This is a genomic window from Deltaproteobacteria bacterium GWC2_65_14 (assembly GCA_001797615.1).
GTDB lineage: Bacteria > Desulfobacterota > Deferrimicrobia > Deferrimicrobiales > Deferrimicrobiaceae > GWC2-65-14.
Window position 1 is genome coordinate 28401 of sequence record MGPV01000017.1, and the last position, 95023, is coordinate 123423.

A 95023-nucleotide genomic window follows, 5' to 3' on the forward strand; every position below is an offset into this window, starting at 1 on the left:
ATCACGGCGACCTTCGGCCTACGGACGCCTTCGCCGGCGGAGGACGACGGCCGGATCGCCGCCGCATACCCCAGGTCGGCCGCGTACCGCTTGATCGCCATGATGGCGATGGGGGCATCGAATTCGGTGCGGACACATTTCTGTTCGCACGGATGCGGGCACGCCCTGCCGCAGAAGGCGGCGAAAGGAAGCTTGTCGTGCACCAACGCCAGGGCTTCCAGGGGCATCCCCTCGCGCACGAGGGCGATGTAGTCGGGAACGTTGATGTCGGCCGGACAGGCCTCCTGGCAGGGGGCGGCCCGCTCCCGGGGGCCGCGTCCCGCGTCGAGCCACGCCAGGTACCAGATCAGCCCGAAGGCAAGCAGCAGAAAGACATGCCCCGGAGTCGGTTCCGCCCAGACGTTGATCACGAGCCCCAGGGAGAGGGGGACGAGCGACCCCCAGAAGATCCCCTGGAGGTACCGACCGTCATACAGATGCCCGAGGCCCGGGTAGAGGAGGGAGATCCGGGCCGCGTTCCGCCGGATCCTCGCCCGGTGGATTTCCCACAGGAGCCGTTCCCGCTGATCCGCCCGGCCGGAACAGCGAAGGCAACGCTTCTCCTCCCCCTTCCGCTCCACCTCGCAGAGCAGGCAGTCCTTGTAGCCGAATCGGAGGAGGTTTTCCGGACGGAGAAAATCCATAACCTTATCATTTTCGACAGGGTGGCCTGGAAAAGCAAGAGGTGAGAATCGTTTCCGGTTCGAATCCGTGTGAAGGGATGGCGGGGGACACTCCTGAAACGGGAAGGGATAACCTCCAGGAATGTCCCCCATGTGGCGTCCCCACGGGGATTCGAACCCCGGTCGCCGCCGTGAAAGGGCGGTGTCCTTGGCCGGGCTAGACGATGGGGACGCGGGAAAACCTGGTGAGCCCAGCAGGGATCGAACCTGCGGCCCTCTGATTAAAAGTCAGATGCTCTACCAACTGAGCTATGGGCTCGCCGGAATCATTTATGCTACCGGCCGGCGGCCCGAAGTGTCAAGCCCGGAAGGGGTTTTTCCGGAGGATCGTCTGGTTCCGCTCGGCCCCGATCGACACGAGCGTGACCTCTACCCCGGTCACCTCTTCCAGCAGGCGGACATACTTCTGGGCGGTCTTCGGAAGGTCGTCGAATTCACGGGCGGTCGAAATCTCCCCGGTCCACCCCTCCACCTGCCTGTAGACCGGTTGGATCCTCTCGAACCCGGACAGCGTGAGGGGAACCTCCTCCTGCCGGACTCCGTCGATCTCGTAGGCGACGCAGATCCGGATGCGGGGCAGGCCGGACAGAACGTCCAGCTTGGTCAGCGCGATCCCGTTCAACCCGTTCAGCCGCTTCGCGTAACGGATCACGGGGGCGTCGAACCACCCGCAGCGCCGCGGCCTTCCGGTGGTCGAGCCGTATTCGTTCCCCCGGTCCCGGATCCACTGCCCCTCCTCGTCGAGCAGTTCGGTGGGAAACGGGCCTCCGCCGACCCGGGTGGTGTAGGCCTTGGAGACCCCCACCACCCCTCCGATCCTCGTCGGGGGAACGCCCGACCCGGTGCAGAGCCCCCCGGCGGTGGTGTTCGAGGAAGTGACGAACGGATAGGTCCCGTGATCGATGTCCAGCAGGGTCCCCTGGGCCCCCTCGAAGAGAAGCTTGGCCCCCCGCAGGATTTCCCCGGAGAGGAAGAGGGAGGTGTCGGCCAGATGGGGGGCGAGGCGCTCCCCGTAGCGCAGGTATTCGTCCAGCGTGGGCTGAAACGGGATCTCCTCCGCCCCGTAGTAGCGCTTCAGCAGAAAGTTCTTCACCTCGAGGTTCGCGCGCAGCTTCTCGGCGAAGACCCCGGGCTCGAGCAGCTCGCAGGCCCGGATCCCGGTCCTGGCGGCCTTGTCCTCGTAGCAGGGGCCGATCCCACGGGCGGTCGTCCCGATCTTCCGGTTCCCCAGCTTCTCCTCGCGCACGCGGTCGAGGAGGATGTGGTACGGGAAGAGGATGTGGCTCACCAGCGCGACCCGAAGCTGCCTGTCGTCCTGCAGGTAGCCGCGGGACTTCAGCTTGTCGATCTCCGAGAGGAGCACCCGGGGATCCAACACCACTCCGTTCCCGATCACGCACGTTTTCCCGGCATGCAGGATCCCGGAGGGGATGAGGTGGAAGATGAACTTCTCGTCGCCGACCACGAGCGTGTGCCCGGCGTTGTTCCCGCCGGTGGCCCGAACGACCGTGTCGGCGAACTCCGAGTAGATGTCGACGACCTTGCCCTTGCCCTCGTCGCCCCACTGGGCCCCGAGGACGATGATGTGCTTCACCCGTGTCGCCCCTTCCCCTAAAAGGTGAGATATTTCGCGGCGGTGATGTTCGGCAGCTTGGAGAGCTGCGCCAGCACCTTCTCCGGGACGGGGTTGTCGACGTTGATCAGGGAGATGGCGGTCCCGCCCGCCTCCTTCCGTCCGAGCCGCAGCCCCGCGATGTTGATCCCCTTCTCCCCGAGGAAGGTCCCCAGACGGCCGACGACGCCGGGCACGTCCAGGTTCTGCAGCATCAGCATCCCGCCGGAGAGCTCCGCCTCGATGGGGAACAGGTTGATCTTCACGATCCGGGGCATCGGCCCGAAGGTGGTGCCGGAGACGGAGAACTCCCCCTTCTCCGTGACCACCGCCACCCGGACCAGGCTGGCATACTCCTCGCTCTTGGCCGCCTTCGCCTCGACGACCTTGACCCCCCGCTCCTCGGCCACCATCCGGGCGTTCACGAGGTTGACCTCCTCGGTCTGATACTGCAGCAGCCCCTTCAGGACCGAGATCGTCAGCGGGGCCGTCCCCAACTTGCCGACCTCCCCGAGGTACTCCACACGGAGCTCCTTGAGCGGGGAATCCAGCAGCTGCCCGTGGAACGCGCCGAGCCTCTCGCAGAGATCGAGAAACGGCTTGAGCGTGGGGAGGAGCTCCGCCGACACGGAGGGAAAATTCACGGAGTTGCGGATCGATCCCCGCAGCAGGAAGTCGCAGATCTGCTCCGCGATCAGCAACGCCACGTTCTCCTGCGCCTCGGTGGTCGCGGCGCCGAGATGGGGGGTCAGGATGACGTTCGGATGCGCGAAGAGCGGGGTGTCGGGCGGAGGCGGCTCCACCGGGAAGACGTCGAGCGCGGCGCCTTTCACCTGTCCCGACTCCAGGGCGGCCAGAAGATCCGCCTCATGGATCAACGCTCCCCGTGCGCAGTTCACCAGGAAAACCCCCTTCTTCATCTTCGCGATCGTCCCGGCGTTCACCATGTTCTTGGTTTCCGGAGTCAGCGGGGTGTGGAAGGTGATGACGTCGGACCGGGCGTACAGCTCGTCGAGCGTCACCGGCTCCACCCCGAGCCGCTGGGCATCCTCCTTCGACACGTACGGGTCGAAGCCGAGGACGGTCATCCGGAGCCCCAGCCCCCGCTCCGCGACGACCTTGCCGATATTGCCCAGCCCCACGATCCCCAGGACCTTCCCGGTGAGCTCGGTTCCCATGAACTTGTTCTTCTCCCACTTCCCTGACCGCATGGAGGCGGTCGCCTGCGGGATCTGGCGGGACAGCGCCAGCATCAGGGAGATCGCATGCTCCCCGGTGGTCACGGTGTTTCCCCCCGGGGTGTTCATCACGACGACGCCCCGCTTGGTCGCCGCCACCTTGTCGATGTTGTCGGTCCCGCTGCCGGCCCGGCCGATCACCTTCAGGCGGGTGATCTTCTCGAATACCGCGGCAGTCGCCTTGGTCGCGCCGCGGACCACGACTGCGTCGTATTGGTCGATCACGGCGGCCAGTTCCTCCGGCGTCATCTTCCCCTTCACGTCCACCTCGATCCCTTCCTTGAGAAAGACGTCGATTCCCACCTGCTGCAGGTTGTCGAGGGCGAGCACCTTCATCGGTCGCATCTCCTTCCGTGAATTGCCGATCGGCGTCGGAGGGTAAAGCAATGAATCTCTACCAGAGGCGTGTGGAAAAGTCAATGCGGGAAGCGGGAACCCCGCCTGAAAGAATACGGGCAGGGGGATTGTGTCCCCCTGCCCTCGGGAGTCCCGGCCCTTTTGGGGCGGGACCGTCCTTACCGTGAAAAAATATAGGGTACCACAGTCTTTCGGGTTTCAGCAACCGGTTTTTCGGTCCGAGGTTGGCTCGACCCGGTTACTTCTTCGCCGGGGCCGCCGGTGCTGCCGGGGCCGCAGGGGCTGCCGGGGCCGCAGGCTTGGCCGGTGCTGCGGGAGCCGCGGGAGCGGCCGACTTGGCCTCCTTCTTGATCTCCTTCACCGCCGCCGCCTTCTTCGCGGGGACCTTCTTGACGCTCGACGCGGTGTCGCCCGTGTACTTCACGAGCACCTTGTCGCCGACGGCGATCCCGTCGAGGCTCACCTTCTCGCCCGCCTTCAGGCTGACGGGGTCCTTCTTACCCTTGACCGTGAGAGTCCCGGCCTTCGCATCGACCGCCTCGACCGTCCCGGCCAGCTGCAGCGACTTCGGGGCTTTCTTGACCGCCGCCTTCGCCGGCTCGGCAGGCTTTGCGGGAGCCGCCGCCGCGGGCGCTTTCGCCGGCTCGGCAGGCTTTGCGGGAGCCGTGTGCTTGTCGGCCATGGCCACCGCCGCGAGCGACAGGGTGAATACAAACGCCACAAACACCGCTAGCAGTTTTCTCATCTTTCTTCCTCCTCCCCTTCGGGAAAAATGGAATGCGGAAAGAAATCGATTCAAATTCGATGCCAAGAGGCTCGTGGAAAACATTCGTGAATTATCAATACGTTATCCTTCACCCTTCCGGAAGAACGGTCGGGGCGCCCCCCCCCATATGGGGTGCCTGCTCCCCAAATGAGGAATTGCCCGGAAACTCAGGAGGGGATGATGCCGAACTTTTTCAGCCGGTAGATGTAGGTCTTGTAGCTCATGGAGAGAAGTTCGGCCCCCCGTGCGTGCACCCCGCCCGAGCGCTCGACCGCCTGCCGGAGCAGGTTCTCCTCCAGACGTTCGAAATCCAGACCGGATGGGGGCAATTCGAGACGGCGGGAGGGGGCGCCGCCTCCCGGGGAGGTTTCGGAAGGCGTTTCGTCCCGGAGCTCCGGGGGGAGCTCGTCCGGGGTGATCTTCCCCTCCTCGGCCAGAACGACCGCCCGCTCGATCACCGAAGAGAGCTCCCGCACATTCCCAGGCCAGGAGTAGCGCATGAGCAGGCGCATCCCCTCCCGGGTGATCTCCCGGACGGGGGGCACCCCCTTCTCCCCGTGCTTCCCCAGGAAGTGCTGCGCGAGGGATGGGATGTCCGACATCCTCTCCCGCAGGGGGGGAAGCGACATCTTCAGGATGTTCAGCCGGTAGAAGAGATCGGAACGGAATCTCCCGGTCCGCACCTCCTCCCCGAGGTCCCGGTTCGTGGTGGCGATGATCCGGACATTCACCGGGATATTCTCTTTTCCCCCTACCCGGCGGATCTCCTTCTCCTGCAGCGCCCGGAGCAGCTTCGCCTGGGTGTCGAGCCGAACCTCCCCGATCTCGTCCAGGAAGAGGGTCCCCCCCTCCGCCGCCTCGAACAGGCCGATCTCCCGACGGTGGGCCCCCGTGAAGGCCCCCTTCTCGTGTCCGAAGAGCTCGCTCTCGAACAGGGTGTCGGGAAGGGAGGCGCAGTTCACCGCGAGAAAGGGGGCCTTGCTGCGCCCGCTCAGGGAATGGAGGTTCCGGGAGACCACCTCCTTCCCCGTCCCGCTCTCCCCCGTCAGCAGCACGGTGGCGTCGCTCCGGGCCACCCTCGGGAGGATCCGCTTGATCTCCCGGATCGCGGAATGCTCCCCGATGACCGGGGACGCCCCCGGAAACAGCCGCTCCGACAGCGCCCGGTGGGACTCCCGCAGGCGCAGGGTCTCGATCGCCCGCTCGATGATGATCAGGAGCCGGGCCTTGTCCACCGGCTTCTCGAAGTAGTAGTAGGCCCCCTTCTTGATGGCGTCCACCGCGGTCTGGATCGTCCCGTAGGCGCTGTTCACCAGGATCGGGATCCCCGGGTTACGGGCCAGCAGCGCTTCGACCAGCTGCTCCCCCCCCATACCGGGCATGACGAGATCGGTCAGCACGAGGTCGACCGGCTCGCGCTCCACGGCGGCCAGCGCCTCTTCCCCGTTTCCGGCGAGGACGGGACGGTATCCCTCCCCCTTCAGGATCGCCCCCAGGATCTCCCGCTGGTTCCGCTCGTCGTCGACGACCAGCACCGTTCCCTTCACGCCGTGCGCACCCCCGGAAGGCGGACAACGACCCTCGTCCCCTTCCCCGGTTCCGAATCTATCACGATCCCGCCGCCGTGGGACTCCACGATCCTCCGGGTGAGGACCAGCCCCAACCCCAGCCCGGTGCTCTTGGTCGTGAAGTAGGGCTCGAAGATCCGCTCCCGGTCGCTCTCGGCGATCCCGCCGCCGGTATCCCCGAATTCGAGGAGGTAGCACCCGTCCTCCCCCGGCCCGCCCGAGACCCGGAGCTCGCCCCCCCCGGGCATCGCATCGACCGCGTTCCCCACGAGGTTGATCACCGCCCGTCGGATCATGTCGGGATCTACCGTCTGGGGAGGGGCATCCCGGAACGCGGAAGAGACCCGGATCCTCTGGCTCTGGATCCGTGGGGATGCCATCTGCAGCACTCCCTCCACGATCTCCCGAAGCCGTACCGGCGTCCGCTGCGGCTCGGCAGGCCTCCCGTACATGATGAAATTGGTGACCAGCTCGTTCAGCTTCTGGATCTCCTCCTTGATCCCCGTGATCACCTGTTCCTTTTCCCGTTCCGCCTCCGGGGTTTTTCCATCCGCCAGGGTGTCCAGATGGTCCACCGCGAGCGAGATGAAGTTCAGCGGGTTCCGGATCTCGTGCGCCACGCCGGAGGAGAGGCGCCCCAGCTGCGACAGGTACTGGGATTCGCGCACCTTCTCCTCCAGTTCCCGGTTCTGCCGCAGGTGCGCGATCATCTCGTTGAACGACCGGGTCAGCCGCCCCACCTCGTCCTTCCCACCCACGGGAAGCTCCTGGGAGAGATCCCCTGCGGCCACCTTCTCCGCCGCGAGCGCCAGCTTCTCCAGGGGGCGGACGTAGTGTCCGGAAATGCTCACCGCGAAGGCGAACCCGACGGCGAAGATCAGCAGGGTGCTCGCGAACCGGAGATAGAGGTTCTTCCGGATCGCCTCGGTGAAGTCGTCGATCTGCATCCGGACGTGGATGAACCCCAGTTCGTCCCCCCCCACCGTCACCGGGATCACCAGGTCCTTCGACCGAATCTTCCCCTCCCCGGGGTCGGGGTCATCGCCGAAGGTCGCGTTGATGATCAGCTTCTCCGGGGGGAGCTTGATCCTCGCCGTGCTCCCGATCGCCCGGGGGTTCGTGCTGTCGATGACTCCCATGTCCTCCCCGACGATCGAGACCTCCCGGATCCCCGTTTTCCGCAGCGACTCGACATAGTCCCGGAGCCGGTCCTCGCCGGAGGTCGCGGGAGCGGTGAACTGGTCGACGCTCACCCGGATGGCGTTCGACAGGTCGAGAAAGCTCCTCTCGAGGTCCGCCTTGAGGTTTTCCCGCCCCCAGTAATAGGGAATGAAGACGATCCCCATCGAGCAGACCAGGAGGACCAGCATCACCCCCGTCAGCCGGAACCGCAGCCCGCGGTCCCCAACCCATGTCCGAATCCTTTCCATCGGCATCTCCTCGCGAAAAAGGCCCCCGGGAATTCCCTTCCCGGGGGCCGCCCCCGTACCCGAGGGGAACGCTTCCCCTCCCGTTTCTTCCTCCCCGACCGGCCCGGCTCACCCCGCCAGGGCGGGGGAACCGGGACGCCTCCTCTTCCCCCCGAGGGGGAATCCAGGTTTCCTCCATTGTAGGGGATGCGGCGGGTCCCGATCAACCGGACCGAAAGGCAAGCCCCCCTCCGAGGCGGCGGAGCTGGTACCGGGCGCCCTCGGGGCAGGGCGCGGCCGGCCCGGTGCGATTTCGGCTTTCCTTCGCGGAACATGGGGGTAGAATGGCCCATCGGGGAGCCTCTTGACGCAAAACACGAAAAAACACCTGAAATTTGGGATCTTCCTCGCCTTCGCAGCGGCGGTCGTCTGGATGCTGCTGTTCACCCCCGCCGGGCGGCACCTGCTTTCGCCCGAAGGGAGGCAGGAAGCCATCCAATGGATCGACCGGATCGTCCGGGAGGCGGGGCCGCTCGGTCCTCCCCTCTTCGTCCTTCTCTATTCCCTCGGGGTCCTCGCCCTTCCCGCCACCCCGTTCAACGCGGCGGGGGCCTTCCTCTTCGGGAAATACCTGGGGGCGGTCTATAACATCTTCGGGGCGACCCTGGGGGCGTCGGCGTCGTTCCTCTTCGGACGGTATCTTCTCCGGGACTTCGCCGGCGGCCTCCTCACCGGGAAACTGGGGGAACTGGACCGGAAGGCGGAGAAGCACGGCTTCCCGATCGTCTTCTACCTCCGGATATTCTGGTTCCCCTTCATCGTCCTGAACTACGGCGCGGCCGCCACCCGAATCCGCTTCCGGGATTTCTTCTGGGCGACCCTCCTCGGAACGGCGCCCTCCATCGTGATCATCACCCTCTTCTTCGGCGGACTGAAAAAGCTCCTCGCCTCCTACCGGGGCCCTTCCGACCTGCTGTCGTTCGACATCCTCTTCCCGGCCGCCCTCCTGGGTTTCTCCTTTCTCCTCCCCGGGGTCGTCCGCCGGATTCGTGGGGATCAATCCCCGGAAACCGCTTCCCCCGAATAGCCCCGGGGAACGATAGATGCAGACTCCCGATCGCTTTCCCGGGATATCCGTCATCATCCCGGCGCTGAACGAGAACGGGGCGATCCTGGCCGCGATCCGCTCCGCCCGGGCCGCCGGGGCCGGCGAGGTGATCGTGGCGGACGGGGGAAGCACGGACGGCACCGTGGAGGCGGCGAGATCGCACGCCGACCGGGTGATTTCCTCTCCCCCGGGAAGGGGGCGCCAGATGAACGCGGGGGCCAGGGTCTCCGGGGGGAAGATCCTCCTGTTTCTCCACGCCGACACGACGCTTCCCGAGAGCTCGCTCGCCGGGGTGCTACGGGCCCTGTCCCGGGAAGAGGTCGTCGGCGGCGCCTTCCGCGTGCGGCTCGGGGTCTCCGCCGACGCCCCGTTCGCCCGGAGGATCGCCCTCCGGATCACGGGGGGGATGATCGGGATCCGCTCCCGCCTCTTCCGGTCCTTCACGGGAGATCAGGCGATCTTCCTCCGCAGGGAGGCCTTCGTCCGGATCGGGGGATACCCGGAGATCCCCCTGATGGAGGATGTGGAGCTGTCGCGAAGGATGACACTTGCCGGGAAGACGGTCCTGCTTCCCTGCCGCCTCACGACCTCCGCCCGGAGGTGGGAAGAGCACGGGACGGCCCGCACGATCCTGCGGATGTGGCGCCTCCGGATCGCCTACCGTCTCGGGATGCCGCCCGAGCGGTGCGCGGAAATCTACGGGAGGAAGCCGAACCGGTGAACCGGTGGTTCCGCGTGGCGGGGGGGGTCGCGATGAACCTGTGCTTCGGTTCCGCGTACGCCTTCAGCATCTTCCTCGCCCCCTTCCAGCGGGAGTTCGGCTGGACCCGCGCCGAGGCATCGCTGGCCTTCACGCTGACCATCGCCTGCATCACGGCCGGGGTGCTGATCGGGGGGCGCTGGCAGGACCGGAAGGGGCCGGCCCCGGTGGCCCTCACCGGGGCGCTCCTCTTTTCCGCGGGAATCTTCCTCTCCCGCTACACCCACGCCCTCTGGTGGCTGTACGCCTGCTACGGCGGCCTCGTGGGCTTCTCGAGCGGCGTCGGGTACACCTGTCCCCTCGCCGTCGGGATGAAATGGTTCCCCGAAAAGCGCGGACTGGTCACGGGCCTCATGGTGATGGGGTACGGCGCGGGAAGCGCGCTGGTGGCCCCGCTGGCCGGTTTCCTGATCCACCGGTACGGGTGGCGGGACACCTTCGCCTTCCTGGGCGCCGGGTTCCTCGTCGTCACCGTGACCGGGTCGTTCTTCCTGCGCAACCCGCCGGAGGGGTGGCGGCCGCAGGGATGGACCCCGCCCTCCCGGGAAGAGGGAGAGCGCCGTGCCCCGCGCGATCATCTTCCCGCGGAGATGCTGCGCACCGGGACCTTCTACCGGATGTGGATCGCCTACGCCCTCGGGACCGCGGCCGGCCTCATGGTCATCGGGCACCTGGCGGCCTTCGCGGAGGGGGCGGGGTTCTCCGCCCGCGATGCGGCCCTGTCCGTGGGGATCCTGTCGGTCGGGAACGGCTTCGGGAGAATCGGCTCGGGATGGATGTCCGACCACATCGGCCGGACGCGCACCCTTGCGCTCGCCATGGGGATCACCGCCCTGGTCCTTTTCCTCGAGCCCCGGGTCGACACGGTCCCCCTGCTGTTCGGGTCGGTCTTTCTCATCGGATACTGCTACGGGTCGCAGCTGGCGGTGTTCCCCTCCGCCACGGCGGACTTCTTCGGTATCCGGAACCTGGGGAACAACTACGGGCTGCTGCTCACCGCGTGGGGGATGGCGGGGATCATCGGCCCGATGTCGGGCGGGAGGATCTTCGACGCGACGCAGAGCTACTCGACGGCGTTTCTGGCCGCGGCGGCGCTCGCTCTCGCCGCCGCCGCGGTCATCGCGACCGTCCGGCCGCCCCCTACTCCCAGGTCAGCAGCAGGGGAGTGAACGGATTCACGAGATCGGGGTGCCGGGGGACGACGCGCGCCGCGAACCCGTGGCGCCCGCTCCTGCGGCAGGGGATCGCCGCCCGGAAGATCTCCTCGCTTCCCTCCCGGCCGAAATGCTCGGCCCGGACGATCTCCCCCTCCCGGATCTCTCCCATCGGGTCGACCGGGCCGTAATAGACCTCCACCGCCACGTCGCCGGCCGACAGGGGGCCGAGATCGGCCCGGACCCTGACCTCCACGTCGCCGCCGACGAGAAGGTCCTCCCGCTTTCCCGCTCCGTCCACACGAAGCGATATCCGCGACCACCCCGCCGTGACCTTCCCTCTCCAGGCCGAAAGCTCCCTCGCCCCGGCGAACCCGTCCTCCGCCAGGCGGGCTCCCGCCCGGTGGGACGGGAGATAGAGCCGCTCCGCATACTCCTGGACCATCCGCAGGCTGTTGAACCGGGAGCCCAGCTTCCGCATCGACGTTTTCATCATCGCGATCCACTCCCGCGGAAGCCCCCCCTTGTCCCGTTCGTAGAACAGGGGGATCACCTCGCTCTCCAGCAGGTTGAAGAGGGCCTCGCACTCGACCTGGTCCTGCTCCTCGGGGTCGCCGTAGACCTCCCCGCTTCCGATCGCCCACCCCGTGTCCATCGCGTACCCCTCGCACCACCAGCCGTCCAGGACGGAAACGTTCAGCGCCCCGTTGGCCGCGGCCTTCATCCCGCTGGTCCCCGACGCCTCCTGCGGGCGCCTCGGGGTGTTCAGCCAGACATCCACCCCCTGGACGAGGTATCGCGCGACGTTGATATCGTAATCCTCGAGGAACACGATCCGGTGCCGGAGGCGGGGGTCCGAGGCGAAATGGACGACCGACTTGACCAGCTCCTTCGCGGGAAGGTCCTGCGGGTGGGCCTTCCCCGCGAAGAGGATCTGGACGGGGCGGTCCTGCTCGGTGAGCATCCGGATCAGGCGCTCGGGCTGCCGGAAGAGCAGACCCGCCCGCTTGTAGGTGGCAAAGCGCCGGGAGAACCCGATCGTCAGCGCCTCCGGGTGGAGGACCTCCTCGGCCGCCCGCAGGGAGGAAAGCCCGGCCCCCTGGCGCAGGAGCTGCTTCTTGAGCCGCTTCCGCACGAAGAACACGAGACGCTCCCTCCGGGTCTCGTGGACCTTCCAGAGCTCGACGGGGGGAATCGACTCCACGCGGTCCCAGACAGAGTGGTCGGCCGGCCGCTCGATGAAGCGGGGGCCGAGGTACCGGGCGAAGAGGTCCCCCATCTCGTGGCTCAGCCAGGTGCGGGTATGGATCCCGTTCGTGAGGCTCCGGATGGGAACCTCCGATTCCTGGAGTCCGGGCCAAAGGTCCTTCCACATCCGCCGGGAGATTTCGGCATGGAGGCGGCTCACCCCGTTCGCGGAAGCGGCCATCCGCAGCGCGAGCACCGTCATTCCGAAATCCGGCGACTTCGCCGAGGCCAGCTGGCCGAGCCCGAGAAACTCCTGCCAGGGAAGGCCGAGCTGCTCCGCCATCGGCTGGAGGTATTTCCGCATCAGCTCGGTGGAGAAGAGCTCGTTCCCCGCCGGAACCGGCGTGTGGGTGGTGAAGACGCTCGTGGCGAACACCCGCTCGCGGGCCTCGGCGAAGGAGAGACCGTGGTCCGCCATGTGGGCCCGGATCCGCTCGAGCGCGAGGAAGGCCGAATGCCCCTCGTTCATGTGGAAGACGGTCGGCGCGAGCCCCAGCGCGCGCAAGGCCCGGATCCCCCCGATGCCGAGCAGGATCTCCTGGCGGATCCGCATCTCCCGGTCCCCCCCGTAGAGGGTCCCGGTGATCTCGCGCCCCCGGGGGGAATTCTCCGGGACGTTGCTGTCGAGCAGGTAGAGGGGGACGCGGCCGACCTGGACCCGCCAGATCCTGGCCCGGACCGGCTCTCCGCCGATCTCCACCTCGATCGACCGTTCCTCCCCTTCCGGGCCCCGCTCGATCGAAACCGGCATGTTGTACCAGTCGTTGTCCGGGTAGAGCTCACGCTGCCAGCCGTCGAGGTTCAGGACCTGCCGGAAATATCCCTTCTGGTACAGAAGCCCCACCCCGACCAGCGGAAGCCCCAGGTCCGACGCCGACTTCAGGTGGTCCCCGGAAAGAACCCCTAAGCCCCCCGAGTAGATGGGGAGCCCCTCGTCGATCCCGTATTCGCAGGAGAAATAGGCGGCCAGAAAGTCCGTTTCCCCGCCGTGGACCTCGCGGAACCATCCCGAGGCCCGGAGATACTCGACCAGATGCTCGTGCACCCGCCGGACGTTCGCCACGAAGCTCTCATCCCCGGCCGCCGCATCCAACTCCTCCTGCGACAGGGAGCCGAGCATCAGGACCGGGTTCTGGTAGGACTTCTCCCAGAGCTCCGGGTTCAACCGCATGAAGAGCTGGACTGCCTCCCAGTTCCAGGAGAACCAGAGGTTCATCGCGATCTCCCGGATCGGTGCGATCGCGGGCGGAATGTTCGGGCGGACCTGGAATTCCCGGATCTTCATAAAGCCCTTCCTCCGTGGCAAGAATCCGGGAGGCTCGACGGGCCTCCCCACCGGCCCATTCTCCCAATTCCCCGGAGCGTTTCCAAGGGATAAGGAGGGGGTACGAACGCCGCCGCGCCGGTCAGCGGCCGAAGAGGGCCTCCCCCTTGAATATCCGGAGCAGGAGGAAGATGGCGGGGAAGAGCAGGAGGGCGCCGGCGGCAAGGGCGATCAGCATCAGGCGCAGCATCTCCGGCGAGGCGGCGGCCGCCCGGATCGTGAGGTCCGGGCGGATCAGGTAGGGATGCTGGGCCAGCCCCCAGCCGGCGAGAAGGAGGGTCACCTGTGCGGCGGCGCAGACCCGGGCGAGGCGGTACGCGCGGAGCCGCAGGAAGATCCCGGCGCCGACGGCCGCAACGGCGTTCGTCCCGAGCAGGGGCAGGGACCAGCGGCTCCCCGTCAGGGCCCGGTGGAACTCCGGCGCTCCCCCTGCGGAGAGCAGGGGGATGGCGATGGAGAGAAGGACGACGACGGCGAGGGACGCCATTGCGCGAAGCCGGAAATCCTCCCGCAGCAGAGGAACGTCGGTTTCGAGAAGAAGGTAGACCGCCGCCAGGTAGGAGAAGGAGGAAAGGGTCAACACCCCTACGGAAAGGGGGAAGACGGCGAGCCAGGAGCGGGTCCCGCTTACCAGGTCGGCCAGGCCCGTGCCCCGGATCGTGCCGGCGGAAACCGCTCCGAGGATGACTCCCAGCAGGAGCGGGGTGAGCAGGCTGGAGACGGCGAAGAGCGTTCCCCACCCGGCCGCCCTGCTCTCCCGGTGCAGGTGGTACGAGTGGAAGGCGAAGGCCGAACCGCGGGCGACGATCCCGGCGAGGACCAGGGTGACCGGCAGGAACAGGGCGGTGGAGAGAAGGGCGTAGGCCGAAGGGAACCCCGTGAACAGGACCACGACGGCGACGATGACCCAGATATGGTTCGTCTCCCAGACGGGACCGATGGCCCGGACGATGAGGCGTTCCCGTTCGTCCGACCGGGGACCCCGGTTGAACAGGGCCCACACTCCTCCCCCGAAATCCGCACCCCCCGTGAGCGCGTAGAACACGAGGGAGGCCAGGATGGAGCCCGCCGCGAGATCCGCGAGGAAAGTCATCCGGTCGGTCCTCCGCCCCCGGGGAAGGAAGGGCTCTCCGCCAGCTCCCGGCGCAGCATCCGCACCGCGAAGATGCCGAGCGCGAGATAGATCAGGGAAAAGAGGGCGAACGGCAGGAAAAGCCCGCCCACCGGGGTCACGGCCTCCGAAGTCCGCATCACCTTGTAGATGATCCAGGGCTGCCGCCCCATTTCGGTCACGACCCAGCCGGCCTCCACGGCGAGAAGGCCCAGCGGTCCGCAGGCCGAGACGGCCAGCAGGAACGGCCGGCCGAAAACGGCCTCCCGGCGCCTCCAGCCGAGAAGGGCGCCCGCGACCGCCACCGCCGCCATGCAGAGCCCACAGGCAAGCATGACCTGGAACGCCGCGTGGACCGGCCGCGGATCGGGCCTCTCGTCCCGGGGAACCGCGGACAGCCCGAGGACCTCGGCGTCCGGGTCGTGGAAGGCGAGGAGGCTCAACCCCCGCGGGATCTCGATCGCGTACGGGGTGGTTTCACTCACGGGATCCGGGAAGCCGCCGATCCGCAAGGGAGCGCCGCGCTGGGTCCTCCACTGCCCTTCCATCGCGGCAAGCTTTACCGGCTGGTTGCGGGCCACGAAGCGGGCGCTCAGATCGCCGCTCAAGGGCTGCAGGACCGCAGCCGCTCCCCCGACCGACAGCGCGATGACGAGCGCCGCGCGGTGGAAGCGGTTGCCCGCGTCCCGCAGCAGCTGGAAGGCATGGATCCCCGCCACGGCGAACCCGGTGGCGGCGAAGGCGGCCAGCGTCATGTGGATCGCCATGTTCCCCCACGCGGGGTTGGCCATCGCCGACAGCGGGGAAATGTCGACCGGCCTTCCCCCCTCGAGGACAAACCCCGCGGGGCTGTTCATCCAGCCGTTGGCGGACACCACGAACACGCCGGAGAGGACCCCGCCCAGCGCCACCATCACCCCCGCGGCAAGGTGCAGGCGCGGAGAGACCTTCTCCCATCCGTACAGGTAGATCCCCAGGAAGATCGCCTCGGTGAAGAAGGCGAACCCCTCGAGCGCGAACGGGAGGCCGATCACCCCGCCGGAGAACTCCATGAACCGGGGCCAGAGCAGGCCGAGCTCGAAGGAGAGCACCGTCCCGGAGACGGCCCCCACCGCGAAGAGCACGGCGGTGCCCCGGGCCCAGCGCCGGGCCAGTTCGGCATACACCGGTTTGCGGGTCCTCAGAAACGCCCACTCCGCGAGGACCATCAACACCGGCATCCCCATCCCCGCCACCGCGAACAGGATGTGGAAGGCGAAGAACATCGCCATCTGGATCCGCGCCAGGATCAGTTCCGGCATGGCCCCCCCGTGACACCGCTGCGTCTCCACCCAGTCCAATCCCCGGGCGGGTGATGGTATCGGGTAAAGGATCGGGAATCGGCCAGGACGCCGTTCGGCCTCCGAATTCCCTTCCCGCAGTCTACATCACACCCTGCAACGCGATCCGCGACCGGAATGAAAAACCCCTCGCGCCGTTCGACGCGAGGGGTGGGCAATCTGGTGGAGCTGATCGGGATCGAACCGACGGCCTCCTGAATGCCATTCAGGCGCTCTCCCAACTGAGCTACAGCCCCACGACATGTAAAAAAAGATGCTACCCGACCACGCCGATAAAATCAATCCGCAAATCACCCCCCGGGCGCTGCCCCTGACGCCTGGACGTTCCCGAAACCCCGGCCGGGTGCCCGAACGGTCCCTGTGCTGAAGCAGGACGGGGCCGGTCCTTCGGGAGTTCTAAGGAACGTCCCTGTTCTGAGGGGTCAGCGCCCCCCCCGGGAGAGCAGGTAGACCGCGTTTTCCGCGAAGAGGTTCGGACGCATCCCCTGGAGCACCCGGCCCCCGCGGTCGGTCGACAGGTAGACGGTCTTCTCCACGGCAAGGCCGTTGCGGGCGCAGTAGTCGGTGAAATCGAGAATCGAGCAGAAGTGGATGTTCGGGGTGTCGTACCATTCGAACGGGAGGAACTCGGTCTTCGGCATCCTCCCGAAGAGGAGCACGTAGAGCCGCATCTTCCAGTAGGCGAAATTCGGGAACCCCACGATCCCCTTCTTCCCCACCCGCAGCATCTCCGTGAGGACCACGTCGGGCTTCTTCGCCGCCTGGAGCGTCTGGTTCAGGATGACGTAGTCGAAGGAGTTGTCCGGGTAGTCCCGCAAGCCCTCGTCGATGTCGCCCTGGAGGACGGTCAGCCCCTTCGCGATGCAGTCGCGGACCCCCGGCTCGGAGATCTCGATCCCCCGGCCGATTACCCCCTTTTGCCGGACCAGCTTCTCCAGGAGCGCCCCGTCCCCGCATCCCAGGTCGAGGACCCTGGCCCCGGCGGGCACGAGGTCGAGGATCACGCTGTGGTCGATTCTCGCCCCTTCGGCCATCAGGCGGACGCCCCGGCCGCGACGCCGGCCTTCGAGGCGACGTTGGCGAGGAAGTTCGTCATGATCTTCGACATCTCCCCCTCGTCCAGGAGGAAGGCGTCGTGCCCGTACCGGGAGTCGATCTCGCAGTAGGTGACATCCACGCCGTTCCCCATGAGGGCCTTGACGATCTCCCGGGACTGGTAGGGAGGATAGAGCCAGTCGGACTTGAAGGAGATGATCAGGAACTTCGCCGTGGCCTTCCGCATCGTCTCGACCAGAGACCCGCCCGGGAGGGAAAGATCGAAGTAGTCGATCGCCTTCGTGATGTAGAGGTAGGAGTTCGAGTCGAACCGGTCGACGAAGGCCCCCCCCTTGTGCCGGAGGTAGCTCTCCACCTCGAAATCGACGTTGAAGTCGTAGCCGAACGCCTTCTTCCCCCGCAGCCTCCGCCCGAACTTCTCGTGCATCGAGTCGTCGGAGAGATAGGTGATGTGCCCGATCATCCGGGCGAGCGACAGCCCGTCCCGCGGAAGCTCCCTCCCGTAATAGTCCCCGCCCTGGAAATGGGGATCCTTCATGATCGCGACCCGCCCGACCTCGTTGAAGGCGATCCCCTGCGGGGAGAGTTTCGAGGTCGTGGCGATCGGGATCGACGAGACCACCCGCTCGGGATGGGAGACGGCCCACTGCAGCGCCTGCATCCCTCCCATCGATCCCCCCGCGACGGCGAGCAGGCGGTCGATTCCCAGGTGGTCGACGAGGTGGACCTGCGCGCGCACCATGTCGCCGACGGTGATCATGGGAAAGGAGAGCCCGTACTCCCTCCCGGTCGCCGGGTTGGTCGAGGCGGGACCGGTGCTGCCCTGGCATCCGCCGATCACGTTGGAGCAGAGGATGAAGTACTTGTCGGTGTCGAACGCCTTCCCCGGACCGATCGTGTTGTCCCACCACCCCGCTTGCTTGTCCGTTTCCGCGTACCGGCCCGCCGCGTGGGAATCGCCGGACAGGGCGTGGAGGATCAGGATGGCGTTGCTCTTGTCCCGGTTCAGCTTCCCGTAGGTCTCGTAGGCCAGGGTGATGGGACCCAGCTTCGCGCCGCAGTCCAGCGGCATCTCGTGGGGGGGCTCCGCGAAGGTGTAGAATTTCTTCCTGACCAGCCCGACCGAGCCGGGCTCCTTCCTGTGGGGCATGGCGGTCCTTCCTGCCTCCCGATCGCTCGTTCGGATCCGAATATAACTTTTGATTATATACGGTTCACGGGGGGAACGTGCACAATTCCGGGAGCGCTCCCGTAGATCCGTTCGGCGAGGTCGTGGAGGATCCTCGCGGTGGCCCCCCAGACCGTGTGCCGGCCGTAATCGAGGAAGTAGACCCGGTCCGCCCGCCCCCGGAAGGTGGCCTCGGCCCATCGGTACCGGTGGAACTCCCCGAACACCGCCAGGGGGGGCTCGAACACCTCCGCCACCTCGAACTCGTCGAGCCGGAAAGTGGCCGTGTCGGGGATCCGGGCCACGTAGGGGCGGATCGAGAATCCGGTCACCGTCTCCACGGGTTCCATCGCCCCGAGAAGCTCCACCTCCTCCTTCCGGATCCCGAGCTCCTCCCGGGCTTCCCGGAGCGCGGTGGCGAGCAGGTCCGTGTCTCCCGGGTCGCGGCTCCCCCCCGGAAAGCAGATCTGTCCCTTGTGGTGGGGCACCTGCTCGGTGCGCCGCGCGAGGACGACCCGGACCTCGTCCCCCCGCGTGCGGAGGGGAACCAGCACTCCGGCCGCCCGCAGTCCGGCGGAAGGCTTCACCGGAGCGTCGGCCGGCGACAACAGCCCCCGCAGGGAATGAAAGAAGCGCCCGGTCACCTCCACACGGCCACCTCGAGAAGGCCGGTCAGGCAAGGCTGCTCCCTTCCGGGGAATCGACCCCCTTCTCGAGGATGATGAACTCCGACCGCTCGAATCCCACCGCGCGGAAGAAGCTCACCAGCCCGCCGTCGTTCCAGTTCACCATGGTCATCACCCGCAGGACATTGTGATTCCGGAAATACAGGTGGAGTTTCCCGATGAGGGCCTTCGCGACCCCCTTCTTATGGAACTCCGGGTCGACGCCGACAATCTCGATCCACCCGGTCTTCGGGATCCCGAACTCCCATCCCCGGATCGACCCCAGGATGAACCCGACGATCGTCCCTTCCTCCTCCGCGACCAGGCACCCGAGGGGGTTCGCCGACAGGTGCTCGATGATCCGCGACTCCCATTGCGCCTCGTGGGGGCGCCCCGTGATCTTCTCGTTGATCCGCAGGACCGCGTCGCCGTCCTGGGTCCTCATCCGCCGCACGGTGATGCTCATCGGCTCCTCCTCCGGTCCGCAAGAAAGTTGCGGACCACGTCGGCGAGCACGCGGGGACGCGCGTACCGCCGGAAGATGTTCCGGAACGAGTCGTGCCCGGAGACCGCGTTGAACAGGGCGTCGTGGACCTCCTGGTCCACCTTCGCCATCGTCAGGACCGTCCCCAGCGTCCCGGCGATCTCCCCCGCCTTGCAGAGGTGACGCATCCAGGTCCCGTACAGGTAATCCGCCCTGAGCCCCGCCGTGCGCTCCTCGTACTTCCGGAAGGAGGCCAGGGAGATCCCGTGCTCCACGATCGTCTCGGCGGCGAGGACGCCGGTCTCGATCGCCAAGTTGATCCCCTTCCCCTTGAAGGGGCGCATCCAGCCGGTGGCGTCCCCGACCGTCAGGTACCTCTCCCCCACCGCGCCCCGTCCCGGCGACCCCGGGAACTTCCCCCGGAAGACCTCCTGACTCTCCGGGGAGAGCGCCGGGAGATGCGCCCGGACGAAATCCATCTCCAGGAAGGCGAACATGTCCTCCACGGTGGCCCCGCGCCCCGCCACGTTCACGATGATATGGTCCCCCTTCGGCGTGATCGCCCCGAACTCGAGGTTCGGGAGGCCGGGAGGGAACAGGTAGGCGTAGATGATGTCGCCGAGCTTCCTCTCGATGAAGTGCCGGTCGGTGTGGATCTTCGTCACGTAGGTGTGCATGAACCGGCCGGGGCGGCGGTATCCGCCCGCCGTGGACGCCTCGAAGATGTCCATCATCCCGTCGTCCAGGCCGAAGGCCCCCACCACCGCGTCGGCCCGGTACATCCCCCCCTCGGTGTACAGAAAGACCTTTTCCCTTCCGCCGCGGGGGAAATCGACCCAGGTCACCCGGTTCCGGGAAACCTCCACTCCCGCCTCCTCCGCGCAGGAGAGGAGAAACCGGTCGAACGCCACCCTCCGCACCGCGTAGGTGGACCCGCCCCGGTGGGGGCCGACCAGGAGGATCTCCTTCCCTCCCGCGTGGAGGCGGTAGCCGAAGATCTGCCGCTTGAAGATCTCGTAGGGAAGCTCGATCTCGAGGTGGCACTGGAGCAGCTCCTCGATGGGGGGGGAGAGGACGCCCACGCACTGGTTGTAGTGGCGCTCGAAGTCCTTCCCCTCGAACAGGAGGACGCGCAGGGAGAGGTCCCGCTTCCGCGAGAGACGGGCGAGGCGGATGGCGGCGGCCGAGCCCCCCGGGCCCCCGCCGATGACCGCCACCGTTTTTCCCCGGATGTCCCCGTCCCCCATCGGCCTTCCTTCCCCGGGGGCCGCGGCATCCCCCCGAAACCTTCCACCCGGTTGCGCTCCCCCCGCTTTCTCCAGGTAGAGCGCGGCGACGGCCCTGCGCAGCCGCTCGCAGATCCTCAGGGCCATCTCCCCGTCGTTATAAGGCAATATAGCGCAAAACATCTCCCCGCCCTACCGGGCGATGCAGTCGGCCCCCCGGAGCACCGTGTCCCCGAAATCGTGCCCGCACGTGTCGCTCACGCGCCGGAAAGGATCGATGTCGGCTATGACCGCGGTGGAATTTCGGTGACGTCGAGGATGGACGTTCAGGGGGGCTTCGGGGGGTCCGGCTCCACGACCGACAGCAGCTGCCCCTCCTCGACCCGCTCGTTCCCCTTCACGCAGATCTCCTGGAGGACGCCCGAGACGGGGGACTTTACCGCGTTCTCGGTCTTCATCACCTCGATGTTCATCACCTCTTCGCCCTTCTTGACCCGGTCGCCCGCCTTGAGCGCCCGGTCCTTGGTACCGATCCGCCAGACGGTCCCGGGCATCGGTGCGCCGATCTCCCCCGCCGCAGAGGGGCTCGCCTTCCGGACCGCCTTCCTTGCGAGGGCCGCCTCGGGAAGCTCCACCGGGAAGACGTGGAGGATGTTGTCCACCGAGAGGACGACCTGCTTCATCCCCCCGACCCCCTCCCCGATCGAGACCAGCCGGATCTCGTGCGGCTTCCCCGAGAGGGTGAACGACACCGAGTCGCCCGGGCGGCGCAGCCCCGAAAGCCACACCGAGGTCGGGAGCACGGTGGTGTCCCCGTAGGTCACCCGGAACTTCAGGAAATCGACCGCCGCCTTCGGGTGCATCAGGTAGAGGACGAACTCCTCCTGCGTGGCCGGCCGTCCCAGCTCCTCCTCCATCGCCTTCCGGGAGCGGGAGAGGTTCTCGTCCGGCAGTCGGGAGAGCGGGGAAGACTCGACGCGGTCCGCCTTCACCTTCGCCTCCCACTCCTCACCGAACACGCTCCGGTAGACCCAGTCCTTCGGCCAGCCGAAGGGAAGCGGGCCGTACCGTCCCAGCAGCAGGTTCTTCAGGTCGTCGGTCGCCCCGGCGTAGAGCTGCAGGAGCAGGTTCGCGTCGGACTGCGAGAGCTCCTCGATCCGCTCGCCGGACTGGAAGTACCGGTCGAGGCCGAGAAAGAGCTTCCGGACGTTCTGCTCCCCTCCCTCCTTGTGGTAGCGCTGGAGGATCCCGGCCCAGGTCGTCCAGGTGATCTGGGAGCCCGGCGTCACGTCGAAGTATCGAAGGATCCGGTTGCCGTAGGCCATCCCCTTGAGGATGGAGGGCATGAGATCGAGGAACCCCCCCTTCTCCGCCTGCTCGAAGGAGGAGGGGAAGGCTCCCCCGGGCATCCGGTGCGAGATCACGTCGTGGGAGAACCCCTTGTGGGGGGACTCGAACCGCTCGTAGTTCCGGATGAACCCCCGGATGACGTCGGTCGCCTCCCCCGCCCGCTCCATGTCGAACCGGACGGAGAAGCCCAGCTCGCGCAGGAACCGCGCGAGGGGACGCACCGGCGGGTGCCCGTAGAAGCGGGAGAAGGCGTCGTCGGTCACGTCGAAGAGGCGCGCCCCCGCCCCCGCGGCGGCGGCCATCGCCGGGATCACCAGCCCGTCGGTGGAATGCCGGTGGTAGAGGAGCAGCAGGTCGGGGTGCTTCTGGAGGATCGCGTCGATCAGGCGCCGGATCCGCTCGGGGCTTCCCACCCCGGCCATGTCCTTCACGCAGAGGATGATCCCCGAGGTCCCGCCGCACAGCGAGACGATCTCCGAAACCACCCGGAGATAGTAGGCATCGGTGCATTCCGGCGCCTCGGTGAAGGAGATGGCCGGCTCGAAGATCTTCCCCCCCTTCAGCACCTCCTCGGCGACCGGCGCCATGTTCGGGACGTAGTTCAGGAAGTCGAAGCAGCGCCAGACGTCGATCGTGGGGAGGAAGGAGCGCACGGCGGCCCGGACCACGTTGCGGGGATACATCCGGTATCCCCACACGTTCGTCGAGCGGATGAGCGTCTGCGTCAGAACGTTCGGCATCCCCTCCGCCCAGACGCGCGACTCCTCGAACGGGTCGATCTTGTTGTTGAGCAGATCCTGGTGGAACCGGGCCCCCCCGTGGATTTCCACGGAGAAGTAGCCGGTCGCGTCGTAGATCGGGACCAGGCGGGACATGTCGTGGAGGGTGAAGCGGTTCTTGAAGTCGCTCTGCCCGGTGTCCCGCGGGCCGGTGTTCGTGAGCCAGATCTCCCCGCTCTCCCGGACCCCCTTGAGGATCTTCTTCGCGCTCTTTTTCCGCAGCCCCGCCCGCACCCTTTCCCCCGTTCCTTCGCCCCGATCACGTCCCATGGATGTTCCGGCCGAGTCCGGAGACCTCGGCGACGAACTTCGCCACCTTGAAGATTTCATCCTCGACGTGTTCGTACTCCGTGAGCCCGGCGATATTTTCCTCGATGAACCCGGTGTGGATGTTCCCCGCCACGAAATCCGGGTGGTCCATCACCCGCTTGAGGAGGGGGATCGTCGTCTTCACTCCCCAGATCTCGTACTCCCGCAGCGCCCGGCGCATCCGCTCGATGGCGGTCTCCCGGTCCTTCCCCACGGCGCAGATCTTGGAGAGGAGGGAGTCGTAGAAGGGGGGCACCTCCCATCCCTGGTAGATCCCGGACTCGGTCCGCACGAAGGGGCCGCTGATCTGCCGGAGGAAGGAGATCCGGCCGAAGGAGGGGGCGAAGCCGTTCTTGGGATCCTCCGCGTTGATCCGGCACTGGATCGCGTGCCCCCGCAGGGTCACCTCCTCCTGGCGGAGCGACAGCGGATCCCCCGCGGCGATCTTGAACATCTTCCGGATGATGTCGAACCCGCTGATCATCTCGGTGACCGTGTGCTCGACCTGGATCCGGGTGTTCACCTCGAGCGCGTAGAAGTTCCCCTCCCGGTCGACCAGGAACTCGAGGGTCCCGGCCGACTCGTACCCGACATCCCGCATCGCCCGGACGACGATCTCCCCCATCCTGGCGCGTATCTCCGGGGTGAGCGTCGAGCTGGGCGCCTCCTCCACGAGCTTCTGGTGCTGACGCTGGAGGGAGCACTCCCGCTCGCCCAGGTGGATCACGTTCCCGTTCCGGTCGGCCAGGAACTGGAACTCGATGTGCCGCCCCCCTTCGATGAACTTCTCCGCGTAGACCGACGCGCTCCCGAACGCCTTCTCCGCCACGGAGCGGGCGGCCGCCAGGTTCTCCTCGACTTCGTAGGGGGAGGAGACCTTGCGCATCCCCTTTCCGCCCCCCCCCGCCGCCGCCTTGAGGATCACCGGCCATCCGACCTGCTCGCCGAATTCGATGACCTGCTCGGCGCTCTCCACATTCTCCAGACCCGGGGTGACCGGCACCCCGGAGGCCGCCAGCGCCTTGCGGGCGGCCACCTTGTCCCCCAGGATCCGCATCACGCGGGCGGAGGGCCCGATGAAGACCATCCCCTCCCGCTCGACCGCCTCGGCGAATTCCGGATTCTCCGCGAGGAAGCCGTAGCCGGGGAAGACCGCGTCGCACCCCGAGTCCCGGGCGGCACGAATGACCGCGTCGATGTCGAGGTAGCTCATGCTGGCCGGGGAAGGGCCGAGGCGGACCGCCTGGTCGGCGAGCTTGACGTGGAGGGAGAGCGTGTCGCAGTCGGAGTACCCCACGACCGCCCGGATCCCCAGCTCCCGGCAGGGGCGGATCGCGCGGCAGGCGATCTCCCCGCGGTTCGCGATGAAGATGCTGCCGAAGTACTTCTTTCCCATCCTATCCGCCGATGTCGCTGCCGGTGAGGATCCGCAGCGCCTCCCGGTACTTCCCCGCCGTGTTCTCGATCACGTCGGGAGGAAGCTTCGGCCCGGGGGCGGTCTTGTTCCAGGACAGGGTGAGCAGGTAGTCGCGGACGAACTGCTTGTCGAAGCTCTTCTGGGGACCGCCCGCCCTGTATTCCGCCGCCGGCCAGAACCGGGAGGAATCGGGGGTCAGCGCCTCGTCGATCCAGAGGAGCCGGCCGTCCAGGAAGCCGAACTCGAATTTCGTGTCGGCGATGATGATTCCCTTCCCCAGGGCGTACTCGGCCGCCTTCCGGTAGAGCGTCAGGGAAATGTCCCGCGCCGCCTCGGCCGTCTCCCTCCCCAGGATTCCGCACATCCGCTCGAAGGAGATGTTCATGTCGTGCTTCCCCTTCTCCTCCTTGGTGGCGGGGGTGAAGAGCGGCTCGGGGAGCCGGGACGACTCGACGAGCCCCGCGGGGAGCCGGATGCCGCACACCTCGACATGCTCCCGGTATTCCGCCCAGCCGGACCCCGAGAGATACCCGCGGACGACGCATTCCACGGGGAGGGGGGAGGTCTTCCGGCAGAGCATCGAACGGCCGGCGAGCAGCTCCGCGTGAGGCCTGGCGGCAGGCGGGTATTCCCGCGGGTCCACGGAGAGCATGTGGTTCGGGACCACGTCCGAGAGCTTCCGGAACCAGAAGGCGGAGATCTGCGTGAGGACCTTCCCCTTCCCGGGAATCCCGTTGGGTAGGACGACGTCGAAGGCGGAGATCCGGTCGGAGGCCACCAGGAGCAGCTTGCCGTCCGTCTCGTAGATGTCCCGGACCTTCCCCCGCGCGAGCAACGTCAGTCCCGCAAGTTTCGTCTCGACGACCGCCTGCCTTGCCATAGGATGTCCCACCTCCGGATTGAAAGGGAGATCCTACTATATCCGGCGCCCCCCGCACAAACAGTTCCGGCGAGGGGCGTCCCCCCTTCAGGCCGGCCGCCCCTCCCGGAACTGGAGGGTGAAGAGGCGGTGGTAGATCCCCCGCTCCCGCATCAGCTCGCCGTGGGTCCCGGTCTCGCGGAGCTTCCCCCGGTGGATCACGAGGATCCGGTCCGCCGAGAGGACGGTGGAGATCCGGTGGGCCACCACGAGGGAGGTGCGGCCGGAGAGGATCTCCCCGATCGCCCGCTGCACCTCCTGCTCGGTCACCGGGTCCACGCTGGAGGTGGCCTCGTCCAGGACCAGCACCCGCGGCTCCCGGGAAAGCGCCCTGGCGAAGGAGACCAGCTGCCGCTGCCCGACGGAGAGGCGCCCTCCCCGCTCCCCCACTTCCGTGTCCAGCCCGAGCTCCCAGCCCCCCGAGAACCGGGAGACCCCGGCGGCGGCCGCGGCCCGATCCACGAAGGGACCTCCCCCCTCCACGTTCCCGCGGATCGTCCCGGAAAAGAGGACCGGGTCCTGCGGGACCATCGAGATCATCCCGCGGAGTTCCTCCCTCGGGATCTCCCGGATATCCCTCCCGAACAGGAGGATGCTCCCCCGGGAGATCTCGTAGAGGCGGCAGAGCAGCGACAGGATCGTCGTCTTCCCCGCGCCGGTCGCGCCGACGATCGCCCCCGCCTCCCCCTCTCTCAGGGAAAAGGTAACCCCCCGCAGGACCGGCTCGCCGGGCCGGTAGGAGAACCAGACGTCCCGGAACTCGATCGCGGGGACTTCCCCCTCCGGAGGGGCCGGGACCGCGCGGGGGACGGGCGGGCGGTACTCGGGGGAGATCTCCGTATCCAGGACCTGGAAGATCCGCTCCGCCGACGCGAGCGCCGACTGGAGGATGTTGTACTTGTCGCTCATGTCCTTGATCGGATCGAAGAACTTCTGCGCATACTCGAGGAAGGCGACCAGCGTCCCGAAGGTAAGCGCCCCGGAGAGGATCCCGATCCCGCCGCGCCACAGGATCAGGGCGACGGCGACGGAGGCGAGCAGCTCGACCCCCGGGAAATAGACGGAGTAGAAGTTCGTCAGCCGGATGCTCTCGTCTGCGTAGTCCATGCTCAGTCCGTCGAACCCGCGGATTGACTTCTCCTCGTTGCGGTACGTCTTGACGACCGCGATCCCGCTCACCCGCTCCTGGAGGAAGGCGTTCAGGCGGGCCAGCTTCCGGCGCAATTCCCGGTTCGCCTCCCGGATGAACCGCTTCACCAGCTCCACGAACAGGATCAGCGCCGGCAGGACCGCGAAGGTGACCAGCGCGAGGCGCGCGTCCATCCAGAGCAGGACCGCCGCGGTCCCGACGAGGACCGCCGCGTCGCCCACGGTGGAGACCAGTCCCGAGGAGAGAAGCTCCTGCAGCGCCTCGACATCGGAGGTGAGCCGCGTCATCAGCCTCCCGGCGGGGGTCCGGTCGAAGAAGGAGACCGGGAGGCGCTCCAGCCGGGCGAACATCTCCCCGCGGATCGCGAGGATCACCCGCTGGCCGAGGACCGACACCGCCAGCATCTGGAGGTAGAGAAAGGCCATCCCCCCCGCCAGCGCCGCGAGGTAGAGGCCGGCCCGGGGGAGCATCCCCTCGAAGACGCCGGGGATGAGGTTCTCGTCGACCACGATCTTGATGATGTAGGGCCCGGAGAGCCGGCAGGCGGTGCCGAAGAGCAGGGCCGCCAGCGCGAGGGCGACCAGCGTCCCGTGGGGGGAAAGGTAGGAGAGGAGCCGCCGCATGTGCGCGAGGTCCACCCCCTGCGTCTCCACCCGGTCCTCGTGGAGGAAGGGCTCCGGCATCCGGCTCACGGAGAGGCCTCCAGCTCCCGCACCAGCATCTGGCGGGAATAGAGGTCGAAATACTCCCCCCCGAGGGCGAAGAGCTGCTCGTGGGTCCCCTGCTCCACGATCCTCCCCTCCCGCATCACGAGGACCCGGTCGCACCGGGAGAGGGAGGCCATCCGGTGGGTGCTGAACAGGACCGTCCGCTCCCCCCGCAGCGAGAGGATCCCCTCGAAGATCTCCCGCTCCGTCTCCGAGTCGACCGCGGAGAGGATGTCGTCCAGCAGCAGCAGCTCCCCCCCGGCGCAGAGCGCCCGCGCGACGGCGGCCCGCTGCTTCTGCCCCCCGGAGAGGGTCAGCCCCCGCTCCCCGATCACCGTGTCCATCCCGGCCGGCATCTCCTCGATCTCCGCCAGGAGCCGGGCGAGCGACGCCGCCCGCCGGGCCGCCTCCGCGTCCGGCTTCTCCAGGCCGAAGCAGATGTTCTCGAGAACGGTATCGGAGAAGAGGAACGGGTCCTGCGCCACCAGGCGGATCGACCGCCTGAGCTCGGCCAGGGGGATCCCGGCCGCGTCGCGGCCCCGCAGGAAGATCTTCCCCGGGGGAGCCGGGTAGAGCCGCAAGATCAGGGAAAGGAGGGTGCTCTTCCCGCTGCCGGTCTGCCCGACCAGCCCCACCACCTCCCCCGGCCCGACGGAGAAGGTGACCCCGCGGAGCGTCTCCCCCCGGGTTTCCCCCTCGTAGAGGAACGAAAGATCCCGGATCTCGAGCAACGGGACCTCCCGGCCGTGCGGCGGCGGCTCCGCCGGTCCGGCCTCCTCCGGCTCGGACGGCGTCGCCAGAAACTCGTGGATCCGGCCCGTCGCGCTCCCGGCCCGCTGGAACAGGTTGATCACCCAGCCCAGCGCCATGGTCGGGAAGGAGAGCATGGCGAGGTAGGCGTTAAAGGCGACGAATCCCCCGAGGGTCAGCTGCCCCCGGATCACCAGCCATCCCCCCAGCAGCAGCACGAGGGCGACGCCGCCCCCCGCGAGGAAGCCGATCCCGCCGTGAAAGGCGGCGGAGGTCTTCGACACCGAGACGTTCACCCGGTAGTACTCCTCGCAGGAGCCGCGGAACCGGCGCTCCTCCCGCTCTTCCAGCCCGTAGGTCTTCACCAGACGGATCCCGGTGATGTTCTCCTGGAGGAGGGAGTTCATCGCGGCGAACGACTCCTGCCCCTTCCGGTGCAGCCGGTGAAAGGCCTTCCCGTAGGAGCGGGACAGCAGGACGACCGCCGGGGCCAGGACGAGCGCGACCGCCGTGAGGACCGGGCTGATCCGGACCATGAAGGCGAGCGCCAGCAGGTAGGAGATGGCGGTACCCGTCAGGGTGAGGATCCCCGGCCCCAGGAAGAGCCAGATCGCGGAGATGTCGTTCGTCAGCCTGGACATCACGTCGCCGGTGGCCGTCCTCCCGAAGAAGGAGACCGGGAGGCGGATGACGTGCGAGAAGAGGTCGTGCCGGAGCTCGAGCTCCACGTGCCGGGCGGTGATCAGGAGCCCGCGGCGGGAGACGTACCGGAACCCCGCGTGCAGCGCGGCGAACAGAAGCATCCACGAGACCGCCCGCACCAGCCCCCCGGCGCCTCCCGGCCGGGACAGGCTGTCGATCGCCTCGCGGATCATCCACGGAACGAGGAGGCCGGACAGGCTGGAGGCGAACAGTCCGAGCGCGCAGAGCAGGTAGGCCGCGCGGTGGCGCTCCATGTAGGGTCGCAGGGTGAGGAGTTCGCGGATGGCCGCCCCCTACCCGACGATGGTGAATGGGGCCGGGGTGAAGCAGAGCAGGAACAGGACCCCGGCGGCGAATCCGATCCACCGCCTGCCCCGGGAAAGGGGGATCTCCTCGAAGACGGGCCGGGGATGCCGGGTCCCCAGGAAGAAGAGCAGGGCCGCCCAGAGGACCCAGCCTGCCCAGAGCAGCCCCAGCGGCAGCAGCAGGAGCGGAATGATCCGGGAGACCCTCTCGTACCTGGCGCCGAAGAGGGCGTAGGCAATGTGCCCCCCGTCGAGCTGACCGGAAGGGATCAGGTTCAGCGAGGTCACAAAAAGGCCGATCCACCCCGCGAAGGCCACCGGGTGGAGGACGACATCGTACCCCGCGGGGATGTCGCCGAACAGGAGGAGGTTCGCCGCCTTGAGCAGCAGCGGCTCGCCGAGCCGGACCTGGAACCCTCCGGCGGACAGGACCTGCCGCACCTCCGACATCGTCAGCCCGATCAGCAGGATGGGGATCGCCACGAGCGCCCCCGCGATCGGCCCCGCGGCGCCGATCTCCATCAGCGCGTCCCGGTGGGGAAGCGGGGAGCGGATCTTGATGAAGGCGCCGAAGGTCCCGATCGACAGACCGATCGGGGGGGCGGGGATGAAATAGGGGGGAGTGACCTCCACGTGGTTCCGCCGCGCCGCCGTGTAGTGCCCCATCTCGTGCACGCCGAGGATGGAAAGGAGCGGGACGGCGAACATGAGCCCCAGGAGAAGGTCCTGCGGCCTCGCGAGCGGGTTCCCCCCGGCGAGGAAGGCCCCCGCCACCAGCGTGGTGAGAAAGGTCATCAGGAACAGGACGATCTGCAGGCGCATCGGTTTCCTCCCGGAACTCTCTCTCGATTATAGGATAATGAATCCGGGAGGTGGGTCCCGGGAATGAAGCTGATCCGCCCATGCGCCGACGGGGAAGAGCTGCTGCTCCACATCTGCTGCGGTCCCGACGCAGCCTACGGGGTGCCCGCGCTCCAGGAGCGGTACCGGGTCACCGGGCTCTTCTTCAACCCGAACATCCAGCCCGGGGACGAGCATGCGCGGCGCCTGCTGGCGGCCCGCCACCTGCGGGAGGCGCTCCCCTTCGCCCTGGAGATCGCGTCCGGGGGCGAGGAAGAGTGGGAGGAGGCGGTCCGCGGCCTGGAGGAGGAGCCGGAGAAGGGGAAACGGTGCGAGGCCTGCATCCGGCTGCGGCTGCGCAGGACCGCCTCCGAGGCGAAGCGGCTCGGGGTCCCGAACTTTTCCACCGTCCTCACCGTCAGCCCGAAGAAGGATGCGGCGATGGTGAACCGAGTGGGGTTCGAGGAGGGGGAGCGGTCGGGGGTCGTTTTCCTGGCGGCCGACATGAAGAAGGGGGACGGCTTTCGCAAGAGCGTGGAGATCTCGAAGCGGCTGGGAATCTACCGGCAGGACTACTGCGGATGCCGCTACTCGCTCCGCCCCGCGGGCGCCGAGCCCGGAGTCTCCCCCGCGGACTAAAGAACCCTGCCCGTTCTTCCGATACGCCTCCCGGGAGCCAGGACATGGGGAAACCGTTGCGGAAAAGATGGCGGAAGCGTGAGGGAATCGAACCCCCCGGAGACATTGCTGCCTCCCGGCCGGATTTGAAGTCCGGGAGGGCCACCAGCGCCCTATCCGCTTCCATCCGAAGCCTCGCCCGGCTTGCGGGAAAACCGGCCCTACTTCTTCGCGGTCTCGCTCGCGCGCTTCTTCCGGGCCTTCTTCCTCCGGTGCCGGCGGCGCCGGATCTCCCGCTTCCGTTCCGTGGTCATCTCCACCTCGTCCCGATTCCGATATGCGACGCCGGGACAGTATACCAGAAGGGAAAGGAGTTCAGATGAGACGATTCGCATGGATTATCGCCGCGGTATTTCTGGCCGCGCCCGCCGCCCCCGCCGCGGCGATGCCGGGGTTCGAGGCCGGGGTGCGGGGAACCTACTGGTTCCCCGACCTCTCGGCGAAGATCCAGACCTTCGACCCGCCCCCGGCGGGGACGAAGTTCGACGTGAAGGACGACCTGGGGGTCGGAGACGAGAATTTGCCCTCCGGGGAGGCGTTCCTCCGGGTCGGGCGGTTTCACCTGAGAGCAGGATTCACCCCGGTTTCGTTCGACGGGAGCAAGGCGCTGGCGAGGGAGATCGTCTTCAGCGGGCAGACCTTTACGGTCTCCGACACCGTGATCTCGAGCCTGGACATGAAGATGCTCGACGGGGAGATCCAGGTCGACATCCTCCGCCCGGATCTGGTCGCGGCCAGCTTCTACCTCGGGCTGGTCGGCAAGGTGAAATATGTGGACGGAGAGGTGGAGCTGCGCGGCAGCGCGGTGACGGAGCGGAAGGACTTCAAGGCCCCGATCCCGATGGTCGGGCTGGCGGCGGGCGCGGGGTTGCTGAAGGACATGGTCCGGATCGACGCCCGGGCGGCGGGGATGGCCTATTCCGGGAACCACCTGTACGAGGGGGAGGTCTATCTCTCCTTCGCCCCGTTCCCCTTCGTCCGGATCCAGGGGGGGTACCGGTGGATCGATCTCCAGGTGGACAAGGACGACGTCGTGGCCGAGCTCACGCTGAAGGGGCCCTACGCGGGGGCACAGATCTCCTTCTGACCGGAATTTTCGCTTGCTGCGCCCGGCGGGGACGGTAGAATAGGGGTTCCCGCGGGCGCTTAACTCAGCGGTAGAGTGCCACCTTCACACGGTGGAAGTCACAGGTTCAAATCCTGTAGCGCCCACCACGGACAACCTCCGGGAGGCCTCAACCAGGCCTCCCGGTTTCCTTTTTTCCCGCCTGGGCCGTGACGATCCCCACCCCGGCGGGGTCCGGCCGCCGCGCGGAGACCTTCCGGAACCCGGCCGTGGAAAGCATCACCGCGATCTCCCCCTCCGTGTAGGATCTGCCCCCCTCGGTCGCCGCCACCATGTGGACGGAGAAGAAGGCGGGGCCCGGTGGAGAGGTCTTCCCCTCGTCCAACAGAAACTCCTGCACCGCGACACGCCCCTTGGGCGCCATCGCCTGGCGCGCCCTCCGGAGAATTCGGATGCACTCCCGTTCGGAGAACGCGTGGAGGATCTGGGAGATCCAGACGAAGTCGTACGGCCCGCCGAGCGGGTCCTTCAGGAAATCCCCCGCCGCAATCTCCACCTCTCCGGATCTCCCCTTCTCCGACAGGATCCTTCGGGCGATCCGGACCGTCTCGGGCAGGTCGAACAGCGTCACCTTCGCCCCGGGGTACCTTACCGCCCATTCGAGGGCGTAGGTCCCCGGGCCGCCTCCCAGGTCCAGGAGGCGCTCCCCCTCCCGCAGCGGGAACTCCCGCGCGACCTGCGCGGCCCGCTCCCGGGAGTTGTCCTCCATCCCGCGGATGAAGTTCTCCTGCCAGTTCTTCTCCGGGCCCGCTCTTTTCCTCCCCGCCCGGATCTTTCTTTCCAGGTCGGTCCATTCTGGCCAGCAGTTACGGTGATGCAGCAGGATCGATCGCTTCGAGAGGGGGCCGTCCGTGAGATACCGGGCCGCGAGCTTCCCGTTTTCGTACTGCGCACCGTCGCGCTTCAGCAGGCCGACCGCTACCAGGGCGTTCAGGAGGATCGAGAGCCTTCGGGGATCGGCGGACACCGTTCGCGCGAGCCGGGAGGCGTCGGACGGGCCGGAGGCCAGGGCCGAAAAGACGCCGAGCCGCAGTCCGGTGAACAGGGCCATCGAGCGCTGGTAGCCGTGCGCGACCTCCATCAACTCCTCAAGCCTTTTCATCGAACCCATCGGTGCCCCTCCCCCGCCGTTTTTCCAGCCGGAAGGTCCCCTCCGGCCCGTCCGTCACCTCGTACCCGGCCTCCCGGATCCCCTCCCGGAGGGCATCCGCCTCGCGGAACTTCCGCTCCTGCCGGAGCCGCCCGCGCCTCCTTGCGAGGTCGGCCACCGCCTCCGGAATCCCCTCCCGATCCACGGCGCCCGCCTCTTCCCTCGCGGCCTCCGCGGACCGGAGAAGTCCGACCCCCAGCACCGGGTCCCATTCCGCGGCGAGCTTGCGCAGCGTCCTCCCGGAAAGCCCGGCCCGCGCCGCCTCATGGACGACCCCGAGCGCCTTCGGGGTGTTCAGGTCGTCCCCGACCGCCTCCCGGAAGCGGCGCCGGAACTCCCCCTCCTCTCCCGGCGCGCCGCTCCCCGCGTCCCCCCCCCGGGCGAACGCCTCCCGAAGTCTTTCCAGCGCCGTCGCGGATGCCGCTTGCGCCTCCCAGGTGAAGTTCATCGGCGTCCGGTACTGGAGCGTCAGGCAATGATACCGGAAATCGGCCGGGGAGACCCCACGGGCTTCCAGGTCGTCGAGGGTGTGCTCGTTGCGCAGCGACTTGGACATCTTCCGCCCGTCGACCAGAAGGTGCGCCCCGTGTACCCAGAGGGCGGCGAACCGGCCGCCGGTGGCCGCCCTCGCCATCGCACGGGAGTTCTCGTGGTGCGGGAAGCGAAGGTCCGAGCCTCCCACGTGGATGTCGAATTCCGGTCCCAGGTACCTCACCGCCATCGCCGCGCACTCGATGTGCCATCCGGGCCAGCCGCGGCCCCAGGGGCTCTCCCAGGAGAACTCCCGCCCGGGCTCCGCCGGAAGCCAGAGCGAGAAATCCTCCGGCCGTTTCTTGCGGAGATGGATCGCGGCGTCGGTCCGGCCGGCCGCCTCCCCTTCCCCCAGCAGGGCCCCGGAGAGCTCTCCGTACCCCGGCGCCTTCGTCACGTCGAGGTAGAGCCACCCCTTTTCCCCGTAGGTCGCCCCGCGGCGCTCCAGTTCCCGCGCCATCGCGATCATGTCGGGAACGTGGGCGGAGGCGCGGGGATAGAGGTCGGCGGGGAGGAAGCCCATCCTCCGGCAGTCCCGGAAGAACGCGCCGGTGAAGAAGGCCGCAATCTCCCCGGCCGACTTCCCGGCCGCGCGGGCGGCGGCGACGACCTTGTCCTCCGCCTCTTCGAGTCGCTCCTGCTGCATGTGCCCCATGTCGGTGACGTTCTGGACGGAAACGGTCCTGAGCCCGAAGAACCCGAGGGCCCGGACGAGCAGGTCGGTGAGCAGCCAGGTCCGGAGATTCCCGATGTGGACATACCGGTAGACGGTGGGTCCGCAGGTGTAGATCCCCGCCCGCCCCGGTCTCATCGGAACGAACGGAACCTTCTTTCGCGAGCAGCTGTCGTAGAGAGCGATCAGCGCGGGCCTCCCGGGCATCCGGGTCGTGCAGGTCGGCCCGGGATCCCCGGGAGCCCCCCGGGTGCGTCCCGCATTCCTCCCCGGAGCGTCCCTACATCTCCTGGTTGACCTCCCGGTCGATCTCCTCCTGCAGGAGCTTCACATGCTTTTTCTCCTCCTCCACGAGGAAGAGGAACATCTCCCGGATGGACGGCTCCTTGGCCGTCTTCGCGAACGCCGTGTAGTCTTTTACCGCCGCCTTCTCGCGCCCCAGCGCCATCCGGATCACATCGAGCGGGTTCGACGTCATGGTCCCTCCCTGGCTGCTTCCGGCCCGCGGGCCGGGGATCAGACTCTGTTCAGCAATTCCTCGATCCGCGCGAGGTGGGTCCTCTCCTCCTCCCGCAGCTCGGAAAGCAGGCCCTTCGTGTTCCTGTCCTCGACCGCCTCCGCCGCCTTCCCGTAGAACTCCACGGCATGTTCTTCCGCCCTCTTCGCCACGGCAAGCCCCTTCCGGATCGCGTCGCTTTCCCCGGCCCCCTCCTCCTCCCGGGCGATCCGGTCCAGGTCGATCATGTAGGGGAGGAATCGGTGCTCCCACTTCGCCTCGTGCTTCGGGACCCCGAATTTCGCCGAGAGCTTCCGGATATGGCCCTCCTCCTCCCGGGCGAGGAAGTCGAAAAGGTCGCCCGCCGGCGACGTTCCGTGCAGGGCGGCCTGCCGTCCGTAGTACGCTCTCGCCCGCTCCTCGTGGGCGAGGGCGACCTGGAGGATCTCGATCTCGTTCAGGTCCAGCATCGGTCCTTCCTCCTTCTCAGGCGGGATGCTTCTTCGCGTAGTCGTCCAGGGCGGCCTTGACCGCCTCCTCGGCCATGACCGAGCAGTGGATCTTCACCGCGGGGAGCCCGTCGAGGGCGTCGGCGACATGCCGGTTCGTGATCGCCCGCGCCTCTTCGACCGTCTTCCCCTTCACCATCTCCGTCAGCATCGAGCTGGAGGCGATGGCCGCCCCGCACCCGAAGGTGCGGAACTTCGCGTCCACGATCGTCTCTCCCTCGACCTTGAGGTAGAGCCGCATCATGTCGCCGCAGGCCGGGTTCCCCACTTCGCCGACGCCGCTGGCATCCTCGATCTCGCCGACGTTCCTCGGGTTCATGAAGTGATCCATCACCTTCGCGCTGTACGGTCCGCTCGCCATGTCCGCCTATCCTCCCTGGAGGATCTTCTTCTGGTAGTCGAGATATGTGGGAGACATCGCCCACAGCTTCCGGACGATTCCGGGAAGCGCCGACAGCACCGCGTCCACCTCCTGCCCGGTGCTTCCCTTCCCCATGCTGAAGGTGATCGACCCGGTGCAGATGTCCGAGGGGACCCCGATCGCCCGCAAGACGTGGGAGGCGATCAGGTCCTCCTCGTCCTGCCCTTTCAGGTTCGAGCTGCAGGCCGATCCCGAGGCGGCCATCACCCCGTGGAGGTTGAGCAAAAGCAGCAGCGATTCCCCTTCCGCATACTCCACCCAGAAGCTCACATGCCCGGGGAGCCGCACCGAAGGGTGGCCGGTGAAGTGGAGGTGCTCCACGGAGGCGGCGATCCCGTCGTGCAGGCGCTTTCCCAGGCTTCGGAGATGCCGGTCCCGCTCCGCCATCTCCCGGGCGGCGATGGAGGCCGCCGCTCCCATCCCCACGATCCCGGGGACGTTCTCGGTGCCGGCGCGCAGCCCCATCTCCTGGAACCCGCCGTCCAGGAGCGACTCGAGGCGGACCCCCTCCCGGACGTAGAGCGCCCCCGCACCCTTCGGCCCGTAGAAATTGTGGGCCGACAGGGTCGCCAGGTCGGCCCCGATCCGGTTCACGTCGACCGGAATGTGGCCGGCCGAGGCGGTCGCGTCGGTGTGGAACAGCACCCCCCTCTCCCGCGCGATCCTCCCGATCTCCTCCACCGGCTCCACCGTGCCGATCTCCGCGTTCGCGTGCACGACGGACACCAGGATCGTGTCCGGCCGGATCGCCCGGCGGACCTCCCCGGGGTCCACCCGTCCGTCCCGGTCGACCCTCACGGTGGTGACCTCGAAGCCGCGGTTGCGCAGCGGGATCAGGGCGTTCAGCACCGAGAAATGCTCCACCTCGGATACGACGAGGTGCTTCCCCTTCGCCGCGTGGGCGCCGGCAACCCCTTTCACCGCGAGGTTGTTCGACTCGGTGGCCCCGGAGGTGAACAGGATTTCTCCGGGCTTCGCGCCGACCAGGGAGGCCACCTGGCTCCTGGCCGCGTCCAACCCCTTGAGGGCCGCCTGCCCCTGATCGTGGATGTGGGAAGAGGGGTTGCCGTACCGCTCCGTGAAGTACGGCATCATCGCCTCCAGGACCTTCGGGTCCAGGGGGGTGGTGGAGATATGGTCGAAGAAGATCCGGCCCACCGTCGCTCCCCGGCTACTCCTGGATCCTGAACTCGGCCATCTTGTCGCGGATCAGCTTGATGTGACCCTTTTCCTCCTCCGCGAGGTAGGCGAACATCTTCCGCACGGCCGGGTTCTGCGTCTGTTCCGCCGCCTTCCTGTACTCCCCGAAATTCTCCATCTCGTGCCGGAGCGCCAGGCGCAGTACCTCTTCCATGGTCCATTCCGCCATCGTCTTCCTCCCCGTGCCGTTTTCCGGAACGGCATGCGGTCCGCCGTCCGGACGCCGCCCCTTGTGTAGGATTAGGAGGCGGGCCGTTCCGTTTCCCTTTATAATTCTATCTGGAAACGATCGCAAGGAGTCGCGCATGAAAAAATCCTCGGTTCTCCCGGCCGCGGTGCTCGTCATCGCGCTTGCGGGCGCCGTCGCCTACTACCTGGGAAGCTCCGCACCGAGGTCCCCCTCGGGGAGCTCTCCCGCCGGGCGCACCGTCGCCGGGGTGCAGGCGCCGGAGTTCTCCCTGGTGGACATCAGCGGGAACCGTGTCTCCTTTTCCCGGTTCCTCGGGAAGCCCACCGTGATCAACTTCTTCGCCACCTGGTGCCCCCCCTGCCGGGAGGAGATTCCGGGATTTGTCGAGGTCCACCGGAAATACCGGGACCAGGGGTTCGAGCTGGTCGGCATCTCCCTCGACACCGATACGCGGGGAAACCTTCCGGGGTTCATCACGAGCCACCGGATCGAGTACCGGATCCTCTTCGGAGACCTCACCACCACGCGGGCCTACGGAGGGGTCACCTCCATCCCGACCACCTTCTTCATCGGGAAGGACGGAACGATCCGGTATGTCCATGTCGGCTATATCGACCAGGAAGCGTTCGACCGGGAGGTCCGGAAGCTGCTGTGACCCGCGAGTCCCAAAAATGCGGAAACCCGGAACGGTGTGCTTCCGGGTTCCCGCCAGGTTCGGCGAGCGGACCGGCCCCGGAGGACCGTTCCGCGGACTCAGGCTGGAATGCAGGCCGCCGTCGGGCAGACTCCGGCGCAGTTCGCGCAATCGGTGCACTTGCCCGCATCGATGCCGTAGATCGGATCGCCCTCCGAAATGCACTGTTCCGGGCATTCCGGAAGGCAGGCCCCGCAGGCGATGCATTCCTCCGTGATCTTGTACGCCATGATTCCTCCTGTATGGGTTGATTTATACCGACTCCACCCGCTCCACCGCGGGGATCTCCTCCTTCAGCAACGCCTCGATGCCGTTCTTCAGGGTGATCGACGCCATGGGGCAGCCGGAGCATGCGCCGGTCAGTCGCACCTTCACCACGCCCCCGTCCACGTCGACGAGTTCCACGTCTCCCCCGTCGGCCTGCAGGGCCGGGCGAATCTTTCCGAGCACTTTTTCGACTTCTGGCTTCATTCCCTTTTCCCTCCCCGGGGGCAATCTATCCCCCTCCCTGTTATAGGATGTGCGTTCCGGCCCCCCGGTTCCTTGACCGGGATCAATCCGCCGAAAGGATTTCGTACCCCGCCTTTTTCAGGGCCGCCTTGAGCACCTTGTAGTTCTTCGTCTCGAGCCGCAGGATCAGGGTCTTCATCCCCGGCTCCGCGTGGGCGGCTGTCGCCACGGAGACGATCTTGGTTTCGAAGTCCTTGAGCAGTTTCGTCACCTCGAACAGCATGCCGATCCTGTCGGGCAGCCCCAGCTCGACCCGGTAGCCCGGCCCGCTTACCCCCATCGACTCGATGAAGGCGTCCAGGATGTCGGTCTCGGTGAGGATCCCGACCAACTTCCCCCCCTCCACGACCGGGAGGCACCCGATCTTCTTCTCCCGCATGATCAGCGCCGCCTCCTCGATCGGGGCGGACGGGGATATCGTGTAGGGGCGCCGGGTCATGATCTGCCGGGCCTTGACCTTGTCGAGCAGGTAATAGATCTCGCGGATTTCCAGGGAGGTCGCGGAGGAAGGGGAGGCCTGCTTGATGTCCCGCTCCGAGAGGACCCCGACCAGTTTCTCCCCGTCCTTCAGGACGCAGAGGTGGCGGATCCCCCGCTCCTTCATGATGTCCATCGCCCTTCGCATCGAGTCGTTCTCGTCCACGACCACCGGGTTCCGCGCCATCCGCCTCGCAACGATCATCGAAGGGTCCTCCTGAAGGGTTTTCCCGCCGTCTCTTCCGGTCAGGTGAAGTAGCGCCGCACGAGATCGATGGCGCTTATCAGATCCGAGGCCGTCACCAGAAAGAAGGAGGCCCCCTCCTTTTCCCAGTACACGAACGACATCCCCTCCTTCTCTCCGGAGAGGAAACCGGAGCCGGAGAAGAGGTCCTCCTCGTCCTGGCCCCCCGCCCGGGGCCGGTTCCGGAGCACGAGAAGGAGATACGAATTCCCGAATCCCGAGAAGCGGACGGCGGCGGCCGTCTGCCTCCCCACCTTCTCCCGCCGGACGGAGGAGACGGAGAACACCCCCTCCTCCCGGGGAAGCAACAGCTTCGCCCCCGTCCACTCATTCACCTTCGCCTCGGCGTCGGCGGGAGCGAGGGGGGGCGCTCCCTCCTTCTCGAGGTTCGCGGCCCCGTAGAGCCGCATCCCCTCCCGCGCCAGGAGGTCGACCCGGGCATGCCCCGTGTCCCGGGAGATGCGCACGGCGAAGACGGCGACCGTCATGGTCAGGAAGAGCAGGACGACGGCCAGGCGCGGCCGATCGCTCACCAGGCCGAACAGGGAGGTCGTCTCGGATTTCCCCCGGTCCGGGCGTTCACCGGTCGATCCATTCATGGTTGCTGTCTCCCGGCATCCCAGGGAGTCTGGAATCTATTATTCTACGCCTACCAGTCCACGATTTCCACACCGAACCGCCGCATCAACTCCCGGGTCTTGGTGTGGATCTTCCCGCGGACGAGGATGGCCGCCCGGATCTTCCGCCCGCCGAGGTATTCCGCCGAGGTGAGAAAGGTCCCCGTGACCCGGACCTCGAACCCCGCGCCCTCCCCTCCGAAGAGGAGAAACCGCTCCCGATCCTCGTGGGGGGTCCCGGAGACTCCGAGGATCCGCCGGAAGATCGATCTCCCCCCCTCCTCCTTCCCCACGGAGAAGATCTCGTACCCCGAGTCCCGTACGATCGACCGCAGGGGAGGGGACATCTTTCCCGCGTCGACCACGTACCGCTTCCCCCCCGCATCGAAGATCCTCTCCGGCTGGACGGTGAGCTGGAAAGCACCTCCCTTTCCCCCGATCGTGATCTTCTCCTCCGAGGCGATGTGAAGCCCCAGAAAGGAGAGGGTGTAGTCGACCGCCGCCAGCCCCCCTTGCGGCACCGCCTCCGGGGCGGCTTCCGGCTCCGTCTCCTCGGCGTCGATCCCGACCAGGAATCCCTCACTGGCGGAGCGGTCCACGGCAAACGGCAGGACCCGGATGCCGATGTGCCCCGCGTACCGGAGGACCGCGGAGAGATCGTCCCCCGGCTTCTCGGAGACCTCCTTGAGCAGGAAGACCTCGCCGTTGAGCAGGCTCTGCGGCGTCTTCAGCACGATCCGGTCGGCGGGGACGGCGATGGCGAGCTGCTCCCCGATGACCAGCGGATGCTCCTTCCCTTCCCTGGCGGAATGGTACCCGGCGGCCTTCAGGAACCGGTCCAGCATCTCCAGCGGACCGGAGCTTCCCCCCATCGAAACCACCCGGTAGTTCTTCCAGGTCTCCGTGATCAGCGCCCGCACGTCGGCGGGGAGCCCGTCGTGAAAGTCGACCAGCAGGTCCACCCCCGTGGAAAGGCGGACGACCGGATAATCCCCGAGGTCGAGGACGACCTCCCCGCCGGTCGGGATGGGAAGATACAGGGTGCCCCGGTCGATCCACTTCTCCCCCAGTCCGGCGGCCAGGTCGGAGAGCAGACCCCGGTACACCGGCTTCGCCGGGGCGGGGGGAACCTCCTTCGCCGGCACTCCGGCCGTGAAGGCGATCAGGGATCCCGCTTCCGGGGTCGGCAGCGAAGGCGACACGAGCTGGGCCTCCGGCTTCGCCGCCGGGATCGCCTCCTGGCCCGGCTGCGGCGGGACATCCCGCGTCAGCGCCACCGCCGAAGCCGGCGCCTCCTCCGGTTTCCTCTCCGCAGGTTCTGCGGGGGGCGCCGCGGCCGCCAGCGGGCCGGGGAATGGAGCGGCTGCGACGGAAGGGGCTTCCGCGAAATACTCGGCGGTGGGAATCAGGATCGTTGTTCCGGCATAGATCCGGTCCACGTCGCGGACCGGCTCGTTCAGCTCCATCACGGCCGAGAGGTACCGCTCCCTGTCCTCCCGCGGGACTCCGCGCGCGGCGAGGATCTTCAGCAGCGCGTCTCCGCGGACGATCCGGTGGGGGACCGCTTTCCCGGATTCCACCATCCGCCGGACCTTCGCGGCCGCCCCGGAGGGGATCAGGATCTTCTGCCCGGGCGAAAGCTTCCCGGGATCCCGCACCTCCGGGTTCGCCCGCCGGAATTCCCGGAGCGCCGCGGAATAGTTCGACGGAAAGAGCGGGGAGATTCCCTCCAGGATCTTCCAGAGGTTCTCCCCCTTCGAGACGGTGTGGACCTCGTAGAAGCTCTTCTTTCCCTCCGAGGTCTCCGCGAAGATCCTCTTCTCCAGGAAGATCTTCGGCCTCTCCTCCGCCTGTACCGCCGCCACGACAAGGCAAAGCGCGGCGACGACCGCCCCTCTTCTCAATATCCCTCCCCAGTGAACGTCGACACTCCGGCGTTCACCCCGATCGTCTTGTACATCTTCGGGCTCTCCCACGGCTCGTCCAGGATTCCGTCGTGGATGGCCCAGCTCCTCCCGCGCACCGTCGCCCCCTGCCCCGGCATCCGGAAGGGGGTGCTCCCGTCGAGCCTCCCGTGCAGCAGTCCGCCCGGACGGAACTCCCGGTCGGTCCGGACCATCCCCTCTTTCCCGGTAAGGTACTGGAACCCGCTCCTCTCGTACAGGATCGCGCTGGTGTAGCCCAGCGGCTCCAGGAAGAAGAACCGGTGCCCCAGCTTCCCGAAGAAGGCTTCCCAGCTGGCGACCAGGTCCGGCATGGCGCGCAGACCGCGGCGGACCTGTCCGGGCGCCAGGCCGTCCCGCATCGCCCGGATCTCCTCGGGGAGGTTCCTCAGGGCGGTCCCGAAGTAGGTGTCCCGCCCCCCCTCGTCCACGTCCACGTCGTACCGTCCGCTCTCCGGATCGTTCACGATGACGAACGAGATCTCCATCTGCCCGTAGGGCGTGCTCGACACGTCGAGGAAGTAGACGGCGTCCCGGTCCTCCGGGGTCCGGTGGAATTCCACCTGGAAGAAGGGCATCCCTTCCGGGCAGGTGAAGGAGACGCACCGGTTTCCTCCCGGCCCCCGGAACGTCTCCGGGTCTACCGAGAACCTCTCCAGGAGCCGGCGCGGGACCAGGGTGGACAGAAGCGCCTCACGCTCCCCCTCCGGCAGGGCGTTGATCTCGTACGCCGTAACGGGCAAGGGGGAGATCAGCCCTTCTCATACAGGGAGTCGAGCAGGTGACCGTACTTCTGAAGGATCACCTTGCGCTTCAGCTTCAGCGTTGGAGTCAGCTCCCCCGTTTCCAGCGTGAAATCGGTCCCGAGCAGCACGAACTTCTTGACCTGCTCGAAGGAGGCGAGCTGCCGGTTCAGCTCCTCGATCCGGGCGCGCATCCTCTCCTCCACTTTCGGGTGCTTCGCCAGCAGGACCGGATCCTGTTCTGCGATTCCGTTCTGCGCCGCCCATTTGGCGACATCCTCGGCCGACAGGGTGATCAGGGCGGTGATGAAATGTTTCCGGTCGCCGTAGGCGAAGGCCTGGCTCACGAACGTGTCGGTCTTCAGCAGGTTCTCGATGTTCTGCGGGGCGATGTTCTTCCCCCCCGAGGTCACGAGGATGTCCTTCTTCCGATCGGTGATCGTGAGGAACCCCTCGGAGTCGAGGACCCCGATATCCCCCGTGTGGAGCCACCCCTCCGCGTCGACCGCCTGCCGCGTGGCCTCCGGGTCCCGGAAATATTCCTTGAACACGTGGGGACCGCGCACGAGGATCTCCCCGTCCTGCGCGATCCGGATCTCGGTGCCCGGAAGCGCCTTCCCCACGGTCCCGAACTTGTAGCGCTCGATCCGGTTCACCGTCGTGACGGTGGAGTCCTCCGTCAGCCCGTACCCCTCCAGGATGAGCACGTCCATGGCATGGAGGAACTCCGCGACCTCCCGGGCGAGCGGGGCGCCGCCGGAGATGAAGAAGCGCAGCCTGCCCCCCATCCGCTCCCGGATCTTGCCGAACACCAGCTTGTGGGCAAGGGAGTACTTCCCCGCCAGGAACCCCCCCACCGCCTCTCCCCGCTGGCGGCGGCGGGACACCTCGCGTCCGACCCCGAGCGCCCAGTGGAAGATCTTTTTCTTGAGCCCCCCGTCCTCCTCGACCTTGGCCAGAACGCGGGCATAGAACTTCTCGAAGAGCCTGGGGACACTGACCATGATCTCCGGCCGCACGAGCGCAAGATCCTCCCCCACCGTCAGGATGCTCCGGGCGAAGGCGGAGACCGCCATTACGTCGAAGGTGAGGAAGTGCTCCAGCCGGCCGAGGGAGTGTGCGAGGGGGAGGAACTGCAGGAGCGTCTCCCCACGGCGCACCGTGACCGCGTCGACCGCGGAGGTGACGACGAAGGCATAGTTGCTGTGCCGCGTGACGACCCCCTTCGGGGGGCCGGTGGTCCCGGAGGTGTAGATGACCGTCAGGTCGTCCTCCGGCCGGATCTCCGCGGTCCTCCGGTCGAGCGCGCCGGGATGCTCCCTGGAGAATTCCCTCCCCTTCTCCCGGAGCCCGCCCAGCCCGATCGTCCCCGTCCGCCCTTTCGGATCCCCCGTGAGCAGGACGACGGTGGAGAGGTCCGGGAGGTTTTTCCTCGCCTGGTCGACCTTGCTCCACTGCTCCTCGTCCTCGACGAATACCAGCCGGGCCCGGGAATTCGCCAGGATGTACTCGACCTGATCGGGAAGGTTGGAAGGATAGATCGGCACGGTGACGAACCCTCCAAGGATCCCGGCGATATCGGACAGGCACCACTCCAGCCGCGTGGTCGACAGGATCGCCACCTTGTCCTCCCGGGAAAGGCCCAGGGCGAACAGGCCGTTCGCCATCTCCCGGACCGCGGTGCCCACCTCCCGGTAGGTCGTCGGCTCCCACTTCCCCTCCCGGGGAACGAGGTAGCGGACCGCGTCCCCCCCCTCCTCGATCCGGTTCAGGAACATCCGGTTCAGCGTGCCTTCCTTCATGACCTCTCCTTGGAGGGCGGGGATCCCCCCGTCCTCATCGTCACTCGTATTCCACGGCGAGCGTCACCGTGTTGCTCCGCCTTCCCATTCTGGTTGTGCCCGCCTTGCCCTGCCGGCAGCATCTCCCCCCCGCCGCTACCGGAAAAAGGGAAGGATATCATCGTATGCTACCATCCCCCGCCCAAGCAGTTCCCGCACGGACTGGAAGGCGGGGTAGAGATGCTCCTCCGTGAGCTGTTCGACCGTCCGCTCGACCGGAAGGCCCGCGAGCAGAAGGCTCTGCACCCCGTGGGAGAACGGCAGCGCTTCCGCCAGCGCGATCTTCCCGGAATATCCCTTCCCGTCGCAGCGGTCGCAGCCCGCCGGCATGTAGAACGAGGTCTTCCGGATGATCTCCTCCAGCATCTCCCCGCGCTTCCCCCCGCCGGGAAGAAGGGAGGGCTTCGCCGGCACCGTGCGCCGGCATTCGGTGCACAGGAGGTCCACCAGCCGCTGGTGCAGGATGAGGCGCACCGTGCGGAAAAGCAGGAACGGGTCGACAGGGAGCGACAGGAGGGTGCGGACCACGTCCCCGACCCCGGACCCGCGGACGCCGCACAGGACCGGGACACCCTCGCGGACGAGGTGGACCAGCTCGATCAGGTCCGAGGAGTCCCGCAGAAATTCCACCATCAGGGCGTCCGGCTCGACCGCTCCGGCCAGCTGCGCCCACCGCCCCCCGTACCGGGTTTCGAGATCCCTGCGCTCCAGCTGGATGTATCTCTCGGTGCGGAACCGGAACCGCTCCTCCACGGTCACGACGCGGGCGCCCGGGCGAACCATTTCCCGGAGCATGGCGAACATCGTGGTGGCGGCCCCCTCCGGTCCGGGGGTGGAAAGCAGGTAGAGACCGTCCTTCTTCCCCAGCAGCCGGCAGGTGATCTCGACCTGTTCCGGCGCCAGCCCGACCGAATCGAGGGTGGCGGCGGGCCGGAATTCGGGCAGGTGCCTCACGATCGCCTCGGGCCCGGAAAGGCCGTGGAGAAAGAGCAGCTGGAAGGAGAGAACCCCGTCGGAGCCCTCCAATTGGAAGGTAGACTCCGACCCTTCCGCGGGGATCCCGGGAAGCGCGGCGAGCTCCGCCAGCCCCCCGAGCAGCGCCCCGCGGTACCGGATCGGCATGGAGAACAGAAGGGCGTTCTCCCCCTCCGCGCGTCCCGAGACCCGGACCCGATTCCCGGCGGGGAAGATCCGGACGCTTGAAATACCGCCTCCCACGGCGAAGGAGAGGGTTTTCTCCACGAGCGTCCTCGCCCTCCCCCGGGCGAGCCATTCCGCGGCCTGCCCGCGGTCCACGAGACCCCCTTCCAGCTCCTCGGATGCGGGCGCCTGCAGGTTCGGGTAGAGCCGGTCGAGGATCCGGTTGATCGTCCGGGGCGGACAGACCACGAGCCGGATGCTCAGGCCGGTTCCCTGCCCGATGACGGAAAAGACCGGGTGAAGGAACGGGTCGGCCACCGCCAGGGTCAGCCGGTCTTCCTCCCGGGAGAGCGGCGCGATCCGGTATTCCCGGGCGGTAGATTCGGGGACGAATTCGGACATTGCGAGAGGCACCGCGGCCGGATCGATGTCCTCGAACGCCAGTCCCAGCGATTCGGCGAGGAGGAAGCTCCTGGCGTCCGGGTGGAGGATTCCCTCCAGCAGCGTCGCCTCGAGAAGAGGGACCCCCCTCCTCTCTCCGGCCATCTTGAGATGTTTCAGCGACTCGGGGGAGAGATACCCCAGTTTCAGAAACATTTCCAGGATTTCCGTCTGGGAAACACCCAACTCGGGCCGCCTCTGCGCGGACCGTTCCGGAACCCTGCCGGGCATCAAGGATGTGCGCGGCCGGGACGCGGCAATGCTTGACAGCCGGCTGCCTCCAGGAACAGGCCGCCTGTTTTTTTCAACTTTATTAAAAAGACGTGGGAAAGTAAAATGTTTCCTGACTGACGAAAACGCGCGGATCTGGAGAAGGGATTGCACCGTAAGGGTCGGGTGTTGCTGTTGTGCCTGTTGGCGCTAACCCTCGCCACGGAAGGCTGTGTCGTCGCCACCTCCCGGTTCGACGCGAAGGTCCGGGAGTCGGACGCCCTTCGGGACGCGCTGGCCTCCGTGAACCGGGAGAAAGGCGCCCAGGAGGCGCGGAACGAGGCGCTGGCCAGGCAGGTCGCCGGGGAAAAGGACGCCTCGGAGCGGTGCGCCGCCCGCACGGCGGCACAGGAGGAGGAGCTCCGGAAACTCCGGGCGGAGTTCACGGAGACCAGCAGGAACATCGAGGGAACCCGGATCACGCGGGAGACGTTCATCACGGAGCTGCTGGAAAAGGAGAAGGGAAGCGGGAAGCGGATCCAGGAGCTGAGCGCCAGGGCGCTCGCCTGCGAATCGGAGCGGGAAACGGTTCTCCGGGAATCCGCATCCATGAAGCAGAAGATCGAGGAGCTCGCGAACAAGGCGGCGGAGACGCCGGCCCTGATCGCCCTCCGGCTGGAAAGGGACATCCTCCTCGGCCGCGTGGAGCGCCTGTCGGAGGAGAAGCGGCTGTCGGAAAAACGGCGGACGGAACGGCTCGAGGCCCTCGTCCGGGAGATCGCCGCGATCTCCCCGGAGGTAACGGCGTCCTCTGCGGGCCCGGCCCTGCGCCTCCTGGTTCCCGGGAAGGTGCTTCTGGGGAAGGGAAAAACCGCGCTATCGGACGTCGGCAAGGAGTTGATCGGGAGGATCGGAAAGGCGGCCTCCGAGTTTCCGGGAGCGTCGGTCATCGTGGCAACGGACGGAAGACCGGCGGCGGACGAGATCCTGGCGCTGCTGGCCCGCGAGGGAAATATTCCCGGGGGGCGGATTCTCGTGGACCCGGGAGGAAGGGAGAAGGGGGCGACGGAGCTGCTCCTTGTCGCGCCGTGACGGCGCGCCGGACCGGACGACCCCCGGTCGATATGCCCAAGAAACGGGAAAAAGAGCCGGAAAAAATCCCGGGGATGGATCTTTTCGAGGCGATGAAGGGGCGGCGGAGCGTCCGGCGGTTCCTCAAGGAAGCGGTCCCGAAGGATGCGATCCTCCGGATGGTGGCGGCCGCGGCGGAAGCGCCCTCCGCGGGAAACGCGCGGAACGTCCGCTTCCTCGTGGTCCAGGATCCGGGCCTTCTCTCCCAGATGCGCAGGATCGTGGATGAAATCCTTTCCCGGGTCACCGGGAAAGCGGTCCCGCCGGGGAAGATCAACTACCACAACCTGTTCGCCGCGGCGCCGGCGGCGGTCTGCGTCGTGGGGTCCCCCTACGAATCCTCGACCGACCGTCACCTGAGGGCGAAGGATCCCGAACGGCACCGGGCGCGGCGATTCCAGGTGAACCCCGGAGTCCAGAGCGTCGCGGCGGCCATCACCCAGTTCCTCCTCGCCGCCCACGGGCTCGGGTACGGCGCCTGCTGGATGACCGGACCCCTGTTGGCCAAGCCGGAACTGGAATCGGTCCTGTCCGTGCGCCCCCCCGAGGAATTGCTCGCGATCATCGCGCTGGGAAAGCCGGACACGGTCACCCCGAAGCCGCCGAGAGAGCCCCCCGAGGAGATCACGGAGTTCCGGTAGCGACCGCCTTCTCGAAGCGGAGACGACGGATCCGGAAGCGCTCGGTCTCCACGATCGTGACGCGGTATCCGTGCGCCAGAAAGGTGACCACCCCCTCCGGCCACCCCTGGAGGCAGTCCAGCACGAACCCCGCCGCCGTCTCGTAGGTCTCCCCCAGCGGGATCTGGATGCCGTATTCGTCCCGGAGGACCCGCACAGGGGTGGAGGCCGGAACCGACAGCGCGCCGTCCTTCTCCCACTCGGGAACCTCGACCGGCTCCGTCCCCCCGGCCAGCCTCCCCACGATCTCCTCGAGCAGGTCGTGGACCGTGGTCACCCCGCAGAGCTTCCCGTGCTCGTCGATCACGACCGCCATGTGCACCCGCGTCCGCTGGAACCGCCGGAGCAGATCGGACACCTTCATCGAGGCGGGCACGTAGACCGGCTTTTCCTCCTGCCGCTCCCATGCCTCCGCTCCCCCGGGGCGAAGCAGCTGGCGCGTCGAAAGGACCCCCACGACCTCCTCCCCGCTCCGGGAAACGATTGGGAAACGGGAGAATCCCGCGCGGGCGGCGATCGCGGACACCTCCTCCGGCGTCATCCCCTGCCGCAGCGTCACGACCTCGGACCACGGCGTCATCACCTCGTCCACGACCGCCTCGCCGAACCGGAGGACCCGCTCGATCATCTTCTCCTCCGTGGAATCGATCGTCCCGTGCTCCGCCCCCTCCTCGATCATGCCGAGGATCCCTTCCTCCGAGCCGAACCGGATATCCATGAGAGCCTCCGGGGAATACCGGCTGCCGAACAGTAGCCTCCCCAGGCCGTCGAGGAGGCGGGAGGGGAGCGCCCCCGCGCGGAGGGCGAACCTGCAGGACCGGCTCCACCGGCGCAGCACCCGGCGGGAGTCGGCCAGCGCCCTGCGGTTCGCCAGATTCTCCAGGAAGAAGAGGAGCAGCAGATAGACGGGAACCCACGCCGCGCAGAGGGCCAACCCCAGCCACCCCGGAATCCGGGCGGCGAGGGACACCGCGGCCGCTCCCGCGCAGAGCGCGGAGAGGATCTTGAGGACCGACGACGAGACCCAGAGGGAGAACGGGTGGCGGATCCCCGGATCGCGCACCAGAACCAGCAGGATCTCCGCGGAAGGATGCCCCCCCTCCGCCTCCTCCTCCAGCCCCTCCTCCCCCAGGATGAGGAGGGAGGAGCGGAACAGGGTCGCCGCACCGCCCGCCGCGGCGAACAGGACCGCCGCGGCCGTCCAGGCCCAGGGATTCCACATGTCTTCACTATATCTGATATAGTGAGAGGAATCCTGAGGGAGATGATGAAACGCGTCGCCTACGTCTATCACCCCGACTATCTCCTGCACGTTCCCCCCTTCGAGCATCCGGAATCCCCCGAGCGGCTCGCCGCCATCCACGGGCACCTCGAAACGGTCGGTCTGACATCCCTGCTGCTCCCGACGACCCCGGACTATTCGGAGGACGGGGAAATCCTCCGGGTCCACGACCCGGCATACCTCCGGAGGCTGGAGATGGCCTGCCGCCGGGGCGATCTGACGCTCGACGCCGAGGACACCTACATCGACAAGAACTCCTATGCGATCGCCCTCCTCTCGGCGGGCGGCTCGATCGCCGGCGCAGACGCGGTGGCTTCCGGAAGGGCGGACCGGGCCTTCTGCGCAGTCCGGCCGCCGGGCCATCACGCGACGCGGACCGAGGGGATGGGATTCTGCCTCCTGAACAACATCGCCATTGCCGCCCGGCACCTCCAGGCGAGGCACGGATTCGCCCGGGTGATGATCGTGGACTGGGACGTTCACCACGGCAACGGGACGCAGGACATCTTCCTCGAGGACCCTTCCGTCTTCCTCTTCAGCATCCACGAGAACCCCTCCTTCCTCTACCCGGGCACGGGACGCCGCTGGGAGACCGGGAAGGGGGCGGGAGAGGGAACGATCCTGAACGCTCCGATGCCCCCCGGTGCGGGGGACGACGAGTACCGGCTGGCCTTCGAGCAGCTGCTCGCGCCGGCCGTGGAGCGGTTCCGCCCCGAGATCCTCCTCCTCTCCGCCGGGTTCGACGCCCACCGGGACGACCCCCTCTCGCACCTCCAGCTGACCGGGGAAGGGTTCCGGTTCATGACCCGCTTCGTGGTGAGGCTGGCCGAAGCCTATTGCGGGGGAAGGATCGTCTCCATACTCGAGGGGGGATACGAGCCGCGATCGCTCACCCTTTGCACCGAGATCCACCTTCGGGAACTGCTGGCGGACTGACACGACCGCAAAAAGGAGCCCTCTATGTACGTCGCCAGAAGGATGCACCGAAACGTCGTCACGGCATCCCCCGGAGACTCCCTCCGGGAGGCCCGCGAGAGGATGCAGAGGAGGAATGTCCGCCAGCTGCCGGTCGTCTCCGCCGACGGGACGCTTGTGGGGATCCTCTCCGACCGCGACATCCGGGAGGCAATCCTCCCGGTCCGTTTCCTGCCGGGAACGACGGAGGAGGATCTGGAACGGATGCTCTCGGAGACCCCCGTCGAGAGGGTGATGACGCGGAAGGTGGTCACCGCGACGCTGCACGACGCCCTGGAGGACGCCATTGTCCTGCTCGCCGACTTCCGGGTGAACTCCCTGCCGGTCGTGGACGGAACGGGAAGGCTGGCCGGAATCCTCACCCGCGGGGACGTTCTTCGGGCCTGCATCCAGGCGATGGGGGTCGGGGAGATCAGCTCCCGCCTCGAGGTCCTGGTTCCGGACAGGCCCGGGGCGCTCGCGGATGTCGTGGCGATCATCAAGACCTTCCACGTGAACATCATTACGGTCCTGACCGCAGGCCCCGCGGGGGCGGGGATGCGGACGATCTACTTCCGGTTGAGCACGCTGAACGTGGCGCCGATCCGGAAGGCGATCGAGGAGGCGGGGTTCCGGGTTCTCGACCCGGGCTCCTTCATGCCGTGAGGACGATGGTGCTCCGGGCGACGGGGGTCCTGACCGCCGATTGAGGGAACCCCCTACCCGCTCCCTTCCCTGCGCAGGATCCCCTCCGCCGCCAGGATGCCGTTCAGCGCCGCCCCGACGATCCCCCGGGACTTCCCCACCCCGTCCCCCGACACGAACAGGTTCGGGACGTTCGTCTCGAGATACCGGTCGGTGTCGTACTTGGTGTCGTAGAACTTGATTTCGGGCACATAGACCGTCGTCGAGGGGTGGGCCACCCCGGGAATCACCCGGGCCAGCAGGAGCAGGCTCTCCCGGAGGTTGTCGACAATCCTCCCCGGGTAGGCGAAGGAGATGTCCCCCGGGGTCACCCGGGGGCCGAGGGGGAGGGTCGGGGTCATCTTGTCGTAGCCCAGGTCCGCCGAATGGAAGGTCTCCGCCTTCGAGCGCCTCCCCTCGGTGAGGTCTCCCCACCGCTGCACGACGAGGCTCTCGCCGCCTCCCCAGAAGTTCGCGAACTCCATCACCTTGCGCCCCATCTCCGTGGTGTCCTGGATCGGCTCGGTCATGGAGACGGTATTCAGGATCGCGAAGTTGCTGTTCCGGGTCTTCCGTTTTTTCAGCGCGTCCCCGTTCACCAGCCGGAACCCGTTCCGGATCTCCACGCGGACTCTCCCCCCGGGGTTCGTGCAGAAGGTCCGGGTCCGGTCCCCGTATGTGGGGGTGACAAAGAGGAATTTCGGGTCGTAGAGCACCTGCGTGATCTCGTCGAGGACGGGGTGGGCGACTTCGACCCGGCACCCGATGTCGATGGGCCCGTACCGGGTCCGGACGCCGTTGCGCCGGGCCACCTCGCGGAACCAGTAGGCCCCTTCCCGACCCGGCGCCGCCAGCAGGTAGCGGGAGAGGATCTTCCCGTTCGTCGTCCGGAGGAGGAAGAGCCCGTTGTCTTCCCGGGAGATGTCCTCCACCCGCGTTCCCAGGGAAAAGCGCGCGCCGGAAGCGGTGATCGACTCCGTGAGCCGCGCCACGACCCGGTGCGCGAGGTCGGTCCCCATGTGCCGCTGGCGTGCGGGAAGCAGGGTGATGTCCCAGAGGTCCTTGGAGGTTTTTCGCCGCACCCAGGAGACCCGGTCCATCCAGGTTCCGATCCGCTCCGCGTCCTCCCCGTACAGGACCGGGTCGGCCCCGTGCGCGAGGAACACCTCGTCGATCCCGGCGATCCGCGCGGAGGCCTCCTCCTCGGAGATTCCCAGCTCGTCCAGGTCGAGCCCGATGTGCGGAGAGAGGTTCAGCTTCCCGTCGGTCATCGCCCCCGCACCCCCGGTCCGGGGCTTCTCCTCGAGGACGATGACCGTAACCTTCCGAGAGAGCTCCCGCGCCGCGAAGAGCCCGGCCGGCCCGGCGCCGATGATCGCGACGTCCCAGCGCACGGGATCAGCGGGCATGCCGTCCCCCCTCCACGCGCGGCCCCGCGGAGAGCCGGAAGGGATAGACCGTGAACCCGCGCCCGCGCAGGAAGGACTCGACCTCTTCGCGCCCCTCCGGTTGGCGGAGCAGGGCGAAGAGCATCCCGCCCCCTCCCGCCCCGCAGAGCTTGGCGCCCGCGACGTTCCGACGGAAGACCCGGCTCGCCAGAGCCTCCTCCACCTGGCGCGTGGAAATCCCGGGGGCGATCGTCTTCCGGATCGCCCACTCCCGCGACACGGCGCGGCCCAGCCGCTCCACCTCTCCGGAGGAAGCCGCTTCCCAGGCATCCCGGGCGGCGCCGGCGATCCCCGCGAACTTCTTCAGGATCGCGGGATTCCCCTCGATCGCACCCCGGATCATCCTCCAGTTCACTCCCGCGGAGAAGTGGCTCTTCCCGGTGTAGGCGAGGACTCCATGCCCGGAGATCCTGCGCCCCGGGAGGCTGCCCGGGGGGATCCGGTCCGCCTCCGCCGTCCCCGGGAGAAACCGGATTCCCTGGATCCCTCCCCGCAGCGCCGCGATATGGTCCTGGCGCCCCGTCAGGTTCCGCAGGTGCAGCGCCTCGATCTCCATCGCCTTCCGTGCCGTGTCCCTCCACCGGCCCCGCCTCCCGAGCAGCGCGTCCGTCGCGAGCAGGACGGCGACCAGCAGGGCCGACGAGGCTCCCATCCCCGTGCCGATCGGGGCCTCGTTGCGAAACCGGATCTCGACGCCGGACAGGGGCGGAACGGTGCGCAGCGCCGCGGCGACAAGCCCGAACCGTCCCCTCCCCGGAAACCGGTGGGTGTCGGCCGCTTCCTGCCGGCGGGCGAATCCCTCCGCCACGAGCCGCGCGCCCCCCGGGACCGGGAGGATCTCCACGCGGCTGGTCAGGCCTACCGCCGCGTTCACCGTCAGGGAACCCGGGACAAGAAGGTAGAGGGGAAAGATGTCGAGCGTCCCCCCGGCGAGGTCGACGCGGTTCGGAACGACCGCCCGGACCGGGACCGCCGGGAAGCGCCGTCCTGCACGCATCGGCCACTCCCTGCGCAATGGGCTCTCTCCGTACTTGTACCACGCCCCCCCGGGTAGCGGAAGAACGCAATTCCCCCTTTACGCGCGGACGTTTTGCCCTGTATAACCTGTAGGCAGGAACGGATCCGAAACCCCGCGCAGGAGGAAACCCATGCCGCCTGTCAAGATCCGCTGGTTCGGTCATTCCGGCTTCTCCATCCAGGACCCCTCGGGGAAGACGGTGCTGGTGGACCCGTGGTTCCAGGGAAACCCCACCGCCCCGGGCGACATGAAAGAGGTGACCAGGGCGGAGTTCATCCTGATCACCCACGACCACTTCGACCATGCGTCGGACGTGCCTGCGCTCGCACGGCAGACCGGCGCGCTCGTCGTAGCAATCTTCGAGGTGGCCGGGGATCTCAAAGCCCGGGGAGTTCCCGAGTCCCAGCTGCTCCATGGCGGGATCGGAATGAACATCGGGGGAACCGTCGTGCTCGACGGATTCTCCTTCACGATGACGGAGGCCCGCCACTCCTGCACGCTGGGCTCACCCGCCGGCTACGTGATCCAGACCCCCTCGGGCGTCACCCTCTACCACTCCGGGGACACCGGGATCCTCCCCGGCATGGCGCTGACCGGGGAGCTCTTCTCGATCGACGTCGCGATCCTGCCGATCGGATCGGTCTTCACGATGGACTACCGGCAGGCTGCCCGGGCGGCGTCCCTCCTGAAGGCGAAGACGGTGGTCCCGATGCACTACGGGACCTTCCCGATCCTGGAGCCGAACGCGGACCGGTTCGTCGCGGAGATGAAGAGGACGGCCCCGGGAACGCGGGTGATCGTCCTCTCCCCCGGGGAGGAAGCCTCGGTCTGACCCGGGCCGCCCGTATCCAGGCCCGTCCCGATTGCGCTCGGATCGGCTTCGTCGCCTCGGAGAAACTCTCCGCGATAAAGGGACCCTGGCTCGCGGGGGGAATCCCCTCGGCTACGCTCGCGATCTGCGCCCGCTCGCTGCCGTTCCGCTCGCCGCAAGCTGCACCCTGTTGTGGGGACACTCCTGTGTTCTTCGCGGAATACACCAGGAATGTCCCCGCCGCCTCGTCGACTCCCCCCACAGCGCTGCGGGTCCCCGGTTGCCGGCAAAGCAGCCGCAGGAGGGTGGGCGGAGTGAGGTAAAGCGCAGCCAAAGCGTGCGTCCTCCAAGGCGAGCCACGAACGCAGCCCCCCTCCGAGGATGCGGAGCCGTCACCGTGGTCCCCCGCGAGCCAGGGGCCTCTTCCGGGAAGGGCGGGGGGTTCAGCCCAGGCGTTCGGCGACCGCGGCCATCAGCAGCGGGAAGAGGATCTCGTGCGGTCCGATCAGGTGGTATCCCTTCCCGCCGGCCCGGGTCGGCCGCGACACGACGTTCACGTCCGGGCGGTAGTGCCGGATGAAGTCCATGTTCACCGTGGTGATCCGGGACAGCGGTTTGCCGAGATTCCGGGCGACCGAGACGGCCTTGAGGAAGACCTCCGGCAGGATCACCGCGGAGCCGACGTTCAGGTAGACCCCTCCCTGCAGCCGGCAGACCATTCCGCAGAAGATCCGGAAGTCCCGGAGCGAGGCCTCCCCCGACGCCGCGCCGTCCGCCTCGGGGTGCATGTGGACGATGTCGGCCCCCAGGCAGACATGGACGGTCACCGGAACGCGGAGCTTCCAGGCCTGCGCAAGCAGGGAGCGGTCCCGGTGCGGCGCCCGGGAGCCCGCGATCGCCCTCCCGACGGCGGCGCCGTACCCCAGCCCGTCGCGAACCCCGTCCGCCACGGCGGCGTGGATGAACCGCGCCGTCTCCTTCGCCATCCCGAACGACCCGTCCCGGAGCCGCTCGGCCACGTCTTCGGAGGTCTTCCCCGCCAGGGCAAGCTCCGTGTCGTGGATCACTCCGGCCCCGTTCATCGCCACTCCGGTGAAAAGCCCCTCCGAAAGCCCCTGGAGCAGGAGGGGGGAGAGCCCCACCTTGATGAAGTGGGCGCCGATCCCGAGAAGGACGGGGGCGTTTTGCCTCCTCGCGCGCGCGATCGCGACCGCTACCGCGCGGAAGTCCCCCGCGGCGAGGTAGCCGGGAAGTCCGTCCAGGAACTCCCCGAACGTCATTCCCTTTCGCACGGGAGCGGCGAACCCCCGCAGGGAGACCTTGCTTTTCCGGGAACGGAGCGACTCCCGGCGCAGCCGGGAGAGATCGACCTCCTTCATCGCTTCCCGACCTCCCGGAAGAGGAGGGTGTCGGTCAGGTCGCAGAGGATGTGCCCGACCACGATGTGGGCCTCCTGGATCCTCGGCGTGCTCCTGGAGGGAACGCACAGGGAGATGTCGGCGAGGGAGGCGGCCTTCCCCCCCTCTCCGGTCAAGGCGATCGTGAGGATCCCCGCCTTCTTCGCCACGCGGAGCGCCTTGAGGACGTTCGCCGAGGAGCCGCTCGTGGTGATCCCCAGCACGACGTCCCCCTTTTTCCCCAGCGCCTTGACCTGCTTGCTGAACACCTCGTCGAAAGCGTAGTCGTTCGCGACGCTGGTGAGGATGGAGGTGTCCGTGGTGAGGGCGATCGCCGGGAGTGGGGGACGCTCGATCAGGAACCGGTTCATGAACTCGGCGGCGATGTGCTGGGCGTCCGCGGCGCTCCCGCCGTTGCCGAACAGCAGGATCTTTCCCCCCGCCTTGAACGAATCCGCGATCGCCTTCGCGGCCTCCAGGATCTCCTCCGTCATCGTCTCGATCATCCGGAGCCGGAGCTCCGCGCCTTCCCGAAACGCCTTCGCGATCGTTTCCTTCACCGGGTTCCTCCGAGACGGGTAGGGTACGATAATCCGTTTCCCGCGGGGCTGTCAAGAAACGGCGCCCCGCGGGAGCGGCGCCGCCCCGGCTTTCCTTTCGGAAAAAACCGATGTAGCATTTAGGGCATCTTATTCTCCGACCGAATGCAAAGAGGAGCAAGGTTTGGATGCCCTGATCGACAGGATTCTTTCCGACAGCCGGACGATCGCCGTGGTGGGACTCTCGGAGAAACCGGAGCGTCCGAGCCACGGTGTGGCCCGCTATCTCCAGGAACGGGGATTCCGGATCATCCCGGTGAACCCCAAGGTCCGGGAGGTCCTGGGGGAGAAGGCCTACCCCTCGCTCCGGGAGATCCCCGGAACGGTCGACCTCGTCGACGTGTTCCGGAGGCCGGAGGAGGTGGTTCCGGTCGCCGAGGAGGCGATCCGGATCGGGGCGAGGTTCTTCTGGATGCAGGAAGGCGTCACGAACCGCGAAGCGGAGGAGATGCTGGCGGGCGCCGGGATTCCCGTGGTCGCAGACCGGTGCGTGAAACAGGAGCTCGCGAAGCGGGGCAGATGAAGCATCCTTCGCCTTTTTCCGCCGGGGAACGGACTCCGGGGGAGCGGGGCGGGCAGGGAGGAACGGTATGAGCGGAAACATCCTGGATCTGAACAGCGGGAACTTCCAGACCACGGTCGATACGGGGGCGACCCCCGTTCTCGTCGATTTCTGGGCCCCCTGGTGCGGGCCGTGCCGGGTCATCGCCCCCATCCTGGAAGAGGTGGCGAAGGAATTCGAGGGGAAGGTCCGCGTGGCGAAGGTGAACGTCGACGACAGCCCCGACATCGCCTCCCGGTTCGGCGTCCGCGGGATCCCCACCCTGATCCTGTTCAAGGACGGGCAGATCAAGGGGCAGATGGTGGGCGTCAACCCCAAGAACAACATCGTCTCGCTGATCCAGAAAAACCTTTGAGCGGAGGACGGGGTGCCGCCGCGGCGGGCCGCTCTCCCGCAGGGCTTATCGCGCTTCTGATCGCGGCCCTCGTATCCGCCGGCTGCGGCGCGAAGCGGCTTGCCGTGGGCAGTTCCCCCTTTCCCGCGGAAAAGCCGGTGTTTCTGGACGAGCGCGGACTGGAGCGGTCCGCCCTACCCGAAACCCCCGAACCGGCCCGGCTCCTCTTCCTCGATTTCCCCTGGTGTCCCCAATGCGACGACATGTGGCAGGGGATGAACGCCGCGGCGCAGGCATTCCCTCCGGGGACTCTCCGGGTGTACCGGATCCTGTTCGACCGGGAGCGGCTGTTCACCCGGGGGGAACCGGCCGACGTGCCTCCGCTCCTGCCGACCTCCCCCCGAAATCCGGTCCTCGTCGACTCCGCGGGAAACGCCGTGCCGGTGACGACCTGGACGGCGATTCCGGTCCGGTTCCGGGACCGGTTCCAGGTCGGACAGGTCCCGATCCTGCTTCTGCTCGACCGGGAAGGGGTCGTGGCCGCCCGGTGGGTGGGGGTTTCTCCCTCCCTGGCTGCCTCCCTGACGGACGAAATCAGGGAGCGATCAGCCGCTCCCCCCTCCTCTGGAAGGTGAACCGGCTGCGGGCGAGATTCGAGAGAACCCCGAGAGCCAGCATGTTCGTGACCATCGAGGACCCCCCGTAGCTGACGAACGGCAGCGGAATCCCCACCACGGGGAAGAGCCCGCACACCATCATCGTGTTGACCACGACATGGACGAGGAAAAAGGCGGTAATCCCCCCGCAGGCAAACGCCGCGAACCGGTCCTGGCACCGGGAGGCCAGGAAAAACCCCCGGTAGCAGAGTCCCAGGAAGAGCGCGATCAGGACCAGGGACCCGAGGAATCCCCACTCCTCGGCAAAGACTCCGAAGGCGAAATCGGTGTGCTGCTCCGGCAGGAACCGGAGGGAGCCCTGCGTCCCCTCGAGGTACCCCTTTCCGAACAGGCCGCCCGATCCGACGGCGATCTTGGACTGGATGACGTGGTACCCCGCGCCGAGGGGGTCCCGCTCCGGGTCCAGCAGCGTCAGCACGCGCTGCTTCTGGTACTCCCTCATCAGGAACCAGAGGACCGGGATCCCGCCGGCGGCGAGCACCCCGAGGAGGACGAAGACCCGGGTCCGGACGCAGGCGATCACCATCATCCCGGCGAGGATGAGGAGGAGCACCCCGGCTGTCCCCAGGTCCGGCTGCAGTGCCACCAGCAGGAACGGCGGGGCCGCGATGCCGATCGACGGAAGGGTGTCGAACAGGTCCAGGCCGGCGTGGGTGTACCGGCTCGAGAAGAAGGTCGCGAGCGCCAGGATGAGCGCGATCTTGGCGAGCTCGGAGGGCTGGAGGTTGAACCCGCCGAAGGAGATCCACCGCTGGGCGCCGCCCCGGACCTTCCCGGCGATCAGGACGACCACCAGGAGGAGGAGGACCAGGAAGTAGAGGAACCAGGAGGTCTCCTCGAGGAACCCGTCTCCCACGAGATACACCGAAAAGAACACCCCGATCCCCAGGAGCAGCCAGATCGCTTGCTTGGAATAGAGCGGGATCCCGCGCCCTCCGAGGACCCGGGTTCCGCTGTACACGTTCAGCAGCCCGATCGCGCACAGGGAGAGGGCGATGAGACAGAGTGTCCCGTCGAGCCGCGCGAGCTTCTCCCGCATTCCTACGTTCCCCCTTTCGAGCCTTCCGCCTGCCGGATCCGGAAGTATTCCTGCATCACCGCCTTCACGATGGGTGCGGCGGCGGATCCCCCGTGGCCGCCGTGCTCCACCATCGCGACGACGGCGATCTCGGGCTCCTGCACGGGGGCGAAGCCGACGAACCAGGCGTGGTCGCGGATCTCGTAGGGGAGATGCTCCGATTTGACTCTCTTCCCCTTCATCGCCGCCACCTGGGCCGTGCCGCTCTTTCCCCCCACCTCGATCCCGGGAAGCTTCGCCGCCCCCCCGGTGCCGTGGTCGTTCACGACCCCCGAGAGCGACCGTTTCAGGAAGGCGGCCGTTTCCGGGCGGAACTGCAGGCTGGCTTTCACCTCCTCCGGGACCTCCTCCACCGTCCCGTCGAACCGGAGGATCCTGCGCACCAGCCGGGGACGTACCACCTTACCCTCCGCGGCGATCGCCGAGTAGGCGGAGAGCATCCCCAGCGGCGTCACGTGGATCGCCCCCTGGCCGATCCCCAGCAGGACGCTGTCGGACGGGAGCCACCGCTCCTTCCTCGCTTCCCGCTTCCAGGCGACGTCGGGCACCAGCCCCTTCCGCTCCCCCGGCAGGTCGATCCCCGTCTGCACGCCGAGACCCATTCGACGTTCCAGTTCCGCCACCCGGTCCGGGTCCAGCTTCAGCCCGAGGGTGTAGAAGTAGACGTCGCAGGACTGGACAACCGCCTTGTACATGTCGACGCGTCCGTGCCCCTTCTCCTTCCAGCAACGGAAGCTCCGGTTCCCGAGCGTGAAGGATCCGTTGCAGGAAACCGCGGCCCGCGGGTCCTGTGCCCCCGATTCCAGCGCCTCGAGGACCAGCAGCGGCTTCACCGTCGATCCCGGCGCGTAGGTTCCCTGGACCCCCTTGCTCTGCATCGGGTTGCGGGGGTTCCGGACCAGCGCCTGCCATTCCTCCGCCTTCAGCTTCCGGGAAAAGAGGTTCGGGTCGTAGGCCGGCGTGGAGACCAGCGCGAGGATCTCCCCGCTCCGCGGATCCATCGCGATGACGGCGCCGGCCCGGGTTCCCATCGCGTCGTACGCCGCTTTCTGGATCTCCGCGTCCAGCGTGGTCTGGACGGTATCCCCCCTCCTCGGGGTGACTTCCCTCACGAGACGCCGGTCCCTTCCTGCGGCGTCCACCTCGACGTACCGCCCCCCGTTCTCCCCCCGAAGGGCGCTTCCCCAGGTCTTCTCCAACCCGTTCTTCCCGACGAGGTCCCCCATGAAGACCCCGCCGTTATCCCCCGGATCCAGTTCCTCCTCGCTCGCCTCCCCCACGTATCCCAGCACGTGCGCAAACTGCGCCCCGAACGGGTAGCTCCGTTTCGCCTCGACGAGGATGGAGAAGCCGGGGAGCGCCTCCCGGTTCAGCTCGATGACCGACACCTGCTCGAACCGGATGTCCCGGGCCACGGTGATGCTCTTGAAGGGGTTCTTCCTCTTCGCGGCGAGGATCCGCTCCCGGGTCTCGGCGGGGTCGAAGTCCACCACCTCGGCGAGCAGGCGGAGCTCCCGCTCGAGATCCGGCACGTCGCCCGGGAAACAGATCAGGTCGAAGGAGGCGGCGGTCTCGGCGATGGAGCGGCCCTTCCGGTCGAGGATGACCCCCCGGGGAGCCCGGATCGCCCGGAGCCGGAGCCGGTTGTTCTCGGAGAGGGTGCGGAAATGCTCGCTGCGCACCACCTGCATCCAGTAGAGCCGGCCGAGGAGCAGCAGGAAGAACCCCAGGGCGATCCATTGCAGCAGCCCGATCCGGGCGCCGACCCAGGGATCCTGCTCCCGCTGCCGGATCCTCTCCCTCATTCCCGGACCCGCTGCCAGCGCGACGACAGGTCCAGGAACAGGAAGACGGCGACCAGGGAGGTCCAGGCGATCCGGACCGTCTCCTTCCACCCCCAGAGCAGAGAGAAGATCCGGGCGCCGGAAAGGTGCATCAGCAGAACGATCGAGAAGGACTCGACGGAGAGCAGCCCCGCGGCGACCGCCAGAACGTGCAGCTCCGACCGGAAAAACACGCGCAGGCCGATCTCCCGGGAGAGGAAATAGAGCGCCATCGACGCGAAGAAGAACGATCCGGGAGGGGCGCCGACCGTCAGTTCCCGAAACAGGGCGGGGGGCAGGGCGACGAGGAACCCGAGGGGCCCCTGGAGGAACAGACCCGCATAGACGATCGCAAGGAACGAGAAGTCCGGGAGAAGGTACCAGGGAAGCAGGCCGGACAGCAGCCAGACATTTGCGGCGGTCCCGGCGAAGGAGATCGCGAGCAGCGCAAGGACGGGCTTCACGGGTTCGCGGCTCCGAACGGGACCGTCGGACGGGAGAGGATGACCAGGACCTCCTCGACCGCATCGAAGCGGACCACGCTCACGACCTGGATCTTCAGGAAGAGGCCCTCCCGGGGGCGGTCCACGCTGAGCACCGTCCCCAGCGGCGTTCCCTTGGGCATGATGCCGTCGAATCCCGAGAAGAGGATCCGGTCCCCCGGCGCGACATCCTGGGTGGGGGCGACATACTTCAGCCGGCAGAGGGTTCCCCCCATCCCCTCCGCGATCGCCTTCACGCGGGTTCTCTCGACGATCACGTCGGCCGCGAACCGCCCGTCCGACAGCAGGAGGACCTCGGAGTATCCCCTGTAGCTCTTGTGCACGCGGCCGACGGCGCCCTCGGGGGTGACCACGGCCATCCCGGGGACGACGCCGCGCTCCGTCCCCGCGTCGATGAAGATCCCCTGGAACCATGGGGAGATCTCGTGGCCGATCACCCGGGCGCCGGCCGTCTTCTTCTCCACCGTCTTCGAGAAGTCGAGCAGACGTTTCAGCCGCTCGTTTTCGAGCGCGACGTCTCTCCCCTCCCGGACCTTCTCCCGGAGGGTTTCGACCTCCCGGCGGAGCTCCTCGTTCTCGCGGGAAACCCCCACCAGCGCGACATACCGTGACCAGGCCGAGTGGATCCGCTGGCGGAGGAAGTCGACGGCCGAGTAGACGGGCCGGAAGACCTCCGCCCCGCGTCCCCGCGCCTCCTGGGCGAAGGACACTTGCGGCGGGCGCAGAAAGAGCTGGATGGCGACCGCGAGCAGCGCGACCGCCGTGAGCAGGCGCCACCAGGTGCGAAGATACCGTCTCATCCAGCGGACTTCAGGGCGGCTCGGTTCCGGAGGCGGCTCCTAGCGGAGGGCGACCTGCCGGAGGAGATCGAGTTCATCGAGGGCCTTTCCGGAGCCGAGCACGACGCAGGAGAGCGGGTCCTCCGCGACGCTCACGGGCAGCCCCGTCTCCTCCCGCAGCAGGAGGTCCAGGCTCCGCAGCAGGGACCCGCCGCCGGCCAGCACGATCCCGCGATCGTAGATGTCCCCGGCAAGCTCCGGAGGGGTCTCCTCGAACACCCCCTTCACCGCGTCCACGATCACGCGCACCGTCTCGGAGAGCGCCTCCCGGACCTCGTCGGCATGCAGGGTGAGGGCTTTCGGGACGCCGGACACCATGTCGAGCCCCTTCACCTCGACCGAATCCTCGAAGCCGGGGAAGGCGTTGCCGATCGTCACCTTGATGTACTCGGCGGTCATGTCCCCGATCAGGAGGTTGTACTTCCGCTTGACGTACTGGAGGATCGCCTCGTCCATCTTGTCGCCGGCCACCCGGACCGAGTGGCTCTTCACGATCCCCCCGAGTGAGATCACGGCGACCTCCGTGGTCCCCCCCCCGATGTCGACGATCATGTTCCCGGACGGCTCGGTGATCGGAAGCCCCGCCCCGATGGCGGCGGCAAGCGGCTCCTCGATCAGGTAGACCTCCCGGGCGCCCGCGCTCTGCGCCGACTCCCGGACGGCCCGCCGCTCCACCTCGGTGCAGCCCCAGGGAACGCAGATGATGATCCGGGGCCGGACGAGGGTCCGGTGCTTGTGCGCCTTCCGGATGAAGTAGCGCAGCATCGCCTCGGTGACCTCGAAATCGGCGATGACCCCGTCCTTGATGGGGCGGATGGCCACGATGTTGCCGGGGGTCCGCCCGATCATCCGCTTCGCCTCCAGCCCCACCGCGAGGACCTTCTTCGCCCCCCGGCTGTCCCGGTGCACCGCGACGGCCGACGGCTCGGAGCAGACGATCCCCTCTCCCTTCACGTAGACCAGGGTGGTGGCCGTGCCGAGATCGATCGCGAGGTCGTTCGAAAACAACCCCAGCAGCCTGTTGAAAATCATCCCGTTCCTCCGGAAATCCCGGACCGCTCCGGGGGGTTCCTGCGTAACGAGGTATAGTAGCAAGCCGGTCCCCGCATTGCAAATGTTGACGGGAATCCCGGGAAACCCATTGAATTCCTCCTGCAAGGCGCATTAGCATAGGATGTTCCGGTCCCTATCCAACGACATCGACAGGGGAGACAGGCTTCATGCTCAGCATCCTCCGAAAGCACGCAGGCTCGTGGTTCATCAAGTTCATCCTGGCCTTCATCGCCCTCACCTTCGTCTGGTGGGGGGTGGGAACCTACTCCGAGCGGGAGCGGGAACTGGCCGCGACCGTGGGGTCGACCCGGATCACCATGTCGGAACTGGGCGAGGCGATGGCGGGTCTCGAGAAATCGTACCGCGACGTGTACGGAAACGCCTTCACCCCGGAGATGGCGAAAGCGCTCGACCTGAGGCGGCAGGCGCTCGACGGTCTCGTCCAGCGGGCGCTGTTCCTCGCCGAGGCGAAGAAAATGGGGATCGTCGCCAGGAAGGCGGAGGTGCAGCGGGAGATCGCCGCCACCCCCGCGTTCCAGGTCGACGGCCAGTTCCGGGAGGACCGGTACCTGGGCGTTCTCTCCTACAACCGGGTCTCCCCGGCGGAATACGAGGCGGCCAAGCGGGACGAGATCACCCTCCGGAAAATGGAGGGGCTGCTCACCGCCTCCTCCCGGGTCTCCGCGGAGGAAGCGCGGGAATTCTTCGACCTGAGCTACCGGAAGATCCGCCTGCTCGTCGTCGCCGCGGACCCTGCGGCGATCCGGAACACGTTTGCGCCGACGGAGGGGGAGATCGCCGCGAACTACGGGCAGACGAACGAGAAATACCGGATCCCGGCCCGCGTGAGGCTTTCGGTGGCCCGGTTCACCCCGGAATTCTTCGCCCGGAAGGCGGAGCCGTCCGAGGAGGAGATCCGCTCCTTCCACGAGGGAAACGCCGACCGGTTCCGCACGGAGGAGTCGCGGCTTCTTTCCCACCTCCTCCTCCCCTATGCGGAGAAGAACCGGGACGCGGTCCGGAAGAAGGTCGAGGAGCTCCTCCCCGAGGCAAATACGGGGCGGGAGCGGTTCGACGCCCTGGCGAAGCGGTATCCCCTCGGGAAAGCGAAGGCGGAGTGGTTCACCCGCCGCGACCTGCGTCCGGAGGTGGCGGAGGCCGCCTTCGCGACGGGAGTGGATTCGGTGGCGGGCCCGCTGGACATGGGCCGGGGGTTTCTCCTCGTGCGGGTCAACCAGATCCGGTTCCCCGAGTCGCTCCCCCTGGCCCAGGTTCGGGAACGGGTGGTCTCCCTCCTCAAGCGGGAAAAGGGGAAGGACCTTGCGGTCGTGAAGGCCTACGAGGCGCACGGAAAGGCGACGGAGTCGCAGGATCTCGCGGCCTCCTGCGCCCCCTACGGGATCGTCCCGGGCGAAACGGGATGGCTCTCCGGCGAACCTTCCGGGGAACTCCCCCCGCAGGTCGTCCAGGAGGCGCTCCTGCTCCGCACGGGGGAGATCGGCCCCGTCAAGACGGTCGGCGACATCCATTACCTGTTCCGGGTCGTCGCGAAGGAGGACTCCCGGATCCCCCCGCTCGACGCCGTGCGGGAACGGTTGCGGCAGGCCCTCCTCGCCGCGAAGAGGGAAGCGGAGGCCAGATCCGGGCTCGAGAAGGCGCTGGCCGGGGCGAAGACGGCGGCGGAGCTGGAGCGGAACGCGAAGCAGGGAGGGTTTCGCGTCGGGAGCACCTCCTATTTCCTTCCCCTCTCCGGGGATCTCCCGGGGGCCCTCGCGGGCGCGGGGGAGATCCGCAGGGACCTGATCGGTCTCTCTTCGGCGAACCCGGTGTCCCCCAAGATCTTCCGGTCGGGCCCGTTCTTTCTGGCCGTCGCATTCCTTGGGGAGCAGCCCCCCGCAGCGAAGGAACGGGAAACCGGCATGGAGGCCTTCACCACGGAGCTCGTGGAGCGGAAAAAAACCGGTCTGATCGGGGCCTTCCTCGCGGAGCGGAAGAAAACGGCCAAGGTGGAGATCCATCCCCAGGCGCTGCAATAGCCGCCCGCCGGGTCCGGCAGCGATCCATCCCTTCCCCCCCTCCCTCTCCCGGGAGGGTTCCCGGGGGGGGCGGACGCTGCCTCTGATCGTTTCCGCCCTTCTGCTCTTCCTGGCGGCGGGGGCTGTCCCATCCCCCGCCGGGGAGCGCGCCACCGTGACGGAGATCGTGGACGGCGACACGGTGCGGGTCCTCCTGGGAGGGGAAGAGCGGACGGTCCGCCTGATCGGCATCGACGCCCCGGAGAAGGGGCACCCCTCCCGGCCCGTGGAGTTCCTCGCCGCCGAGGCGGCCGCGGCCCTCTCCTCCCTCTGCGCGGGAAACCCGGTGATCCTGGAAACGGACCGGGAGGATTCCGACGAGTACGGGCGGCTCCTGCGGTACCTGGTCCTTCCCCCTCCGGACGGACGGCTCGTCAATCTGGAAATGGTGCGGAAGGGGCACGCCCGGGTCCTGACCCGATTCCCCTTCTCCCGGAAATCCGACTATCTGCGGGAGGAGGAGCGGGTGAGGCGGGAGGGAGCCGGCGTCTGGGCCGACGGCGGAATGGCGGAACTCCGCTGGCTCGCGCAGCGCCATCCCGACCCGGTCCGGGTCCATCCGGCGGGAGGAGGACGATACGCCGTCGTCCACGACGGGTGGGGGAAGCCCGGGATCCGGGAGAAGGAGGTGGGGCGCGAGGCCGGGAAGATCGCCCGCCTGGCCGTCGAGTTTGCCGGGGCCGACCTCCCGCGGGAGGCCCGGAAAGCCGGCTTTCTCCCCCTGTCCCCGGAACGGCGCGCCCCGGGCACGCGGGGACCGGGCGAAACGCCCCCTTCCGGAACGGTTCCCTTTGAAGCGGCGTCAGGCCACGAAGGGCGGGAGATCACGGTGGAGGGGGAAATCGTCCGGACCTACCGGAGCCGGCGCAACCTCTACCTCAACTTCCATCCGAACTGGAAACGGTACCTCTCCATCGTGGTTCCGGATGAGGAACTGGCGCGGTTCCCGCGGCCGCCTGAAACCTTCTACCGGGGGAAGCGGATCCGCGTCACGGGGACGGTGTCGCTGTCCCAGGGGGCGCCGCAGATCGTCATCCGGTCGCCGGAGGCGATCGCCGTGCTCCCCCCGTCTCCCCCGCCGCCCGGCGTCCGGTAGCCGGAGGGAGCTCCCCCCGCGGGCAAAAAAACCAGGGCGCGGCGGAGGCCGCGCCCTGTCCGGTAGAACCGGCTGTGGATCCGATCAGCTTGCGGCCTTCCCGTGCGCTGGCTGCATCTCCCCGCCCGCAGGCTCCTCCACCTTGATCCGCATCGCGTAGAAGGAGCGCCAGACGAACACGACGGAGATGGCGAAAAAGACCACCGCGGCCACCCGGCTGGTGACCGCGGGGAGCTCGATCGCCAGCTCGACCGCGAGCAGGCCGAAGAGCGTGGTGAACTTGATGACCGGGTTCATGGCGACCGAGGAGGTGTCCTTGAACGGGTCCCCCACGGTGTCGCCGACCACCGTGGCGTCGTGGAGATCGGTCCCCTTCATGTTCAGCTCGGTCTCCACGAGCTTCTTCGCGTTGTCCCAGGCCCCCCCCGCGTTCGCCATGAAGATGGCCTGGTAGAGCCCGAAGATCGCGATCGAGATCAGGTACCCGATGAAGAAGAAGTGGTTCACGCAGGCGAACGCCAGGGTGGAGAAGAAGATCACCATAAAGATGTTGAACATCCCCTTCTGGGCATACTGGGTGCAGATCTCGACGACCCGCTTGCTGTCCTCCACCGACGCTTTTTCGGTCCCCTCGTCCAGGTTGATGTTCTTCTTGATGAACTCCACCGCGCGGTAGGCCCCCGTGGTGACCGCCTGGATGGACGCTCCGGTGAACCAGTAGATCACGGCGCCACCGGTGACCAGCCCGAGGAGGAAGAGCGGGTTGAGGATCGAGAGCCCCGCTTCCACCTGCCCGGGGAACGTCGCCGTGAGCACCTGGATGATGGCGAAGATCAGGCACGTAGAGCCGACGACGGCGGTGCCGATCAACACCGGCTTGGCGCTCGCCTTGAAGGTGTTCCCGGCGCCGTCGTTCTCCTCCAGGTACATCTTGGCTTCCTCGAAATCCGGCGTGAAGCCGAAGGTCTTCTCGATGTCGTTGGAGATATCGGGCAGCGTCTCGATCATGGAGAGCTCGTATATGGACTGGGCGTTGTCGGTCACCGGCCCGTAGGAGTCGACGGCGATCGTGACCGGCCCCATCCCGAGGAAGCCGAAGGCGACGAGCCCGAAGGCGAAGATGGCCGGCGCCGCCATGATGCTCCCCACGCCCAACGAGCTCACGGCGTACGCCACGGCCATCAGGAAGATGATGGCGAGCCCCATCCAGTATGCGCTGAAGTTCCCCGCGACGAGGCCGGACAGGATGTTGAGCGACGGTCCGCCCTCCCGGGAGGCGGTGAGGATCTCGCGGACATGCCCGGAGTGGGTCGAGGTGAAGATCTTCACCAGTTCGGGGATCACCGCGCCGGCGATCGTCCCGCAGGTGATGATCGTGGAGAGCTTCCACCAGAGCGTCGTGTCCCCCTGGAGCTCCGGGACCAGCAGGTAGGAGAGGACGTAGGTCATCCCGATCGACACGATCGAGGTCAGCCAGACCAGGGTGGTCAGCGGGGTCTCGAAGTTGAACTTGCTCGCCTCCCCGAACTTCGCCCTGGAGAAGATCCCGTTCAGCCCGTAGGACGCCGCGCTGGTGATGATCATCCCGATCCGCATCACGAAGATCCAGACGAGCAGCTGGATCTGGGTCACCGGGCTGGGGACCGCCAGCAGGATAAAGGTGATCAGCGCGACGCCGGTGACTCCGTAGGTCTCGAACCCGTCCGCCGTCGGGCCGACCGAGTCGCCCGCGTTGTCGCCCGTGCAGTCGGCGATGACGCCGGGGTTGCGCGCGTCGTCCTCCTTGATCTTGAAGACGATCTTCATCAGGTCGGAGCCGATGTCGGCGATCTTCGTGAAGATCCCGCCGGCGATCCGGAGGGCGGCCGCCCCGAGCGACTCGCCGATGGCGAAGCCGATGAAGCAGGGCCCCGCATAGTCCCCCGGCACGAAGAGCAGGATGAAGAGCATCATCACGAGCTCGACGCTGATCAGCAGCATCCCGATGCTCATTCCGGCCCTGAGGGGAATCTCCATCGTCGGATACGGCTTCCCGCCGAGCGCTGCGAAGGCGGTCCGGGAGTTCGCAAAGGTGTTGATCCGGATCCCGAACCAGGCGACGCCGTAGCTGCCCAGAATTCCCACGATGCTGAACAGGATGATGATGACGACCTGGACCGTGGCGAAGTGGAGCAGGAACCCGAAGTAGACCACCATGATCGCCGCGATGAAGGCCCACAGGATCGCGAGGAACTTTCCCTGGGTGATCAGGTAGGTCTTGCAGGTCTCGTAGATCAGCTCGGAGATCTCCAGCATCGCCTTGTGCACCGGGAGGTTCCGGATCTGCACATACTGGACGAGGCCGAAGACCATGCCGAAGAAGCAGATGATCAGCCCGTACAGCAGGAGGTTGTGCCCCGACATCCCGAGAAACGACACGGTGCCGAGATCCGGGATCTTCAGCTCCGCCTCGCTGGCCTGCGCGGCGGAGGCGGCGAGCAGCGGAAGGAGCAGGACCGCCGCGGCGAGCAGTTTGGGGGCCAGGCCGGACAGCCTGGACCGGAAAGCCCCGGCAAGCCGGGACGACAGGATTTCACCTTCTCCGCGGCCGGGCATCCGCAACACCCGGAACGCGACGAAGGCCAGGCCGAACAGCCCGATCGTCATGACAGGACTTGGCATTCCTTCCTCTCCTTGTTGTGTGATGAACGCCGTGACGGGGGGATCTCCCCCGGAATCCGGACGAAAACGGAACGAAACCGTGCGCCGCAGGTTCCTGCCGGGCACATTAAACCGTCCTTGAATACCACGACTCCCCCCCACCGTCAAGGGGAAAACCGGCCGCCCAGACCCATTCCCGATGGAGCACACTCCGCGAAGGATGCCGGAGAGGGACCCCGGCTCGCGGGGGAGGGTCCCCGGTTGCCGGCGGAGCTGCCGCAGGAGGGGGGATGAGCGGAGATAAAAAGATTGATCCGCGGGCGGAGGGCGGGCGAAGCGAAGCCCCCCTCCGAGGCGGCGGAGCCCTCTCCGGAAACCCACGAGACGGGGGCAGCGGCGCGGCGGAGTGATATAGTTGGGGGATGGATTTCACCGGGAAACTGATCCTCGCCCCGCTCGCCGGGATCACCGACACCACCTTCCGAAGGCTCTGCCGGGAGAACGGGGCGGACATGGTCGTGACCGAGATGGCCTCCGCGAAGGGGATCCTCCGCGCCCCCGGCCGGACGGGCAGGTTCCTCGAGTATTCCGGGGAGGAGCGCCCGGTCGGGGCGCAGATCTTCGGGGCCGACCCCGGGGAGGTGGGGGCGGCGGCGGCCGAGATCGGACGGATGGGGTTCGACTTCGTGGACATCAACATGGGATGCCCCGTCCGGAGAGTCACGGCGGGCGGGGCCGGGGCGGCCCTGTGGTCGGATCCCCCGCTTGCCGGCAGGATCGTCTCGGCGGCGGTCCGGGACGCCGGCATCCCGGTCACCGTCAAGATCCGTTCCGGGTTCGGGCAGGATCCCGGCGGCTACCTCGAGGTGGCGCGGGAGGCCTTCGCCGCGGGGGCGGCGGCCGTCACCCTCCACCCCCGAACGCGGGGGCAGATGTTCTCGGGACGAGCGGACTGGAGTCAGATCGCCCGGTTGAAGGAGGAATTCCCCGGCCGGGTCGTGATCGGGAACGGGGACGTCCGGGCACCGGAGGACGCGGCGCGGATCGTCGCGGAGACCGGGTGCGACTCCGTGATGATCGGAAGGGCCGCGCTCGGAAACCCCTGGATCTTCGGCGAGGCGAAACGGTCGGCGATGGCGGCGGCGGGAGGAGGACCGGGGCCGGTCCTGCCGGGCCCGGACCCGGAGGCGCGGAAAGCGCTGATCCTTCGCCACGGAGAGGAGATGCACCGCCGCCACGGGGAACACGGGATCCGGGAGATGCGCAAGCACCTGGCCTGGTACAGCCGGGGGATTCCGGGGGCGGCCGCCTTCCGCGGCCGGCTGGTCGGGGTCCGCACCCTCGCGGAACTCCGGGAGGCCGTGGAGCGATTCTTTTGAACGATCTCTTCCGGCAGACGCTCGAGTCGGCGAACATAGGGATCCTCGTCTTCCGGGGAAACGGAAGGCTCGCCTACCTGAACCCCGCCGCCGAGGAGATCCTGCAGGGGTCGGAGCGTGCCTTGTCCGGGAAATCCTACAGGACGATCTTCCGCGGCTCCCCCGTGGCCGTCCGGATCCTCCGGAAGGCGCTGGAGGAGCACTCCGCGGTCACCGCCTACGACGTGGATCTCGCGCCCGTTCGGCGGTCGCCGGCGGCGGGGGAGCCCTCGCAGGCGCTCCCGGCGATCCTCGGAGCCTCCCCCCTGACCGGCCCGGCGGGAGATGCGGGCGGGGCCGTGCTGACGATCAAGCCGGCGGAGATCCTCTCGATGGTCGGCCAGGAGGAACGGGCCGCCGTGAGCGCCGAAGAGATGCAGACGCTGGCCTACGGGATCGCCCACGAGATCAAGAACCCGCTCGGGGGGATCCGGGGGGCCGCCCAGTGGATGCTCCGGGAGGAGACCCCCGAGGAAGAGCGGCGCGAGGGGACCCGGCTGATCCTGCGGGAGGCGGAACGGATCGACGGCCTCGTGGAGAAGATGCTCGAACTGGGGAGGCAGCCCCCCCCGCCCCGCCCCTTCCCCCTTTTCCCGGTCCTCCGGGAGGCGGAGGAGCTGATCCGCTCCGACGTCCGCGCCCGGGGGAAGGAGATCCGGTTCGAGCTGGCGGCCGACCCGAGCCTCCCTCCCGTCTCCGGCCATCCCGACACGATCTTCCGGGCGGTCGTGAACATCCTGAAGAACGCGGTGGAGGCGATCCCGGAGCGGGGGACCGTCCGGATCGGCACGCGGCTGAACGTGAACTACCGGTGGGGCAGGGGCAGGGGGCGGAGGCGCTCCTTCGTGGAGATCTCGGTCACGGACAGCGGGGTGGGGATGACGGAGGAGGACGCCCGAAAGGCGGTTCTCCCCTTCTACACCACGAAGCCGCAAGGGACCGGCCTGGGGCTCGTCATGGCACGCCAGGCGGTCTCCCGGCACGGGGGAAAGATGGAAATTAAGTCGGTGCGGGGAGAGGGCACCACGGTTACAATATCCCTTCCGATCGACACCGGAAAGAAGACGGTCCCGTGAAAAAAGTCCTGATCGCCGACGACGACGAGAGCATCCGCTGGGTCCTCCAGAAGGCGGTCGCGGGGATGGGCTTTTCCCCCGACCTGGCGGAGGACGGAGACAAGGCACTCTCCCTGCTCACCCGGAACCGATACGCCGCGGCCTTCGTGGACATCAGGATGCCCGGCCTCGAGGGGATCGAGGTCCTCGAGAGGGTCCAGGCGAGGCAGTCCCCCACCCGCTTCTTCATCATGACGGCCGTCCGGCGGCCCGACGCGGCGGCCCGTTCCGCTCGCGCGGGAGCCTCGGAGTTCCTCACGAAGCCGTTCGACATCGCCCGCGTCGAGGAGCTGCTCCGGGACGTGGCGAAGGAGGCGGTCTCCCGGGAGCGTCCCTTCCGGACGGAGGATCCCGACGAGTGGAGGTCGGCCCGGATCGTGGGGCGGAGCCGGGCCATCCTGGAGGTCTTCCAGAACGTGGGGAAGGTGGCCGATACCGACGCGACCGTCCTGCTCCTGGGCGACCGCGGGGTCGGCAAGGAGCTCGTCGCCCGGTGCATCCACGACCTCGGCACTCCGGACGGCCCGTTCGTGGCGGTGAACTCCTCGGCGATCCCGAAGGAGCTCCAGGAGGCGGAGCTCTTCGGCTTCGAGAAGGGGTCCTTCACGGGGGCCGACGCGGCCCGCGAAGGGAAGCTGGAGGCTGCCGCGGGGGGGACCCTCTTCCTGGACGAGGTGGGGGACCTGCCGGCGGACCTCCAGGCGAAGCTCCTGCGCGTCCTCCAGGAGCGGGAGTTCGTCCGGATCGGATCGAACGCCACCCGGAAATTCCGCGGGCGGGTCCTCGCGTCGACGAACCGGGACCTGCGGAGGATGGTCGCCGACGGGCGCTTCCGGGAGGACCTCTTCGACCGGCTGAACGTCTTCCCGATCCGGATCCCGCCCCTCTCGGAGAGGCGGGAGGATATCCCCCTGCTCGCGGACTTCTTCCTCCAGAAATATTGCTCCCTCCTCTCCCGGCCCCCGCGCTCCTTTTCCCGGGAGGCGCTCGAGGAGATCTCCTCCCGCCCCTGGAAGGGGAATGTCCGGGAGCTGGAGAATTTCGTCCAGCGGCTGGCCGTGCTGTCCACGGGAAAGCTGCTCCGGAAGGACGAGGTCGCCCGGGAGCTCGCGAAGGGGGAGGGGGCCGTCGACCTCGCCACCGCCCCGCTGGAGCAGGTCATCGAGGAGCGAGTGCGGGAGTTCGTGAACCGGTTCGGGAAGGCGATCGACTCCGAGACCGGCCTCCACGACCTGTTTCTCCGGCAGATCGAGAAGCCGCTGATCCAGGTGGTGTTCGAGGCGACGGGAGGCAACCAGATCCGGACCGCCGCGATCCTGGGGATCAACCGGAACACCCTGCGGAAGAAGCTGGCCGCCTATTCCCTGCTGCCGAAACCGCGGAAGCGGAAGAAACGGTGACCCGGAAGGGGCCCTACCCGTACTCCTTCGCCAGATCCTCGAACCGGGTGTAGCGGGAGATGAAGGCGAGCTCCACGACCCCCATCGGGCCGTTGCGCTGCTTGCCGATGATCACCTCGGCCTTCCCCTTCTTTTCCTCCGGGGTGTCCTCCTTCTCGTACATCTCCTCCCGGTAGATGAAGAGGATCAGGTCTGAATCCTGTTCAATTGCCCCCGAATTGTGTGAAACGACTCCGTCCGCCAGCCAGGAGGAAGGACCCGGGACGGTCAGGTCGAATACCTCCTCGGCTCCGTCCGGCCGAAGATCCGTCACACGGTCCCAGAACAGGTCGCTGGAGGCGGACCGCAGCAGCGGCTCGTCGTCCAGGATATTCGCATATTCCGCCAGCAGGGTCCGCGACGGGGCGAAATCGAGCTGCCCGCCCCCTCCGTACGCGGTACCCCGGAGCGCCGCCATATCGCGATGGGAGATCCCCCGAGCCGCCATGGCCGCCTTCACCTGGAGGAACGCCTCTTTCGGCAACGTGTCGACATTGGGGTTGGATTCCACGAAGGCCAGTTCATTCCACAGTTGGTCCGCGGGCGCCATGCGCGGTCCGAACGCCCCCACCGTCTCGAGGAACCGCTTCTGCTGGTCGGCGTCGGACACATCCACGGTGTACACAGGTCGGTAGTTTCCCTTCCGCACGACCCGGATCCTTGCCACGATCCCAAGCCGCACCAGCAGCGCCGCCACGTCGAGGGCGAGCCCTTCGCTCGAGGTGCTGAAGTAGACCCGCGACGATCCCTTCGCCCCCCTCGGTCGACAGTAAATGCTCCCGTCCGTCGCCCACAAATGTCTCAACAACGACGAGACCTGCTCATTATCGAACCGAAAGATCTCGGCGGGGAGCCGCTTTTCGTGAGATCGATGCCCGAAGATCCCCAATTTTCGCAGCCAGCGATTCACCCCCGCAGGATGCCACCGGTTTCCGTTCCCCCTGATGAAAAGCTGGTGCCAGTTTCCGCGCCCGCGGTAGCGGGTCACCTTCACGCCGAACTCTCTTCGCGCCGCCCCTTCGACGGCGAGGCTGTTCTCTTCCGAAGCGGTTGTGTACCGAAGAGACTGCCCGATAAGATAACTGCCGTCCCCAACGAGATGCCCCAACAGGGCGATCCGGTCCTCCGGCCAACGGACCGTGTCCCTCGGCTCCGGAACGTGTCGCGCGATGGCTATCCTGTCCCCCGGTGCGAGATCCGCCACACGCACCCAGCCGTCGGAACCGAACAACCGATGGTCGGCCGTGGCGCGTATCGTGCGGCCGCTGGCCACGGTGACCCGGGTGACCGGCCTCTCCCCGACCGACCAGACGCAATCGCTTTTCGCGGGGACGATCCGTCCTTCCGGCGACATGGCCCAGACCTCCACCGGTTTCCCGACCAAGGACCGTATCGGCGCACGGCTTCCGTCGGTGGCGAGAACAAGCGTGTCTCCCGTCACGCACTCCCTCAGGTCCGCCAACTGGGGCCGCTTGTTCTCCCGGGACTCCACCCCCCGGTTCAGCTGGGAGATCGCGATGACCGGGACGTTGATCTCCTTCGCGAGCGCCTTGAGGGAGCGGGAGATCTCGGAGATCTCCTGCACCCGGTTCTCGTAGCCGCCGCGCGAAGAGCCTCCCCGCATCAGCTGCAGGTAGTCGACGATGACCAGCCCGATGCCCCTGTCCTTCTTCAGGCGGCGCGCCTTCGCCCGCAGCTCGAGGGCGGTGAGCGCCCCGGAGTCGTCGGTGTAGACCGGCGCCTCGGAGAGCCTCCCCACGGAGGCGACGATCCGGTTGATCTCGTCCTGGGTCAGGTACCCCGTGCGCAGCCGCTGGAACTCGACCCGCGCCTCGGAGCAGATCATCCGCAGCGCGAGCTGCTGGCGGCTCATCTCGAGGGAGAAGATCGCCACCGGGACCTTGCTCCGGAGGGCGGCGTTCAGCGCGACGTTCAGGCAGAGGGCGGTCTTCCCCATCCCGGGGCGGGCGGCGACGACGATCATGTCGGAATTCTGGAAGCCGGCGGTCTTCGCGTCGAGGTCCCGGAAGCCGGAGGGGATCCCGGTGATCATCTCCTTCTTCTCGTAGAGCTTCTCGATCTCCTTCATCGCCTCCTTGCTCATCTCGGACATCGAGTAGTAGGAGGGCTTGATCTTCTCTTCCGCGATCTCGAAGATCGCCTGCTCGGTCCGGTCGAGGAACTCGTCGAGCTCGGTCACCCCCTCGTAGGCGGAGGCGGCGATCTGCTGGGAGACCGCGATCGTCTTCCGCAGGATCGCCTTTTCCTTGACCAGCCGCGCGTAGTCCGCCGCGTTCGAGATGGTGGGCACGTTGTGGATCAGCTCGGAGAGGTAGGCGACTCCCCCCGCCTCCTTTTCCCCGCCGCGCCCCTTCAGCACATCGGCGATCGTGAGCGGGTCGATCGCCCGCCCGCGCTCGTAGAGCTCCAGCATCGCGGAAAACAGGTTCCGGTGGGCTCCCTGGTAGAAATCCTCCGGCCGGAGGATCTCCACCACGCCGTTCATCCGGTCGTTGTCCAGCAGGACGGCGGCGAGAACGGCCTGTTCCGCCTCCAGGCTGTGCGGGGGGACTTTCAGCAGGGGGACGTCCACCGCCGGATACGGGGGTACATGCGTTCCGCTCATCGGCACCTCCCTGCACTCCCCGCGGTCCGGTCGATGGACCGCGGCCAACCGGTTTCCGGAGAAGGCGCTTCGGCCGGGCGGCGCGCGCGCCGGGGCGGCGTCAGGCCGGTTCGGGCACCACGCGGATGGAAACCTCCGGAACGAGGTTTCCTCCCGCCTTGACCTTCACCCGGTAGTCCCCCACCTGCTTGATCGGCTCCTCCAGCAGGATCAGCCGGCGGTCGATCTCCACCCCGGACATCGCGAGGGCACCCGCGATATCCCGGGAGGTGATCGCCCCGAAAAGCTTCCCCTCCTCCCCCGCCCTCGCCGGGATCGTCAGGGTCAGGGAGGACAGCTTCCCGCTCAGCGACTCGGCGGTCTTCCGGGTCTTCTTCGCACGGGCCTCGATCCCTCTCCGCTCGTGCTCGAGGGCCTTCAGGTTCCGCACGTCGGCCGGCACAGCCAGCTTCCTGGGGATGAGGAAGTTCCGACCGTAGCCGTCGGCGACCTTGATGATGTCGCCGGCCTTCCCCAGCGTATCGACGTCTTCGCGCAGGATGACCTTCATCGGGCTCCCCCTACCGCACCTGCGTGGCGGTGAACGGGATCAGCGCCACGATGCGGGCCTTCTTGATCTCGACCGTCAGCTTCCGCTGGTGGGTCGCGCAGGTCCCCGTGATCCTCCGGGGGACGATCTTGCCGCGCTCGGAAACGAAGTGCTTGAGCATGTAGACGTTCTTGTAGTCGATCTGCAGCTCCTTCTCGGCGCAGAAACGGCAGAACTTCTTCCGGGTGTAGCGCCTCTTCGGGCCTCCCGGGGAGGACCCGGAGGACCGTCCGTACGGTGGACGGGGTTTCTTCATCGGGGTGCTCATCGGTGCTCTCCTCCTGGACTGGTTCCTATTGTATCGTCAACCCGTTAAAACGGGATATCCTCGTCCTGCTCTTCCGCGGGGGTTCCCCCGCCTGTGTCCCCCTCGGCGGGGGCTCCTTTCGGGCCGCCGCCCAGGAACTGGACGATCCCGGCGACCACCTCGATCTTGCTCCTGCGGGTCCCCTCGGCCTCCCAGCGCCGCTGACGGAGCCTTCCCTCCACCAGCACCGGCCGTCCCTTCGAGAGGTACTCCGCGCAGTTCTCCCCCGTCTTCCCGAACGCGACAACGTCGAAGTAGGAGACCTCCTCCTTCAGTTCGTTGTTCTGACGGTAGCGCGAGTTCACCGCGATGGAAAAGTTCGCCACCGGGGTGCCGGATGGCAGGTAGCGGATCTCCGGATCCCGGACGAGGTTGCCCGCCAGAATGACGCGGTTGAAGGTGACCATCCCTCCTCCTCTCCCTTACGCGGTGGAAGCCGGTTCCCCGGGCGCGGAGCCTTCCGGCTCCCCGGGCGCCGCCGGGGGGGTCTCCTCCACTCCCGCGGGGGGGGCGACCTTCGCCTCGATCTCCACGCGGGAGGTCAGGTAGCGGAGGATCCCGTCGAAGATCTTGAGGTTCCGCTCCACCTCCTCCACCACCCCCCGTTCCCCGGAGTAGACGAGGAAGGTGTAGTACCCGTTGCCCTTCTTCATGATCTGGTAGGCGAGCTTCCGGATTCCCCAGTCGTCCTGCTTGACTACCTCACCGCGGAACGAGGAAACCACCCCGCCCAGCTTGGCGAGGAATTCCTTGCGTCGCTCTTCGGGAAGTTCCGGGTCGAACAGAATGGCGGTTTCGTACTTCTGCATCGTGACGGCCTCCTTCCGGCTGATCGAGCCCCCGGACATGGCGCCGGGGGCAAGGAGTATGTTTTCCCTCCCCGCGGTCCTACGGGGGGGGTTCCTGGCGTTTCGCGTTCCAGCGGGTCATCGCCCGGTTAAAACCTTCCCTCGCGATGTCGCCGACCGCCTCCGCGGCCTCCGCGATCGCCCGGTCGAACCGCTCTTGCGATCCTTCCGGTACGCGGGCGAGGACATAGTCGGCCGGGTCCACCCCCTCGGGGGGCCTTCCGATCCCGATGCGGACCCTCAAAAACCCCGACGTTCCGAGCTCTTCCTCCAGGGAGCGCAAGCCCTTGTGCCCCCCGGTCCCCCCCCCGCGCTTGAGCCGTACGCTCCCGAGCGGCAGGTCGAGGTCGTCGTGGACGATCACGAGGTTCTCCGCCCCCTCCGCATGCCTCCGGTAGACGGGGGCCACGGCGAGGCCGGAGAGGTTCATCCAGGTCCGCGGCTTCCCGAGGAGGATCTCCGTCTCCTCCAGCAGGCCGATTCCGAACTCCGCCTCCCCGGCGGCGCGGCACCGGACCCCGATCCCTTTCGCGAGCAGGTCGACCGTGGCCTGCCCGGCGTTGTGGAGGGTTCCCGCGTACCGGCGGCCGGGATTTCCCAGCCCGAACACCAGGAAATCGGGGCGCCGCTCACTTCTCTTTTTCCGACTCCACCTGCTCGGCCACACTGGCGCCTTCCACGGCCTCCTCGCCCTCCACGGGCGCCACCGTCACGACCTCCTCGACCCGCGGGGCGTGGACGGAGGCGACGGTCTGGGAGAGATCCTTCTCCATCGGGGAAACCCCCTCGGGGAAGACGATGTCCTCCATGTGGAGCGAATTGCCGATCTCCAGCGCCGAGACGTCCAGCTCGAGGAACTCCGGGACCATGGAGGGGACGCACTCCACCTCGATGTTGCGGACCACCTGCTCGAGGATCCCCCCCTGCTCGATCCCGGCCGCCTTTCCCTTGAGCCGCAGCGGAATGTCGACGCGGAACTTCTGCCCGAAGGCGACCTCGTAGAAATCGACGTGGATCACCCGGTCGGTCACGGGGTCGGCCTGCACCTCCTTCAGGACGGTGTAGGCCTCCTTCTTCTCCTCCCCGTCCCGGATCTCCATCCGGACGACGACCGTCCCCCGGCGCGCCTTGGCGAGGAACTTCTCGAGCTCCCTGCGTTCGAACTCGATCGACCGCGTCTCCAGGTGCTTTCCGTAGACGACACCGGGCACCTTCCCCCGGGCGATCGTCTTCCGGTTGTTTCCCGTCCCGGCGGTCCGCCTCCGGTCCGCCGTCAACTCCACCATGGCCATTCCCGTTTCCTCCCGATCCTATACGAACAGCGAGCTCACCGAGTCGTTGCTGTGGATCCGCTTGATGGCCTCCCCGAGGAGCGCCGCCACCGACAGTACGCGGATCTTGCTGCAGGCGGCCTTCCCGCCCAGGGGGATCGTGTTCGTCACCACCAGCTCCTCGATGGAGGATTTCTCCAGCCGCTCGATCGCGGGGCCCGAAAGCACCGGGTGGGTGGCGCAGGCGAAGACCCGCTTCGCCCCGTTGCCGGAAAGGGCCCCCGCGGCCTGGACCATCGTCCCGGCCGTGTCCACCATGTCGTCGAGCAGGACGGCGGTCTTCCCTTCGACCTCCCCGATGATGTGCATCACCTGGGACTCGTTCGGGCCCGTACGCCGCTTGTCGATGATCGCCAGGCTGGCGTGCAGCCGCTTCGCGAAGGCCCGCGCCCGCTCCACTCCTCCCGCGTCGGGGGAGACGAAGACGATCTCCTCCCCGTAGCGGCTCCGGATATAGTCGAGCATCACCGGGGCCGCGTACAGGTGGTCCACGGGGATGTTGAAGAACCCCTGGATCTGCCCCGCGTGGAGGTCCATCGTCAGGATCCGGGAGACCCCCGCGGCGGTGATCAGGTCCGCCACCAGCTTCGCCGTGATCGGGGCCCGGGGAAGGACCTTCCGGTCCTGCCGCGCGTACCCGTAGTACGGGATCACCGCCGTCACCCGGTTCGCCGAGGAGCGCTTCAGGGCGTCCATCAGGATGAGCAGCTCGACCAGGTGGTCGTTCACCGGGGGGCAGGTCGGCTGGAGGAGGAACACGTCCGCCCCCCGGACATTCTCCCCGATGTCTACGTTCATTTCCCCGTCGCTGAACCGCTTGACCACCGCGGCCCCCAGCGGGACCGAGAGGTAGGCGCAGATCTCGCGCGCAAGCTCTAAGTTCGCGTTCCCGGAGAAAATCTTCAGCCGTGTCAACCCGCTTCCCCTGTCCGGAGAAATCCTGCCGTGGAAGAAATAGACATTATACCGGCCGTCCCCGGGAAGGCAAGAGAAAACAAATCTGGCTGGGAGGGAAGGGGTCGAACCTTCATCGGGGGCTCCAAAGGCCCCTGTCCTGCCGTTAGACGACCTCCCAGCCTGCCGGTCGGTTCATCCTACCGGGCGACGGCCACCCCGTCAAGGCGGCGGGTCTCCCGCTCGTACTCCCCGAGAACCGCCTCCTCGATCATCCGGCGCGTCTCGTTGTTCAGCGGATGCGCCGTGTCGCGGTAGGTGCCGTCCTTCTTCTTCTTGCTGGGCATCGCCACGAACAGGCCGCTGTTCCCGTGGATGATCTTCAGGTCCCGGACCACGAAGCAGTCGTCGAACACGATCGTGGCGTACGCCTTCAGCTTTTCGTCGTCGTTCACCGGAAAGACCTTGACCTCGGTCAGCCGCATCTCCCTCTCCTCCCTTGCCCTCTTAGATGTTCCGGACGACGAACAGGCGTCTCCCCTCCCCCTTCGCCAGCTCCCCCTCCGCCCTGCGCGCATCCTCGCTCCGGGCGAACAGCCCGTATACCGCCGACCCGCTCCCGGTCAGGGCCGCCGCCTTCGCCCCCGCTCCGAGCAGTTCCTCCTTGATCCCCCCGATCTCCGGGCGGTCCGCTCCCCAGGACTCCTCGAAATCGTTCCCCACGGCAGCCACCACATCCTCCCAGCTGCGGAAGGAGGGGGTCCGATCCCCCGCGGGCGGATCGCCGGGAGGGCGCCCGAGCCTGGCGTACCCTTCCGCCGTCGGAAGGCCGAAGGAAGGCTTCACGATCAGGGCATGGAAGGGCACCCTCCACTCGACCGGCGTCAGGCGGTCGCCGATTCCTTGGGCGAGCGCCGGCACCCCCACCAGGGTGAAAAAAGGGACGTCCGCCCCCACTTCGGCCGCCATGGAGAGCAGGGTCTGCGCGGGAGGGGTCCTCCCCGTGAGCGCGGAAAGCCCCTTCAGCGTCGCGGCGGCGTCGGAACTCCCCCCCCCGAGCCCCGCCTCGAGAGGGATCCTCTTGGTCACCCGCACGCGCGCCCCCCCGCCGTTCCCCGCCCAAGCGAGAAAACGGGCGGCGGCCCGGTGGCAGAGGTTCTCCTCCCCCGGCGGGACGTCCGGGTCGTCGGTCTCCACCTCGATCCCCGACGGGATCTCCTCCACGGTCACCTCGTCGTAGAGGGTGACCGGGACCATCACCGAGCGGACGTGGTGGTACCCGTCCGGGCGTTTTCCGAACACCCGCAGGGTTATGTTCAGCTTGGCCGGGGCAAGGAAGGAAATCCCGTTCGTTGCAGTCACGCGCAGCCCATATCAAACGCTGTTTTTTTTACGCTACCGCCCGGAGGAGCCTTTGTCAAGCGTTGGGAACAACCTTGTGTTGGGAACAACCTTGTTGCGAACAACCTTCGGGAACAGGATGGCGGCGGGCAGGGATCGCTTGTCAGGCAGGTCCGCGGAACCGGAACCCGGAGGCTTCGTCCGGATCCACAAGAACGGCGTCTCCATCCGAAAATTCCCCCTTGAGGATGCGGAGAGCCAGCGGGTCCTCGAGATGCTTCGCGATCGCCCTCCGCAGCGGCCTCGCGCCGAAGGTAGGATCGTACCCAAGCTCCGCGATCCTCTCCCTGGCGGCATCCGAGAGCTCGACGGTGATCTTCCGGTCGGCAAGACGGGCGTTGAGCTCCCGGAGCATGATCCCAACGATCCGCGCAAGCTCCCCCTTTCCCAGGGAGCGGAACAGGACGATCTCGTCGATCCGGTTCAAAAATTCCGGGCGGAATTCCCGGTGCAGCTCCTCCATCACCTTCTCCCGGATCGCCTCCTCACCCGTCCCGTAGAGCTCCCGGATCCAGTGCGATCCGACGTTCGAGGTGAGGATCGCCACGGTGTTCCGGAAGTCGACGGTCCGTCCCTTCCCGTCGGTGAGCCGGCCGTCCTCGAGGACCTGCAGGAGGAGGTTGAAGACGTCCCGGTGCGCCTTTTCGATCTCGTCGAACAGGACGACGGTGTACGGCTTCCGCCGGACCGCCTCGGTCAGCGCCCCGCCCTCCTCGTACCCCACGTACCCGGGGGGCGCGCCGATCATCCGGGCGACCGAGTGCTTTTCCATGTACTCGGACATGTCCAGTCGGACCATCGCCGCCTCGTCGTCGAAGAGAAACTGGGCAAGCGCCCGCGCCAGTTCCGTCTTGCCGACCCCGGTCGGCCCCAGGAAGAGGAACGACCCGATCGGCCGTCTCGGGTCCTTCAGCCCGGACTTCGCCCGCCGGACGGCGTTCGAGACGAGCCGGACCGCCTCGTCCTGCCCCACGACCCGCTCGGCGAGCCGTTCCTCCATCCGGAGCAGCTTCTCCACCTCCGCCTCGACCAGCCGGGAGACCGGGATGCCGGTCCACCGGGAGACGACCTGGGCGATATCCTCCTCGTCCACCTCCTCCTTCAGGAGGCGCCCCTCCGCTTTGGGGGGGACACTCCTGTTCCCATCGGCGAGAAAACCAGGAGTGTCCCCCCGCAGGGCTTCCGCCTCCCGCTGCAGCGCCGGAAGGATGGAATACTTCAGCTCCGAGGCCCGCTCGAGGTTTCCCTCCCGCTCCGCCCGCTGCATCTCGGAGAGCGCCCGCTCGATCCTCTCCTTCACCTCGCGGCTCTTCCCGATCGACCGCTTCTCCTCCTCCCAGCGGGAACGAAGCTCACCGGCCCTCCCGGAGAGCCGGGAAAGCTCCTCCTCGATACGCGCCAGCCGCTGGGCGGAGACCGGGTCGGTCTCCTTCGTGAGGGCCTGCTTTTCGATCCGGAGCTGGGTGATCCGCCGCTCCACCTCATCGATTCCGGTCGGGACGGAGTCGATCTCGATCTTGAGTTTCGAGGCCGCCTCGTCCATGAGGTCGATCGCCTTGTCCGGCAGAAAGCGGTCGGGGATGTACCGGTGGGAGAGGGTGGCGGCGGCGACGAGGGCGGAATCCTTGATCCGCACGCCGTGGTGGACCTCGTATCGCCCTTTCAGCCCCCGCAGGATGGCGATCGCGTCCTCCACGGAAGGCTCCGGGACCATGACCGGCTGGAAGCGCCTCTCCAGCGCCGCGTCCTTCTCCACGTGCTTCCGGTACTCGTCGAAGGTGGTCGCGCCGACGCAGCGGAGCTCGCCCCGGGCCAGGGCGGGCTTGAGCATGTTCGAGGCGTCCATCGCCCCTTCCGCCTTCCCGGCCCCCACCAGGGTGTGGAGCTCGTCGATGAAGAGGACGACCCTCCCCTCCGCCGCGGCGATCTCCTTGAGGACCGCCTTGAGCCGGTCCTCGAACTCACCCCGGTACTTCGCCCCGGCGATCAGCGCCCCCATGTCCAGCGCCAGCACCCGCTTGTCCCGAAGCCCCTCCGGGACATCTCCCGAGACGATCCGCTGGGCCAGCCCTTCCGCGATGGCGGTCTTCCCCACCCCCGGGTCGCCGATCAGAACGGGGTTGTTCTTGGTCCGCCGCGACAGGACCTGGATCACCCTGCGGATCTCGTCGTCCCTCCCGATGACGGGGTCGAGCTTTTCCCGTCGGGCCAGCTCCGTCAGATCCCGGCAGTACTTGTCGAGGGCCTGGTACTTTGCCTCCGGGTTCTCGTCGGTGATTCGCTGCGTCCCCCGGATTCCGGTCAGGGCCGACAGCAGCGCCTCGCGGTTCGCCCCGTGCTTCCGGAGCAACCCCTCGATCTTCCCCCCCTCCGCGGCCATCGCGAGGAGGAAGTGCTCGGCGGAGAGAAACTCGTCCTTGAAGGCGTCCGCCTCGGACATCGCACGGGAAAAGAGCGGCTCCATCCGGGGGGAGAGCCCCCGGCTCACCGCGCCGGTGACCTTCGGGAAGGACGCGGCCATCGAGGCCGCGTCGGATTCGAGGGAAGGCAGCGCCACCCCGGTGCGCGCGAAGAGGTCCCGGGCAACCCCGCCCTCCTGCCGGAGCAGCGCGAGGAAGAGATGCTCCGGCTCCACCTGGGCGTGCGCCTCGCCGGAGGCGATGCGCACCGCCTCCTGCAGCGCCTCCTGCGATTTGACGGTGAGCTTGTCGAGAGAGATCATCGGGTCATCTCGTGGCGGGGTACTCTCCTCAAGATTACCGGTTCTTCACGGCGAGGAAGATCCGCCCCTCCCCGCGCTCCACCAGAAACAGCACGGTCTTGTCGTCCTTGACCTTCTTCATCACCCGCTGGAACTCCCCGGTGTCCTTCACCGGCTCCCGGTTGATCTGCCGGATGATGTCCCCTTCCCGGAACCCGGCGTCCTCCGCGGGGCTTCCCGACTCGACGGAGGTGACCAGGACCCCCTGCCGGCTCTCGATTCCCATGTGCCGGGCGATCTCGGGGGTGATCGCCTGGACGGTGAGCCCCAGCCCCTTCGACAGGTCGCCACCCTCCTTGCTGCGGGCGGGCTCCTCCCCTTCCATCTCCGCGATCGTCAAGGGGATCTCGATCCGCTTGGTGTCGCGCACCACCGTGACCTGCACCTTCTTCCCCGGGCTCGTGGAGGCGACGACCTGCGGAAGCTCGTGCTGGTCCTCCACCTCCTTCCCGTCGAAGCGGACGATCACGTCCCCGGAGCGGATCCCGGCCTTCTCCGCCGGGCCGCCCTTGGTCACGTCGGCCACCAGCGCCCCCTTCCCCTCGGGGACCTTGAGCGACTCCGCCATGTCCGGAGTCAGCTTCTGGATGTAGACGCCGAGCCACCCCCGCGTCACCTTCCCCTTCTCCTTCAGCTGGCCGAGCACCGCTTTCGCCATCTGGATCGGGGTCGCGAAGCCGATCCCCTGGCCCCCCTGGATGATCGCCGTGTTGATCCCGACGACCTCCCCTTTCAGGTTGAACAGAGGCCCTCCGGAGTTCCCGGGGTTGATCGAGGCGTCGGTCTGGATGAAGTCGTCGTACGGTCCGGATCCGATCACCCTCCCCTTCGCGCTGACGATCCCGGCCGTGACGGTATGCCCGAGGCCGAAGGGGTTCCCGATCGCCACGACCCACTCCCCGATCTCCAGCCCCTCGGAGTCCCCGAGACGGACATAGGGAAGCGTCTTTCCCGGCTTGATCTTGATGAGGGCGATGTCGGTCTTCGGGTCGGTCCCCACCACCTCGGCCTTGTAGTCCTCCTTGTCCAGAAGGGTCACGGTGATCTCGTCGGCCTTCTCGACGACGTGGTTGTTCGTCAGGATATACCCGTCCCCCGAGACGAGGAACCCGGACCCCAGGCTCCTGCGCTTCTGCTCCCGCGGGATGTTTCCGAAGAAGTTGTCGAAAAAGTCCTCGAAGGGATCCCTCCCGAAGGGGGATCGCATGCGCGGCCGGCTGAACCGCACCACCTGGGTCGTGCTGATGTTCACGACCGACGGAGAGGTCCCCTTCACCAGCGACGGGATATCGACGGGGAGCAGTCGACCCGGGGTCGGGACCGGGGCTGCGGAGCCCGCATCCCGCCCCTTCTCCCCCAGAAACGCGTCCGAGAGCGGCGAAAGGTTGAACCCCGCCGAGAGCACGAACCCGGCCGCCACCGCTGCCAGGACCAGGACCACGACCTTGCTTTTCCGGATCACGCCTTCTTTCCTCCTCCGCCCAGTCCGCCCCCGGGCCCGGACACCACAGAATTCACCGCGGCCACGTAGGCCATCCGCAGGTGGTACAGCCCCTCCGTGAGGACACTCTTCTCCTCATCGTCGAGATTCCCCTTCGTCTTGGCCTGCAGGACCTCGAGCATGTCGATCGATTCCTTCGCCGCCGGAAGGTCCACCGGGGAGCGGGTGCCGTCCCGGGACTGCACCAGCCCCAGGTTCACCATCGTCCCCATCTGCAGCGTCATCACGAGGTCGTTGAACGTCGGGCCCGCGATGGACGACCCGGAGTCGCCGGGGCGTTTCTCCCCTTGGACACCGGCCGGGCCCGGACGGTTCCCGGGTTCCCGCTTCGGACCCGGCGAGTCCGGAGCCGCGGCGGCCTTCGGCTCCTCCGGCTTGGGCTCCTCCTTCTCCACGCCGCGCTTGTCCACCACCCGGAATCCCTTCGGTTCCTGATCGGCCATCAGGCAGGCACCCCCTGCAATGTCACGACCACCCCGCCGTCCCGCTCCTCCACGAAGAAGTGGTCGGATTCCTTCCATTGAAGCGTGATCGGCATCTTCACCATCTCGTCGATATGCCGCTTGAGGAACCGCGCCCCGTACTTCACGCTGAACCCGGAGCGGGAGAGGACGTCCAGCGCCCCGTCGGACACGGCAAGCGTCTTTCCCGCCCCGGCCATCGTCTTCCGGATCGTGGCGAGATAGAACTCGGCGATCCGCCGGACCTCCTCCGAGGAAAGGGGGGAGAAGACGATGACGTCGTCGAGCCGGTTGATGAACTCGGGGCTGAACCGGTGCTCCACCGCCTTCAGGATGTTTTTCCGAATCGGCTCAAAGTCCTCGCTGGAGGTGAATCCCAGCGGGCGGGTCAGCTTCCCGATCTCATCGGCCCCCAGGTTGCTCGTCATGATGACGATCGCGTCCGAGAAGTAGACCTTCTTCCCGCGGCCGTCCGTAAGCCAGCCTTCGTCGAAGACCTGGAGGAAGAGGTTGTGGACGAAGGAGTCGGCCTTCTCGATCTCGTCGAGCAGGACGACGGTGTAGGGGTCGTCCCGGAGCTGGTTCGTCAGGATCCCTCCCCGCTCCGACCCGACGATCCCCCGGGGCATCCCGATCAGCTTGTCCACGGAAAGCGCCCCGTCCCGGTACTCGGACATGTCGACCCGCACCATGTGGCGATCGTCCCCGAACAGGTAGTCGGCGAGAGCCTTCGCCATCTCGGTCTTCCCCACCCCGGTGGGGCCGAGGAAAAGGAGCACCCCGTCCGGGCGGAAGGGGTTTTCCTTGAGCGGCCCCTTGTTCAGCCGCAGCGCCTTCGCGACGGCCCGGATCGCTTCGACCTGCCCCACCAGCCGCCTCGAGATCTTCTCCTCGAGGTCCCGGAACCGCTCGATCACGTCCCGCTTCACCACGTCGACGGGGGTCCGGGTCTCGTCGGAGATCACCTCGAGGATATCCTTCCCCAGGACGACCTTGTCCTCCCCCCGGATCTCCACGCGGACGCAGGCCGTGTCGATCCAGTTGATGATCTTGTCGGGGAGCCGGAGCGACCGGGCGTACCGGTCGGACATGGAGAGGGCGAGCTCGACCGCCTCGTCCCGGATCTCCACACCGTAGTTCGTCTCCAGCCTCGGCTTCAGGCCGAAGAGGATCTCCCGGGTTTCCTCGAGCGTCGGCTCCTCGATCTTGACCACCCGGAACCGGCGGGCCAGCGCCTCGTCCTCCTGGATGACCCCCTTGAATTCGGTGATGGTCGTGGCCCCGATGATCTGGACCTCCCCGCGGGCCAGCGACGACTTGAAGATGTTCGCGGCGTCGGAGGGGACCCCCATCGCGGACCCGGCCCCGATCAGGGTGTGGGCCTCGTCGATGAACAGGATCAGGTTCTTCCGCTCCTTCACCTCGGAGATCACCTTCTCGATCCGGTCCTCGAACATGCCGCGGAAGACGGTCCCGGCGACGACCGTGTTCATCTGGAGGTTCACGATCTGGTGTGCGCGGAGCCGTTCCGGCACCCGGTGCGGCTCGTACTCGAGGCGCATCGCGAGCCCTTCCACCAGGGCGGTCTTCCCCACCCCGGGGTCGCCGATGACCATCACCGAGTTGCTCCGGTCCTTGTGGCAGAGGTACTCGATGGTTCGGTCGATCTCCCGGTCCCGGCCCACGATGGGGGGGATCTTCCCCTCCCGCGCGAGGAGGTTCAGGTTCACCCCGAAGGTCCGAAGGTTCGCCGGGAGCTCGTACCGCTTCCGGAACTCCTCGACCTTCTCCTCGCGGGTCCGCAGCTGAGCGGAAAACCGGGACAGGGCCACCGAGGGATCGACCCCGTAGCTCTTCAGGATCCTCGCGGGGATCGAATGGACCTCGTGGAAGATCCCGAGGAAGAGGTCGGACGCGTCGATCTGGGGACGGCGGTTCCTCTGGGCGGTCTCCCAGGCCACCCGGAACACCTGTTTGGTGGCCGGCGGGACCTTCAGCCCCACGCCGAGATACTGCCGGGAGATGTTCAGGTGCTCGTTCACCGAGTAGAGGACCGCCTCGACGTTCAGGCCGACCGAGCCCATCAGGTCCCGGAAGAGCGACTTCTCCTGTTCGGCGAAGGCGATGAAGAGATGCTCCAGGCCGAGGTAATAGTGATGCCGCCGCTGGGACTCCTCGATCGAGGAATTCAGCATCCGGTGCCCCGACTCGGACAGCTTCTCCCGGTAGAACGAGATCTCCATCATGGGATCCGGCACTCTCCTCTCTGCCGCGCTGCTGCCTCCCTCACGCCGCGGCCCTCCTCATCCCGCGCAGGCGCTCGATCCGCTTCTCGACCGGCGGGTGGGTGCTGAACAGGGAGAGCACCCCTCCCCCCGAAAGCGGGCTCAGGATGAACATGTGCGCGGTCGCAGCGGAGGCCTCGAGGGGAACCCGCTTCGAGGCGAAGGAGATCTTCTCCAGTGCGCTCGCCAGCGACTCGGGCTTCCCGCAGTATCGGGCCCCCTTCTCGTCGGCCAGGTACTCCCGCGAGCGGGAAACCGCCATCTGGACGAGCATCGCTCCGAGAGGGGCGATGATCGCCATCGCCAGCAGCCCGAATCCTCCCCCGCCGCCTTCCCGGTCCCGGCCGCCGCCCCCCCCGAAGATGGCCGCGAACTGTGCGAACCGGGCCAGCATCATCACCGCCCCGGCCAGGGTGGCCGCCACCGTCCCGATCAGGATGTCCCGGTTCTTCACGTGGGCGATCTCGTGCGCCAGGACCCCCTCCAGCTCGTCCCGGGAGAGGATCCGCAGGATGCCGCGCGTCACCGCCACCGCCGCGTGCGCCGGGTTCCGCCCCGTCGCGAAGGCGTTCGGCGAATCGCTCGGGATCAGGTAAACCTTCGGCATCGGGATCGAGGCGGCCGTCGCGAGACGGGCCACGGCCGCGTACAGCTCCGGCGCCTCCGCCTCGGAAACCTCCTGCGCCTTGTACATCCGGAGGACGATCTTGTCGGAGAACCAGTAGGCCCCGACGTTCATCAGCAGGGCGAAGCCGAAGGCCATCACCATGCCGTTCTGACCTCCCACCGCGTCTCCCACCAGCAGGAAAAGACCCGTCAAGAGCGCCAGCAACAGCCCTGTTTTCAGCGTATTTCCCATCGTCGCCCTCTCGTCCTCACACCGTTATGGATTCCATTATATCCGAATCAGTTCCACCCGCTTCTCAAATTCGGGTCCTCGAACTCCCGGATCCGCTCCACCAGCTCCAGAAATTCCCTGGAACGGACCCCGGGGACGGCCACCTGGAGGATCACATACTGGTCCCCCCGCGCCGAAGACCCCGGATCGGGGAGCCCCCGCCCCTTGAGGCGGAGCTTTTTCCCGCTCGAAGTCCCCGGCGGCACCGTCACGGAGACCGGGCCGTCGATCGTCGGGACGGAGATCTTCGCCCCCTGGACCGCCTCCGAGTACTGGACCGGGAGGTCGAGGGTGACATCCTGCCCTTCCCGCCGGAAAAGGGGGTGGGGGATCATCCGCAGGAGGATGAGCAGGTCGCCGCTTTTCCCGGATCCTTCCCGCCCCTCTCCCTTCCCGGCGACGCGGATCCGGGATCCCTCCTTCGCCCCCGCCGGAATCTTCACCTGGATCCGCTCCTCGGACTCGGTCCGCCCCGAACCGCCGCAGGCCTGGCACCGGCTCCTGCCCGCCCGCCCGGTCCCCCGGCAGGCGCGACAGGACTTCGGCCGCCGGTAGAGGATCTCCCGGACGGTCCCCCTCGCCATGTCGAGGAAATCCACCGAAAGCTCCAGGGTCAGGTCGCTGCCGCGGTCGAACCCGGACCTCGCGCCGCTCCCCCGCAAGAGGTCTCCGAACATCTCCTCGAGATCGCCGGGGTCGCCCCAGGAGACCCGCGCGCCGGATCCCGGCCCCCCCGCCGCCGTCCAATGGTAGGGCCCTTCTCCGAACCCCCCGGTGAAGACCCCTTTGCGGATGGCGTCGTATTCCTCGCGCTTCTTCGGATCGCTCAGGACTTCGTGGGCCTCGTTGATCTCCTTGAACTTCGCCTCGGCCCCCTTGTCCCCGGGATTCACGTCGGGATGATGCTTCCTCGCCAGCCGCCGGAACGCCTTCCGGACCTCGTCGGCGGACGCCCCCTCCGAAAGCCCGAGCGTCTCGTAATGGTTCTTCTTCGTGTTCATTTCCTATGCGTCGATCCCTCCCCGGGAACGCCGCGGGGGCCGTTTCCGCCGGCCCCCCGGTCGATTGCCTCACGGATCCCGGACGGATCCCGTCCGCGTCAGGTCACATCCACCTTGACCTGCTTCGGCTTCGTCTTCTCCTTCTTCGGCAGCTCCACCTCCAGGACGCCGTCCTTGAACTTCGCCTTGACCTTGTCCTGGTCCACCGACACGGGGAGCGAGAAGGACCTGAGGAAGCTCCCGTAGGCGCGCTCGATCCGGTGGTAGCTCTCCTCCTTGACGTCCCGCTCGAGCTTCCGTTCTCCCCGAAGGGTCAGGATCCCGTCCTTCACCTCGACGGAGATCTGATCCTTCTCCACGCCGGGGAGCTCCGCCTTGACCACGACGAAGTCGTTCTTCTCGTAGATATCCACCGCGGGAGTCCACATCCCCGTCCGCATCCCCTCGTCCCGCCCCCGCGAGCGGGAGAGCGCATCCTCGAAGATCTGGTTCATCCTGTCCTGGATGCCCGTAAGATCCCGGAACGGGTCCAGCCAGCGTACGATCGCCATGCCTTCCCTCCTTTCCTCCGGCACCCTGCGATCGGGGCCGGATCGGGTATCGCTTCTTCGCGGCCTCTTCAGAGCACCGCGATCTGCTTCGGTTTCGTCTCTTCCCGCTTCTCCAAACGGATCGCAAGCACGCCGTCCTTCATCGAGGCCTGGACCTTTTCCGGGTCCACGCCGGGCGGAACCGTAAACGAACGGTGGAACGTTCCGTAGGCGCGCTCCACCCGGTGGTAGCTCTCCTCCTTGACGTCCCGCTCGGATTTCCGCTCGCCCCGCAGGGTCAGGACTCCGTCCTTGACCTCCACGGAAACCTGGTCCTTCTCCACGCCGGGGAGCTCCGCCGTCACGACGATGGCATCGTCGGACTCGTAGATGTCGACCGCCGGCTCCCAGCTGCCGGCCCACGTCTCCTCCCGGGAGCGGGAGGGCGCGAACGCTTCCTCGAACAGCCGGTTCATCCTCTCGTGAATCGATTCCAGTTCCCCGAACGGGTCTCTCCAACGTACGATCTCCATGGTGCTTTCTCCTTTCTTCCGGCGATTCCAGAAGCCGGGTTCCTCCTTCGACAATACCTTACTTTTTCGCGGGGTCCTCGTACTCGGCGTCGATCACCTCTCCCGGCTGCTCCTTTGTCTCCCCGTCCCCGCCGGGGGGAGGGGAGGTCTGTTCCTGCGAGGCGGCCTGCCTGTACATGTGCTCGGCCAGCCCATGGGAACTCTTCATCAGGGTTTCCGCCGCCTGCCTGAGGACCGCCTCGTCCTCGACCTTCATCTTCTCCTTCGCCTCGGCGACCGCCGCCTCCACCTGCGACAGCTGGTCCGCGGGAAGCTTCTCCCGGTTTTCCCGGATCGTCTTCTCCGTGCTGTAGATCAGGGAGTCCAGCTGGTTGCGCGCCTCGATCGCCGCCTTCCGCTTCCGGTCCTCCTGGGCGTGCGCCTCGGCCTCCTGGATCATCCGGTCGGTCTCCTCCTTGGACAGGCCGGTCGACGCGGTGATCGTGATCTTCTGCTCCCGGCCGGTGGCCGTGTCCTTCGCGTTGACATGGAGGATCCCGTTCGCGTCGATGTCGAAGGACACCTCGATCTTGGGAACGCCCCGCTGGGCTGCGGGGATCCCTTCGAGATGGAACCGGCCCAGCGTCCGGTTGCTGGCCGCCATGTCCCGCTCCCCCTGCAGGACATGAACCTCGACGCTGGTCTGGCCGTCCGCCGCCGTGGTGAAGTTTTCGCTCTTGCGGACCGGGATCGTCGTGTTCTTCTCGATCAGCTTCGTCATCACGCCGCCCAGCGTCTCGATCCCCAGCGACAGGGGGGTCACGTCGAGCAGCAGGAGATCCTTCACCTCGCCGCCGAGGACGCCGGCCTGCACGGCGGCGCCGGCCGCCACCACCTCGTCCGGGTTCACCCCCTGGTGCGGGTCCCTTTGGAAGAACGTCTTCACCATCTGGATCACCTTCGGGATCCGGGTGGAGCCGCCGACCAGCACCACCTCGTCGATCTTGTCCACCGGTATCCCGGCGTCCCGGATCGCCACCTCGCACGGCTTCAGCGTCCGCTCCAGGATTTCCTGGACCATCTGCTCGAACTTGCTCCGCGTGAGCTTGAGCTGCAGGTGCTTCGGCCCCGTGGCGTCCGCCGTGACGAAGGGGAGGCTGATCTCGGTCTCCATCGTCGAGGAGAGCTCGATCTTGGCCTTCTCCGCCGCCTCCTTGAGCCGCTGGAGCGCCGTCCGGTCCTTCGACAGGTCGATCCCCTGGTCCTTGCGGAACTCCGCGATGATCCACTCGATGAGCCGCTGGTCGATGTTGTCGCCCCCCAGGTGGGTGTCCCCGCTGGTGGCCTTCACCTCGACGACGTTGTCCCCGACCTCGAGGATCGAGATGTCGAAGGTGCCGCCTCCGAAGTCGAAGACCGCGATCAGCTCGTTCTTCTTCTTGTCCAGCCCGTAGGCGAGCGCGGCGGCGGTCGGCTCGTTGATGATCCGCTGCACGTCGAGCCCGGCGATCTTGCCGGCATCCTTGGTCGCCTGCCGCTGCGCGTCGTTGAAGTAGGCCGGAACCGTGATGACCGCCTGCTTCACCTCCTCGCCCAGGTAGGCCTCGGCCGCCTTCTTGAGCTTGCCCAGCACCATGGCGGAGATCTGCTCGGGGCTGTACTCCTTCCCTCCCGCGGACACCCGGGCCTCCTGGGCGGGGCCTCGCACGACCTTGTAGGGAACCAGGCGGGTCTCCTCGCCGACCTCGTCGTACCGCCGTCCCATGAACCGCTTGATCGAGAAGATCGTGTTCTCCGGGTTCAGGACCGCCTGCCGCTTGGCCGCCTGCCCCACGAGGACCTCGCCCCCCTTGCCGATCCCGACCACGGAGGGGGTCAGCCGGTTTCCTTCCTCGTTGATGATGATCTTGGGTTCCCCCCCCTCCATCACCGCCACGACAGAGTTCGTGGTCCCGAGATCGATTCCGATGATCTTTGCCATCTGTATTCTCTCCTCCCTGCGATAGGTTCTTCCTAAACCTCTACAATCCGCTCAGCACTTTTTCGATGAAGCGGGCCAGCACCCGCCCGTCCACCGGCTTCGTGATATATCCGACCACCCCCATCTCGACCGCCCACATCCGCCTCGCCTTGCTGTCCTCGGCGGCCAGGAGAAGGACCGGGACCCGGGAGGCGATCCTGCGGATCGTGATCAGGGCATCCATCCCCCCCAGCGACGGGGTGTCCATGTCGATCACCAGCAGATCGGTGCCCCCGCCCACGACGCTGCGGAAGCCGGCGCCGCTGTCGGTGAACAGCTCCGTCATCGCTCCCGCCTCCGAGAGCGCCCCGAGCAGGGGAGCCACCGGACTCCAGTCGTCCCCTTGCGCGTCGGCGATCAGCACGACCCTCCGGGTCTCCATTTTTTCTCCTCCCGGTACGAAAACAACCAATAACCGTGCCGAATGCCGTCAAGCGATGCTGATTCCAGAGCCCATTGATAAAGCTACGATTATTTCCCATGCTGATGCCGGGTACCTCTTGAGGGAATAAATAGGGGATGCCACCATGGCGCTATGTGTGCCAAAAAAAAGCGCCATAGTGGCACAGATAGCCGGCTCCACCCTGTTGGAGTTCCACCGGTTCAGGAAATCCCGTACTCCTTGACCTTCCGGTGGAGGGTGCGCAGGCCGATGCCGAGGATCTTTGCGGCCCGGGTCTTGTTCCCGCCGGTCTCCGCCAGGGCGGCGACGATCGCCTCCCGTCCGATCTCCTGGAGGGTCTTCGGAGCGGGGAGCGGTATCGGGCCGGACGTCGAGGGAGGCAAGCGGCCTGTGGAAATCTCCGCGGGGAGATCCTCCCCCCGGATCGTGTCTCCCTCCGCGACGAGCGCCGAGGTCTCCACCGCGTTCCGCAGCTCGCGGATGTTCCCCGGCCAGCGGTAGGAGAGCAGGAGCCGCACCGCCTCGGGCGAAAGACGCTTCCGGGGAACGGAATTCTCCCGGCTGACCTGCTCCAGGAAGTGCTCCGCGAATTTCGGGATATCCTCACGACGCTCCCGCAGCGGCGGGACCGTGATGTTGAAGACGTTCAGCCGGTAGAACAGGTCCTCCCGGAACGCCTTCTCCTGGACCTTCTCCCTCAGGTCCCGGTTGGTCGCGGCCAGGATCCGGACGTCGACCCGGATCACCTGGTCGCTGCCGACGCGGTTCATCTCCTTCTGCTCGATCGCCCGGAGGAGCTTCGCCTGCAGCGCGGGGGAGATCTCCCCGATCTCGTCCAGGAAGAGGGTCCCCCCCCCGGCCATCTCGAACTTCCCCGCGCGGGCGGCGACCGCTCCGGTGAATGCGCCCCGCTCGTGGCCGAACATCTCCGACTCGAGCAGGTTCTCCGGGATGGCGGCGCAGTTGACCGGCACGAAGGGACTCTCCCTTCTCGGGCCTTGCGCATGGATCTCCCGCGCCACGACCTCCTTCCCGGTTCCGCTCTCCCCCTGGATGAGGACGTTCATCCGGGTGGGGGCGACCAGCCGGACCTTGCGCAGCACCTCGTCCATCGCCCGGGAGGATCCGATGATCCCGGGGACGCCCCCCCTGTGTCCCGCCTCCTCGCGGAGCCGCTCGATCTCCCGGTCCTTCCTCTCCAGCTCACGGTTCTTCTCCCTCTCCTTCTGCGCCTTGAAGACCGCCGCGCGCAGCTGGGGGATCCCGACCGGCTTCAGGAGGTAATCGGAAGCGCCGGCCCGGACCGCCTCCACGGCGCTTTCCACCGTACCGAACGCGGTCAGGACGATAACCGGGATGCCGGGGTTCTCGCGAACGACATGCCGGATCACCTCCATGCCGTTGAGGCCCGGCATCCGCAGGTCGGTCAGGACGATGTCGGCCCCTTCCGAGGCGAGCCGGGCGAGCCCCTCCTTCGGATCGGCGGACGGGACGACGTCGTAGCCGTCCCTCCGCAGCGCCGCGACGACGCTTGCGAGGCTGTCCGCGTCGTCGTCGATGACGAGGATCTTCGCCTTCTCCATCACCGGATCCTTTCCGGAAGCGCCCGCTCCCCCGATTCCGCGGACAGCTGTGCCTTGAACTCCTTCTCCGGGGGAAGGGAGATGGTCACCGTCGTCCCCTTCCCTTCCCGGCTCCGGATGCCGATCTTGCCGCCGTGCTCCCGGACGATCTGGCGGACGATCGGAAGGCCGAGCCCGGTCCCGTTCTTCCGGGTGGAGAAGAAGAGCCGGAAGATCTGGCGGCGGTCCTTTTTCGGGATGCCGCGTCCGTTGTCGGAGACCCGGACGAAGGGGCGTCCCTTCGCGAGGCCGGTGGTCACCCGGACGATCTTCCCCCCCTTGTCCATCGCCTCCTCGGCGTTGAGCAGGACGTTGATCAGAGCCTGCTTGAGCTTCTTCTCGTCGGCGAACAGGGGAAGCGGGGCCGTATGGCAGTTCGCGGTCAGCCCGATCCCCCGCCGGGCGAAATCGACCTCCAGGAAGCGGATCGTCTCCGCCACGACCCGGTTCAGGTCGGCCACCACCAGCTCCGGCGACGGGGGCCTGGCGAACCGCAGGAACTCCGAGAGGATGTCGTTCAGCCGCCGGGTGACCTTCATGTTCGCCCGGGCCAGGGAGAGGAGCTCCTCCTTCCGGTCCGTCGCCCCCTCCGGAAGGTCCGCGAGGATCTCGTCCAGGATCTGGCTGTTGATGTAGAGGGAGTTCAGCGGGTTGCGGATCTCGTGCGCAAGCCCCGAAGCAACCGCGCCCAGGTCGGCCAGCCGTTTCCTCGTCCCCGTGGTAGACACGAGACGATTCTACAACAATTTCCCGGGAATTCGGCGGTGCTGGACACCGGCATCGGGCCCCTGGCTCGCGGGGGTCCCCGGTTCAATGTACAGCCTGTCCTGTCGACGCTCGGGGTCGGCTCCGCCGCCTCGGAGGGGGGCTTCGCTCCGCCCGCCCTCCGCCCCCGGTTCAATCTTTTTATCTCCGCTCATCCCCCCTCCTTCGGCTGGCTGCGCCTGATTGCGCCCCGTCGTGATCCCGCTGCCGACCGGGGACCCGCAGCGATGCGGG

At 67.4% G+C, this 95023-nt stretch carries 86 protein-coding genes, 6 tRNA genes and 1 pseudogene (1 of these 93 running past the window's edge); 20 read left to right on the forward strand and 73 right to left on the reverse strand.

Annotated elements, in window-relative coordinates; translation table 11 throughout:
* The 8 genes and pseudogenes from A2X88_04110 to A2X88_04145 form a co-directional block, all read right to left on the reverse strand.
* Positions 1 to 683 (reverse strand): annotated as a pseudogene (locus tag A2X88_04110) (hypothetical protein) (it extends 1135 nt beyond the left edge of the window).
* A 133-nt stretch (positions 684 to 816) separates the two neighbouring features.
* Positions 817 to 894, reverse strand: a tRNA-Glu gene (locus A2X88_04115).
* Positions 895 to 905: 11 nt separating this feature from the next.
* Positions 906 to 981 (reverse strand) — tRNA-Lys (locus tag A2X88_04120).
* A gap of 39 nt (positions 982 to 1020) precedes the next feature.
* Positions 1021 to 2316, reverse strand: a complete 1296-nt coding sequence (locus tag A2X88_04125; protein ID OGP35085.1) for an adenylosuccinate synthase — start codon at positions 2314 to 2316, stop codon at positions 1021 to 1023.
* Positions 2317 to 2333: 17 nt separating this feature from the next.
* On the reverse strand, positions 2334 to 3908 hold the full coding sequence (locus tag A2X88_04130; protein OGP35086.1) for a phosphoglycerate dehydrogenase: 1575 nt from the start codon (positions 3906 to 3908) through the stop codon (positions 2334 to 2336).
* Between the two features lie 259 nt (positions 3909 to 4167).
* Positions 4168 to 4611, reverse strand: a complete 444-nt coding sequence (locus A2X88_04135; protein OGP35164.1) for a hypothetical protein — start codon at positions 4609 to 4611, stop codon at positions 4168 to 4170.
* Between the two features lie 251 nt (positions 4612 to 4862).
* Entirely contained in the window at positions 4863 to 6242 is a 1380-nt protein-coding gene (locus A2X88_04140; protein ID OGP35087.1) for a Fis family transcriptional regulator, read from the reverse strand.
* The gene (locus tag A2X88_04145) at positions 6239 to 7693 is read right to left on the reverse strand and encodes a hypothetical protein (GenBank protein ID OGP35088.1); all 1455 of its coding nucleotides are present in this window, start codon (positions 7691 to 7693) and stop codon (positions 6239 to 6241) included. Before A2X88_04145 ends, A2X88_04140 begins: the two co-directional genes overlap by 4 nt.
* A 343-nt stretch (positions 7694 to 8036) precedes the next feature.
* Between A2X88_04145 and A2X88_04150 the strand changes: the two genes are divergently transcribed.
* From A2X88_04150 to A2X88_04160, 3 genes are read left to right on the forward strand one after another with little or no spacing between them, the layout of a single operon-like run.
* Positions 8037 to 8759, forward strand: coding sequence for a hypothetical protein (locus A2X88_04150; protein OGP35089.1), 723 nt, complete (start codon positions 8037 to 8039; stop codon positions 8757 to 8759).
* A gap of 16 nt (positions 8760 to 8775) precedes the next feature.
* Positions 8776 to 9501 (forward strand): hypothetical protein, encoded by a 726-nt coding sequence (locus A2X88_04155; GenBank protein ID OGP35090.1) that lies wholly within the window; start codon positions 8776 to 8778, stop codon positions 9499 to 9501.
* Complete coding sequence (locus A2X88_04160; GenBank protein ID OGP35091.1) at positions 9498 to 10709, forward strand: hypothetical protein; 1212 nt, start codon at positions 9498 to 9500, stop codon at positions 10707 to 10709. The genes A2X88_04155 and A2X88_04160 overlap by 4 nt, the downstream gene beginning before the upstream one ends.
* On the opposite strand, the gene A2X88_04165 is transcribed toward A2X88_04160, so the two are convergent.
* The 15 genes from A2X88_04165 to A2X88_04235 all read right to left on the reverse strand — a co-directional run bounded on the left by A2X88_04165 (position 10681) and on the right by A2X88_04235 (position 29526).
* Positions 10681 to 13227, reverse strand: a complete 2547-nt coding sequence (locus A2X88_04165; protein ID OGP35092.1) for an alpha-glucan phosphorylase — start codon at positions 13225 to 13227, stop codon at positions 10681 to 10683. The two genes, A2X88_04160 and A2X88_04165, sit on opposite strands and share 29 nt — an antisense overlap.
* A gap of 121 nt (positions 13228 to 13348) precedes the next feature.
* Positions 13349 to 14359, reverse strand: coding sequence for a hypothetical protein (locus A2X88_04170; protein OGP35093.1), 1011 nt, complete (start codon positions 14357 to 14359; stop codon positions 13349 to 13351).
* Entirely contained in the window at positions 14356 to 15678 is a 1323-nt protein-coding gene (locus tag A2X88_04175; GenBank protein OGP35094.1) for a cytochrome BD ubiquinol oxidase subunit I, read from the reverse strand. Before A2X88_04175 ends, A2X88_04170 begins: the two co-directional genes overlap by 4 nt.
* A 199-nt stretch (positions 15679 to 15877) precedes the next feature.
* A tRNA-Ala gene (locus tag A2X88_04180) sits at positions 15878 to 15953 on the reverse strand.
* 186 nt (positions 15954 to 16139) lie between these two features.
* Positions 16140 to 16751 carry a methionine biosynthesis protein MetW gene (locus A2X88_04185; protein OGP35095.1) on the reverse strand — a complete coding sequence of 204 codons (612 nt, stop codon included), beginning with the start codon at positions 16749 to 16751 and terminating at the stop codon, positions 16140 to 16142.
* Positions 16751 to 17923, reverse strand: a complete 1173-nt coding sequence (locus A2X88_04190) for a homoserine O-acetyltransferase (protein OGP35096.1) — start codon at positions 17921 to 17923, stop codon at positions 16751 to 16753. The genes A2X88_04185 and A2X88_04190 overlap by 1 nt, the downstream gene beginning before the upstream one ends.
* A 53-nt stretch (positions 17924 to 17976) precedes the next feature.
* Entirely contained in the window at positions 17977 to 18591 is a 615-nt protein-coding gene (locus A2X88_04195; protein OGP35097.1) for a hypothetical protein, read from the reverse strand.
* A gap of 22 nt (positions 18592 to 18613) precedes the next feature.
* A complete protein-coding gene (locus A2X88_04200; protein ID OGP35098.1) occupies positions 18614 to 19072 on the reverse strand; it encodes a hypothetical protein in 459 nt (152 codons plus the stop codon).
* On the reverse strand, positions 19069 to 20463 hold the full coding sequence (locus tag A2X88_04205) for a hypothetical protein (GenBank protein ID OGP35099.1): 1395 nt from the start codon (positions 20461 to 20463) through the stop codon (positions 19069 to 19071). The genes A2X88_04200 and A2X88_04205 overlap by 4 nt, the downstream gene beginning before the upstream one ends.
* A gap of 179 nt (positions 20464 to 20642) precedes the next feature.
* Complete coding sequence (locus A2X88_04210; protein ID OGP35100.1) at positions 20643 to 22715, reverse strand: biotin attachment protein; 2073 nt, start codon at positions 22713 to 22715, stop codon at positions 20643 to 20645.
* Positions 22705 to 24150: a hypothetical protein gene (locus A2X88_04215; GenBank protein ID OGP35101.1), complete on the reverse strand. Its 1446-nt coding sequence runs from the start codon at positions 24148 to 24150 to the stop codon at positions 22705 to 22707. Before A2X88_04215 ends, A2X88_04210 begins: the two co-directional genes overlap by 11 nt.
* A gap of 1 nt (position 24151) precedes the next feature.
* The gene (locus A2X88_04220; GenBank protein ID OGP35102.1) at positions 24152 to 25051 is read right to left on the reverse strand and encodes a phosphoribosylaminoimidazolesuccinocarboxamide synthase; all 900 of its coding nucleotides are present in this window, start codon (positions 25049 to 25051) and stop codon (positions 24152 to 24154) included.
* A gap of 87 nt (positions 25052 to 25138) precedes the next feature.
* Positions 25139 to 26923: a hypothetical protein gene (locus tag A2X88_04225; GenBank protein ID OGP35165.1), complete on the reverse strand. Its 1785-nt coding sequence runs from the start codon at positions 26921 to 26923 to the stop codon at positions 25139 to 25141.
* 5 nt (positions 26924 to 26928) lie between these two features.
* Positions 26929 to 28569, reverse strand: a complete 1641-nt coding sequence (locus tag A2X88_04230; protein OGP35166.1) for a hypothetical protein — start codon at positions 28567 to 28569, stop codon at positions 26929 to 26931.
* A 123-nt stretch (positions 28570 to 28692) separates the two neighbouring features.
* Complete coding sequence (locus A2X88_04235; protein OGP35103.1) at positions 28693 to 29526, reverse strand: hypothetical protein; 834 nt, start codon at positions 29524 to 29526, stop codon at positions 28693 to 28695.
* A gap of 63 nt (positions 29527 to 29589) precedes the next feature.
* Here A2X88_04235 and A2X88_04240 point away from each other — a divergent pair, with 63 nt between their 5' ends.
* Positions 29590 to 30183 (forward strand): hypothetical protein, encoded by a 594-nt coding sequence (locus tag A2X88_04240; GenBank protein OGP35104.1) that lies wholly within the window; start codon positions 29590 to 29592, stop codon positions 30181 to 30183.
* Positions 30184 to 30251: 68 nt separating this feature from the next.
* Here A2X88_04240 and A2X88_04245 read toward each other — a convergent pair.
* Positions 30252 to 30347, reverse strand: a tRNA-Sec gene (locus A2X88_04245).
* A gap of 194 nt (positions 30348 to 30541) precedes the next feature.
* Here A2X88_04245 and A2X88_04250 point away from each other — a divergent pair.
* Entirely contained in the window at positions 30542 to 31309 is a 768-nt protein-coding gene (locus tag A2X88_04250) for a hypothetical protein (GenBank protein ID OGP35105.1), read from the forward strand.
* Between the two features lie 53 nt (positions 31310 to 31362).
* Positions 31363 to 31437, forward strand: a tRNA-Val gene (locus tag A2X88_04255).
* Between the two features lie 20 nt (positions 31438 to 31457).
* Here A2X88_04255 and A2X88_04260 read toward each other — a convergent pair.
* From A2X88_04260 to A2X88_04290, 7 genes are all read right to left on the reverse strand, one after another.
* Complete coding sequence (locus A2X88_04260; protein OGP35106.1) at positions 31458 to 32429, reverse strand: hypothetical protein; 972 nt, start codon at positions 32427 to 32429, stop codon at positions 31458 to 31460.
* Between the two features lie 7 nt (positions 32430 to 32436).
* The gene (locus A2X88_04265; GenBank protein OGP35107.1) at positions 32437 to 33909 is read right to left on the reverse strand and encodes a cysteine--tRNA ligase; all 1473 of its coding nucleotides are present in this window, start codon (positions 33907 to 33909) and stop codon (positions 32437 to 32439) included.
* A gap of 73 nt (positions 33910 to 33982) precedes the next feature.
* Positions 33983 to 34180: a hypothetical protein gene (locus tag A2X88_04270; protein OGP35108.1), complete on the reverse strand. Its 198-nt coding sequence runs from the start codon at positions 34178 to 34180 to the stop codon at positions 33983 to 33985.
* 38 nt (positions 34181 to 34218) lie between these two features.
* A complete protein-coding gene (locus A2X88_04275) occupies positions 34219 to 34668 on the reverse strand; it encodes a hypothetical protein (protein ID OGP35109.1) in 450 nt (149 codons plus the stop codon).
* A gap of 16 nt (positions 34669 to 34684) precedes the next feature.
* Entirely contained in the window at positions 34685 to 35068 is a 384-nt protein-coding gene (locus tag A2X88_04280; protein OGP35110.1) for a Fe-S cluster assembly scaffold protein NifU, read from the reverse strand.
* 6 nt (positions 35069 to 35074) lie between these two features.
* A complete protein-coding gene (locus A2X88_04285) occupies positions 35075 to 36286 on the reverse strand; it encodes a cysteine desulfurase (protein ID OGP35111.1) in 1212 nt (403 codons plus the stop codon).
* A 13-nt stretch (positions 36287 to 36299) separates the two neighbouring features.
* Positions 36300 to 36497: a hypothetical protein gene (locus tag A2X88_04290; GenBank protein OGP35112.1), complete on the reverse strand. Its 198-nt coding sequence runs from the start codon at positions 36495 to 36497 to the stop codon at positions 36300 to 36302.
* Positions 36498 to 36633: 136 nt separating this feature from the next.
* Between A2X88_04290 and A2X88_04295 the strand changes: the two genes are divergently transcribed.
* The gene (locus A2X88_04295; protein OGP35113.1) at positions 36634 to 37173 is read left to right on the forward strand and encodes a hypothetical protein; all 540 of its coding nucleotides are present in this window, start codon (positions 36634 to 36636) and stop codon (positions 37171 to 37173) included.
* A 98-nt stretch (positions 37174 to 37271) separates the two neighbouring features.
* Here the strand turns inward: A2X88_04295 and A2X88_04300 are convergent, their stop codons facing one another.
* The 8 genes from A2X88_04300 to A2X88_04335 form a co-directional block, all read right to left on the reverse strand.
* Positions 37272 to 37442, reverse strand: coding sequence for a ferredoxin (locus A2X88_04300; protein OGP35114.1), 171 nt, complete (start codon positions 37440 to 37442; stop codon positions 37272 to 37274).
* A gap of 22 nt (positions 37443 to 37464) precedes the next feature.
* A complete protein-coding gene (locus A2X88_04305; GenBank protein ID OGP35115.1) occupies positions 37465 to 37683 on the reverse strand; it encodes a hypothetical protein in 219 nt (72 codons plus the stop codon).
* Between the two features lie 82 nt (positions 37684 to 37765).
* Positions 37766 to 38404 carry a hypothetical protein gene (locus A2X88_04310; GenBank protein ID OGP35116.1) on the reverse strand — a complete coding sequence of 213 codons (639 nt, stop codon included), beginning with the start codon at positions 38402 to 38404 and terminating at the stop codon, positions 37766 to 37768.
* 41 nt (positions 38405 to 38445) lie between these two features.
* On the reverse strand, positions 38446 to 39042 hold the full coding sequence (locus tag A2X88_04315; GenBank protein ID OGP35117.1) for a hypothetical protein: 597 nt from the start codon (positions 39040 to 39042) through the stop codon (positions 38446 to 38448).
* Between the two features lie 50 nt (positions 39043 to 39092).
* The gene (locus A2X88_04320) at positions 39093 to 40964 is read right to left on the reverse strand and encodes a hypothetical protein (protein ID OGP35118.1); all 1872 of its coding nucleotides are present in this window, start codon (positions 40962 to 40964) and stop codon (positions 39093 to 39095) included.
* The gene (locus tag A2X88_04325; GenBank protein OGP35119.1) at positions 40961 to 41758 is read right to left on the reverse strand and encodes a hypothetical protein; all 798 of its coding nucleotides are present in this window, start codon (positions 41756 to 41758) and stop codon (positions 40961 to 40963) included. Before A2X88_04325 ends, A2X88_04320 begins: the two co-directional genes overlap by 4 nt.
* Positions 41755 to 43548 carry a hypothetical protein gene (locus A2X88_04330; GenBank protein ID OGP35120.1) on the reverse strand — a complete coding sequence of 598 codons (1794 nt, stop codon included), beginning with the start codon at positions 43546 to 43548 and terminating at the stop codon, positions 41755 to 41757. The genes A2X88_04325 and A2X88_04330 overlap by 4 nt, the downstream gene beginning before the upstream one ends.
* Before the next feature lie 135 nt (positions 43549 to 43683).
* Complete coding sequence (locus A2X88_04335) at positions 43684 to 45324, reverse strand: hypothetical protein (GenBank protein ID OGP35121.1); 1641 nt, start codon at positions 45322 to 45324, stop codon at positions 43684 to 43686.
* A gap of 249 nt (positions 45325 to 45573) precedes the next feature.
* On the opposite strand from A2X88_04335, the gene A2X88_04340 reads away from it, so the two are divergent.
* Together A2X88_04340 and A2X88_04345 are read left to right on the forward strand one after the other, a co-directional pair.
* Positions 45574 to 46470 carry a hypothetical protein gene (locus tag A2X88_04340; GenBank protein ID OGP35122.1) on the forward strand — a complete coding sequence of 299 codons (897 nt, stop codon included), beginning with the start codon at positions 45574 to 45576 and terminating at the stop codon, positions 46468 to 46470.
* Positions 46467 to 47150: a hypothetical protein gene (locus tag A2X88_04345; protein OGP35123.1), complete on the forward strand. Its 684-nt coding sequence runs from the start codon at positions 46467 to 46469 to the stop codon at positions 47148 to 47150. The genes A2X88_04340 and A2X88_04345 overlap by 4 nt, the downstream gene beginning before the upstream one ends.
* Here A2X88_04345 and A2X88_04350 read toward each other — a convergent pair.
* Positions 47134 to 48411 carry a hypothetical protein gene (locus A2X88_04350; GenBank protein OGP35124.1) on the reverse strand — a complete coding sequence of 426 codons (1278 nt, stop codon included), beginning with the start codon at positions 48409 to 48411 and terminating at the stop codon, positions 47134 to 47136. The genes A2X88_04345 and A2X88_04350 overlap by 17 nt on opposite strands.
* A gap of 45 nt (positions 48412 to 48456) precedes the next feature.
* On the opposite strand from A2X88_04350, the gene A2X88_04355 reads away from it, so the two are divergent.
* Both A2X88_04355 and A2X88_04360 read left to right on the forward strand, forming a co-directional pair.
* Positions 48457 to 49407, forward strand: a complete 951-nt coding sequence (locus tag A2X88_04355) for a hypothetical protein (GenBank protein ID OGP35167.1) — start codon at positions 48457 to 48459, stop codon at positions 49405 to 49407.
* Positions 49408 to 49431: 24 nt separating this feature from the next.
* Positions 49432 to 50091, forward strand: a complete 660-nt coding sequence (locus A2X88_04360; GenBank protein ID OGP35125.1) for a hypothetical protein — start codon at positions 49432 to 49434, stop codon at positions 50089 to 50091.
* 53 nt (positions 50092 to 50144) lie between these two features.
* Here the strand turns inward: A2X88_04360 and A2X88_04365 are convergent, their stop codons facing one another.
* Both A2X88_04365 and A2X88_04370 read right to left on the reverse strand, forming a co-directional pair.
* Complete coding sequence (locus tag A2X88_04365) at positions 50145 to 51518, reverse strand: hypothetical protein (protein ID OGP35126.1); 1374 nt, start codon at positions 51516 to 51518, stop codon at positions 50145 to 50147.
* A complete protein-coding gene (locus tag A2X88_04370; protein OGP35127.1) occupies positions 51508 to 52554 on the reverse strand; it encodes a hypothetical protein in 1047 nt (348 codons plus the stop codon). Before A2X88_04370 ends, A2X88_04365 begins: the two co-directional genes overlap by 11 nt.
* 151 nt (positions 52555 to 52705) lie before the next feature.
* Between A2X88_04370 and A2X88_04375 the strand changes: the two genes are divergently transcribed.
* Positions 52706 to 53407: a hypothetical protein gene (locus tag A2X88_04375; GenBank protein ID OGP35128.1), complete on the forward strand. Its 702-nt coding sequence runs from the start codon at positions 52706 to 52708 to the stop codon at positions 53405 to 53407.
* 422 nt (positions 53408 to 53829) lie between these two features.
* Here A2X88_04375 and A2X88_04380 read toward each other — a convergent pair whose 3' ends face one another.
* Complete coding sequence (locus tag A2X88_04380) at positions 53830 to 54765, reverse strand: hypothetical protein (GenBank protein OGP35129.1); 936 nt, start codon at positions 54763 to 54765, stop codon at positions 53830 to 53832.
* Positions 54762 to 55343: a phosphoheptose isomerase gene (locus A2X88_04385; GenBank protein ID OGP35130.1), complete on the reverse strand. Its 582-nt coding sequence runs from the start codon at positions 55341 to 55343 to the stop codon at positions 54762 to 54764. The genes A2X88_04380 and A2X88_04385 overlap by 4 nt, the downstream gene beginning before the upstream one ends.
* A 163-nt stretch (positions 55344 to 55506) precedes the next feature.
* Between A2X88_04385 and A2X88_04390 the strand changes: the two genes are divergently transcribed.
* The 3 genes from A2X88_04390 (at position 55507) to A2X88_04400 (ending at position 56913) form a co-directional block, all read left to right on the forward strand.
* Entirely contained in the window at positions 55507 to 55905 is a 399-nt protein-coding gene (locus A2X88_04390) for a CoA-binding protein (GenBank protein OGP35131.1), read from the forward strand.
* 67 nt (positions 55906 to 55972) lie between these two features.
* Positions 55973 to 56299, forward strand: coding sequence for a thioredoxin (locus tag A2X88_04395; GenBank protein OGP35132.1), 327 nt, complete (start codon positions 55973 to 55975; stop codon positions 56297 to 56299).
* Entirely contained in the window at positions 56296 to 56913 is a 618-nt protein-coding gene (locus A2X88_04400) for a hypothetical protein (protein ID OGP35133.1), read from the forward strand. Before A2X88_04395 ends, A2X88_04400 begins: the two co-directional genes overlap by 4 nt.
* Here the strand turns inward: A2X88_04400 and A2X88_04405 are convergent.
* The 5 genes from A2X88_04405 to A2X88_04425 are packed head-to-tail and all read right to left on the reverse strand — an operon-like array spanning position 56873 to position 62230.
* Entirely contained in the window at positions 56873 to 57994 is a 1122-nt protein-coding gene (locus tag A2X88_04405; GenBank protein OGP35134.1) for a rod shape-determining protein RodA, read from the reverse strand. The genes A2X88_04400 and A2X88_04405 overlap by 41 nt on opposite strands.
* 2 nt (positions 57995 to 57996) lie before the next feature.
* Entirely contained in the window at positions 57997 to 59838 is a 1842-nt protein-coding gene (locus A2X88_04410) for a penicillin-binding protein 2 (GenBank protein ID OGP35135.1), read from the reverse strand.
* Entirely contained in the window at positions 59835 to 60320 is a 486-nt protein-coding gene (locus A2X88_04415; protein ID OGP35136.1) for a hypothetical protein, read from the reverse strand. Before A2X88_04415 ends, A2X88_04410 begins: the two co-directional genes overlap by 4 nt.
* The gene (locus tag A2X88_04420; GenBank protein ID OGP35137.1) at positions 60317 to 61159 is read right to left on the reverse strand and encodes a rod shape-determining protein MreC; all 843 of its coding nucleotides are present in this window, start codon (positions 61157 to 61159) and stop codon (positions 60317 to 60319) included. Before A2X88_04420 ends, A2X88_04415 begins: the two co-directional genes overlap by 4 nt.
* Positions 61160 to 61198: 39 nt before the next feature.
* On the reverse strand, positions 61199 to 62230 hold the full coding sequence (locus tag A2X88_04425) for a rod shape-determining protein (protein OGP35168.1): 1032 nt from the start codon (positions 62228 to 62230) through the stop codon (positions 61199 to 61201).
* A gap of 188 nt (positions 62231 to 62418) precedes the next feature.
* Between A2X88_04425 and A2X88_04430 the strand changes: the two genes are divergently transcribed.
* Both A2X88_04430 and A2X88_04435 read left to right on the forward strand, forming a co-directional pair.
* Positions 62419 to 64287, forward strand: a complete 1869-nt coding sequence (locus A2X88_04430) for a hypothetical protein (protein OGP35138.1) — start codon at positions 62419 to 62421, stop codon at positions 64285 to 64287.
* A gap of 154 nt (positions 64288 to 64441) precedes the next feature.
* The gene (locus A2X88_04435; protein ID OGP35139.1) at positions 64442 to 65422 is read left to right on the forward strand and encodes a hypothetical protein; all 981 of its coding nucleotides are present in this window, start codon (positions 64442 to 64444) and stop codon (positions 65420 to 65422) included.
* Positions 65423 to 65506: 84 nt separating this feature from the next.
* Here A2X88_04435 and A2X88_04440 read toward each other — a convergent pair whose 3' ends face one another.
* Entirely contained in the window at positions 65507 to 67954 is a 2448-nt protein-coding gene (locus A2X88_04440) for a sodium-translocating pyrophosphatase (protein ID OGP35169.1), read from the reverse strand.
* 530 nt (positions 67955 to 68484) lie between these two features.
* On the opposite strand from A2X88_04440, the gene A2X88_04445 reads away from it, so the two are divergent.
* The 3 genes from A2X88_04445 to A2X88_04455 are packed head-to-tail and all read left to right on the forward strand — an operon-like array spanning position 68485 to position 71995.
* The gene (locus A2X88_04445; GenBank protein ID OGP35140.1) at positions 68485 to 69441 is read left to right on the forward strand and encodes a tRNA dihydrouridine synthase DusB; all 957 of its coding nucleotides are present in this window, start codon (positions 68485 to 68487) and stop codon (positions 69439 to 69441) included.
* Positions 69438 to 70556, forward strand: a complete 1119-nt coding sequence (locus A2X88_04450) for a hypothetical protein (GenBank protein ID OGP35141.1) — start codon at positions 69438 to 69440, stop codon at positions 70554 to 70556. Before A2X88_04445 ends, A2X88_04450 begins: the two co-directional genes overlap by 4 nt.
* Positions 70553 to 71995: a hypothetical protein gene (locus A2X88_04455; protein ID OGP35142.1), complete on the forward strand. Its 1443-nt coding sequence runs from the start codon at positions 70553 to 70555 to the stop codon at positions 71993 to 71995. The genes A2X88_04450 and A2X88_04455 overlap by 4 nt, the downstream gene beginning before the upstream one ends.
* 13 nt (positions 71996 to 72008) lie before the next feature.
* On the opposite strand, the gene A2X88_04460 is transcribed toward A2X88_04455, so the two are convergent.
* The 23 genes from A2X88_04460 to A2X88_04570 form a co-directional block, all read right to left on the reverse strand.
* Positions 72009 to 74660: a replicative DNA helicase gene (locus A2X88_04460; GenBank protein ID OGP35143.1), complete on the reverse strand. Its 2652-nt coding sequence runs from the start codon at positions 74658 to 74660 to the stop codon at positions 72009 to 72011.
* Between the two features lie 100 nt (positions 74661 to 74760).
* The gene (locus A2X88_04465) at positions 74761 to 75210 is read right to left on the reverse strand and encodes a 50S ribosomal protein L9 (protein OGP35144.1); all 450 of its coding nucleotides are present in this window, start codon (positions 75208 to 75210) and stop codon (positions 74761 to 74763) included.
* 10 nt (positions 75211 to 75220) lie between these two features.
* Positions 75221 to 75505, reverse strand: a complete 285-nt coding sequence (locus tag A2X88_04470; GenBank protein OGP35170.1) for a 30S ribosomal protein S18 — start codon at positions 75503 to 75505, stop codon at positions 75221 to 75223.
* A 56-nt stretch (positions 75506 to 75561) separates the two neighbouring features.
* Positions 75562 to 75963, reverse strand: a complete 402-nt coding sequence (locus A2X88_04475; protein OGP35145.1) for a single-stranded DNA-binding protein — start codon at positions 75961 to 75963, stop codon at positions 75562 to 75564.
* 15 nt (positions 75964 to 75978) lie between these two features.
* The gene (locus A2X88_04480; protein ID OGP35146.1) at positions 75979 to 76404 is read right to left on the reverse strand and encodes a 30S ribosomal protein S6; all 426 of its coding nucleotides are present in this window, start codon (positions 76402 to 76404) and stop codon (positions 75979 to 75981) included.
* A 40-nt stretch (positions 76405 to 76444) separates the two neighbouring features.
* The gene (locus tag A2X88_04485) at positions 76445 to 77017 is read right to left on the reverse strand and encodes an aminoacyl-tRNA hydrolase (protein ID OGP35171.1); all 573 of its coding nucleotides are present in this window, start codon (positions 77015 to 77017) and stop codon (positions 76445 to 76447) included.
* Between the two features lie 16 nt (positions 77018 to 77033).
* Positions 77034 to 77696 (reverse strand): hypothetical protein, encoded by a 663-nt coding sequence (locus A2X88_04490; GenBank protein OGP35147.1) that lies wholly within the window; start codon positions 77694 to 77696, stop codon positions 77034 to 77036.
* A gap of 18 nt (positions 77697 to 77714) precedes the next feature.
* Positions 77715 to 78650, reverse strand: coding sequence for a phosphoribosylpyrophosphate synthetase (locus tag A2X88_04495; GenBank protein ID OGP35148.1), 936 nt, complete (start codon positions 78648 to 78650; stop codon positions 77715 to 77717).
* A gap of 86 nt (positions 78651 to 78736) precedes the next feature.
* Positions 78737 to 78810: transfer RNA gene (locus A2X88_04500), tRNA-Gln, on the reverse strand.
* A 19-nt stretch (positions 78811 to 78829) separates the two neighbouring features.
* The gene (locus A2X88_04505) at positions 78830 to 79114 is read right to left on the reverse strand and encodes a septation protein SpoVG (protein ID OGP35149.1); all 285 of its coding nucleotides are present in this window, start codon (positions 79112 to 79114) and stop codon (positions 78830 to 78832) included.
* 22 nt (positions 79115 to 79136) lie between these two features.
* Complete coding sequence (locus A2X88_04510) at positions 79137 to 79973, reverse strand: 4-(cytidine 5'-diphospho)-2-C-methyl-D-erythritol kinase (GenBank protein OGP35172.1); 837 nt, start codon at positions 79971 to 79973, stop codon at positions 79137 to 79139.
* Between the two features lie 160 nt (positions 79974 to 80133).
* A complete protein-coding gene (locus A2X88_04515; GenBank protein ID OGP35150.1) occupies positions 80134 to 82752 on the reverse strand; it encodes an ATP-dependent chaperone ClpB in 2619 nt (872 codons plus the stop codon).
* Between the two features lie 34 nt (positions 82753 to 82786).
* Positions 82787 to 84151, reverse strand: coding sequence for a peptidase (locus A2X88_04520; protein ID OGP35173.1), 1365 nt, complete (start codon positions 84149 to 84151; stop codon positions 82787 to 82789).
* Between the two features lie 98 nt (positions 84152 to 84249).
* Complete coding sequence (locus A2X88_04525) at positions 84250 to 84735, reverse strand: hypothetical protein (protein OGP35151.1); 486 nt, start codon at positions 84733 to 84735, stop codon at positions 84250 to 84252.
* Positions 84735 to 86999, reverse strand: a complete 2265-nt coding sequence (locus A2X88_04530; protein ID OGP35152.1) for a hypothetical protein — start codon at positions 86997 to 86999, stop codon at positions 84735 to 84737. Before A2X88_04530 ends, A2X88_04525 begins: the two co-directional genes overlap by 1 nt.
* Positions 87000 to 87039: 40 nt before the next feature.
* Positions 87040 to 87897 carry a protease HtpX gene (locus tag A2X88_04535; protein OGP35153.1) on the reverse strand — a complete coding sequence of 286 codons (858 nt, stop codon included), beginning with the start codon at positions 87895 to 87897 and terminating at the stop codon, positions 87040 to 87042.
* 47 nt (positions 87898 to 87944) lie between these two features.
* Entirely contained in the window at positions 87945 to 88937 is a 993-nt protein-coding gene (locus tag A2X88_04540) for a hypothetical protein (protein OGP35154.1), read from the reverse strand.
* A gap of 98 nt (positions 88938 to 89035) precedes the next feature.
* The gene (locus A2X88_04545) at positions 89036 to 89488 is read right to left on the reverse strand and encodes a molecular chaperone (protein ID OGP35155.1); all 453 of its coding nucleotides are present in this window, start codon (positions 89486 to 89488) and stop codon (positions 89036 to 89038) included.
* Positions 89489 to 89556: 68 nt separating this feature from the next.
* Positions 89557 to 90000, reverse strand: a complete 444-nt coding sequence (locus tag A2X88_04550; GenBank protein ID OGP35156.1) for a hypothetical protein — start codon at positions 89998 to 90000, stop codon at positions 89557 to 89559.
* A gap of 58 nt (positions 90001 to 90058) precedes the next feature.
* The gene (locus A2X88_04555) at positions 90059 to 91960 is read right to left on the reverse strand and encodes a molecular chaperone DnaK (protein OGP35157.1); all 1902 of its coding nucleotides are present in this window, start codon (positions 91958 to 91960) and stop codon (positions 90059 to 90061) included.
* Positions 91961 to 92000: 40 nt separating this feature from the next.
* The gene (locus A2X88_04560; protein OGP35158.1) at positions 92001 to 92381 is read right to left on the reverse strand and encodes a hypothetical protein; all 381 of its coding nucleotides are present in this window, start codon (positions 92379 to 92381) and stop codon (positions 92001 to 92003) included.
* A 221-nt stretch (positions 92382 to 92602) separates the two neighbouring features.
* On the reverse strand, positions 92603 to 93985 hold the full coding sequence (locus A2X88_04565) for a hypothetical protein (protein OGP35159.1): 1383 nt from the start codon (positions 93983 to 93985) through the stop codon (positions 92603 to 92605).
* Positions 93985 to 94752, reverse strand: a complete 768-nt coding sequence (locus A2X88_04570) for a hypothetical protein (GenBank protein OGP35160.1) — start codon at positions 94750 to 94752, stop codon at positions 93985 to 93987. The genes A2X88_04565 and A2X88_04570 overlap by 1 nt, the downstream gene beginning before the upstream one ends.
* Positions 94753 to 95023: the final 271 nt, after the last annotated feature.

What these genes read in the sequence shown, in the direction of transcription:
- A2X88_04530 (OGP35152.1), bottom strand. Translation starts at nt 86,999, where the DNA reads ATGATGGAGATCTCGTTCTACCGGGAGAAGCTGTCCGAGTCGGGGCAC.
- A2X88_04425 (OGP35168.1), bottom strand. Translation starts at nt 62,230, where the DNA reads ATGATTTTCAACAGGCTGCTGGGGTTGTTTTCGAACGACCTCGCGATC.
- A2X88_04375 (OGP35128.1), top strand. Translation starts at nt 52,706, where the DNA reads ATGCCGCCTGTCAAGATCCGCTGGTTCGGTCATTCCGGCTTCTCCATC.
- A2X88_04350 (OGP35124.1), bottom strand. Translation starts at nt 48,411, where the DNA reads ATGTGGAATCCCTGGGCCTGGACGGCCGCGGCGGTCCTGTTCGCCGCG.
- A2X88_04305 (OGP35115.1), bottom strand. Translation starts at nt 37,683, where the DNA reads ATGAAGCCAGAAGTCGAAAAAGTGCTCGGAAAGATTCGCCCGGCCCTG.
- A2X88_04475 (OGP35145.1), bottom strand. Translation starts at nt 75,963, where the DNA reads ATGGTCACCTTCAACCGCGTCATTCTGGCGGGCAACCTCGTCCGGGAT.
- A2X88_04480 (OGP35146.1), bottom strand. Translation starts at nt 76,404, where the DNA reads ATGTCCGGGGGCTCGATCAGCCGGAAGGAGGCCGTCACGATGCAGAAG.
- A2X88_04235 (OGP35103.1), bottom strand. Translation starts at nt 29,526, where the DNA reads ATGCGCCTGCAGATCGTCCTGTTCCTGATGACCTTTCTCACCACGCTG.
- A2X88_04460 (OGP35143.1), bottom strand. Translation starts at nt 74,660, where the DNA reads ATGAGCGGAACGCATGTACCCCCGTATCCGGCGGTGGACGTCCCCCTG.
- A2X88_04310 (OGP35116.1), bottom strand. Translation starts at nt 38,404, where the DNA reads ATGATCGTTGCGAGGCGGATGGCGCGGAACCCGGTGGTCGTGGACGAG.
- A2X88_04515 (OGP35150.1), bottom strand. Translation starts at nt 82,752, where the DNA reads ATGATCTCTCTCGACAAGCTCACCGTCAAATCGCAGGAGGCGCTGCAG.
- A2X88_04395 (OGP35132.1), top strand. Translation starts at nt 55,973, where the DNA reads ATGAGCGGAAACATCCTGGATCTGAACAGCGGGAACTTCCAGACCACG.
- A2X88_04565 (OGP35159.1), bottom strand. Translation starts at nt 93,985, where the DNA reads ATGGAGAAGGCGAAGATCCTCGTCATCGACGACGACGCGGACAGCCTC.
- A2X88_04560 (OGP35158.1), bottom strand. Translation starts at nt 92,381, where the DNA reads ATGGAGACCCGGAGGGTCGTGCTGATCGCCGACGCGCAAGGGGACGAC.
- A2X88_04315 (OGP35117.1), bottom strand. Translation starts at nt 39,042, where the DNA reads ATGAATGGATCGACCGGTGAACGCCCGGACCGGGGGAAATCCGAGACG.
- A2X88_04205 (OGP35099.1), bottom strand. Translation starts at nt 20,463, where the DNA reads ATGGCCCTGAGGATCTGCGAGCGGCTGCGCAGGGCCGTCGCCGCGCTC.
- A2X88_04445 (OGP35140.1), top strand. Translation starts at nt 68,485, where the DNA reads ATGGATTTCACCGGGAAACTGATCCTCGCCCCGCTCGCCGGGATCACC.
- A2X88_04470 (OGP35170.1), bottom strand. Translation starts at nt 75,505, where the DNA reads ATGAAGAAACCCCGTCCACCGTACGGACGGTCCTCCGGGTCCTCCCCG.
- A2X88_04170 (OGP35093.1), bottom strand. Translation starts at nt 14,359, where the DNA reads ATGACTTTCCTCGCGGATCTCGCGGCGGGCTCCATCCTGGCCTCCCTC.
- A2X88_04430 (OGP35138.1), top strand. Translation starts at nt 62,419, where the DNA reads ATGCTCAGCATCCTCCGAAAGCACGCAGGCTCGTGGTTCATCAAGTTC.
- A2X88_04275 (OGP35109.1), bottom strand. Translation starts at nt 34,668, where the DNA reads ATGCTGGACCTGAACGAGATCGAGATCCTCCAGGTCGCCCTCGCCCAC.
- A2X88_04365 (OGP35126.1), bottom strand. Translation starts at nt 51,518, where the DNA reads ATGCCCGCTGATCCCGTGCGCTGGGACGTCGCGATCATCGGCGCCGGG.
- A2X88_04380 (OGP35129.1), bottom strand. Translation starts at nt 54,765, where the DNA reads ATGAAGGAGGTCGATCTCTCCCGGCTGCGCCGGGAGTCGCTCCGTTCC.
- A2X88_04210 (OGP35100.1), bottom strand. Translation starts at nt 22,715, where the DNA reads ATGGGACGTGATCGGGGCGAAGGAACGGGGGAAAGGGTGCGGGCGGGG.
- A2X88_04505 (OGP35149.1), bottom strand. Translation starts at nt 79,114, where the DNA reads ATGCGGCTGACCGAGGTCAAGGTCTTTCCGGTGAACGACGACGAAAAG.
- A2X88_04270 (OGP35108.1), bottom strand. Translation starts at nt 34,180, where the DNA reads ATGACGTCGAACCCGCTCGATGTGATCCGGATGGCGCTGGGGCGCGAG.
- A2X88_04545 (OGP35155.1), bottom strand. Translation starts at nt 89,488, where the DNA reads ATGGCGATCGTACGCTGGCTGGACCCGTTCCGGGATCTTACGGGCATC.
- A2X88_04225 (OGP35165.1), bottom strand. Translation starts at nt 26,923, where the DNA reads ATGCCGGAGCCCTTCCTCCACGAGGACCGGGTGGAGACGCAGGGGGTG.
- A2X88_04165 (OGP35092.1), bottom strand. Translation starts at nt 13,227, where the DNA reads ATGAAGATCCGGGAATTCCAGGTCCGCCCGAACATTCCGCCCGCGATC.
- A2X88_04200 (OGP35098.1), bottom strand. Translation starts at nt 19,072, where the DNA reads ATGAGCATCACCGTGCGGCGGATGAGGACCCAGGACGGCGACGCGGTC.
- A2X88_04175 (OGP35094.1), bottom strand. Translation starts at nt 15,678, where the DNA reads ATGCCGGAACTGATCCTGGCGCGGATCCAGATGGCGATGTTCTTCGCC.
- A2X88_04130 (OGP35086.1), bottom strand. Translation starts at nt 3,908, where the DNA reads ATGAAGGTGCTCGCCCTCGACAACCTGCAGCAGGTGGGAATCGACGTC.
- A2X88_04295 (OGP35113.1), top strand. Translation starts at nt 36,634, where the DNA reads ATGAAAAAATCCTCGGTTCTCCCGGCCGCGGTGCTCGTCATCGCGCTT.
- A2X88_04135 (OGP35164.1), bottom strand. Translation starts at nt 4,611, where the DNA reads ATGGCCGACAAGCACACGGCTCCCGCAAAGCCTGCCGAGCCGGCGAAA.
- A2X88_04260 (OGP35106.1), bottom strand. Translation starts at nt 32,429, where the DNA reads ATGGAGGTCGCGCACGGCTACCAGCGCTCGATGGCCCTGTTCACCGGA.
- A2X88_04265 (OGP35107.1), bottom strand. Translation starts at nt 33,909, where the DNA reads ATGCCCGGGAGGCCCGCGCTGATCGCTCTCTACGACAGCTGCTCGCGA.
- A2X88_04220 (OGP35102.1), bottom strand. Translation starts at nt 25,051, where the DNA reads ATGGCAAGGCAGGCGGTCGTCGAGACGAAACTTGCGGGACTGACGTTG.
- A2X88_04240 (OGP35104.1), top strand. Translation starts at nt 29,590, where the DNA reads ATGAAGCTGATCCGCCCATGCGCCGACGGGGAAGAGCTGCTGCTCCAC.
- A2X88_04550 (OGP35156.1), bottom strand. Translation starts at nt 90,000, where the DNA reads ATGGAGATCGTACGTTGGAGAGACCCGTTCGGGGAACTGGAATCGATT.
- A2X88_04360 (OGP35125.1), top strand. Translation starts at nt 49,432, where the DNA reads ATGTACGTCGCCAGAAGGATGCACCGAAACGTCGTCACGGCATCCCCC.
- A2X88_04555 (OGP35157.1), bottom strand. Translation starts at nt 91,960, where the DNA reads ATGGCAAAGATCATCGGAATCGATCTCGGGACCACGAACTCTGTCGTG.
- A2X88_04280 (OGP35110.1), bottom strand. Translation starts at nt 35,068, where the DNA reads ATGGCGAGCGGACCGTACAGCGCGAAGGTGATGGATCACTTCATGAAC.
- A2X88_04490 (OGP35147.1), bottom strand. Translation starts at nt 77,696, where the DNA reads ATGGCCATGGTGGAGTTGACGGCGGACCGGAGGCGGACCGCCGGGACG.
- A2X88_04250 (OGP35105.1), top strand. Translation starts at nt 30,542, where the DNA reads ATGAGACGATTCGCATGGATTATCGCCGCGGTATTTCTGGCCGCGCCC.
- A2X88_04300 (OGP35114.1), bottom strand. Translation starts at nt 37,442, where the DNA reads ATGGCGTACAAGATCACGGAGGAATGCATCGCCTGCGGGGCCTGCCTT.
- A2X88_04525 (OGP35151.1), bottom strand. Translation starts at nt 84,735, where the DNA reads ATGGCCGATCAGGAACCGAAGGGATTCCGGGTGGTGGACAAGCGCGGC.
- A2X88_04410 (OGP35135.1), bottom strand. Translation starts at nt 59,838, where the DNA reads ATGAGGGAGAGGATCCGGCAGCGGGAGCAGGATCCCTGGGTCGGCGCC.
- A2X88_04465 (OGP35144.1), bottom strand. Translation starts at nt 75,210, where the DNA reads ATGAAGGTCATCCTGCGCGAAGACGTCGATACGCTGGGGAAGGCCGGC.
- A2X88_04535 (OGP35153.1), bottom strand. Translation starts at nt 87,897, where the DNA reads ATGGGAAATACGCTGAAAACAGGGCTGTTGCTGGCGCTCTTGACGGGT.
- A2X88_04185 (OGP35095.1), bottom strand. Translation starts at nt 16,751, where the DNA reads ATGGCCGAAGGGGCGAGAATCGACCACAGCGTGATCCTCGACCTCGTG.
- A2X88_04540 (OGP35154.1), bottom strand. Translation starts at nt 88,937, where the DNA reads ATGAACACGAAGAAGAACCATTACGAGACGCTCGGGCTTTCGGAGGGG.
- A2X88_04330 (OGP35120.1), bottom strand. Translation starts at nt 43,548, where the DNA reads ATGAAGGAAGGCACGCTGAACCGGATGTTCCTGAACCGGATCGAGGAG.
- A2X88_04155 (OGP35090.1), top strand. Translation starts at nt 8,776, where the DNA reads ATGCAGACTCCCGATCGCTTTCCCGGGATATCCGTCATCATCCCGGCG.
- A2X88_04190 (OGP35096.1), bottom strand. Translation starts at nt 17,923, where the DNA reads ATGCCCCACAGGAAGGAGCCCGGCTCGGTCGGGCTGGTCAGGAAGAAA.
- A2X88_04355 (OGP35167.1), top strand. Translation starts at nt 48,457, where the DNA reads ATGAAACGCGTCGCCTACGTCTATCACCCCGACTATCTCCTGCACGTT.
- A2X88_04145 (OGP35088.1), bottom strand. Translation starts at nt 7,693, where the DNA reads ATGGAAAGGATTCGGACATGGGTTGGGGACCGCGGGCTGCGGTTCCGG.
- A2X88_04420 (OGP35137.1), bottom strand. Translation starts at nt 61,159, where the DNA reads ATGAGACGGTATCTTCGCACCTGGTGGCGCCTGCTCACGGCGGTCGCG.
- A2X88_04370 (OGP35127.1), bottom strand. Translation starts at nt 52,554, where the DNA reads ATGCGTGCAGGACGGCGCTTCCCGGCGGTCCCGGTCCGGGCGGTCGTT.
- A2X88_04335 (OGP35121.1), bottom strand. Translation starts at nt 45,324, where the DNA reads ATGTTTCTGAAACTGGGGTATCTCTCCCCCGAGTCGCTGAAACATCTC.
- A2X88_04215 (OGP35101.1), bottom strand. Translation starts at nt 24,150, where the DNA reads ATGGGAAAGAAGTACTTCGGCAGCATCTTCATCGCGAACCGCGGGGAG.
- A2X88_04405 (OGP35134.1), bottom strand. Translation starts at nt 57,994, where the DNA reads ATGCGGGAGAAGCTCGCGCGGCTCGACGGGACACTCTGTCTCATCGCC.
- A2X88_04290 (OGP35112.1), bottom strand. Translation starts at nt 36,497, where the DNA reads ATGGCGGAATGGACCATGGAAGAGGTACTGCGCCTGGCGCTCCGGCAC.